Raw genomic sequence first — 111,747 nt, 5'->3', positions numbered from 1 at the left:
AACACGATCGCCTGGCTCGCCCATCGTCTGGCCTCCCTGCACACTCCCGAAGACCCCGCGTTCCTGGACCCGACCGCCGCCCAGGCAAAGGGTCTCGGGCCCAATCAGCCGGTCTTCGACAAGGTCATCGTCATCACCGACCGGCGGGTGCTGGATAAGCAACTTCAGGACACGATCTACCAGTTCGACCACACTCCGGGCGTAGTGCTGCGCGTCGACGATGATTCCCAGCAGCTTGCTGACGCACTTACCGGGGCGACTGCCCGCATCGTCATCACGACGCTTCAGAAGTTCCCGTTCATCCTGGATAAAGCGTCCGGGCTTGGTAGCGAGCGCCGCTACGCGGTCATCATCGACGAGGCGCACTCATCGCAGGGAGGTAAGGGCACTGACGCGCTGAAGCGGATGCTGGGCAAGCTGGGCGATGGCTCGGTCGATGATGACGGCGATCCGCTGACTGCGGCCGCGCTGGCTCGCGGAAAGCAGCCCAACCTGTCCTTCTTCGCGTTCACCGCAACCCCGAAGGACAAGACCCTCAAGCTGTTCGGGACCGAGTCACCCGTCACGGGCCAGATGGAGCCGTTCCACATCTACTCGATGCGGCAGGCCATCGAGGAGGGCTTCATCCTCGACGTGCTCGGTACTTACGTCACTTACGGCACGTACTTCAAGCTGCAGCAGGCCGCCGCGGACGAGGCTGAGCGGCAGGTTGATCCGCGCAAGGCGAAAGCGAAGCTGGTGCGGGCCGCGCTGATGTCGGCGGCCTCCCTGGAGTCCAGGGCGAAGATCATCGTGGATCACTTCCGTACCCACACCATGAATCGGCTCGGCGGCCGAGCGCGCGCCATGGTCGTCACTCCGAGCCGCGAGCACGCCGTGCGCCTCTACCAGGCGATCCGCGGCTACGTGGAGCGCTGCGGCTACACCGACTGCGGCACTCTGGTGGCGTTCTCCGGGACCCTCACTCTGGACGAGATCGAGTACACCGAGGCCAAGTTGAACGGCTTCCCAGAGAGCAAGCTGCCCGAAGCCTTCGCCTACAGCCGTCTGGACGATCCCAAGCCGCCGTCCGTCCCCAGGCCCGAGTACCGCATCCTGGTTGTCGCTGACAAGTACCAGACCGGCTTCGATCAGCCCCTGCTGACGACGATGTACGTCGACAAGCTACTCGCCGGCCTCGCCGCCGTGCAGACACTGTCTCGGCTGAATCGCACGCACCCCTTGAAGTCTGCCGAGGACTTGTTCGTGATGGACTTCGCGAACAAACCGGAGGTGATCGAGGAGGCGTTTCAGCAGTACTACGAGGCGTCGATCTCCGAGCCGACTGACCCAGACTTTCTGTTCACCCGGCACGACGAGGTGATGGCCTATCGGCTTCTGATCGAGGCGGAGATGGACGCCTTCGTCACCGCCTACTTCGCCGCCTTCAAGAACGGCACCGCCACCGACGCTGCGGTCTCCAAGGCACACTCGAAGCTGTACGCCTATACCCAGCCCGCCGTTGACCGGTTTAACGCCCTGGCCGAGGACGAGTCGGACGCAGCACAGGAGTTCCGACGCGCCTTGGACTCCTACGTCAAAGCGTACGGCTGGCTCTCCCACGTCATCGGCTTCGAGAATGAGGACTTGGAGCGTCTCTACCAATACGGGAGGTTCCTGGTACGCCGCCTCCGGCTCCCGGTCGGCTCAGCAAGCGCGGACATAGGCGAGGTCACTCCTAGCCACATGAATGTCCGCAAGACCGGAACGGCCGAGCTCAACCTGAAGGCGGAGGGTCTCCAACTGTTGCCCGGTCTTGTCCCGCAGCCCGCTGGCGCAGGCCCGGAGGTCGAGGAGAAGTCCCTCGCCCAGGTCATCGAGTCGGTCAACGACGAGTACGGCATCGGTCTGTCCACCACCGACCAGATCCTTCTCGGCCAGCTTGTCGTCGCCGTCTCGGAGGATCCGGACCTGAAGCGAATCGGCCTGCACAACGACGAGGAGACCTTCCGACGCGAGGTCGACAAGGACATGGACCGCATCGTGATTGACCAGGCGAAGTCCAACGACGCCCTGCTCGTGCGGTACTACGACGACCCTCTCATCAATAAGATCTTCAAACAGGTCGCTACCCAGCAGGCGTACGGGCTCATTCGCCGGCCTGCTCGTCGGGAAGCGGAGCGACGAGCCACCGCCGAGCGGGCCGCAGCGATCAAATCTGGCGAAGCGGGAACCACCCTGCCGGCCGATGCGTAACCTGCAACGAAAGTCCCGCCTCATGTCGAACTCCGGTGCTGGGCAGGCACCGTGGCCGAAGGGATCGCTGCAGTGCCGCACGATGGGCTCCATGATGCGCTGACCGAGGGCGCCGGAGGGCCGTCGTCCCGCGTGATCGCGGGACGCTACCGGCTCGACCGACCTATCGGTGCCGGCGGCATGGGCGAGGTCTGGCATGCCTACGATGAGCGCCTCGACCGCCGTGTCGCGGTCAAGATGATGCTCACTGACACCCGCGGTCTGCCCGGCATCCCCGGCCTCGGTGCCGCCGAGATGCTGGCCAACCGCCGCGACCGCTTCCTGCGTGAAGTCCGCACCACTGCCGCCCTGGAACACCTCGGCATCCCGGCCATCTACGACACTGGCATCGACGAGACCACACATCAGCTGTACGTGGTCATGCAGCTGCTGCGTGGACGCGAGGTGCAGGCCCTCATAGACGACACGGATTACGACGTCTCACCGCTGGCCATCTCCTGGGCCGCAGCAGCAGGCGTACAGATCGCCTCCGTACTGGACGAGGTGCACCGCAACGACGTCGTGCACCGCGACATCAAACCCGCCAACCTCCTGATCACCCCCGACGGCATCGTCAAGGTTCTCGACTTTGGCGTTGCCGCCCTGCGCGGCTCCGGCAACCACCCCCGCCTGACCCAGGAGGGCATGACGGTAGGCACCCCGCCCTACATGTCCCCAGAGCAGAGCCTTGCCAACGAAGTTGGCCCGGCCTCCGACATCTACGCCTTGGCCTGCGTGCTGTACGAACTTCTCACCGGCCGCCCGCCATTCATTGCGGATGCCAACGGCTCCCACGCCTGGCACCACGTGCGTAGCGATCCACCGCCGATCCGCACGCGGCGCCGCGATCTCCCCCAGGAGCTGGAGGATCTCCTCCTGGGCATGCTGAATAAGGAACCCGAACGTCGCCTGGCCGCTTCCCAGGTTTACGACGCGCTGCTGCCCTGGGTCTACATGCAGAACGGCTCCGGCACCGTGCGGGCCGAGTACGACCCCCGCCAGCCCTTCCACCGCCCTTTCAGCGGGCCGTCCAAGCGCCCAGCCCCGACGGGCTGCTCACCGATGCAGATCGTGAAGGCCGAACCGAACGCTGTCGCTGAGGCCGTCCCCGCCCTCCTCACCGACGCAGAGGCCAACGAAGCTGCAGATCTCGCCGCACAGCTGGCCCAGGACGGCAAGTTCGTCCAAGCAGCAGACCTCCTAGCCGGTGCCATCCGCCGTGCCCAGGACGGCGTCCTGCACGACGACCTCATGTTCTCGCTGGCCCAGGTCCGATTCCTGGCCGGCGCCCACCGCGAAGCCGCCGCGCTCTTTGACGAGGTTGGCGCTGCCTGGTGTGCCCGCTACGGTGCCAACGACGAACAATCCCTGCTCTGCCTCTACTACGCCGCCCAGTGCCGCATGGCCCTGGGTGAGTCGACAGCCTCGATCGAAGCGTTCCGCGCCTATACCGCCCATGCCCCCGAGCCTGACGACACAGAAGCCGTCGACCGCCACTTGGACGCCCTCGCCAACCTCGCTCGCCTCCATGCCGCCCGCGAACGCTTCCCCGAAGCCCGCCGCGCCGTCGCGGAACTGCGTGAAGCAACCGAACGCTTGCGCGGCCCCAACGCTCCCGACCTTGCCGACATCGACGCGTTCGTAAAGCGCCTCAACCGCTTTACAGCTTGAAGTCCCATCGGGTACCCGCCCAGTGATCGCAGTGGTCTGCGCGGTGCCGGGCACCGCCACGACGGGGAAGACTGGTGTGTCTCTGGTTGGGCCGGCTGCTGCGAGGCGTGACAGCCTCGGCTGATGGCGCGTTTCGCGTATCGAGGGCGTCCCGGACGGGTCCCCGGAACGACTCTCAGATGGCACCTGCACTTTGAACTGGACTATGGGGCTGATCTGCGCAAACGCCGTTCTCCAGGGGCTCGTCCCAAGTACTAGTGGTGGTACTGGCCGGTCCCAGGGGGCCGTGGGGGTGCCCAGGCGCCCGATGGCCTTGAGCCCCTCACGGGAAACAAATCTGTCCTCCTCGGCGTTTTCGATCTCCGAACCGACGAGGGGAAGGTGCTGGGCCTGAAGCTGTTCCACACGACGAAGAGCGGCATGACTGAGGTCAGGCCGCATCTTGCTGAGGTCGAGGCGGATGTGCAGGGCCTCGTTGAGGCGCACATGGAGGCGTTGCTGGGTGTGACGTTCCTGGCGAGCGAGTACAGCACGGGACCGGTCCACGGCGGTCGCATCGACTCGCTCGGTCTCGACGAGAACGGATCGCCCGTCATCATCGAGTATAAGAGGGGAGTTGACTCGGGTGTTATCAACCAGGGTCTGTTCTACCTCAGCTGGCTCATGGATCACCGGGCGGAGTTCGAGCGCCTGGTTCGCGACCGGCTCGGGGTCACGGCCGCGGCCCAGGTGCTGTGGAGCGGTCCGAGGCTGATCTGCGTCGCCGGCGACTTCACCCGCTACGACGTGCACGCGGTACGCGAGCACCGGCGCAGCATCGACCTGGTCCGCTACCGACTTTTCGGCAGCGACCTGTTCGGTCTTGAGACTGTGGCCTCGGTCAGCAGCCGGTTGCCGGTCTCCCGATGTGTTCGTCGGCAGGCAGCCGGGCCTGGGGGCGGCGGCCAGAGCATGGCTCTGGTTGAGCTGGCGCAGGCGGTTGACGAGTCGCTGCTGGGGCTGGGCGACGGCGTGAACTGTGTCCAGCGCAAGATGTACCGGGCGTATCAGCGCCTGCGGAACTTCGCCTGCGTGTGCACGCCCCAGAGGACCAAGCTTCTCGTCTATCTGAAGGTTGACCCGAAGCAGGTCGACCTCGTCCCTGGCTTCACCCGGGACGTGACGGGTCTCGGTCACCACGGCACGGGCGACCTGGAGGTGCAGCTGCGCACCCTGCGGGATGTGGAACGCGTCCAGGAGCTGTTCCGCATGAGCTACGCGGCGGCGTGAAGCGCTAATAGGTCTGGCCGATCACGTTTCCACGCGTCGATTCGGTCGTCGTCTCGGTGATGCCTCTCGACGTACGGGCAGATAGTGGCGGTGGACCATCAATCATGCGCGGGATCGCCGGTTTGGGTAACCGGCGATCCCGCGCTATGTTGCCCCGCTTGACGGGACTCCGATGCCTGCCTTTCGCCGCCATGGTGAGCGCCGTGGTTGTCACGCTCGCCCTCGCTCACACCCCCGGTCGATGGATCACACTCTTCTGCTCCCAGACCAGGCAGTCGTGCAGGCGTAAGCCTCGCCTCGTCCCCTCAGAAGCGGCGAGAGCATCCTGCGGCACTGTCCGATTCCCGCCCTACTGCCATGCGGTGGACGCGGGTTAACTCAGACGTTCGCCCAGAGCTGGGTTGGAGAACTGAGAGGAGACCTCGATGACAGACAGGGCATCCACGCAGGTGGCGGGGACCAGCCCCGCGCTTCTAATCGCTGTGGAGGAGCTGGCGACTGCGCACGACCGCAGCGAGTCCGAGCGGTCCGACATCACCAGCTCGCAGAACAGCGCGGGAGATGACGGCGACAACCGCGATCTGAACCTCCCGAAGGAGTAAGGGGAACCCATGGAGCACCGGCTCGTCAGCCACATCGAGAAGGCTCTCGGCTGGGACGGGCCGGGTTCCGTGGGGACCGCGTTCGCGCGCGGACGTCTCACGGACCCGGAGCTTTCCGCACGGCTGTTGACCCCTCTCAGACTGCTGGACCTGATCAAGCGCCGCCATCTGTCCAATCCGCAGCTGCGTTGCTATGTCGAGGGCGATGAAGTGCACCCATCGATGTTCCTGTCCACCAACGTCAACCGGCGCCGGCAGGCAGTGAGTCAGGCCGACATGGCGGCCCTCGGACGAATCCTCAACGACGGTGGCACTGTGGTCCTGGACCATGTGGACTTCTTCGACTCAACTCTGGAAGTTGCCTGCCGGGCCTTGGGCTGGTGGTCCGGCGAACTCACCTCTGCCAACGCCTACCTCGCGGTGGGTGACACCGACGGATTCCATCTGCACTGGGACGATCACGAGGTCATCGCCGTGCAGCTTTCAGGCGAGAAATCGTGGGAAGTGCGCGGCCCGTCGCGTTCGGCGCCGATGTACCGCGACGCCGAACGCAACCGCACGCCCTCAGAGGAAGTGCTGTGGAAGGGCAGGATGCGGGCCGGGGACGTCATGCACATCCCACGAGGCTTTTGGCACACCGCGACCCGCCTCGGCTCGGGGAGTGGTGGACACTCCCTGCACGTGACGTTCGGGTTCACCAAACGGACCGGTGTCACCTGGGCCAACTTCCTTTCTGATGCCGCCCGCGCCGACGAAGCGTTCCGTCACGACCTGGAGGGCGTCCAGGGCACCGCACACCAGGTGCTGATGGACAAGCTCAGCGCCCTGGCCGCCACCTACAGCCCGGAGCGGTACTTGGACGAACTGCGGACGGGCACCCCGCCCGCACGCCACATGCCGCACGTGGCCGCCTTCGGGCGGCCGGACGGAGTCGCGGCCGTCACCGAGTTCGCGCCCTCCATCGTCCGCTCCGGTGACACCGTCCAAGTGTGCGGTGGTGGTAAGCGGCTGACCTTCCACGAGCGCGCAGAACCGAGCCTGCGGGCGCTCCTGTCGGGTCACCCGGTCTACCTCGAGGGCGCCCCCGACGACGTCATCACTTTGGCCGACTTGTTGATCACGGAGGGGCTGTGCGAACCGCTGACGGAACTATCGTCCTCGGGCTACACCGGTCTGGTCACGCCCGTGACGTACTCGAAGCAGCTGCCGACCTCGGTGTAACACGCCTCGACACCGCGTCCAACTACCTCCGCCATCGTTCCCATGAGGTCTTGAGGACGACGGCCGGAGATCTTCTGCCGAAATTCTCGGTCTCCACCAAAGTCGGCTTTTTCCCCGAGGGACACGGCCTCGATCCCGCCAGGGTCCTCGGAGCCGCCGAGCAAGCCGCCAAGGACCTCGGGCGGGAGCCTGATCTGGTATTTCTTCACAACCCAGAGCACTCGGCACCCGACGCCGAAACGCTGGAACAGGCGTGCACGGCCCTGGCCGATGCAGCACAGGCCGGGCTCTGCCGTTCCTGGGGCGTCTCGACTTGGGATCCGCGCTCCCTTACGGATTTCGACGTGCCATGCCCTGATGTTCTTATGGTCCGAGCGGGGCTGCTGGTCGGGGTCGACGTCCTCGAAGCAGCTGAGGCCCTGGCGATGCGGTGGTGCCCGTCGCAGGTGTGGGGCATGAGCCCCTTCGGCGGAAGTACCACCGAGGTGGTGTGGGACCGCTTCGATCCCAGGATCTTCCTGCGAGACTCCCCGTCCGCCACGAAGATCCAGGCTGCCTTCCGTTCCTCGTACGGCCTCCCTCAGGTCGACGCGGTCGCGGTCGGCACGGACGACGTCGACCATCTTCGGGAGCTGACCGAGGCCCTGGCGTACGAAGTCGACGAGAACGTGATCCGGGAGTACAGGCGGCTCCTCAAAGGCCGTCAGCGCGCCTGAAGTTCCTGCAGCAGCTGCTCCGCCGTCTTCCGAGCGGGGACCAGGCGCGGGTCCTCGGGATCGGCGTAAGGGCCGAGGATCTTCGCGGCGACGAACAGCGTCATCAGCATGCCGTCCCGACTCTCCAGATCCTCACGCCGCTCGCTGCGGACGCGGTCTGCCAGAGCTGGGACGGCGAGGGATGCCCCCCAGAGACTTGCCGCATCCAGGCCGCGGGGGGCCATGCCCCAGTCCTCCCAGTCGAACACACAGAACTCCGGAGCCGTGATGTTCGCCCAGTTGAAATCCGCATGGGCCGGCCGCCATTCGGCTACGGTCGCATCGACACCCGGGAAGACGCTGTGAATCGTTCCCCCGACCAGGTCCTGAGTAAGGGTCTCGGTATCCGGTGTCGCGATACGGTTTGTGTGCTGCGAGGCCAGGGCATCCAGCGAGGCGTTCAGCGCATCCCACCACTCCTCGGGCAGCTGTGGATCCTCCGCCACTACGGCGCTGCTCACTGGCGCCGCTGGCAGCATCTCCGTCTCGTCCGCTCTCCACATCACCGGCTCTGTGTCGTCCCGCCACGCGATGCCTGCGAGCCAGGCCGGCTTTGCGATCCCGCGAAGGGCCTCGGCGGACGCGGTGCCGTCCCCTCCCTGGACCCCGATCCGATCGAGTCCGCGCCGCTCGATCCGCACCCACGTATTGCGGTCCGTACACGCCCCCAGAGACCGGCGCTTGCGCACTACAGCCTCTCGGCTCAGGCGCACCCCAAGCGACCGTTCGACCCGGTCCAGCACGGCTTCCACGGGCTCCTTGCGCAGGTCCACTGAACGTGGTGTCATGCGCCCGAACGTACCAAGTCCCAGCCACGTCGCGAGGGAGATTCGGGGCAAGGCGTACAGGTGTAGCTGACGAGGAGATCGGTCCCGTGCTGCCCCTCTGGGTGAGGTGCCGGGGAGGGCCGGTCTTACGTTAGGCGACGACGCGCCCCGAACGGGGACAGATGCGATACCGGGCTCACGAGGCGCAGGGCTGCCGTCGGGCGACATCAGCGAGATGAGTCGCTCGTGTCCGGTTCAGAGACCACGGCTGACCGTGTGCCCGGTCGCTGGCGGGGAGATACCTGGCGGCGAGGGTCGGAGTTGGACGCTGCAGGGACGCTCTGCGGTATCGGTGCGTCGGGTGCCGGTTCCGCGGGCGAGGGTCTCGGAGAGGTCGGCCAGCAGTGAACTAGGGGTGCGCGGGGACGCGGTGATGGCCCAGGTGGGCCGGTCCGGTCCGGGGCCGGCCCAGACGGTCCAGGTGGCCAGGTTCTGATTCGGGTGTTGTGCTGTGAAGGCGTCGAACTGGACGCCCACGTTCCCGTCGGGGGATGTCCAGCGGATCCATCGCCCGTCCACGGTGTGCTTCCATCCGGCGTCGGAGAGCGGCTGGGTGGCCGCGGTGACCATCTTCTCGTCCACCGGGGCGCCGGTGGACGTGTCCCAGCCGTCGCCGTCGGCGAGGTGATTCAGTAGTTCCGCTATCACCGGGGCGGGGGTGGCGCCGGTCGCGGTGAGGACCCACATGCGGTCGGAGACGGGCGTCTCATAGGCCGCTACGGTCCAGGCGGTCTCGTGAGCCGGGGTCTCGTGGACGCGCTCGATGCGCAGGGTCTGCGACTCGTGGATGGCGTGGGTCGTCTCATCTGACCAGGTCCGCCACTTTTCATACTCGCCGTGCCTGTCGAGGAAGGAGTCGAGGAGGGCGTCGTGATCGCCGGCATCGGCCAGGTAGATGGGGACGGTCACCGGCTCCGGGCGGTGAGGGCCGGGTTTCGCTGCGCCGAGGTCCAAGGTGGTGCGGGCCTCGACGGCGGCGCGCTCGGTGTCGGTCAGGGGTGCCGGACCGGGGCGCATGTCGGTGCCGTGGATCTTCTCGAAGGCGAGCAGGGCCTGAGCGGGTGAGTCGAAGGTGTCGGCGACCTGGCGCAGGTGGTCCTCGCCGTGGAGGTAGACGGACTTGCCGTTGCGGCCGAGGTAGGTGCCGACCGCGACGGTGGTGTGGCCGTCGTGGGCGTGTGCGTGGATGAGGAGATGGCCGTGGCGGACGTCGTCGTGGATCTTCTGCGCCTGGTTGGAGACCTCGCGGATCTCGCTGCGGGTGCACCACGGCATCGGATAGTTCGCCCAGGTCCATTCCTCGTCCATGGCCTCCTGGAGTCGAGGGGTGTTTTCGACTGTGATGCCGCTGGCGGACAGGTGCTTGGCTGCGTCCTTGGCCCAGTAGGGCTCCTCGTGGTCGATGCGGGCCAGGACCAGGACGTTGTCGGCGAGGACGGTCCAGTCGGCGGCCTCCAGAGCCATGAGAGCGATGCGGGCCTGGCTCCCGGTCAGGACGGCGGTCACGGCGCTGGGATGGGTGGGGTGGGTGTCGAGGCGGACGTGGGCGTCGATGGGGGGAGTCACGTTGGGGTGTCGTCTCTTCTGCCGGTGGCCGGACCTTCGGGTCCGGCCACCGGCGTGTGCGGGGTGCTAGCGGGTTGCTCGTGCGGCGCGGGCGGCGTGAGCGGCCGTTGTGGTCGGCGGGCCGGCGCGAGTGGCGGGTGCCGGGCGCGGCCGTGGTGGCGGGACGGTTCCGGTGGCGTGCTGCCAGCGGGTGCGAACGGCGCTGATGTCGGCGAGGGCGCGGCGGGCGCCGACGACAACCTGGAACGGGGTGTTCGCGGGGTCTGCGGCGTACGCCGAGATGCGCCGGCCGGCGTGATCGGCGGTGGCCAGGAGGGAGCGCTGCAGGGCACGTTCGGCCCAGTGCTCCACGGAACCGGCCGGTTCGGCCAGCAGGCGGAGCACCTCGCCGGGTTCACTCGCGTTGTCGAGCAGGCCGCGCTGTTGGGCCTCCCATAGGACGGTGACGGGGTCGACGGGCTCGCGGCGGCGGGCCAGGGCGGTCAGGCATTGCCACAGGCCGGCGTGCAGGGGCCGGGTGAGGTCGTCGGGGAGCAGCCACCGGACGGACTCGATGTCGGCGGGGTGGGCGGTGGCGGTCGCGAGGAGCAGCTGCTCCTCCTCGACCGCCTCGGAGTGGTCGGTGGTGATGGCTGGCGGCGGTGCCGCGGTGCGGGGCAGCACTCCGGCGCGCGGCGGGAATCGGCTCGCGATGTCGTCCACGACCGCGGTAAGCGCGTCGGCCTCGGCGAGCACTGTCTCGACTGGGTTCGGGTGGGTGGCGTCGTCGACGCTCTGGATGAGGCGTTCGGCGGCCGTCTGCAGGTGCTGGCGGGCGTGTTCGGCCTCGACCATCCTGGCGTAGGCCGGTGCGTGGCGGGGCCAAGGGCAGACCTGGACGAGGGTGTGCAGATAGGAGGCGGTCAGTCCGCGCGCCTGTTCGCGCCCCGTGGCGAGCACTTGGTCGAGCCACTTGGTGTTCTTCGCGTGCTCGGCGGGGTCGGGCGGAGGCAGGGTGCTGATGGCGGCGAACAGGGCGGCGTGCGCGGGGGTGGAGAAGGAGTCGGCGGCGATGCCGGTCACGTCGCTGAGACGGTGTGGATCCAGGAGGAGGGCGCCGAGGAGGGCCTGTTCGACGTGGAATACCGGCTGCGGCGGTGCGATGGCGTCGAGGTCGTCTTCTTCGGGTTCGGGGACGTGGGGCATCAGGCTGCGAGGGTGAAGTCGTCGGGGTTGACGGTGACGCCGAGGTGCGGGGCGAGGAGGTGGCCGGCGAGCAACGGCGGTACGGCGTTGCCGATCTGGGAGAACTGCTGGCCCTTGTTGCCGGCCCAGGGGTAGTCGGCGGGGAAGGTCTGCAGGAGGCCGGCCTCGCGGGCGGTGATCCGGATCGGCTCGGGTACCACTGGCGTGTCCGTGTCCGTGTCCGCGGTCGGAGGCGAGGCTGGTTCAGCGACCCAGGTGCACTCGTTCGCGCGGTGCCCGAAGAACAGCGTGCCCGCCGGCTCGGACAGCGGGCGGACTGTGGCGTTCGCTTGGTTGTTGCTGCGCAGGGACCAGGACCAGCGGTGTGCGTCGGCGGTGAACGTCGGCGCCGGAGCGTCGGCGGCACGGTTCTGCCGTGCGCCGTGCCGTGCCTTCCAACCAGCTCCTTCACGGCGGGACCGCAGGAGAACACCGTCCGGCCTGGGCATCCAGGTGCCGCGCTCCCGGGCGTCGGACAGCGACTTGCGGGAGCCCGAAGGGAACGGTTCCGGTCCGCCGCCAGGTCCGCCGCCGGCGCAGACGGTGGGAACCGGCCGGTCGGTCGCACCCCATCCCAGGGCCTCGGCCATGCTGACCCAGCGGGCGCGGCCCGGACCGAACAGCGAGTCAGGCTCGGCGACTTGGGCGTGAGTGGGCGTGGGAGGCTGTGCCGTACGCACCCGGGAGGCGATCAGGATCGCTCGCCTGCGCGTCTGTGGAACGCCGAAGTCAGCGGCGTTGAGGATCCCGTACCAGACCGAGAAACCCCACCCGCGCAGAACGGCCGCGTACTGCTTCCACAGCGGCAGAACGTCCGGCACCTCCTCCATCGCGACCCACTCGGGCTCTCCGACCGTGTTCAGGGCATGCAGGTAGCGCATCGGCTCGGCCGCGAGCAGGGAGCGCTCGTCGCGGCAGGCGGCGAGGAGACGCTCGCGGGTGTCACGGCCGACGGCGAGGTCTTCCACCGCCGTGTGCACCAGCGGCTGGTCGAGCAGGCCGAGGCGTTTGCCGGCCATGCTCCATGCCTGGCACGGCGGGGACGCGATCAGCCCGTGCGTGCGGCCGAGGAAGGGCCACGTCGGATACATGGCCACGTCGGTGCGGATCGTCAACTGCCCAGCGGCCACACGCGTCTTGCAGGCCCACTCGTCCCATTCCAGGCCGACGTCGCGCACGCCGAGGACGCCCAGTGCCCTGCTCCAGCCGCCCGGCCCCGCGAAGAGGTCGAGTATCACGTGGCCAGCCCGAAGTCATCGCGGGTGAGCACGTCCGCGTCCCCGCGGCACGCCCATGGGGAGCAGCCGTCCACGACGCCGTTCTCCAGCGCGTCGGCTTCGTCCGCGTCAATGCGCAGTGCTGCCCGTTCGGCGGCGGTGACGTGGTCGATCGGCGCCTGGCTCAGCGGGACGCGGGAGCGGTGCAGGAACGCCTCGCCGAGCAGTCGGCTGCCCGAGGCGTTGGCGCGGGCATTGCCCTGCCGGATGGCCGCATCGAATTCGACGACGTCCGCCCACTCGGACGGGGACGTGTCCCTGATATGCCTCCACTGCGCATTTCCGTGGAACGGACATCCCAGGCAGCTCGATTTCGGTGTCTCGCCCAGCCCGAGCGTGGTGAGATAACGCACGCAGTCCGCTCTGCTCCAGCCCAGGTCCAGGAGTGGATGCCGGTTGCGCATGTACTTTACGTCGGCGTCTTTGGCGCGGTGGAACTCGTCGGTGGAGATTCCCACCCACTGCTCAACGAACACCCCCTTTGGGACACGCGAAGGGTAGGGGTGTCCGAGTAGTTCGCGTACCTTCTGCTTTATCGGCTTTACCTTATATTCGCCGGTGCACTGCCTGCGGGTCATGCCAGGCCGCCCGTCCTTGTTCAGGATGTGCAGGGGCATGGAGGCGAAGCGGTGGTCCGGATTCAGGGCGTCGCTGCGAATGTTTCCGGACGAGACGCGGAGAACCGGTATACCGGCTGGCTTGGCTATCTCCTGTTCCAGTCGGTCCAGGTGAGCGTAAACGGCTTCGGGTTCCCATCCGGTGTCGGCGAATATCGCGTAGTCGACCTTCGGGAGGATCCCTTCTGCTGAAAGGGCGAGCAGGGTGCTGGACTGAACTCCCGCGCCCAGGGAAAGGGCACGGAATTGAGGCTGATCTGAAATGGTCTGTCCTGGAGGTGGGGAAATGGGGGCGCGCCCTCAATGAGGCTGGTGCGTCAGCCGGCTGGGCGGGATCAGCCGGTCGTGGTGTATGGCGTGGTGGAGGGCGGGGATGCGGTCGAGGAGGTCGGTGGCCGACTCGATGAACTGCTGTGGTGAGGGGCGGATGAGGACGGCCGGCCCCGTCGTGGCGTTGGCTCGGCGGCGTTGGTTCTCCACGGCGCGGGCGAGGGCTGCGGTCAGTTCGGCGCTTGCGTCCTGGGCGGCCTTGGCGATCTGCGCGATGTGGTCGAGGAGCAGCAGCTCCCCGGCCGTGGTGTGCGGCGTGTGCTGGGCGAGGTCGAGGAACAGCCGCAGGGCGGCGCCGGCGATGTCTTGGGCGTCGGTGATCCGCGCGGCCAGCGCGTGTGCGTGGCCGATGCTGTTGGTGCGCAGGGCCTGGTGCAGGGTGAGGGCGTCGGCCTTGATCCGGTCGAGGGCCTCGGTCGGGGCGGAGCGATCAGGCACGGGTCTCCGTGAGGGTGGTCGGGTGCAGGGCTCGGGCGAACGCGGCCGTCAGGTCCGGGGCTTGGGCCGGGTCGGTAGCCAGGGCGCGGACGACGGGGGTGCCGATGACGACGGCGTCCACCAGCGGGGCGACGCGTGCGGCGAGGGCCGGGGTGGAGATCCCCACTCCCGAGACCACGGGCAGTGGGCTCGCGGTGCGTAGCCGCTGGGTGAAGCCGACGAGCGCCGGGATGTCCAGTGGCCCTCGGTAGCCGGTGGGGGCCGTGCTGGCGGGTGCGTAGAGCCATCCGGACGCGCCGGCGACTGCGGCCGGGAGGAGCGGGTCAGGGGTGGTGCGGGGGATGAGGCGTGGGGTGCGAAGGCCCGTGGCCCGTGCGGTTTCGTGCCAGCGGGCCGCTTGGTGGGCGGGCAGGTCGACGATCATCAGGCCGTCGGCGCCGGCGTCGGCGAACACGCGGGCCACGCAGGCGGGGCCGTGGCGGCTCACGGGCTCCCAGTAGGTCATGACAACGGTCGGCCGGAGGCTGGCGGCGTGTTCGACGGCGCGCACCGCGTGGTCGAGGGCGTTTCCGCCGTGCAGGGCGCGGTGGTAGGCGGCCTGAATGACGGGGCCGTCGAGGGCGGCGTCCTCGGTGGGCAGGCCGACCTCGAACAGGTCGGCACCTGCCTGCGCGAGCTGGTCGAGGTGCTGGCGCTGTGCGGTTGCGGCGTGCAGGCCGGCGGGGACGAACACGCCAAGCGCACAGGATTCTTGGGTGAGGCATGTCTGGAGGGGATCGGCGGTGGCCAGGTTGGTGCCTTTCCCGGCGGGTGGGCTGTCGCCGGAGGTCAGCGCCGGCGCCCGGCCGGTGGAGTCGTGGGCGCGGGTGGGCTGGCGGCGTGGCGCGATTGCGGGGCAGGCGGCACGGGCGCGGCGGGATGGCTGCTGAAGGCGGGTGCGACGGCGTCGAGGGTCTTGGCGACCTGCTGAGCCTGGTCGCGGGCGTCCCGGAGCTGCTCGGCGACGGTGTCGGGGAGCCGGTCCCATTGGGCCTGGTACTGGTAGCGCTGGATGATCTCGATGGCGTTGCGCAGCTGCTCGGCGACCTGTTGCAGGATCGCGGTCTGCTGCTCGGGGGCTGTCGCGGTGTGGGCGGCCTGCAGGAGCGCGTCCAGGGCGGTGGGCAGCGGATCGTCGTCCGTGGGAAGCCCGTAGAGCTGGGCGTGTAGTGCCTGGGCGAAGACCGTCACGGGGCCGCCGCAGGAGCCGTGGTCGTACTTGGCTGCCGCCTGTCGGCGAACGCTGAAACTGACGACCACGTCACGGGGAGCGGCGCCGGGGCGGATCTGGTCGGCGAGCGCGCAGGCGAGGTCATGAGCGCTCGGGGTGTCGGATGACGTGGCAAGACTCCAAGGGGGAGAGCGGTCAACGGCTGGGGTGCGAAGGTGTGTACCGCCGTGCGCCCTTGACCTCGGCTCGACGATCGTTCACACCCGGCCCCGCACGCGTGGGGTCAGCGGGTGCGACGGCGGGCCGCAGGCATGGTCGGTGAGCCGGGGGCAGCAGCTGACGGGCGGCGGGGAGCGGGAGGGATGTCGGACGGCGTGGGGATGCCGAGGTCGACACGGACACTGAGACCGTGGGTGTAGGCGTGGGTTTCGGCAGCTGTCACAGCGCCGAGCAGGCGGCGCTCGTCCAGTCCGTCCGGCGGCCGATAGGAAGAGCCGTTCGGGGTGAAGCCGTGCCGTTCCAAGAGGGCACGGGCGGCGGCGGTCCTGGCCGTCACCGCCACGGTGCCGTCACAGAAGTGGAAACGAATCTCCGGATCGGCGACGGGACTGCCGGGGCTCCAGCGGGTCGTCCAGCAAAGATCGATCAGGTCGTGGGTGTGGGCCAGGAGCCGGTACATCGCGATCCCGGCGCGCTCGTGCGCGTCCTGGGCAGTGCCCGGGGGGAGCAGGTAGAGCGTGCGGCCGAGGTGCTCGCGGGCGAGGAACCCGGCCTCGGTCAGCAGCCGGTCGGCATCGCGGATGCGGCGGTTGATGATGACGAAGGTGTGCCCGTCGTCGGTGGACCCGATGAACACATCGGGGATGTCCAAAAGAGACACGGTGGTCCAGGGGATCAGGGAAACGGGATCTGGCGGTTGCTGAGGCGGGCCCGGCGAGCCTGCAAGTGGTACCGCGCCTGCTGAGCGGGACGGCCGCGGCGATGACCGCGTCCAGCGCTGCGGCGGACGTCATGTCGTCGGGATCGTGGGATCACCAGATGCCGATGAGCGTGTCCTGTCAGGGCGCTTGCCACAGTGTGCGAGCGATCTGCGCGGTTCCGCGGTCCGTCCGCGGCCGGGACGGCGTGTGCCAGCCCGGCCTTGGAGGACGGTGGGCCAGGATGCGCCACCCGGCGCCGCGCAGCGAGGCTCCGCTCTCCCCTGCCTGCGTGTAGGTGATCAGTCGCCGGTATCCGAGCGCTTTGGCCGCTCTCCAGGCGGCGCCGTAGAGCAGGGAGTTGGCGTTGCGTGTGCCGTCACTGGCGGTGCGGGTGACTTCGAGGGTGGTGCCGTCGTCCAGGTGGCGGGCGACGGGGCGGCCGACCACGGCCACGGCGCGCAGGATGCTGGCCTCGTCGGCGGCACCGAGGGAGAAGATCTGTCCGGCGGGCGGCGTGTGGTGCCGGTGCCAGAGGCGCACGAATTCCTTGGCTTCGCGGGAGCGGACGGGCACCAGGTGCAGGCGCGATTCGCTCATGCTGCCGATCCGAAGTCGGACTGCACCGGTGCGTGCTTGGCGATGGCCCGGGCGGTGATCGCCTTGGATGCGCGGTCGGACGCCGCGGACAGTTCTGCCGCGCCGGGCTCCTGGTACCACGGGCGCAGGTCGAGCATGGCGGCGCGCAGACCGGTGGCGAAGCAGAGGGCCGTGCCCTTGGGGAGGGCGCGGATCTCGTCGGCGGGCAGGATCCGCTGCTGTCGCATCGACACCGAGGTCGACTTGCCGGACTCGGAGTGCGAGGTCGAGGTGGTCTCGACGTCGTGGTCGCCGATCAGGCGGGACAGCTTGTCCGCGAAGTCGGGGTCGTCGATACCGGAGCCGATGACCTTGACAGTCGAGGCGGACCACATGGCGTCCATGCCGGCGTCCCCCCAGACCTTCTGGCCCTGGCGGTAGGACTGCAGGATCGTGATCGGGATGATGCCGCGCGACCCGAGGTGCGAGTACAGATCCGGAAGGTCCGAGATCTTGCACACGTTGGCGGCCTCGTCGAGGATCGCGAGCATGGGCGGGTCGAGGCGTCCGCCAGCGCGTTCGGCCTGCGCGGTCGCGGCCCGCATCACCGAATCCGCGCACGCGGCGATCAGCGCCGAAGCTCCGCCTCCGCCGTCCTTGCTCAGCAGGAACAACGTGTCCGTGGAGGTGACGAACTCCGACGGCCTGAACTCCGGGACGTTCTTCTGCGGGGTCACCCAGGCGGCGATCTCGCTGTTCAGCAGCGCGGCGGCGTACTGGCGGGCGGTCTCGTAGATGCCGTCCCGGGTTTCCGGCGGTCCTTCCACGGTGCCCTTGAGCTGGGCGGCGACGGCGGTGAAGTCGTGGTCGCGGAGGATGTCGAGCGGGGTGCGGTCGGCGGGGAAGGCCAGCCACTGCATGACGTCGGTGATCGGCCGCTCGTCCAGGGCCGCGGCGAGGAAGAGCTGGGCGAGGATGTTGGATCCGGCCTTGGACCAGAAGTCGCCCTGCTGGCTGGCGTCCACGGAGGCGGCGAGGAAGTGGCCGGCCAGCCGCCCGGCGCCATCCAACGTTTTGGCGTCCGCCAAGGGGTTCCACCACATCTCGCGTGCGGCGTGCGCGATCTGCTGCGGGTCCATCGACCACACCCGTCCTACCGCGGCGCGGGCGTCGTAGGTGGCGGTGAATGCATCGCCGGCGGCCTTGTTCGAGGTCAGCAGGACAGGGCCGGGTGCGGCGAGGATGGAGGGGATCGCGAGCGAGGTGGTCTTGCCCGAGCGGGGCGCCATGATGGCGACGGCCACGTCCTCGTAGCCCATGCGGACCTCGTGCTTGGTGTTCTGCAGATTGCCGAGGAGGATGCCGGTGTCGCGGGCCTCGATGTGCTTGGCGTCCTTCAGGCTCGGGCGCAGGGAGCGGGCCTTGTCGGTGATCGCCTTGGCCATCAGCGGTTCGATGTCCCGGTCCTTGGCCATGCCGATGATCTTCTTCTTCCGGCCGCCGCTGCGGTTCTTGTGCCGGGCCCACAGGATGCCCGCTGTTGTCCCGAGGGCCAGGAGGAGGAGAACGGGCACGATGCGTGCCCCGATCAGCAGGGACGTTTCTCCCGTGTGGGGCCAGAGGCGCTCGGGGTGGAGCAGGGCGGTGGTCGGCTGGTACGGCGCCCAGCCGCCTCCGGTGAGGTAGGCGGTGATGTTGCCGGACAGCCAGGCGAGGTGGGACAGGGGGACGACGACGGCTGCGACGCCGATCAGGAGGCGCAGGACGATGTCGTACCCGTCGGTGGAACTGTTGGAGGAGGTGGGGGGCAAAGAGTTACGTGCCTTCCGGGCGGGGGCGGGGCAGTCAGCGGCTGCGGCTGTTCCTGGCCGGCGGCTGGCGCGGCGGGTCGGGAGTCGCCGGCGGGATGGTGTGGCGTGCCGCGAGGGCGTGGACGCGTTCTTCCAGGGCGGCGGCGACGTGCACGGCGAGAACGTCCGTGGTGCGGCGGGTGACGACGTCCGGGTCGCGGGTCGGAAGAGTGCGCAAGCTGCCGGTACGCGCTGCGGGGTGCGGATCGGTGAGCGCGGTGGTGAACGCGGCGATCAGTCGTGCAGGGGTGTGTTCGCCGAAGCGGGCCTGCCACACCGGCTTTCGCTCCGGGCCGAAAGAGGCGGTGACGAACCAGGCTCCCGGCTCCTGCGCGGTTCCCAGGCGCTGCACGTAGGCCGTTTTGTCGGGCGACACGAGGCCGTCAGCCCCGATGGCCGGGGGCTGCCACGCGCTCTGCCGGAGCGGTTCGTACGGATCGCAGGGTGTGCTCGCCGCGGGTGTCGGGTCGGTGAGGGCGTCGGTGAAGGCGGCGATGAGTTCGACCGGGGCGCGGGCACCGAAACTCGCGTACCAGGCGGGCCGGTCCTCCTCTGCCGCATGATGGAGGGTCCACCACTGTCCGTCGGGGTCGGGTGCCAGGCGCAGGAGGGCCTTCTGGTCCGGGCTGGAGAGCAGGACGCGGGGCATCAGCGGGTCGTTGCCGTGGCTCCAGCCGCAGGCACGGTGCAGGGGGACGGTGATCCAGGCGGGGTCACCGCCGCCGGCCAGGTGGCGCGGCGTGATGAAGTCGACCTCAACGGTCTCGGAAGTCGGGGGCATGTTCACTTCCGTGCCGCAGCTCGCCGGTCGGGCGCGGTGGCCGGGGCCGGTGTGGGCGCCAGGGGTGAAGGGGCTTTGCGGGCGGCCGTGTTGATCTCGCGGAGCGCCTTGCCGTGGGTGGCCCAGTCGTCGAGGTAGCTCCACGATTCGGCGTGATGTGCGGCGAGTGCGTCGTCGAAGTCCGGGGTGCCGGGCTTGGCGGTGGCGGGGAGGGCGTCGCGGGTGAGCAGCCATTGCTCGTGCAGTTCGTCGAGCCGGTCGAGGGCGTCGCGCAGGACGCCCAGCTGGTAGACCCAGCGGCTCTGCACGCTGTTCTCCGGCAGCTGGGCCAGTTGAGTCTCGGCCGTGGCCAGCAGGTGACGGGCGCCGTACCGGAGCGGCTCGAATGCCTCGGCGGTGTCGGCGTCGCGCTGGCTGGCGCGCCTTCCGTAGGCGTGGTCGTCGTAGGGCCAGCCGTCGAGGTCGGTGTGCTCGTCGGAGTAGGCGTCCCAGGCGTCGAGGATCTTCTTGCTGTCGCTCACGTAATGGTCGAGGTGACGGAGGAAGTCGCGATGTGCGCGGTGATCGGCGGAAATGGGAAAGGGGTCCTGTCGGTTCAGCGGCGGGCGGTCGGCTGGGCGGTGTGGGCTGGCGCCGGGGTCGGTGCGGGTTCCGTCTGCTGCCGGCGGGCGGAGCGCGCCTGGGCGCGGAGCAAGGCGATACGGGCGGTGTGCGCGTCGACCACCTGCTGCGGACGCAGCGGGCTGGGCTCCTGCGCGGCGCTGTAGTGGCCGGTGCGGTCGTACATGCCGCGCTGGAGCGGGCTGCGGTCGGCCAGCGCGGTGAGGAACGCTCCGACGAGGTGGGCGGGGACGTCCTCGTCGAAGTAGGCGTGCCAGATGCGCGGGCCGGTGAACTGCCCGTCGCCGGGCTCGCAGGTCTCGACGTGCCAGGACGACCGGCCACTGAATTCGCTCAGCGGGCGCAGTTCGATGTGGCACATGGAGTCCGGCGAGCGTGCCGTGCTGTCCGAGTCGCGGTGCCAGCCTGCCGAGGTCACCGGCTGCCATGGGTCTGGCTGTTGTGCCGGCAAGGCGATGAGGGCGTCGGTGAAGCCGGCGAGGACCTCGGCGGGCACGAGTTCACCGAACTCGGCGTACCAGCCGGGCTGGGTGTCGGTGGGCTCGGCCCGCAGCCGCCACCACGCGGAGGTGGCGGACTGCGGGTCGAACTGGAGGCTGTGGCGAAGGTCGGGACTGCGCAGGACGATCTCGGCGCTCAAAGGGTCGGAGAGGGCGCTCCATCCGGCGGCGGCCAGGCCGTGGGTGATGTGGCGGGCATCCCCGGGGCCGGCGAGGTGGCGGGGGCTGGTGTCGAAGGGGATACGCCAGGCGTGCTTGTTGGCGAACGCGGCGAGCTGCCGTTCGCTCAGCGGCACCGGCCGCACCCCGGCTCACTCGAGGCTGCGCTGACGATCAGCTTGCGCAGCTCGTCCAGGACGTAGTGGAGCATGTACTGGTCGGTCTGCACCCACGCGGCGGCACGCAGCTCGGTGACCAGATCGCTGATCTTCTCGCTGCGCGGGGTGTTCGGGTGGCTCTGTACGGCGCGGGCGAGGGCGCGCAGAGTGTCGCCGAGCTGGATGGGCAGGCCGGTGTATTCGTCGAGGAGGGGCTCGACGAGAGCGAGCGCCTCCTTGGGGTCGGGGTTCTCGCGCAGGTATTCGGTGAGGCGGCACAGCGTGTCGGTCGCGGCGCGGATGGTGTCCGGGGTGAGTGAAGGCATCGGGCTCCTCGGGGTGGTGGGTGTCGTGGTCAGCGGCGGGTTCGTGCGCCGCCGGCTGCGGTGGCGTGGGCGCGGGCGGTGGTGCGCGGTCTGGTGCTTCGGGCGCTGTTGCGAGCCCAGGTGGCGGCTCGGGCGGCCGTGATGCGGGCCTGCTGCCAGGCGCTGAGTTGGGAGGGCTTGACGGATACCGACCAGGTGCGGATCTGCGCGCTGTGCGGGACGCGTCCACGCGGGCGCATCACGGGATCGGGGCTGGCGAGTTCGGTGGAGAAGGCTTGCACGAGGTGCATCGGAGTGTTCGGCGTGAAGTGGGCCGTCCAGCCGTTGCCCTGCTTGTCCTGCGCTCCGCTCCACCACATCGCCGCCCCGTCGGGGTTCTGGCGGTACTGCATCCAGGCGGTGCCATCGGGGCTGGTTGCCACGTAGTGTTCGCCCTCGAAACGCGTGTGCCAGTTCTGCTCCTGCAGCGGAGCCCAGACGTTGGGGGCGTGTGCGGAGCGGGGACGGGTGAGGGCGTCGGTCAGGCCGGCGACGATCTCCACTGGGGCCTGCCGGCCCAGGTGCGCCGACCACTCGCCGCTGGCCCCGTCTGCCCGGCCGTGGATGGTCCAGCCGCCGGGAAGAACGTAAGGGTCGTAGGCGACGCGGACGGTCCGGTCCGGGCTCTCCATGAACAAGGGGCCGCCGGTCTTGGACTTGTCCCGCCAGCCCGAGGCACGCAGGAACTCCGAGACATGCCGGACGTCGCCGCCGCCTGCCAGGGCACGGGGCTGGACGAGGTAGTGCTGCTCGGCCTGCTCGCCGGGCCCCCAGCCCTGCCACTGCTTCTTCTTCACCGGCGCCGCCGGACCACGAGCGGTGCGGGCACTGGGGGCTTCGCCGCGGTGGTGGCGGGCTGGGTGCTGACGTGCTGCAGGGCGTCCTTGTGTTCGTCCAGGTCGAGGGTGATGTCGTGCAGTTCGTTCGAGGCACGGCCCAGAGCGAGCCACACCTCCGCGGGGAGCGCGCCGCGCTCTGCCTGGTCCTTGGCGAACACGCTTCCGGTGGCGACGAGGTGAGTGACGCCGCCGAGGACTCCGACGTCCGGGTCGAGAACGCGGGCGATGACCTGCGCGGCCTGGGGCGGGGGAAGCTGCGAGAGATGGTCGGCGAGCTGGCCGAGCTGACGGGTGATCTCGTCGGCCAGTCTCACCGGATAGGGGGCGGGGTGGGACATGCTCCTCCGGGTCGGTGGACGGTCAGTGGTGGTGGCGCTGTCCGACGCGCTGTGCCTCGGCGAGAGTGGCCTCCGGGCGGGCGCCGGCCAGCGGGGAGGTGTGGTCGGGGCCGGTGGGAATGCAGGCGCGCAGATAGCGGCGGAAGAGAGCGGTGGCGAGTCGGGGCTTGAGCCGGTTGCTGATCGGTGGGGGTGTGCGGGGCGCTACGGGTTTCTCCGGGAGTCGGGCGGTGTGCCGGGCGGCCCCGGCGGGGTGCGGGGCCGCCCTGGCGTCTTACAGGGGGTACGGCGGACCGGTATCGGTTGCCGAGGGGAGGGACGGGCCGCTCGGGTGCGGAGGCCGTGCACGGCCCGCCGGTAGGTGCAGGGCGGGGATACCGAGGTCGGCCTCCGCCTGGTTCATCGAGTCCTGGCGGTTGGCGTGCGGGTGGCGGCCGGTACCGGTGGCATGGATGCCGGGGCGGAGGTGGGCGCGGTCCGTCCGGCGGGGTGCTGGAGGGCGGTACCGATGCCGAGCGCGTCGAGGCGCGGGCCGATCTCGCGCAGGGCACGGGCCTGGACCTGGGTGTCGTCACCACCCAGGCGGTAGATGCCGCTCTGCGGGTCCTGGATAAAGCCGTGGGCGACGAGGATCGCGCCGGCCCGGTCGTCGGCGGGGGCGGTGGCGACGCTGCCGTCCGGCTGCCAGGTCAGGACGATCCGGTCCGGCTGGGAGGGCTGGATGCCACCCAGGGCGTTGTGCCGGACTTGTGCGAGCGCGCGGTCGTAGCGGGCGAGCAGATCGCCGGCGACCTGCTCGGCACTCAGGAACGGGTCGTCTGCCAGGGCGATGCCATTGGGCTCGGGGACAGCCCGGTACGCCTCGTCGGGCAGGGCGCGCGGGGCGACGGCGGCGATGAGGAAGCCGTCGCGTCCGTCGTGCCGGTCCAGGAGGACGAGCTGTGCGCCGTCGGGGCGGCTGAGGACGGCTGCCTGCGTCAGCGGGTGCTCGGCGAGGGAGGCGGCGACCAGATCCAGGTCCCAGATCCGGTCGGAGAGTTCGGCGAGGTCGTCTTTGGCGTCGGCCGTCAGACGCGTGCTGGTCCAGGTGTCGGGGAGTTCACCGGCGAGGACGTCGGCGTACGAGGCGAGGCGCTCGGAGGTGTCGTGGTCGTGCATGGTGGTCCTTGGGCAGTTGCAGGGGCTCAGCGGCGCAGGCGGGTGGCACCGACGGGCGGCGGTGCCGGCACCGGCAGTGCCCGCGGCGGGGGTGGGCAGGCGCACACGGCGGAGCGTTCGGGCTCGTGGTCGGGAACCTGCTCGGCGCAGGCGCGGCGGCCGGGGTGAGGGGCGTGCCGGTCGGCCAGCCGTTCGCGGGTGTACGCGAGGTCGGAGTGGATGACGCGGACGTATTCGTCGGCGAGGTAGCGCAGGCGCCGGGCGGTGTGCGGATCGGTCGCGTTGCTGAGTCCGTCGAAGAACTCCGCTAGGGCGCCGAGGGTTTCCTCCAGCCCGGCGAGGATGCCGTCGTGGGGCGCGGTGAGTTCGGTGAGGATGTCGGCTGCCTCGGCGGTGTCGGTGGCTTCGCGCAGGCGTTCGGCGAGGTGGGAGACCGAGGTACCGAGCGTGGGATAGCGCGCGGGGCGGGCGTCGGTGTTGAACGGTTCGTCGCAGTCGACGTGGTACCCGGCAGCCCGCAGGCGCGCTACGGCATCGGTGGCGAGACGGGACTCGTCGTCCTCGGTGAGGCCGGCGGGGGCGCGGTGGTAGGTCTCGTGGAGGCGGACGACCGCGATGAATCCCGCGCGCTGGAGAATGCTGTGTGCCTCCAAGTCGCCGCCTCGCGCGAGAAGTTCGTCGGAGTGCGGGTCACGGCGGATGTCCACGAAGCGGTCGGTGGTGCGGGGCAAGGAGACGTTTCTCCTACGGCGTTCGGCGGGTGGTGTGCCGGGCTACGGGCGGTGCGGCGGCGATCCGGGACCGGCGGACCAGGTGGTCCGCGGTGGTGTCCAGGTCCTGCTGGATGGCGTGGAGCCGGCGGGCGATCAGCTCCAGACCGTGTGCCGCTTCGGTGCCGGCGACTCCTGGTTGGCGGGCGATGCGGTGAGCGGTGTGCTCGATCAGTCCGCGGACCGTGGCCAGCGGGCCGGCGTGCTCGTCGGCGAGGTGTGTAAGGACGCTCGCGAGCTGCGCGGATGCGGTGGGCGCCGTACGGACAGCGGGCCGCGCTGTGGGCCCGGTGCGGGCGGGGATCAGGTTCAGGTCCTGTTCGATGCGGCGTGCCTCGTCCGCAAGGCGCCGCAGGATGTCTGCGGGCGGGGTGCGCCACGTGCCGTCGAGGTGGATCAGGTTGGCGACCAGGTCCAGGCGCCCGGGCTGTGCCTGGACGGCGATCCACCGCCAGCCGTGCTCCGCGGCGCCGGGTATCTCGATACCGGCGGCTCGCGCGAACCGATGAGCGGTTTCAGCCCACTCCGGACCGGTCAGCTCCCGGTCGTCCGAGTGGAGGCGGATGTCGAGATGGAGGATCGCCCGCCGGTCGTCGTCCGCACTGGCAGTGAACGGATGCTCCAGGTACGGATCTTCGAGGTGCTCGGCCCACTGAACGGACGTCCAGGTGCGCTGCTCGTCATCCGGGGTGTAGTAGTCCAGGCCCGGCCAGTGGGCGACGATGGTGTACTCCGTCAGGCCCTCGTTCGCAGAAAGGGGCCGCCCGAGTGCCTCGGCGAACGGGTCGCGCGGCGAGTGAGTCCGCGCGTGCAGGCGGGGGATCATGACGGCACCCGGCTCGACATGCGGGTGGGCGGCCGGTGCTGATGAAGGTCGCGGGCTGTGCAGAGCAGAGAGCGCTCGCGGACCACGGCGGTGCGGCCGGGGCGGTGCATGGAGGAAGTCATCGGCCGCCCCGGATGTCCGCGATGTGCACGAGCTGGCCCAGGGCGGTGGTGGTGTACCAGCCGCAGTCGATCAGCTCGTCACGGTCGGCGAACCGCGTAAGGAGAGCATCCTCCATGGCCCGCAGGTAGATCAGGCAGTCCGGGCAGCGGCGCGAGAGGTGCACGAGGTAGCGGGGGTGGGCGGTGACGTAGGACTGGGCGCCGCCGGTCGCATCACGCAGCCGCCAGCCGTCCTCGTCGGTCGGGGTGTGCCAGGACGGGGCCACGACGCGCATCGCATCGCCCCACGGTTCGCCGCCGGCCATCCCCTTCAGGACGACGACGGTGTCACCGGCCTGGAAGTGGGCGTGAGTGATGTCCCGATCGGGGGTGAGCGGGTCGGGCGTCGGTGCGAACGCCGAGGTGGGCGGGGGCTGGGACATGAGTTCCTTCCACGCAGATGCTGGCGGGGTGGGAGCATCAATAGTCCGGAGGAACGCCGGTTTGGCTAACCGGCGTTCTCCGGCTATGTTGCCCCGCCGTCAGCGGAACGGGTTCTCCGTCTCGCGGTCCGCCTCATCGGCTGCGTCGAGGAGTTCGAGCAGGTCAGTGCCTTCGGCGTCGCGCTGGTCGATCCACCATCCGGGACGGGTGATGGTGCGGGCCTTCTCCTCCAACTCCGCCCAGTCCGCCTCGTCCCACGTGCCCTCGACGACGAGCGCGGTGTGCGCGGATGTCATCAGCTGGTGGCGGGAGCGCTCACCCCAGTCCAGGGCCCTCTCCGGGCCCTTCAACTGCGGCATGTCGAACTGCTTCGCCCACGCGAGGGCTGCCTGCTGCTCCTCGGCCCGCTTGGCCGCGAGCCACTCCTCCTTGGACGCGGAGTCGGGGTCGCGCGCCGTCTTCCAGCAGTCGGTGCAGTCCTTCGACGCGAGCCAGCGGGCGAAGCCGGCCCGCTTGTCGGCAGGGCGATTGGACAGGTCGTGATCCACTCGGTGGGAGCAGGCGTGCTCCACGGTCCAGTGCGTACGCACGGCCATAATTCGATCTCCTCAAAGGGGTTGGAAGTAGTGGGGTTGCGCCCTGATCAGGGCGTCGTGTACCGGCCACGGAGCAGGAACCGGCGCCAGCCGCACCGCGACTGCCCGCGGGGCCCAGACGTCGGCGCGCGGCGAGAAGGACAGTGAGAGCGAAGGCCGCGCCGGTGCCAGGGAGCGCCGGGCCGGCGAGCGGCTGCTTGGCGAGGTATCCGCGAGGGCGGCGCGGCGGGCGGGACGCTTGGCCAGGGAGCCCGGCCACCAGGAAAGGTGTGCCTGCAACGAGGCTTCGCGCGTGAAAACCAGGTAAGTGCGGGTCACTGCAGATCGGAGCTTGGGCTCCCCCGAAGCGGTCACCAACTTGCCTGGGTGTCAGTGGGGTTGACCACAATGGACGTGGTTGACGAGATCCTTGAAAGGCATGGTGCATCGGTGATGATGGCCAACCGCTACGGCGCTCCATCCGAGGAGCGATAGGCGCGCCTGGCCGGCGCTTCCCTATCGCGACGCCCGCTGGGCGGCGACGCTGTGACGTGAATCCAGCGCAGGCTGCACTCTGCCCTGATTCAGGTGACGGCGCTCCGACGGAGTACGGGAGGGCCCTACTTGTCTGCCACCACTTCTACCTGTGACCACCGCGTGTATCACGTTGTCGTCGTTGCTCTGGTATCCGTCATCGCTGGGCTGGTCGCCGGGATCGGCTCCGCTGTTCTGCGGCAGCCTGCCCTCACCGCCGTCGCTTCTGGCGGTGCCGTCCTTGCCTTCACCTACGGCGCCGGCATGACCGCCGTGTCACACGTCAGTAAGCGCCAGCAGTAGCCGTTGTTCCGGGGCGGCCGGCATGGCCGCCCCCAGGCCGTGGGCGCTCAAGACAGCTCACGATCGTGCTCGTATTCTGCGAGGGCAAGGACAATCGCGTACTACTCCGTAGGCTTGTGTTCGTAAAGACCATGCAAGACATGGGCTTAGCGGTGTCGGGCGGGGGTGCTGGCGCGGGGTGGCGGCGTGGGCGGTGTGGTGTCCACGGCGGGGCGCGGACGGGCGCGCAGCACGGGGGTGCGGTGCGGGGGCAGGACGGCGACGGTCGCGCCGAGGTCCTCGGCCGCCTCTTCGACTTCGCGGGTGAGGAACTCGATCTGCCGGCTCAGCGCTGCCAGGCGGGCGGCGATCTGGCGGCCCTGCACGGTCTCCAGGGCGCTGGCGAACTGGCCGCTGGTCTCTAGGAGCTCCTGCAGGCGGATCATCGGGCCGGCGTCATAGCCGCGCTGGACAGCGCTGAGAAGCGCATTGGAGGCGTCACCGGCGGTCTGGCCTTCGACGACATCGCGGATGAGGTCCTGCAGCAACACATCCGGGACCTGTGCCGGGCGGTTGAACCGGGAGACGTCCGGGCGCAGCACGCCGGGCGGAACCGGAGCGGGCAGCACCTTGCCCGCCTCGTACTCGTGGGCGTAGTGCCCGACAACCTGCCAGCCCGATGCGTCCGGATCGCCGCGCAGCGCGACCACCGTCGAGTCGTCATCCTCGACCAAATAGGCGAGGGTGATCGGCTGCCCGTCGGCGGCGTACCACGACTCGGTCAGCTCCAGCTCGCCGCGCCTTTGCGCGGCCTGGGCCCTTTCGGTCCACATCTGCTGTTCCTCGTCGGTCAGCGGAGCCTTGTGGTGCTGGCCGCCCTGCTGGTCGGCGAGGTTGCTGGCAAGGGAGCCGTGGTCCGCCCAGGCGGCCAGGTGCGGCCACAGGGCCGCATGCTGAGCGCGCTCGGCCGGGGAACCGGGGGCGGCCGGCCGGTCGAGCGCCCGGCGGATCTCGGCGGCCGAGGCGGCCAGGCCGTCCAGGACGGCCCGCCACCCGGCCAGGTGCCGAGCGGGTGGCAGCTCATCGAGCACCAGGCGGGCGGCATCCAGGAGAGCCTCGGCGTGCGGGGCGAGGTGGGCGGCGTACGCCTCCACCGCGGCCTTGTCGCGATGGGCTCGCGCGGCTGCCGCGGCGCCCGCGTGGACGGTACGGCCGTAGCGGTCGCGTGTCATATCGAGCGCGGCCTCGGTCTCGCGGTCGATGACCGCCATCCGCAAACGGAAGTCGCGTGCCGCGTTGGCCAGTTCGGGAGCGGTCGGCAAGGGGCCGTCGGGGGCCGGACGGCTCGCGGGTGTCATCGGGACCGCCCGCCGGTCGCGGCCGTCAGATGGACGGTCGGAGCGTAGGTGGGCTTCGGCGGGATCGGCCGGGCCGCCGGCGGGGAGGTGGTGGGAGGTGTAGAGCGCTGCGTCGTCCGGCCGGCGGCGGCCTGGGCGAGACGGCTGCGGCGCTCCTGCAGGCCATTCGGCCGGGCGGGGCGTGGCGGGCCAGCCGAGAGGGACGGGTCAAGGCGGATGTCGGCCTGCACGGTGTAGCCCTGGCGGCGCAGGTCGTGGACGGCTTGGCGGGTGCGGCGGACTCCGTCGCGCTCGGGCTCGCTGAGCCGGTACAGGCCGGGTTCTTGGGGAACGGGCTCGAACTGCTCGCGCTCCAGGTACCAGTGGGCGAGGTGCGCGGGCATAGAGGCGGTGAAGGAGGCGACGAAGCCGTGTTCCTCGTGGTCGCCGAAGGCGAAGTGGGTGCCGGGTTGCAAGGGGGCGGTGTTCTCCTCGGGGCGTGGGGCGGAAGGGTCAGGGGCCGCGGTGCGCGGGCCGGGCCGCGGTGAGGGGGCGGGCCGGCGCGGCGACGGGCAGGGCCGGGCGGCGGTGGGGTGCGCTGATGCGGGCCTGACGCAAGAACGTTTCGCCGTCGGTGAGCCAGGTCTCGATGGCCGGCCACGCGCGTGCTCGGCGCTCCTGCTCCGGCACGAAACCGCCGTGGACGATCTCGTCGACCAGGGTCTCGGCATCGGTCACGGCGTCGGCCAGACGGGAGAGGGCCACGGCGTCGTCGGGCCACGGGCTGCTCGCGGGTCGGCACCGGTCGAGCAGCGCCGGGGCGTGGTCGACGACGGTCAGGAAACGGCGCCAGGCGTGGTCGAGGAACAACTCCGTCGCGGCGCCGGGAGCGGCGGCGCTCAGCGGGGTGGCGTCGCTGTAGCGGCCGGAGGCGTTCATGGCCTGCCAGGTGTCGTGCTCGCAGCGGATGTCCCCGAGTACAGCGGCGATGGCCGCCGTCTGGCGGGCGTGGACGGCCTGCTCGTAGGCGGGGAGGTACCGGCCGGTGAGGGCCTGGGCAGCCCGTCCGGCAAACGGCGGCAAGACGATGCTGCGCGGGGCGTGGGGATCGCCGTAGCCCCCTTCCAGCCCCTCGGGCGAGAAGGCCCCTACCAGGTAGTTGAGTTGACGGCCGGGGCGTTCGATGAACAGCAGCGTGGTGCCCTGCACCGCGTCGGTGAGGAGCGCGGCGTAGGGGATTCGCTCGCTCTGGACGGCGCGGCCGAGTTCGCCGCTGTCCCAGATCCAGGGGACGAGGTCTTCCTGCCAGGCGGGGTGCGAGTAGATCTCGACCGAGGCGCGCCACTGGCCGGGCAGGAGGCGCGTGAGGTCGCGGGCGGCGTCGCCGATGAACCGGCGGCTGCTCGTGTGCACGCTGGTGCGGTGCCGCTTCGCGCACCTGATCAGGTCGACCACGGTGGTCTTGGTGCCGTCCGCGGGCAGGTGCCAGACGCCGTCGTCGTCCCGCTGGAAGCCGTTCTCCGCGAGGGCGGTGTGCGCCCAGGGGTACTGCTCGCCCGAGGCGATGGCGACGATCCCGGACTCCCGGCTGTGCGTCAGGATGATCTGCGCCTCAGCCATGGACCAGGTCTGTAGGGAGCGCGACTTCGTGAGCACGGGCTCCCGCGGAAACATCGAAATCCGCACGCAGTGAGCAGTGGCGCTGTAGGTGGAAATTGAGCAATCGGTGGTTCTCCTAGCTCGGATAGGTAACGGCGAGTGAGGTACTAATGGCCGCGGTGAACGTTGGTTCCGGTAACCAGGGTCGGCCTTGACGCTGGTGGACCAGGTCGCTCTCGGCCCAGCGGGTCGGCGCGGCGGCTAGAGTCCAAACTCCCTTGCGAGGCAGGAGATTGGGTATGAGCGACCTGGCGATGGTGGCCGTCGTTAGCGCGTACAACCTGCGCTTCATCCGGTACTGGGACGCCGAGAGCCGGATTGTCGGGGATGCGGGGCCGAAGGTGACTCGACCCCTGCCCGGTGTTCCCGGCCTGCACATGTTCTATGACCAGTCGGACGTGGATGCTCCACACCAAGATCTCAATGAGGTGGGTCGTCGGGTCGTCGAAGCTCTCGGTCATCCGCGCCAGGACGAGATGCGTGGGCAACTCTGCATCTATCTCGCTGACGCAGAGGGTGCCCCGGTGGACATGCCGCCCTGGTTGCGCGACCGCATCCAGGAGGAGGTCGGCCGCGCCCGCGCTGACACCCGGGCTTGAGAAAAGTGACAACTACTGAACGTTGCCAATGCTCATGATCACGCGGAAATGCTCACGAATTCGCGGATCCTAGAAGGTCCTCGCCGTGCAGGACGGAGCGCAGGCTGCGGCCGTACGCCCAGGCGTGCTCGCGGGCCGCCACCTCCAGCTGGTCGTATCCGACCTGGGCTGTCATCTGCCCGTTCCACTTGCGGTACCTGTACACGGGCACTGGCAGCAGGATCCCTCGCGCGAGCGCGGTGACGCCGAGGGCTGCGCAGTAGTCCTCGCCCTGGACGAGGCCGCCCATCGGCGCGGCGCGCACGAGGTCGGTGCGGGCGAGGATCGTGGTCGGCCCGATGGGGATGGTGTCCGCCGGCGACTTCCAGTACGTCCACACGTCGCCGGCCTCGTGCCGGCCGGGCGGCGTGGGGCAGCGCCACAGGGTGGTCGAGCCGTCGGGGTAGTGGTCCTCGCTCCAGCCCGCACACCAGCCGACCCCGGTCGACTCCAGGGTGTTCAGCCGTACGGCCATCGCATCGTCGGTGAACTCGTCATCGTCATCCGCCCAGTTGGTGTACGGGGTGCGTACGTGGTTCAGGGCCAGGTTGCGGGCGCAGGCGGCGCCGACCGGCCGGGGCAGCGACAGGGTGCGAACGCGGGCATCCTGTGCGAGCGGGGCCGGCAGGCGGTCGGGCGAGGCACCGTCGAGTGCGATCACGGCCTCCCACGGCACGGACTGCCGGGTCAGGCTCGCGTGCATGGCGGTCAGGTAGTCGAGCCGGTCTTCGCGCAGGCGGCTGGCGATGACGACGGTGATCAGGGGCGTGGTGTGCGGGGGCAGGGAAGGCTCCGGGAAGACGAGGGACAGCTAGCGGCGGGCGGTGGGGCGAGAGGGGCTGGCCTTCGCCGGGGCTGCGGCAGGAGCGCTCGGAGTCGGCGTGCTGAGCGATGCCCGGATAGCGGGCGGGGAGTCGAGGGAGGACCAGGCCGCCGGGTGGTCGTTGAAGGCGGTGCGCGGGTCGATGGACCAGCTCACGATGGGGCCGATGTCCTCGTGCAGGAGGCTGATCACCTCGACGCCCTCCTTGTGCAGGACGTACCCCCACTGCATGTCCTGGTCGTCGGCGGTCTCGTCGGTGACCGACATGCGTACCGGCGGCGAGCCGTCCGGGGTGACCAGGTGGTCGAGGGTTCGGCTGGGCCAGTGCTCGCCGCCGGTCAGCGCGGTCACTAGTGCGGGCGGGGCGTCGTCGAGGAGATCGGTGCCGAGTTCGTCCCAGCCGACGGCGACGTCGTCGATGAGGTGCCGGCACATGGCCTCGATGTCGCGTCCGAACTTGTACTGGTAGGCGGCCAGGAGGAGGGGGAGGTGGTGGCTGGGCACGCCGTCGAGCTGGACGTGGATGCCGGTGTAGCCCGTGCCGACGGTGGGTCGGGCGATGAAGGAGCGAGTGGACAGGGAGCTCTCCGCAGCAAGCAGGGGGCGGGAAATGTTCGGCGGCCATCAGGTGGCGCGCGGGTGCGTCTATACGCGGTCTGACCAGGACGAGACCGGCGGGCCGGAGGCATCGGTGCGGGCACACGTGTAGCCGATCAGCCGGGACGGGGCGGCCTTCGCGGGGACAGCGGCGGCGTCGTTGCACACGAACGTGTACCTGATGGAGGTGCGGGACACGTCGTGGAGCCAGGCCCGGTCCTCCTTGCCCGGGTTGATCTGCAGGCCGGAGTGCGCGACGGCGTCGGTCTGCGTGTGCATGTGGGAGAAGAGAACCAGCGCGCCGCCGTCGGCGGTCTTGAGAGCGTAGGCGTCCGTGTAGCGGTTGGCGGCGCCGGCGAAGACGGTGGTGCCCTGGTCCCCGAAACGGGTGCCGGTCTTGTCGTGGACCTCGATCTGCCGCTTGCTCGCCGTGGTCGGCGTGAAGACCTTCGTCCCGGTGTGCGTGCCGCCGGTGGCGAAATTGTCGAGCACCGCGGCACGCAAAACGCCGACGTCGGCGGCGAGGTGCTTGATGCCGTCGGCGGCGACGGCCGTTGCGTACCCGTCGTGGTCGAGTGCGATGTCCGGCAGTTTCGGGCTGTCGAGGTCGACGACGGAGACCAGCTCCCAGCGCTTGTGCTGGGGTCGTTCCGCGAACACCGCCAGACGCGAGGGGGCCTTTTCCCTGTCGTCCGAGAGCGCGGCGGCGAACCAGCGGTCCTGTCCGGCGGCCAGGCGCGGGATGTACAGCTTGGCGCTGGCGGTGTCGTAGGACCAGGGCTTGTAGGGCGTGCGGTCGGCCGCGGGCAGCCCCTCGGTCTCGGTGTAGTCCGAGACGGACATGGCATACAGCGGGCCGTCCTCGATGGTGTCGAGCAGGGCGCGGTTGCGGTCGGCGTTGGCCTCGTTGTTGATCTGCGAGTAGTGGGTGATGACGGCGCGGGCCTGGGCGGCGCTGAGGGCAGGTGCCGGCTGCGGCGCGCTGCTGGCGCTGGGCGTCTGCTTGGCGACAGCGGTTTCGTCGTCGGCACAGCCGGTGAGGGCCAGGGCGAGGCAGGCGGCGCCGGCGAGCAGCGGCAGGGTGCGGCGGGTGATGCGGATGGAGACTCCAAGGTCTGGGGGCGGGGCGGGTCAGCGCGTACGGCGGATCGGGGACGCGGCCTTCGCTGACGCTGGCGGAAGGGCGGCGCTGGTGGTGGGCGCCGAGTGGCGCAGGTTCACGCCGATGCCCTGGGCGGTGAGTTGCTGGACCACGGCGTGGACGCGAAGGGCGCGACCGGTGTCCCCGTAGGCGGTGGGCAGGAGGAACGCTGCTTGGTGCGGGTGGTACTGGAAGCCGTGGGCGTACAGCGTCATGCGGGCATCGACCGGCACGCTCTCGTACGGCGCGCCGAGGGCGCCGTCGCTGTAGAGGGTCAGCGTGAGGACCTGGTCGACCTGTGGCGGTTGGGGCCGGTGCGGTGGCTGGGGCTGGTGCGCCGCGTTGTTGAGGACGGCCTGCAGGGCTTCTTCGTAGCGGGGCAGCAGCCGCCGGGAGACTCGTGCTGCCGCGCGTGCGGGGTCCTTGGGAACGGCGATGCCGTTGGGTTCCTCAACTCCGGCGAACTGGTGGGGCTTGATGTGCGTGCTGTCGGGTGCGAGCGGGGCGACGACGAACTGGTGCAGATAGCGGGGGCGGTCGGCCACGTACAGCCTCTGGTCGGCCGGCCCGTGGAGCACGGCGTCGTGGGTGAGGACGTACTGGCTGACGACATAGTCGACGTGACCGGTGTCCCAGAGCTGCTCGGTACGGGGGAACTGGTCGGCGTACTGCGCGTGGCACTGGCTGGTCCAGGTGCCGGGCAGGCGCGCGGCAAGGCCGGCGGCGAAGGCGGCCAGGTGGGTGCGGGGTGAGGTCATGTGTTCCGGGAGGGAAGCGATGGTCCGGGTCAGCGCGCGTTCCGCGGCTGCGCCGGCGGGAGCACTCGCGGCAGAAGGGACGGTGCACGGGCCGGGCTGGAGGGCAGTCGCGGTGCCGACGCGAGCGGGGTCAGTGCCCGCATCCTGTCCTCGGCCACGTGCAGGACCTCTCCGAGGCTGCGGATCTCGGCGGCGGCGTCGGCGAGGTCGTACGACAGGTCGAAGCCGTCGTCCTCCTCCGCTTCCTTGGCCTTCCCCCCGGCTGCTTCGAAGAACTCGCCGAGCTGCGCCAGCAGTCCGTCAGTGGGCTCCAGGATCTGGTGCAGCAGGGCAGCGGCATCCGCATGCGACTCGGCTCCATTGAGCCGGTCGGTCAGAGCGCGCAGCGCGTCGCCATAGACGTAGACGGGAGCACGGTCCGGTGTGCCAGGGACGCCCTGGGCCTGGGGCGGGGACGACGACTGGGCTGAGTGCACGTGTGGGCTTTCGCCGGGCAAGACGGGATCCGGCAACAGCCCGAGCTGGGCCAGGCGGTGGTCGATCGCCTCGATCAGGGGCTGGGCGCTGCCGCCGTGGCGGGCTTCGGGCCGCTGCGGAGCACCGGGGTCGTCGGAGGGGGCCGAGTCGTAGAGGACCTCGAACAGCGACGGCTCGTCGGGGTGCTCACGCGTCGCGATCCAGCCCTCGGGGTCTCCGGGCGGGCGCTCGGAGGACGGCTCCTGCGGCGGACTGATGATCAGGTAACTGTCGTCGGGGAGCGAGACGCGCACGATGTAGGCGCTGAGGCCGAACTCGATGTCGCACTGCAGGCCGCGCGCCCGCAGCGGCGTGGTGATGTGCGCGTGGCGACGCCACAGCTCCTGCCACCACGGGGTGTCCACGTTGCGGTGGTCGGGAAGCGGTGCGAGCGACGCAACGCGGCGGGAGTCTGGGGTGCTCGCTTCGTCAGCGGCCACGGTTCCTCCCGCGGGAGGAGGCGGGCGATCGGTGCGGTGGAGGCGTCCGTCCAGCGGGGGCGACGCCCGGCTGCGACTCCTGACTGAAGCCGAGTTCGTACTCGTCGTGGGTGGCGATCAGGTCGTGTTCCATCTGGGCTTCCTGGTCGGCGACCTGTGCCATGAGGTCGTCGACTTCGGATCGGCGTTGTTGGTATTCGGCCCATTCGGTGGCGTTCAGGTGAGGGGGACTTTTCAAGAGGACTCCGTGTGCAGGCGGTGGCGATGCCGTGTCGATCAACAGGGGTGGTCCCTCGGGATCGCGTTTGCGAGAAGCGGCGGGACTGGAATCGCCGAAAGGGAGCTATCGACGGGGTGCGGAGCCGGGGGACGGAGGAGCGGGCGGGACACCTGCGCTGGCCCCAGCCTGGCCGCCGGTCGGTGTCGCGGGGGTGGGAGCCGGGTCGTAGGCGGCGCGCAGCCGGCTCAGGCCGGCCTCGTCAGCGAGGGCCAGGACCGACAGCGCCCGGCTGGCCGCCGTCATCAGCAGGTTTGAGGGAGATCCCTTGGCCGCACCGCGGTTCTCCCGCCGCCACCGGGCGGCGGCGACGAGGTAGTCGCTCACGGCACGCAGTGCAGGTTCGGCGGCGTCCAGGACGTGGTCGGTGACTGCTTCGATCTCCGCCGGAGTCTGAGCCGCGGCGAGGGCGTCCAGGTAGGGGGTGAGATCAGGTGCGGGCCAGGGCTGGTCCGGCAGCGGATGCGCGTCGAGGAAGGGCTGCGCGTCACGTCGCGCCCACCGCTTCAGGTCGCCGCGGGTGGCGAGGTTGTACCGGGCGGCATGGATCTGGTCGGCGTCGCGGCCGACGTTGTCGTACAGGTCGAAGTCCGGGTCACGCGGGGAGATACGAAAGTCCTTCGATGGGGTGTTGTCAGGATTCGTGAACTTGACGCATTTTCAATGCATTCGAGCGTCGGTGTCGAAGAGCGCCAGCTCGTGGGGATGCAGCAGGTGCTGGACGATGAAGGATCTGCCAGCGACTTTCCACAGACCACGGCCCCGGTTGAGGTGCGCGATTGCGTCCATTTCCACAGAGGTCAGGCCCAGCAGGGCGGCGGCGGCGTGGAGCTGGTCGGTCTCCTGGCGGTAGATGATCCGGGTGCTGCAGTCGGCGAGGAGGCCCTCGGCCAGGGCGCGGCCTTGTGATCCGGCGTCGCCGGCGGTGAGCAGGTCGGACAGCCGGTGGATCACCATGAGGTTGGCGATGCCAAGGCCACGGGAGAGCTTCCACTGGGCCTGCATCCGCTGCAGCAACCCCACGTGCCGCATCAGGCGCCACGCCTCGTCGTACACGATCCAGCGCCTGCCGCCGTTCGGATCGGAGAGGGCGGACTCCATCCAGGCACTTGCGCAGGTCATGGCCAGGACGAGGGCGGCGTCGTCGCCGGATCCGCCGAGCCGAGAGAGGTCGATGGTGAGCATCGGCGCGTGCGGGTCGAAGGCGACGGTGGAGGGGGCGTCGAACATGCCGGCCAGGTCACCGTAGACGAGGCGGCGCATCGCGTGGGCCAGGTCGCGTGCGGCGTCGCCGAGCTGGCCGGACATCATGCCAGCCGCTTCGTCGAGCGCACTGGAGTTGTTGAGGGTGGCAGCGACGTCGCCGAGGAGCGGGGTGCGGCCGGTGCCGGCGGCGCGGGTGACCACGGCGTCGAGGGCGACATCGAGGGCGGTGTGCTCCATGGGCATGAGGTCCCGGCCCAGGACGGTCCGGGCGAGGGAGCCGAGCAGGAGCAGGCGCCGTTTGCGGATCTCGCCGACCCAGTCGGCCTCCGTCACGCTCTGCGGGCGGGGGGCCGCATCCAGAGGGTTCAGCCGTCCGGGCAGTCCGGGGCCGAGCGCGACGGACCGGCCGCCGAGCGCGTTCGCCACCGGCGTCCACTCGCCTTTCGGGTCGCACGGGACGTAGACGCGGTAGCCGAAGGCCACCGAGCGCAGCGCGAAGGACTTGGCGAGCGCGCTCTTGCCCTGGCCGATCACTCCGGCGAGCAGGAGGTTGGGGTTAGTGAATCCCTCGACCTTGCCGTACAGCGCGAACGGGTCGAAGACGAACGACGCTTCCGCGTGGACGTCGCGGCCGATGTAGATCCCCTCGGCGCCGAGCCCACCTTCGGCGAGGAAGGGGTAGGCGCCGGCGGCCACGGCGGTGGTCATGCGGTGGGCGGGCAGCTTCAGCCGGTTGTTGCGCGCGGAGGCGGGCCCGGGCCGTCCGCTCGGGGGGTAGAGCGGAGCGGGCATCTCGTGCTCGGCTGGTGTGTTCTCGGCCTGGTGGGCGGTGGCTTCGGCGCGGGCCTTGGCGGTGGCTTCGGCGAGCTTGCGGCGGGCTGCCTTACGGCTGGCCCGGTCGGTGCCGTGGGGGGTGAAAAGCGGGCTGGCGGAGGCGCGGCGGGCGCGGCGAGCGGGCCGGTGGCTCATCGGAGGCCCTCGATTCTGCGGGTGGTGCTCATCGCACGCAGGCCGTGGTGTGCGGGCGGAGGTCGGTGGGGGTGGTCTTACGCCGGATGCTGTGCCCGGTGGCGAGGTGGCGTTGGCAGATGGTCAGCACGGGCGGCCCTTCGGGCAGCCTTTCCGGATGGCACGCGCTCGTCTCGGTATCTGCTTGCGCTGTGTTGCCGGGCAGCAGGTGGAAGGCGGAGTGGAGCTCGGTAGTGGCCTGCCACAGGCGGGTGTGCGCGGTGGCGAGGTGGCGGCCTGCTGCAGGATGCGGGGGCCCTGCTGCCTCGGCCAACTGGTCGATGAACCGGTGTAGTTCGGTGAGGTGGGCGTGCAGGGTGTCGAGGTGCCCGCGATCCGGGGGCGCGGCACGGTTGAGGGCACGAGCGTGGTGGCGGACGCCTGCGGTGGCGGCCCGAAGGTAGGGGTGCGCGTCGGGCGCGCTGGGACGGGGAGGGATCAATGGGAGGTCCTTGCCGCCAGAGAGGCGGGAGCGGGGTGTGGGGGCGAACTGGCAGCTACAGGGTGGTGCGGGCCAAGGGGAGTGCGGCAACGGCGAACGCGTCGGGCTGCTGGTAGTTCAGCCGTCGCAGGTCGACGCCCGAGGTGACGGCGTGGGTCTCGATCTGGGCGCAGGCGGCGTCCAGGAGGGCGTCGGTCTCGGCGGTGACGGTGACGAGGCCGGTCAGGGCGACGTCCGCGTGTCCGGCGATGAGCTGGCGTTCGCGGGTTTTGACGTCGGCGTACTCGACGGAGTCCTCTTCGGAATCGACCTGTCCGCGGCGGGCGCGCTCGTTGGCGTCGGCGATGATCGCGGCCTTCTTGCGCTGGACGTCCCGCAGTGCGGACTCGAGCCCCTGCGGTACGTAGATGAGGGAGAGGCTGCGTCGCACGCCGGCCGTGAACATGAGGCCGTGCATGAAACCGGCGTTCGTCTCGGTGCGGGGCCAGTTCTCCACCCAATACGTGGCGTGCCGTGCGCTGTCGGTGGCGAGGCGGTCGTACTCCTCGACCTGGACGACGGGACCTGCGGCTGCGGGATCGGCCTCGGCGCGGCCGGTGTCGGACCACTGCTGGAGTGCGGCGAGGGCCCCCGGGTCGTAGGCGGTGCGGATGACGGCTGCGATCTCCCGCGCGGTCAGCCACCCGGTGACCATCAGTCCGGCGTTGCGGGCCGCCTGGGCGATGGAGGCGGTGGTCTGCTCCATGACGGTGAACGCCCCGGGCAGCCCGCCGCCGGCCTGCGAGATCAGCCGCCGGGCGGCTTTGAGGTCGAGGGAGATGGCGAGGTAGGTCTCGTGGGGTGCGGCGGCGGGGCCGGCCGAGGCGACCAGTTCGGAGTAGATCTGGCCGGCGACCGGTGTCTGGGGCTGACCGTTCTGGGCCCAGTGGCGGGTGAGGGTGTCGCCGCTGTCGGGAACGGTGCGTTCCAGCACCTGCACGGTGGCGATGTGCCCGGTGCGGGCGATGCCCGCGAGCGCGCGTCCCCAGCTGCCCACGTTGTGGTTCTGGGTGGCGGGGTCGAGGAGGGCGAAGGCGCGGCTGCTGACCCGGGCGATGGCGGTCAGGGTCTGCCGGTGCGGGTCGTGCACGGCCGCGGCGCCGTTGGCGGAGTCGCCGGGGGTGACCACCTTGAGGGAGGCGGCCGTGCCGGGCAGGTGAAGGATGCCGTCCTGCCGGGGCCGGGTGACGGGCCGGGCGAGCCAGAGCGTCTGGCCGGTGCGTCGGCGCTGTGCGTAGCGGGCGACGACCGGCGCCCAGTCGATCAGGGAGCGTCCGTGCCGTCGGATCACCACGAGCGCACCGGATGCCGCCCACAGCGGGGTCAGGGCGACGGCGCCGACCAGCCCGGTGGAGACCACCGTCATCAGTAGCAGCGCCAGCGTGCAGGAAACAAGGACGAGTTGGGGCAGGGAGAGGCCGAGGAGGATGCCGCGGCGGGACCGGTGAGGAAACTTCACTGTGACCGGGGCGACGGAGAGATCAGTCAAGGGGCGGGTCCTGAAAGGCGCGGGTGGAACCCGGGGGCGGGAGGTGCAGTCCACGTCCCGCCCCGGTAGACGGACAGGGGATCACAGGCCGGTCGCAGGCGGCGGCGGTGAGGCCGTCCCGCCGGGCGTGGCGTTCTGTGCCCCAGGGGACGGTGGTGCGCCTTGCGGCGGCGGGGTCGTGGTCGGCGGCACTGACTGCCAGCCGCCTTGCTGGCCGGACGCGGCGCTCGCGCCGGATCCGCCCGGCCCCGGGCTGCCGCCCACCTGGCCGCTGGTGTCTTCGGAGACGCTCGTCGGCGCGGGCTGGACGGCCTTCTCCAGGCCGGACTTCATGGCACCGCCACCGGGCGAGCCGCCCGTTCCGCCACCCTGCGAAGCGTCCTTGCTGCCGCCGCTGTCGCCGGTCGGGTTGGCGGCGATGTCGCCGGGGAATCCGCCTCCGCCTACGGCGTCGGGGCCTTGCGCGGCGGCGACACCCGCTCCGGCTGCTGCGCCGCCGGTCCCGGCGGTGGCTGCTGCTGCCGCGGTTTTGCGGGCGGCGTTCTCGGCGTGGGCCTTGGCGATCTGCGCTCCGGCTCCGCCGGCTCGGTGGATGGACTCGCCGTCGGTGCCGTCGGCCGCCCAGTGCACGAACTTGAAGACGGCATAGGGGCACAGCAGGACCAGGATCATGATCACGATGCCGGACATGACGTCGGCGAGGGCGGCGATGCCGTCGGTGGCGTCGGTCTTGCCCATGGCGGCGATGCCGAGCACGAAGATCACAGTCATCAGCAGCTTGCTGACGACCAGGGTGGCGGTGGCTTCGATCCAGCCCTTGCGCCAGCGGCGTGCGACTTCCCAGCCGCCACCGGCGGACGCGAAGACGGCCAGGGTGACCATGACGAGGATGCCGACCTTGCGGACCATCATCACGCACCAGTAGAGGAAGGCTCCGATGGCGGCGCCGAGACCGACGACGACCGGGACGAGCCAGCCGAGTCCGGCCAGGGATCCGATCTGGCTGACCTTCACGATGCGGCGCACGGCCGACTCGATGCTCAGGTGCGCGGTCTTGAACAGGCCGTCGCTGACGGCGTCGACGACTTCGACGGCGACCGTGGTCAGGGCGATGGCGCAGAACGCGAACAGGACCCCTGACATGGTGCCGGTGAACGCCTGGGTGAGGGCTTGTCCGTCGCGTCTGACGGCGGCCCGGACGAGCTGCGCGAAGAAGGTGGCGACCAGCAGGACCAGGCCCAGCGGCAGCAGCATCTCGTAGTTGTCGCGGAACCATCCGGCGTTCAGGTCGACCCTCGTGGTGGTGTTGACCGCCTTGGCGGCCAAGTCGGCCGCTGCCGCAGCCAGCTCACCTGCGGACTTCGCCATCCAGTCACCGATGGCCTTGCCAGGGTCCGAGGCGAAATCGACCGCGTCGCCGACGGCACAGAGCTTGTCCGCCAGGGGGTAATCACAGAAACCCACGGGGAATTACTCCTCCTTGTCTCGTGTCAGGCGCGGGTCACTGCGTGACGCTCGGAGCGATGGCGGCCAGGGCACAGTCGTGGCCGGGGCGGCACTGCACGGCGAGGGTCACGGCGCGGTCCTCGGCTCCGCCGCCGCCCTTCTTCCAGGCGATCTGCTGCTTGCCGTTGACGGTGACGACGTAGATGTACGCCTCGGTGATCGCCGAGGGGTCCTCGGCGAGGGCCTGCTTGAACGCGCCCGGGTAGTGGCCTTCGGTGACGCGGGCGGTGGCGTGCTGGTCCTGGTCGGCCATCCGCGACCACAGCAACGGATCAGGGACCTGGCCGGACACGGACGCCCAGTCGGCGTAGGTGGGCTCCTTGGTCATCCACTCGCGCATGCCGGCGAGCTGCTGGTCGCGGCTGGTGTCGCGGGTGTCGTAGGACCACAGCATCTGGGCTGCTGCCTTGGCGTACGCGACCGGCTCGGAGATCTGCGGAGGCTTGGGCACGGACCCGGAGCCGGCCTCGGGTTTCGGGGCGGGGGCCTCGGAGGAGGACGGGCTGTGCGTCGTGGCCGGCCCGGTAGCGGTCGGATCCCGGTGGGCGTTGCCGCTGCCGGACAGCCAGGCGACGGCTGCGGCGACGGTGAGCAGGACGGTGACGACCAGAGCGACGATGGCGATGCGCCGGTGGGCCGACCAGCCGACGCCGTAAGAGGACAGCGAGAGGGTGGGGAATCGGTTCCGCATCAGTGGACCTGCGAGCCGAGGGTGGAGAAGAACGCGACGATTCCGTTCGCGGCGCCGAGGCCGAGGGCGGCGCCGGCGGCGACGACGGCGCCCTTCTTGCCGTTGGCCTCGGCCTGGTGGCCGCCGGTGTGGTGGCCCCAGGCCCACACGCCGAGCGAGACGGCGAGGGCGCCGACGACGGCGATGATCCCGAACATGTTGATCGAGTTGACGACGTTCTTCAGCACGCTCAGGCCGGGCAGGCCGCCGCCCTGGGGCGAGATCCCTGGGTCGTAGGCGAGCTGGATGACGCGGTCTGCGAGAGGGAGGGACATAGGTGTGGCGGGGCTCCTTGCATACGCGGGCCAGACGAGGGGCCAGCGAGAAGAGGGGAAGCAGAGGGGGTGGGGAGATGCGCTCGGGGCGCGGGAGATCGCCGCGGCGGCGGCCCGCCCGGGCGGTGCCCTGGCGCGGTGGCGTCAGATGACGCGGCGGGCGGCGAGAATCGTCCAGTCCTTGATCGGGGTGATCCGGACCGGCTTTGATGTGCGCGGTGCCTCGATCACGAGGCCCTCGCCGATGTACATGCCGACATGCTCAGGCCGGGCGGCGGTGCCGCGGCTGAAGATGAGGTCACCGGGCTTGAGCTGGGCGGGCGAGACCGCCTTGCCCTCGTTGACCTGCGTGTACGTGGTGCGGGAGAGCGTGACGCCGGCGTGCGCGTACGCCTGCTGCATCAGCGAGCTGCAGTCGCAGCGGCCCATCGGGTCCGGGCCGTGGGCGTTGGTGCAGGATCCGCCCCACTGGTAGAGGGTGCCGAGCTGGTGCATCGCCCACTCGATGGCCTTGCGCGCCTTCGGGTGGGCGTCCTTGGGGATCTTGTATCCCTTCGGGACGCTGCCCTCGGGGATCGGGCCGAAGCCGGAGCCGTCCTGGCCCGGAGCACACCCGGTGGTGCCAGCTCCCGGCTCCTTGCCTGGGTTCGGATCCTTGGCGTCCTTGTCGTTTCCGGCGCCGGGGAACGTCTTGGCGATGGCTTCCTGCAGCGCGGTGGCCAGGTGCTCCCACTGCGCGTAGGCGTCCGGCAGGCCGGACTGCTGGACGGCTTGGGCGGCCTGGGTGACGGTCATCTGCTGCCAGCCGTGCACCTTGAGCAGGTGCTTGTAGAACTGCTCGCTCGCGTACGTCGGGTCACGGATCTGCTCGGCGGTGCCCCAGCCCTGGGAGGGACGCTGCTGGAACAACCCAAGGCTGTCCCTGTCGCCGTAGTTGAGGTTGCGCAGCCGCGACTCCTGCATCGCCGTGGCGAGCGCGATGACCTGGCCCTTCTTGGGGACGTCGAGGCTGATACCGGTGGCCACGATCGTCTGGGCATTGGGAACCTGCTCGGCGGGCAGGCCCAGGCCCTCGACGTGGACGTTCTTGCCGGACGCCCCGTCGAGGATCTCGGTGACCTGCTCGGCGACCTTGCTGGTGTCGATGTCGTTCAGGCAGATGAGGGAGCTGCTGCTGCTTTGAACGGCGTCGGCGGAGGACGCCATCATCATGCCGGTGCCGGCGAGCAGGAGCGGGGAGAGGAAGACGACGCCGATGCCGGCGGCGAGCGCCTTCAACCGGAGCGGACCGCTCGCGGGTCAGCGAGGTCGGGCAGGGGTGGGTAGCGAGACGTCATGAGCGTGTCCTTCGGGGGTGCGGTGTCCGGCGTGCCGCGTGCGCGAGGCGGGGTGGAAGGGCGCGGCGGCCGGGTGGGCGATCAAGGCGGACCGACGCGGGGCGAGTTGCCGCTCGCTCCAGCTGGCCGGGCCGTGAGCTAGGTGTGCCGGGGCAAGGGGGTACCTCCGTGAGGTGTGGCGGGGGAGTAGCCAGCGGCGGTGTGCGCCGGGCGGTTCAAAAACAGTAGATGCGGATTGGCGGTTGACCAAAAAGCTGGCGCGAGGTGCCGGAATCCGGCACCCCCGCACGGCACTTCTTGGTCGTCGGCGGATTCACCTCTACAGTTTTTGGACTCCCCCTCGCCTCCTCGGTCTGCGGCCCTGGGCTTCTGCACGCCCACTTCCGGCCCGCGAGGACTCCTGTGCGAGGCGGCTAGTTCCCCCCGTGAATCCGCACCCGAATAGGGGCCCCTCTTTGCCTTTTTCCCTTCACCAGGGCGACGCCCTGGCCGTTCTCTCCGGCCTTCCGGACGGCTGCGTCGACTCCGTCATCACCGACCCGCCGTACAACAGCGGTGGCCGGACCGCGAAGGAGCGCACCACCCGCTCCGCGAAGCAGAAATACACCTCCGCCGATGCCAAGAACGACCTCGCCGACTTCACCGGCGAGAACATGGACCAGAGGTCCTACGCGTTCTGGCTCACGCAGATCATGACCGAAGCGCACCGTCTGACGAAGACCGGCGGGACCGCGCTGCTGTTCACCGACTGGCGTCAGCTCCCGACGACGACGGACGCGATCCAGGCCGCCGGGTGGCTGTGGCGCGGCGTGCTTGCCTGGCACAAGCCGCAGGCCAGGCCGCAGAAGGGCCGCTTCACCCAGAACTGCGAGTTCATCGTCTGGGCGTCGAAGGGGGCGATCGACGGCTCCCGGAACCCGGTCTATCTGCCCGGCATGTACTCGGCGTCGCAGCCCTCGGGCGCGCAGCGCCGGCACATCACGCAGAAGCCGGTCGAGGTGATGCGCGAGCTGGTCAAGATCAGCCCCGAGGGCGGCACGGTCCTCGACTTCTGCGCCGGCTCCGGCTCCACGGGCGTGGCCGCTCTGCTGGAAGGCCGGGACTTCATCGGCGTGGAGAAGACCGAGCACTACGCGTCGATCGCGGCCGACCGGCTCACCGAGACGATCCGCGAAGCCCTTACGCAGGACGACGTGGACCTTACCGGCTGAGCCCCGTCCTTGCCTGCTGCCAAGGCGACCGGCTCCCCAAGCGTAGCCGTCGGCGAAATACCGCCGCAGTGGCCGTGCAACTCGCCGGATGGGCCGCGCGCAGACGCTTCCGTCCTTTTCTCATCCCGTGTCTCGTAGGAGGCCGAGCTTATCAATGCCCGAATCAACAAAGTCGCCTGACGATGGCGAGTTGGAGCCGGTTCGTATTCCGGATCGACAGCTGGAGGGAATCGAGGCGAGCGTGCGGCGGCTCATGGAGCAGTCGGCGCAACAGGCTCAGCAGCTCGACCACCTCGCGTCCGCCCCGCCGCCCAGCGGATCACCGTTCGCGGCCTTCGGCATGCCCGGACTCGGTGGGCCGCCTCCCGCCGCTCCACCGGAGCCCCGCCCGATCCTGGAACTCGACGGAGAAGAACGCGAGGACGAACTCGACGCCCTGTCCGACTGGGTGGATGACTTCTTCCTCCCGGTGTACGGGGCGGAGGTCACCACCGTGGCTCCCTGGTGCCTGCAGTGGCAGGAGCACGACGACGTGGTGGCCTGGCTCCACGCCCTGTGGCTCGCCTACCAGCAGCACAAGGATCCCGAAGCCGGGCTGTCCGGTCTGTTCGTGTGGCACCGGGACTTCCTCACCCACGCCGTCGCGGCGATCCGCGCGCCGGGTGGGCCGCTGTCGGCCTGCATGACCTCGCCCGACCGGCCCGCGCACCGCCTTCTGCCCGGCCCGCCGCCGTCCGTGCGCATGGAGACGGCGAACACGACACAAGCCGCCGAACCGGACGAGCCGACGTCATGACCGCGGGAGCGGGACAGCCCGCCTTCGCACTGAGCTTCGACCCCCGCGCGCTGACCGATCTCCTCCAGGCCCCCAGCGACATACGCGACCTCACCCTCGCCTACCTGCAGGAAGTCGTGAACGCGCAGCGCTTCGGCCTGCGTCTCGACGGTGACCTGGAGGGATTCAGGAAGCTGTTCGTGGACTCGCGCAAGGACTGGCGTGTCGTCTACGGCGTCCGCCCGGCGCCCGCGGAGTCCGCGCATCCCAAGGAGATCCACGTCGTCGCCATCCGGCCGCGAGCAGGCAACGACGTCTACGACGAGGTCGGCCGCCGCCTGGGGATGACCCGCCGGCCGCTGAGCGCCCGCATCCACGCGGCACGCTCGCGTTCCCCGCAGCTGACCACCGGCACTCCCGTGCCCCGGCCCGGTCCGCCGCCCACCGCACTGCCGGGGCTGCCCCGTCCCGCCCCCAACCCCGCGCACCATCACACCCGCTGAACGCACAGAGGTCCGCCTATGCACCCTCCACCGGCGCCAGCACCCACCCGGCGTGCGGTCTCCCCGCTCGACCACCGCCTCCAAGCCGTCACCGGGCACGACATCGACACCCTGTGGGCCTACCGCGACCGCGGCATCCTCGACGAGCAGCACGCCCACCTGGTCGACCGGCACCGTGAACTGGCCAAGGCCCAGACCAGCGTCACCTTCTACCTCCGGCTCCTCAACCGCCTGTCCAGCGGCGAGTTCGACGTCGACAGCGCCCTGTTCACGCGCATCGACCGCACCGTGGACCAGCTGGAAGAAGCCACCGCCGCGCGGGACGCCGCGGCTAGGAAGGTGCTCGCCGCCCTGGAGCCCATCGAAGCAGCAGCGGCGGCTTGCGCGCCCGACGCCCGGCAGCTCTCGACGGATGACCAGGCGGCGCTGCTCGCCATCGCCGGCGGCGCCAAGCTCTACGAACACCTGCTGACCGGCCGGATGTCCGTCACAGCCGCCTCCGGTACCCGCATCCCCCACGCCAAGCTGCAGCAGTTGGAAGACGCCGGCCTGGTCGTCCGGGACACCGGCCACCCCTTGCACGCCGGCCAGCCGGTCGCGCTCACCGACGCCGGACGGGCCGCGCTGTTCGCCGCCCGCCGGGCCCCCACGGTGCAGGCGCCGAAGGTCCCGGCTCGCCCCGGCGCATCGCGGCCCACCCCGGCGCAGCGGCGCTGACTTCACCGAAAGGCTCTTGTTGTCTCCCACCGACCCGGCGCCAGACCGGAAGTCCATCCCCCAAGTCGACTTCGATCTGGACGACCTCGACGCCGACGAGGAGAAATACCTCGACTTCTACCGCAAGGTCGCCGTCCACGAGGACATGCTCGTTCCCCTCGCCGAACACCACGACGGCCCGCACAGCTACTACGTCCTGTTCGACCGCACCGCCACCTGGGGACACCCCGGCATGCCGCAGGTGCTCGCCGTGCATCTGCAACGCGATCAGGAGAAGCGGACGTTCAGCTTCGAGCATGCCCCTCTGCCGCTGCCCGCGATGGCGCAGTCCTGGCTCATCCACCGTGGCTGTCCGCCCGATGCCATCGCCCTCGCCCCGCTGGGCCCGCCGCCGGCGGACGAGGCCACGCGAGCCCTGGAACGACGCCTCGCCGGCGACGGCGACCACTACGCGACGGGCTACTCCTACACCAGCGACGACCCGGAAGACATGGTCATCGTCGTGGCCCTGCGCGCCCTGGACGAGCGAGCCCCCTCACCGTTCCGCGTCGTGGTCGAAGAGGTCGACACCGAGACGTGGACGCACACCCTGCGCGAGGGCGGCTTCGACACGCTCGGCGAGGCACTGCAGTGGTGCGACGACCGCCTCACCGGCCAGGCCGGCCCTCTCCCGCCGGTCCGCCCGGCAGCCGCCGCCAACCGCCCGGCCGGCTTGCCGAAGGCCCCTGCGCCGCGCCCGCCCGGCCGCTCACGCTGAGCGTCAAAGCCGACCAGGGCGGCGCAACATAGCCGACGATCGCCGGTTAGCCAAACCGGCGAATCTCCGGACTCTTATACAGCCGCCGGGACAACCCCGCGGCACTTTCCCCGCAATCCCTATGCCTTCACGGAGGTTTCTTCCGCATGCGCTCCACCCGAATTGCCATATCCGCAGCCATGCTCGGCGCACTCGCTCTGCCGCTGCTGTCCGCCACCACCGCCAGCGCGACCCCCGCGAGCAGCTGCTCGTCCCAGCCGCCGCTGCCGTACGAGGTGCACACCGCGGCCGTGACCATCCGGTCCAAGGCCACCACGCATTCCACCGCGCTCGGCGTGCTCTACAAGAGCCACCGCTTCAGCGTGCACAAGAAGAGCGGCAACTGGCTCTACATCACGGACAAGACGACCGGCGTCAACGGCTGGGTTTCCGGCACGTACGTCTACCGCGACGTCCGGATGTGCCTGGACTGACAGGCCCAAGCAGGTGCCCGTAAGCGGCTGAGCCACCGGGTACGGCAGTCCCCCATTCCCCAGGGATCGGCCTTTTGAGAACAGGAGATTTCCCTTTGCCCGATGGCATATCCGATGAGTCTGAGGATGTCGTGGGCGTGCTCACCGAACGGATCGAAGCGCGTTTCGGCATGGGCATGGATCAGTTGAAGTCCGCGGTCGCCGCCGCGCCGACCGCGAATCCCGAGGCCACCGACGTCGTCAAGTGGCACGGCCTTCTCGTCGAGGCCCAGTCCGTGCTGGACCGTGCGGAGGACGATCTTGTTGCTGCGCTGCAGACCCAGCCCAGCGAGGTCGACGATCCGACGATGGGCCTCGCCCACCGGGTGAACGCGGCCGTCACCGCCCGCGACGGCCGGGCCATGGTCGTGCGGTGGCTCCTCGACCCGGACGCTCCGGGGAAGAAGGACCTTGCCGCCCAGCGCCTCGCCCGCCTCCGGCCCCGCACCGGCCCGGCGGTGCAGACCAGCGCTCCGCACCGTCCCGCCGGTACATCCGCACCGGCGTCGGCGTGGCGGTCGACGAGGGCCGCCCGATGAGCCGGGACAAGGCCAGCACCATGGACGACGACCTGCAGAAGGTCTTCGGCAACCCGGTACCCGAGCTGTACGAGGCGGCTGCCGGCCAGGATGCTTCCCCCGCGCTCGCACGTGCCCTGGAGCTGCGTTCATTCCTGGCGCTCACCGAGGAGCAGGTCGCCCGCGTCCGCGACCGGGTCCACGCCGACATGGACCCGGACCGCGACATGGGCGAACTGTCGACGGACAAGCTCCGCTTCGACGCGCAGTGGCTGGAAGCAGCCCTGGAGGCCCGCGACGGCTACCGCGCCGCCCTCGGCGAACTGCTGCGCACCATGCCCCCGCCTGCCCAGCAGGAACGTCCCGTCCGCACGGCACAGCTCAGGGCCATCGCGACCCTGCCCCCGTCTGCCGCCCCGGCACCCCAGCGTGCCGGGGCGGCCCGGGCCCGCCGACCGTGAAAGCCCACGCTTGCCCCACCTCACGTCCACCGACATAGCCGGACGGATCGAGGACCTGTACGGCGCGCCGCTCGCCGACCTCGAAGCCCACGCCCAGGACCAGCCGCCCGGCATGCTCTCCGCCCTGCTCGGCATGCACGAGGGCCTCGCCCTCGCCGAGCGCAGCATCGACGTCCACCGCGACCACCTCGCCCGGCTCCTCCACCCCGAGCGGCAGATCGGCCCGCACGAGGTCTCCCACCTCCTCGACGGTGCACGCCGGCTAGCCGAAGCCGTCGCCGTCCGCGACGTCCATGCCAAGTCGGCCGCCGCCGTTCTGCAAAGCCTGGCCCGCGTCCCAGCCCCCACGCATGCCCCGCCGGCTTGCTCGCCGCCCGTTCCGGCTCCACCTGTTGCGGCGCCGAGCCCGGCGCACAGCCGCTGACCCCAGGCGATCCCTCTCTTTCCTTCACCCAGGAGCTCCTCCCTTGGCCATCACCGCTCTGCCCCCTGACACCGACGCCGACATCGCCCGGGTCACCGAGGCCCTTGCCATGATCACCCCGCGCTGGAACGTGAGGATCCTCCTGGCCCTCTCCGGCCCGCCGCTGCGCTACAGCGAGCTGGCGGCCAAGGTGTCCTGGCTGCAGAACGGCCAGCTCCACCCCAAACTCAAGTCGCTGTGCGATGCCGGACTCGTCGAACGCACCGAACACACCGCACGGCACGTGACCTACCGCCACACCGAACGCGGTGCGGCCCTGCTGCAGGTCCTGCCGGTGATCGTCACCTGGGCCGAGGAACACCTGGAGAAGGCGGACCGCCCGCTGCCCGCGATCGAGCAGATCGAGGACAGCCTGACCCTGCTCACCCGGCGCCACGCCGCCGCCATCCTGTGGGTGCTCAAGTCCCGGCAGGAGGTCAGCGGCCGGGCGCTGGCCCGGATCGTGATGCCCAGCAGCGATTGGACCAACATCTACCCGCCGCTGCGGCAGCTCGTCGCCGACGGCCTGGTCGACACCGAGGGCATCGGCCAGCCCTACCGGCTGTCCGCAGCCGGCGATGGCCTTGGCCCCGTGCTCGGAGCCCTGTCCGCCTGGTCCGCCGGGCAGCCCCTCGACCAGGCGTCCCACCATCCGGTCTGGGGACACCCGCAGGCGACGCCCGCGCCGAGGCCGTGGCTCAGCAGCCAGCCACGGCCGGCCCCCGCGGCGCTCCCACCCGTTCGCACGACCGGATCCTCTCCGGCGTGGCACCACCGCGATCTCTTCTCGCACGCCACGACCGCCCGCCCGAAGGCAGCCATCCCGGCGGGAGGCCCGCGCCGATGAGCACCCCCTTCACCCCTGCCGAAGTACGCCACGCCGTCGAACTTCTCGCCTCGCGCTCCTTGATCCGCCTGGTCACCGAGATCGACGACAACGGCGCCATACCGCCGCGACGGCTGGCCGGCACCCTGCCCGACCTCTCCACACACCAACTGCGAAGCGCCTCCGACACGGCCCGCACCCACGGTCTCATCCGGGTCGCGTCCGGCGCCGGTCTGGAACTCACCGACAGTGGAACGGAGTTGGCCGACCTGTACGACGCGATGGCGCGCTGGGCCCGACGTCACGCCGTCCCGGCCCCCGTCTGCGAGTTCAGCCGCCGTATCCGGCACGTCCTCGACCTGTTGGCGCCCTCGCTCACCACCGAGCACGGCGATGGCCTCGCACCGCTGTCCGCCGTGACCGGCGCCGGGGCGGCGGGCCTTGCCCGTCCCCGCACGCTGCTGATCCAGTGGCTGGCCGCTAACCCCCAGGTGGCCAGGGCGTTCGAGCCTGAGCCGGTCGCGTGAGCGCAGCGGTTACACCCCGGCACGCACGCCACACCGCCGGGCTGCTGCGCGGCATCTACCTGCCGCGCACGGCGGACGCGTTGGCGTTCGCCATGTCCACCTACGGCATCCCGCTGCTGGTCCTGGCCACCACGCGCTCCGCCGCGCTCACGGGAGCGGCGTTCGCGTTGGAGTGGATCCCGAGGCTGGCGGCGTTCGGGTGGGCCGGATCGATCGTCGACCGGCGCGGGGCGTCCGTCGTCTTCCACCTCGCCTCCCTGGGACGTGCGATGGCTCTCGCCGCCGGCGCGGTCCTGCTCCACCTTCACCCGTCCGGCACGGTGGCGAGCGTGACCGTGATGGTGCTCGCGGCGGTCACGGGCGTGCTCACCGAGTTCAGTTACATCGCGGCCGAGACCGCGGGCGCCGCCGCCGGCCGCCGAGCGGGAACGCGGGCCCATCGCGTTCAGGCCGTCCTGCTCGGCATCGACCAGATTGCGACCCTGGCCGGGCCGGCGCTCGCCGCAGTGCTCCTGCTCGCCGGGCCGCCGCCGATGCTCGCGGTGATCACCGTGTTGTCGCTTCTCGCCGCGCTGCTCGCCCTGCGCACACCCCCCTCGCCCGTCGCCCCGGCCCGCACGCCGAAGCGGCAGGCCAGCGCCGGGCTGCTCACCGGGTGGCGCACCATCCGATCGCTGCCCGCGCTCGGCTGGCTCGTGACCGGGCTGACCCTGTCCAACCTCGCCACAGGGCTCCTCCAGGCGGCCGGTCCCGTGATCGTCGTCAAGCACTTCGGGCAGTCCACCACCGACGTCGGCCTGGTCTGGTCCGCCGCTGCCGCAGCGACGCTCCTCAGCGTCACCCTCTGCCGGGTTGCGATCGACCGCCTGGGCCTGTGGCCGGTGGGCGCCGCCTGCGCGGCCCTTGCCTCGCTCGCCACCCTCGCCGCCGCCCAAGCCCCCGACTACCTCTCCTACCTTGTCCTGGTCGCGGTCCTCATGGCGGCCGAGGGCGGCATGACGGTGGTGCTGCGCACGCTGCGCTCCCTGCTGATCCCACCGGAGAAGTTCGGCAGCACCCTGTCGGCGACCATCCTCATCCTCCTGCTGCCCTACCCCGTTGCTGGCGTACTGACCGCGCTCACGCCGCCCGACGCACTGGGCCACGTCATCACCGCTTGCGCCGTCCTGCAGGGCCTCGGACTGGCCCTCGCCTTCACGCGCCTGCGCACCGACCCAGCCCTGCGCACCTGACCCTGCACTTTTCCCCAGCCTGTGGAGAACCCCATGCCCACCGCCGTCTCCAGGATGAACCGTGCGAGCGGTCGCACCATCACCGAGCGGTTCCACGCCTTCGACACGCAGAACCCGCACGTCTACCGCGCCCTGGAACGCATGGCCGCCCGCCGCCTGGCCGCAGGCGCCACACGCGTCGGCGTGAAGGACCTCTTCGAAGACCTGCGCCGCCAACTCCCGTACGGAGTCGCCGGGCTGAACAACAACTTCACCGCCCTCTACGCCCGGCGGCTGATCGCCGCGCACCCGAACTGGACCAGCGCGTTCGAGCTGCGCCGCCGCCGGGCCGACTGACAGCTCCCCGTCCGTTTCCTCCCCTCTGAGCACCCGGCCCTGCACCGACTACGCCGCTCAGCCCCGCCTGTCCCGCTCGCGCTGGAGCAGGCGGGGCAGGCGCAGCGTTCCTCGGCCGCCGAGGTCCGCCGTCCACACATCCACGCCCCCTCCGAGGAGCCCTTTCTTGTTCGACCGCCCTGTCGTCCTGGTCGTCGCCGCATCCGACATGGAGGCCGAGGCGTACCGCGGGTACTGCCTTCAGTCCGTGGCCGCCGCCTACGACATCGTCCTGATCACCGGCGAAGAGCCCTCCTGGGAGACGCCGTACCTGCGGGACTGCGTGGTCGTGCCCGACCCGACCGACCAGGCGGCGCTGTCCGCCGCCGGCCGGGCCCTGGCCGACCGCTACGACCTGGCAGGCGTGTTCACTTGGACCGAGTGGTACCTCGTCCCGGTCGCCCGCCTCGCGCGCCAGCTCGGCCTGCCCACCACCGTCCCGGAGGCTATGCAGGCATGCCGTAACAAGGCCACCTCCCGTGCATTGTTCGCCCGGCACGGGGTTCCGTCGGCTGCCTCGGTGAGCGTGCGCACGCCTGCCGAGGCCGAGGCAGCGGCCGAGCGGATCGGCTACCCGGTCGTGCTGAAGCCCGCCGCGCACGCGGCCAGCATCGGGGTGATCCGCGCCGACACCCCCGAACAGCTCACCGCCGCCTTCGCGTTCGCCGACCAGGCGGCCGGGCTGGGGCTCGAGTCCACCAGCGTGCTGGTGGAGGAATATCTCGACGGGCCCGAGGTGTCGGCCGAGTGTGTCACCTACGGCGGTGAGACCACCGTGGTGGCCGTCACCCGCAAGACGGTCAGCGCCCCGCCGTATTTCGAGGAACTGGCCCACTCCGTCGACGCCGCCGACCCGCTGCTCGACCTGGTCGCCCCGGCGGCACGCGCCGCGATCCACGCCCTGGGGATCACCGACGGCGTCTCCCATGTCGAGATGCGGCTGGTCGACGGCAGGCCGCGGCTGGTCGAGGTCAACGGCCGGATCGCCGGCGACATGATCGGCCACCTCGTCCAGCTCGCCACCGGCATCGACCTACCGCGCGCCGCCGCCGACATCGCCTGCGGCCGTGCCCCCGACCTCACCCCGACCCGGTCCTCGGCCGCCGCGATCCAGCTGCTCTACCCCGACACCTCCGGCACCCTGCTCCGCCTCGGATTCGACGGCGTCAGCCCGCGCTGGCTGGAACGCGTGCACTTCCAGCACCAGGTCGGCGACCAGCTGCTCCTCCCGGCCGACGGCGGCAACATGTTCACCGCCCGTATCGGCTACCTGATCACCACCGCGCCCACCGCGGACCTCGCCCAGGACCGCGCCCAGCAGGCTGTGCGCCATCTGCAGGTCGACGTGGCGCCCCGCACAACCGACGAGCCTGTTCCAGGTGGCCGCCCTGCATGAGCCGCACCGACGCTTCCGTTCGCCGCAGCCGTGTCCTGCTGACCGGCTACTTCTTCGGCCTGGGCGTGGTGATGGCGGTCTGGGGCGCCCGGATGCCTGCCGTCCAGCACGCCGCCCACCTCACCACCGCCGGCCTGTCGCTCGTCCTGCTCGCCGCCGCTGTCGGTATGGTCGCCGGACTGCAGGCTGGCGGCCGACTCGCCCGGCCCGACCGACTCCCCCTGCTCCTGATCGGCGGAGCCGTAGCACTAGCAGCAGCCCTCGCTCTGCTGGGGCAGTGCCGGACGCTGGCCTCACTACTCGCGGCGGCCCTCGCCTTCGGCGCCGCGCACGGTGTCCTCGACGTCGCCGCCAACACCGCGGCGGTTCGCTGCCAGAACGCCGCTGACCGGCCGGTCATGTCCTCCCTGCACGCCGCGTACTCCATCGGCGCGCTGGGCGGTGCCGCCCTGGCCGCCGCCACGGCGCGCACAGCCCACAGCGCCTTGTTCCTGGCCACCGCCCTCGCGCTGACCGCGACCGTGCTCGTGGCCGGGCCGCGCACCCTCGCGCTGAGCGGCGCCGACCAGTCCGAGCCCCCCGAGCCCCAGGGGCCCGGCCAGGGCCGGGCGGGCAGTGTGTGGCTGTTGGGGGCGCTGGCGGCTGCGAGCCTGCTGGGGGAGGGGGCGGCAGCCGACTGGGCCGCAGTGCACCTGCACACGCTGCACGCCACAACCGCCTTCAGCGCGACAGCGTTTGCCCTCTACAGCACGGGCATGGCGATCGGCCGGCTCACCGGCGACCGGCTCACCGCCGCCATCGGCGCCCCTGCCTTGGTCCGCACCGGCGCGGCGCTCGCCGCCGTCGGACTGGCCACCGGCGTCCTTGTCGACAGCGTGCCTGCGGCGCTGGCTGGCTGGGCGGTCTTCGGACTCGGCCTGTCCGGCACCGTCCCCTCCCTGATCACCGCCGCCGGCAGACACGGCCCTAGAGCCGTCGCCACGGTCTCCGTCACCGGCTACCTCGGCCTCCTCGCCGGCCCCGCCGTCATCGGCGCCCTCGCCAGCGCCACCACCCTGTCCACGGCCCTGCTGCTGCCCTCCCTCCTCGCAGCCGCTCTCGCCGCCCTCACCCGCCGAGCCCTGGAGAACACCGCCCCTTGACCCGCCCTACCGGCCCCGACGCCGTCATCCTCGACTACAACGGCGTCATCGGCCTGCAGCCCACCCGCGCCCAGTGGCTACGGCTGGCCCGTATCGCTTCGTGGCCTGAAGATGATCTCGCAGCGTTCCAGCGTGCCTTTTGGAACGCCCGCGACCTCTATGACGCCGGCCAACTCAGCGACCTGGCGTACTGGGCCCGCGTCCTCGGCGCCCACCCCGGCCCCCGCCTGCTGCGCGAACTCCTGGCCGCAGACACCGACATGTGGACCGCGACCGACGCTGGCGTCGTGTCCGTCCTGCGCCGCGCCCATGCCACCGGAGTGCCGATGGTGCTGTTGTCCAATGCACCCTCCCACCTCAGTACGGTGCTCGACACCCACGACTGGCGCCGCATGATGGCCCAGGCGCTCTACTCGGCCCGCCTGCAGCTGTGCAAGCCCGCCCCAGCCATTTACCAGCAGGCGCTGCAGGCCACCGCGATCCGTGATCCACGACGCGTGCTGTTCGTGGACGACCGCCTCGACAACTGCCGGGCCGCCGCCCGCTTGGGCCTGCGCACGCTGCACTACACCGGCTCCACCGACGGCCTCCGAACAGCTTTGTTGCCCGCTGACTGACTCATCCGCCCGCGCCGCCACTCAGGAACCCGTGTCCCTTCACGACGACCTTCACGCCCTAGACGGAGACGTCTTCATTTCTCCGCGCCACCTCGCCTCCACGACCGGCACCGGCGACCCAGCCCTCACCCCGCTCCTCGACCTCGGCTGGGACCTCCAGCACGACGACCTCGGCAACGTGTACGTGAACGCCCCCGACCGCCGCGGGCGCCTGGGCTACCTGCCCGAAGGCGAGGACGACGGACTCTGGCGCATCAACGCCTACAAGGACCAATTCGGACCGCCGACATGGGGCGTCTGTTTCAACGACCGCGTCCCCACCGAGTTCGTCCAAGCGTTCACCACCGCCCTCGCCACCGCATACGAACAGGGGCCGGACGCCTACCTCGCCCGGCCGGTCTCGGGAACCGATGAGCACGATCCCTTCCTCGCCGTCGTGCCTCTCCTACAGCAGGGATGGGAGATCGACCGTCCCCGCTGGGGCGTCTTCGCCGTCCAGGCCCCGGACGGCCTCGCCGGTCTGGAGTTCACCACCGGGGACCTCGATCCGGAAGCCGAGCTGACCACCCGTGACGCCCGCTGGCAGCTGTGGGCGGGCAAGTCCATCGACCGGCCCGTCTGGTACGCGACGGGCAGCACCGACACCCCCGTCGCCCTGCTCACCGCAGTCACCCGATGCGTCGCCGATCCGACCCCGCTGCCCCGGTGGCGTCAGGACACCCTCAGCTACATCGAGGGCATGGCCCAGCTCCACCCCGTCATCCCGCCGCAGCCGCAGGCCCCAACCCCGCTTGACGTGCAGCGGGCTGCCGCATCCCGCCGTCCGGCCGCGCTCCCTGCGGCCAGCGTCCCGCGCTGGAGCACCACCAGCCGGCAGGCCCTGCCCGGCCCGCGCCGATAGTGCCGGCCCATCCCCGACCGGAGATCCCTCTTGTCCCTGCAGGCCGCCGAGTTCTTCGCCGAGCTGTGCCTCCCCTTCCACGACCACGCCGTCGTGGGCGCCACCTACTTCGCCGCCCCGGTCTCGGGCGCACCGCTGCGGCTGCGGATCGAGTTCACCGCCACCATCCACGCGGACACCTATGGCGGTCTGCGGGTGGCGGTCATCCACCCGGACCGCGGTGAAATCGACGCGGTCGCCCTCAGCTTCCTCGATCACGGCACCTTCCACCGCCGCGACGAAGCCAACAACACCCGGCCGAACACCAAGCAGTACGGCACGTTCAGCACCTACCACCACCTCGGCCGACCACCGTGGGAGGGAGCCGTCACCACGGGGCTGCGCGACGCCATCGAGCAGTACACCGCCGTCTGGTTCCCCGGCGCCTGGGCCGCGTCCACGCCCAGCCGCGCGGCGAGCCGTTCCGCGCACCGGGCGCCCGCCCCGCCGGCCACCCGCAGCCAAGCCCGCACCCGCTGAGTCCTGACCTGGATCCCCGTCCGGTGACCGACCTTCCACCAACTGATCAAGGAGTCCCCTTCCTCGTGCACGCTCGTTTCGTCCGTGGCGCCGTCCGATCCGCCGCCGTCGCCGCCGCAGTGACCGGTACCCTCACCTGGGCGCCTGCCGCGAACGCCCAGCCCTCCGAACCGACACCCTCGACCTCGGCAGTCGCTGCCGACACGCCGGCCGCGGACGCGGGCAGCGTCGAGATCACCACCAGGGCCACGGCCGGAGATGTGCTCCCCGGCGCCGCGTTCCTGCTGCTCGACTCAGCCGGTCAGGAGGCCGGGCGCGGGACAACCGACGCGCAGGGGAAGCTGACCTTCCCCGACCTCACGCCGGGCGTCTACCGGCTCAAGGAGACGGCCTCCGGCAGCCCGCTCTACGAGGTTGTCGCCGACCAAGACGTCATCGTCACGCCCGGGGCGACCACGCGGCTGACGATCACGGACTCGTACAAGGCCGCCAAGGTCCTCCTGCAGGCCAAGGACGACAAGACCGGCAAGCTCCTGTCCGGCGCAACGGTGAACATCGGCACCGGCACCTCGACGCTGCTCACCGTGACGACCGGTGCCAAGGGCACAGCCTCCGGGGAACTGCCGGTGTCCAGCCGGAAGACGGAGTTTTGGGTCAAGCAGGTCAAGGCACCCGCAGGATACGGCCTCTACAAGCCGTCCAAGACGTTCACTGCGGGCCCCGGCGCCCCTGTGACTGTGACCGTCACCAACACCAAGGCCGCGACCAGCCCGAAGCCCCACCCCTCGGACAAGCCGACCACCGAGCCCACCGGTACCCCGTCCACCCCTGCAGGTAGGCCGGGCAGCGAGACCGGCGGGGCCATGCCCTCAGCGCCGGGCACCGCCACGCCGGATACCGACGCTTCGTCCACTGCATCTGCGTCCTCGGACGGCGACTCCACGCCAGCGACCCCGGCAGGCTCCCTCGCCCACACCGGTGCCGACGCCACCCCGTGGATCGCCGCAGGCGCCGGGATTTTCATCGTCGCTGGCGCCGTCACCCTGGTCGCTGTCCGCCGTCGTAGGGCTGCCGAGTCCGAGTCCGACAGCAACAGCAAGACCAACTAGCCGTAGATCAACCACCGCCAGCAGGCCCCCGTGAAGCGCATCCGGGGGCCTGCTGACGTCTATCGACGCCGAACCGCTGCCCCACATCTGGCACGTGCGGCGTACCGGCGCTATGCCTGGCCCGGCATAGCGCAGGCCGGCCCGCGCGTGGACCGTTCGCACCGGCACGGCCGAGCGCTGTGTCGTGCTGCGCCCCGACTGGTCAGGCTGGCTGGGGGCGACCGAAGAGAAGGTCGTAGCCCGCGGGGAGCTGCAGCAGGATCCGGTTCAGCAGGTCGTCGCCGGAGATGTCGGCGACGACGCTGAGCCCGGCGCTGACATCCCAGGTCGCCCGGACCCGAACGAGCGGGTGGGCACCACCGCGGGGGGCTGCCGCACGGGCGGCAGCCCCGTCTCCCGACTTGTGACCGTCGCTGTCGATTCAGCCGCGCTCAGAGCCGTAGGCGACGGCACGAAGCCCTCGCAGTTCTGCCCGGCCGCTGCCGGGCAGCCCTCGCGGCAGCGGCCAGAGATCCCATTGCGAACACCCTTCGGTCTACCCCGATACCTTGATCGATGCCATCACGCGCCCGACTGTTCAGCTACGCCCCCACAGCGGCGAATCGGCTCTGTGCGTTCGGTGCTCCAACCGCCAGGCGCCAGCTGCCGCCTGTCATGCCGGCAAGGGGAGCTGCTCCTTGGCGCACCCCCGAACGCTTGGTATCGGCTGATGTGGAGATTTAGGCGCGTGCCGGGGGCAGGTCGTAGCGGCTGACCGCCAGGTAGGTCTCTGGTGTCGCCGCTTCGAGGAGGCTCTCGTCGCCTTCCAGGTCGAGTGCCGGCTCCTGGGATCGGCGCAGCAGGCTGCTCCAGTCGCTCGTCGCACCCCGCTCGTAGGCGTCGCGGAGCAGGAGGCGCAGCCGGGGGCGGGCTTCCTCCTGCTGCTCGCGGAAGATCCGCCGCTGGGTGAGCCGCCGTTCTTCCTGGGCTTCGTCGCTGAGCTCTTGGTCACCGCTCGGCTCGTCCTCGGCGCGCAGTCCTGGAGTGCGCCGGGCGATGGCGAGGTCTTCCTCATGGAGGCGCTCGCAGGCGGCGAAGAGCTTCCGGGACAAGCCGAGGTGCACTTCGGTTCCGGGGATGCGGCAGGTGAGGAAGTCGTCGAGCCCTATGGAGCGGATACCGGCGCGCACGGTGTGCTGCTCGGCTTGGAGCGCTGCTCCGCGGGCATCGGCCCGCATGGCGAGGGTGAGGCCGTCGTGCTCCAGGGGCGTGGTGAGTCCGGTGCGCCGACGGCGAGAAGTGCGGTCTGCGGGCACGGGCACGGTGCGCAGTTGCGAGACGGGAGCGGAGCGCAAGGCGAGGTAGGTGAGCATCTGGGCGCGGGCCGCGCCGATGAGCGCGTCGTCGCTGTCGCCGAGGCGGTCTTCCAGGTTGCCCGCGCCCGCCGCCTCCTCGTCGATGCCAGACCCATCAGGGCTGAGGGGCGGCTGGCCAGGGTGTAGGTCGTGGTCGATGGTGAGGAAGAGATCGTCACCGGGACGTACGGACGCTCCGACCAGGACGGTGCGGTGCGCATACGCGCCGAGGATCTTGCTGCCGGCCGCCAGCTGCGCCCACCCTTTGCGGAGCGTGCCCAGGCCGACGTCGCCACCCTTGGCCTCGATCAGCCAGTACCTCTCCTCTGCCTCGTGGCGTCCCCACAGGTCGGGCAGCTTCTTCTTCGGGTCCTTGAACGTGTCGTACAGAGCGGGGATGGGCCCGCCGAGTTCGAGGTGCTCGGTCTGGCCGAGGCCCAGCAACGAACGGCAGGCCCACTCGGTCATCGTCATGCCCAGCCGGTAGCCGGCGGCGTTCTTCGCGCTGCGCTCGGTGCCGTGCGCGTACACCGGGTTCCAGGTCAGGCGCCGGCCCTTGGCCCCAGGCACAGGGTGACGGGGCTCGACGACGTGCGCGCCAAGGTAGGCGTACAGCGGAGAGACCCGAGCGACCAGTTCCCCGTGTGCGTAGCGCGGCTGGTTCTGCAGGTGCGGGGTGACGTCGCGGCCGACTTCGGTGGCAGCCTTGATGATCTCCCGCCACGTGGTAGTCGGGGCGTACCAGCCGTCGGCCGCCGGGAACCCGTCCGATCCCGCCCACGCCTTGTGCTTGGCCGTCCGCCACTGCCGCCGAGGCTTCTTCGCGGGTCCGTTTCGGAACAGGACTGGTATGTCGAAGCTGTCGGGGTAGGTCAGCGGCGGCTCGTCGGGGATGTGCGCGGGGATCATGCGGTTCACTCTGGCATGTGCTCAGACCGCTCCCGGAGCCGGGTATCGAGCCGTCTACGGAGCCGCGGCGCAATCGATCCGGCTGGTAATTCAGTCCTGGCGCTGGACATGGACACGTCGAGCTGGCCCCCATACCGCACGGTACTCAGGGTCGGTCCCGGCGCACGTCGTTTCGCCGTCGTTCGAGTTGAGGGAGCCAGTGCTCGGGCGGCTGGGGATCCGTGGCTGCTACCGCCCAGCCGTCCTCTTCTTGAGGGTTCCGGGGAGCCCAGGTGCGCGGTGGGCGCAGTGCGAGGACATCCTTGACGAGTGCCCCCATAGCATCAGGAAGGTCCCGGTCAGGATCGTTCAGCAGGAGAGGAATACCCAGCGGGCCCCGTCGGGGGGCTGATGTCCGGTAGGTGACCTGGCAGGACGCGTTCGCTTCAAAGACGACGCCGCGGGCGTCGGTCGGCCCCTCCTCGTCCGAGAACCAGATCAGCCGGTCGCCGGCTACCAGGCGCTCCCTGCCATGGAGCATGCCGTTCCGCACGGTTCCGTCTCTGTCGAGGAAGGGAACGGGGTCCTCGTAAGCGCCGGGATCGTTGTCGCTGATTCCGGCCACGTGCCCGGGGTCATGCGTGGAGTGGATCTCCAGGAGGTCGCCGTCCGCGTGGGCCATCCAGATGTCGAGAACCTCAGCGGACGAGCTGAGCAGATGGGGGTACGCGGTGAGCACGAACAACTGCCCTGCCCTCAGGGGCAGGACGACTCGGTCATTCGCGGGCAGGCGATGAAGCGCAGGGATCGGCTCCCAGCTGTTGATACCGGTTACCTCCCTCTGGCACCGGCGGATCGCCTCGATGGCCGTGTCAAGGGAGACGCGGAAAAACTCCTTGCTTGCGTTAACGCGTTGGGCGGTGAGGAGGCGGTGGACAGCCTGTTCGACGTCTTTGGGCCGGGATGTGTGGGCCCTGAAGAGCACGTCGAAGGGGAAGGGGACCGATGTGCCCGACAGGTTCTTGGCTCGGTCCTCCGCGAGCAGGTCTGTGTAGCCGATCTTGAGCATGTCCGGGAAGGCAGGGTTCCGCTGGACGTACACGAACCCAGTGGTCCGAGGAGGGGGCAGAGGAGTCCCGTTGCCCGTCTTCCGTGAGCTGCCGGTTTTCTGGTGCCTCTTGGTGCCCCTGGAGAATCCGGAGAGCGTGACTGGCGGGTCGGACGACAGTACTTCGATCTCACCTTCGAGGTTGTGACGGGATGAGACGGTGATGCGGCGTCCCGAGGAGAAGTGCTCCACCTCAGCGCGGGACAGACAGCGCAACGCTTCTTCGAGCGGTTCGATCCCCTCATGTTCGTCGTAGTCGCGGTTACGGAAGTCTGGCAGGGATCGGGCCAGTGCATTGGTGGCGGCTTCCGTGATCAGACTGGCGAGCTCCGGACCGATGTGTGCGTACACAGTGCCTAGGTGGGTGGACTCGATTTCGTCGTACTCGTTGTGTGCTTGGGCATAGAGGTCGATAGGGACGCCGGCACGCTTCGCGATGAGGAGCAGCTCGCAGGCGTGGCCTGGGTTGTCCAGGTCGAAGACGAAGTGGGCGTGCATGCCCGGGGACTCCGTCCTGGGCTTACGGCAGATGAGTAGAAGGCGGTTCCGATGTTCGGGATCCCGCTCGAAACCGAGGGGCAGCACCCCCTCTGTGAATGCGGCGAGGGCAGCCTCCGCCTCTGCTGCGGTTCGGACGATGATGTTCCACCAGGGCAGAGGGCCGAAGGTGCCGTGTACCGCTTCGGCATCAGGAACACAGGAACTGCCTGGGTACGACTGCCGGAAGTCGAGGGAGTGGTTCAGGAAGGTCTGAATGCAGGCGTCCTGGAAGCGCTCCTGATGGGTGCGCGCCCGCAGCATGTCGCGCTCTGTGTCGCTCAGGCAGCCGATCGCCTCGCCGAGCATCTCTAGCTGCTCGTTGACCAGTTTCAAGGCTCGGGCGATCACTGGCCGCAGAGCGTGATTCTTCCGGAGCTGTCGGCTTACCTCTCGAAGGTGCTCCTTGGCCGCGGTGCAGTAGGCCACATCTGCGCCCAACTTCCATAGGTGCCTGGCCTCGTCGGCGGGAAACTGCGCCAGCCACAGGCGATGAGCGTCGTTGCCCTTCCTGATCAAGGCAACTGAGGCGGCATGCCGCACATGAGCGTCGCGTTCCGCTTCCAGCCTGGACCAGATGGTGTCGGAGTACGCATCAAGAGATATGACTGAGAGAGGCACCAGAGCCTCTCCGGTGCGAGCCTCCACGCCCCAGTGCCGGGCCAGTTCCCTGGCCACTTGGGCGGCGGTCGCCGCGCGGGACGACCGACGTGACCAGTGGTCCAGGAGGAGGGCATACGTGCTCTCTGGATCCGCAGCGCGCAGTCCGAGGCCGAATAGCAGGACGGAACCGACAAGGCCGTCGCGCTCCACGTGCCGGCGGACATGCTCGACCAGGCTGGTGAGTTGATCCGTGTCAGGCTTGGGATCGGCGAAGACCGGGTGCTTTGCCAGCAGTCCCGTGATGTGCGCGGTGGACCGGCCACGCGCGTCCAAGACGGCGATCCGCAGGATCAGGAGGGCACGCAATAGATCCAGATCACTCGGGTTACTGACGATCCGCGCCGGATCCAGCAACGGGTGGTGGCGACCGACAGAGGTGGCAATCCCCGCGCAGATCTTCTGGATCCACTGCTCGCGCAGGTCGGTCAAGCCAGTAGCGGAAGGCACAGCTCTAATCCCCCTGTTAGACAAGGACGGTAATGGAACCCTCTCCGACATCCGCACCGGAGACCGTCCTCGTGAAAGCTCTGCCGGCGCGTGCTGTCGGCGACCTGTGGGACATGCAGGCGCCTGGCAGACGCCATGCCCATCAGCCCTGATGGCCTGGAGGGCCACGGCCAGGCAGCTCATCATCCTGGGCTGTCGCATCTGCGGAGTGTAGGAGGTGCCGCTGACAAGAGACCCGCATCGCGACGTTCCCGCTGACTTCCTCGGGCCCGTGGCGGTGTGGGAAGCCCCCACGACTCGGTTCGCTGTCAAGCGCCTGGATCAGATGCCAGGGCGACTGGCTTCACTGTTGTAGGTTCTCAACTTCAGTGTCAGGCGCCGACCCTGTGACCTGGATATTTCCCTTGAGTCTCACGATGTGTCGGCAGGCGGCTATCTCAGATCGGTGTCATTTCCTCAGGCTGTCCAGCAGGCTGCAACGCGGCCCGGGGCGTCACGAACCTGCATCGGCAACCATCCGTTCCACCCACTCACACACCTTCGTTGCACACGAACGTCCCGAGCGTCGTCGCTGACAAGCGCCTGCGGGACTACGGACGGGTTAATCAGCCCATAATTGGAGTCAGTGCCGAGCGACCCGGCGCATCGCACCCGCCCCGGGTGCACTCACCGCGATCGGAGAGCATCGTGAAGAACAGCGCGTTGTGGCGAGTGGTTGACAACGAGAGTGGTACCCAGTCCATCGTCAGCACGCCCTCCGAGGCGGTCGCGTTCGTCAACAGCCGGTTCGACACCGATGACGACGACGAGCCGTTCAGCATCACCAAGGTCGGCCCTCTCCTTCCGAAGCCGCTCGGGGTCATCACCGCATGGGCAGCCAAGAAGGACGGCGAGCGAACCGACGGGCGTACTGCCCCGATCACCATCAGGCCGGTTGTGACGGACAACGCCAGCGAGTGCGATGACGTCGTGCTCTGGGGCGACGTGTACGTCTCCTGGGACCACGACATGTACACCGTCGAGGAGCCGGACAGCTCCGAGTACAGCGAGGCTTACAGCGCAGCCGAGTTGAGCGCGATCCTCGACGGGTACGCCGACGACTACGAGTACGCGCCTGAAGGGCCCGACAGCCACAGGTGGCCGAAACCGGAAGAGTTGATCACCTACGGCGCCCAGGAGTGTGCCAAGCGGTTCGGGCACCTCGACGACGACGCCCTGCTGTGGCTCGCTGCCACCCGCATCACGCTCGCCGTGTGGCGCAACACACCCGTCGAGAACTGGCATGCCGGGAAGAGTCCGCTGCACGACGGCACAATGATGCGGATCAACACGGCAACCACCCGACTCGTGCGCTCGATGCTGTCGTTCGACCATGTCGACTGGATCGGTCTCGGTCTCGCGATCGTCAACCCGTCCCGGGTTCTACCGACCGGGCAGTCTGTGCTCGAGCTCGGGCTGGCCTGCCACAACCCTGACGACCCGGCACACGAGGTTGATCCGCGCGTAGAACTCGCGGGGATGGCACAGGTCGCGATCTCATGGGGGCGAAGGTACTGCCTTAGCGAGAAGGAGTTCGGCCTGCGAACCCTGATCGAATCCTTCTGCGCGTCCGACAACGGCTGGTTCGGAGCACCGAGTTGGGGGCGCATCGTCGATCGGTTCCTTACGGCTGTCGACGACCGGGAGAATGCGCACTGGCGCATACACCGGGACAAGCCTTGGTTCGACGAGTGGTTCACCAACCGGCCGGCCGACATTGCGGACACCACGGAATTTCGTCGGCTGCTCCTTGCCGGGCCCGACCTGCTGTCCGAGGAGGCTGCCGAATGGTGCGTGGAAGGTGCCATCGGCTACGTCTGCCAGGACGACCACGCAAACGGCTGCCCGCGGTGCGGTATCCCGCTGGCAACGGAGTCCTCAAACGAGTGACGGCAGTGGCCAGCGATTCTCAATCTCGTGTCAGTTCGGCCAGTCACATGACATCGCGACTGAGAAAATGACACGGGATCTGAGAACCTACAACTGTCCAAGGACGACAGTTCGCCGGGGGCAGACAGGAAAGATCACGGAAAGACTGGCCAACCTGCGCGGGAGCATGTCAACGTAGACGACCTTGCAAGAAACCCCAGGTCAGAGAGGTGATTGTCTGTGACCGTGGCTTCCGTCGGCCCCGGTTTCTCCACCACCGTCGAAGCCCTGCGGCTGCGCGAGTGGCAGCTGGGCCCTGGCCAGCCCACGCTCGTCATGGACCAGTTCTGCGCCGAGGACTTCAACCTCATCGTGGACGACCGTGCGGACGTGCACGTCAGCTCCAAGGACGGCCGGTTCTACCTCGGCTGGTTCCCGCTCGGTCGTCCCGGCACCGACGGCGAGGGATGGAAGATCGCCGTCACCGGAACCGCCAAGGTACCCGGCTACCAGCTGTCGTTCGACACCGAGACGCCGGCCGACATCGTCGCTGCCGCCGTGGCGCGCGTGCTGGAAACCTCGCGTCGCGTATGACAGCGCCCCACGCGTAGTCCTCGCTGGGAGGGTGGTCGGCTGACTGCCAGGCCGCCGGCTAACTCCACCGCTCACCGTTTTCCTCACCCAAGGAGGCCGTTCATGACGTCCACGGAGATGACCGTCGGCGATCTCATCGACCTGCTGTCCGGTTGCGACCGCAGTGCTCCCGTCCGCCAGGCCATGAACCCGTTCTTTCCGATGGCACACCGCTTGGCGCAAGTCGTGCAGTCCGTGGACGAGACCGGCCAAACCGTCGTGTACCTCGCCGAAGGCCGAGACGAGGGCTCACAGCTCGGTCATCTGCCGCCCGAGGTCGCTGTCGCCCTGACCTGGCAAGGCGACACGCAGGCACCGCCGCGCCGCCCCCGCCGCCGTGCCGGCGGTAACTAGACCCGCACCGAGCCCTTGGAGGCGCCCCTGTATCCCGAATTCCCGCCCGACCCGTCCACTCCACGTGGCGGCCAGCCTGCGTTCTGGGTCGGCCCCCGGCATCTGGCCGGTGACGATGGGCGGCTCTACGACACCGTCGCCGACACGCTCGCCCGCCTGGGCTGGACGAGCCTGACGATCGTCCGCGGACGCCACGAGCCGGACGAGGCACCCGAGGGCCGCCAGGTCCTGCGCAGCACCGTCCTGCACATCAGCCCCGACACCCTCCGATGGGCCCAGTGGAGCCTGGCGGACGAACCGTTCCACTTGGGGGACCTGCCGATCGCGTGGCAGATCTCCGCCCGCGCTGACACGAGCAGCCCGCTAGCCCAATGGTCGGCCTACTTCACCCCCGACGTCCCTGGCGAGGCCGTGTCCGACTTCCTCGTCGCGCTCGACGCCCGCGACCAGGCCGCCATGCCGCTCGCCGGCCCCGAGATGGTCCTCGACGCCGTCGCCGCACACGGCTGGCTCCGCGACATCGACCAGCCCCAGGCGGCAGCGACGGACCCGACGTTCACCTCGCACATGAGCCTCGGCGAGGTTCCGCCGCTCATCCAGGACGCCGACCCTCGCGCCCTGATCACTGAGACCGAAGAGGCGGGGCTGGCCGGTTGGCAAGCGTGGGCCGAGCCCGCGCTCGGCGCACCGTGCCTGTGGGCGGCCTCCTTCGGTTCCAGCGTCCCGCACGACCTCGTGGCAGCCTTCGCCGCCTCCCTCAGCTCGACGGCACCGGTCCTGCGACGGGTGCTGCCCGAGGCCACCCGGGAGCGGCTCCTGCGCGCGCCGGCCATCTAACGCCCCGCCGTTGCCTTTCCCCTCAAACACACAGCCCGGCCTTTTCCGAAATGGAGGGCCGGGCTTCGTGCTCACGGGCTGGCACTTGTGTGCACACAACGCGCTGTTGGCTTTCCCTGGCAGCAGGGACGGGTCCCGGCTCGCGAGAGGCGCAGTCGCTGCCTGAAACTGCTCCTCGATGTTCGGCGAAGGGTTTGCCCCCCTGTGACGCCAGGCTGCAGGATGCAGCAATGCACCTCGGCCCCGGCGTCCTTCTTGTCCTCGTCCTTGGCGTCGCCGTGATTGTCGCGCTGAAGGTCCGTTCACACCGCAAACGCACGGCCACCCTCGCGGCACAGTGGCAGGCGTTCCAACAGCACAGGAATGCAGGCCGAGGAGATCTTCTTCAGATCACGCGGGTCTACCAGCGCGGACGCCGCGGGTCGAAGGCCGTTGTGACCTGGTGCGACACCCGTCGACAACAGGACGCCTGGTTCTGGAACTGGCACGTCCTCGCGGGCGCGTACCTGCTCGTCAACGCCTCTAGCGGCTATGGACCCCACAGCCACAATCCGAACGTGCTCTACGTACAGCCCGGCCAGGTCCAAGCCTGGGTCCCCGCCCAGGCGGCGCGCGCTGCTCAGCGCGTCGGCTGACGCGCTGCTGCCCCCCCCGACCACCATGGTCGGGGGGCAGCAGCATGACCGGGCAGGTCAGCCGGTTGCTGTGGCCTTGGCGAGGGCCTTGTCGAGGTGGCGGTCGACGAGGGCCGGAGCGCCGGAGACGATCAGCAGCAGATTGCCGTCCCGGATCGCGGTCTGCTTCACCACGGTGCTGCGCCCGGCGGTGGAGAACGTCAGGAGCTGGCTCCACTGCTGATCCCCGAGTCGTCGGGGCGCGGGCAGCTTCTGCGCGGTTATGTCGATCGGTGTGCCGCCCGCGACGACCTGATAGGCGGGGCAGCCGGTCATGGCGTCGAAGATCCGTCCGATGCCGGCGGACAGCTTGTTCGCCGTGTCGCTGTAGAGCTCCTCGGAGAACTCCGAGGAGCTGTCGCCGTAGGTGAAGGCGGCCTTCGCCTTGCGCGGGAAGGTGAGCGTGCCGCCGGTCGCCGCGCCGCCGCCCAGCTCGCTCAGGGCCGGGCAGCCGATGACGGTGACGTCGTCGTGCTGGGCAGGACGCTGCGACTTGGACAGGTAGCCGCTGCCGAGGTCGCTCTGGTCGAGCAGACGGGACTCGAGCGCGGCCGAGGAGAGCGCGGCTGGCTTGTGGACCGCGCCGGAAAGCTTTCCGGTCCGGGCGGAGGAGGGGGTCTGGTGCTTGGCCCCGGTGGTGTCGGTGGAGCAGGCCGGCAGGGCGAGGAGGGCGGCGGTGATGCCGAGGGCGGTGGTGGCGACGCGAACGCGCATGACGGAACTGACCCCTTGGTGCTAGGCGACGGGTGGTCAGTGCGGGCCCGAGGGCCCGGTGGGGTCGTAGGAGTGGTGGTCAGTGCCCGAGGTGGCGCAGGCAGTCCTCGAACGTGGCGTGCGTCGCGTCCGCCGGTCCGCTGTTCCGGTTGAACCACGCCGTGTCGAGGCGGGTCTCCTGCTGCTGGTGGCCTGCTCGGCAGCGCAGCCAGATCTCGCCGCGGGTGGAGAGGATGAGCCAGTCCCGGTAGGCGCCGCACTCGGCGCAGGCGGCCATCTCGCCGTCGAGGACGAGGGGCTGCTTCCACGGCATCATCTTGCCGTCGACCTGGTCGTGGCTCGGCACGCGCAGCTCCGGCGGAAGGAAGTCGTCCACGAGGCGGGCCGGCTCGGCGGGCTCCGGTTCGGCCGCTGGCACCCCAATGCCTGGCGGGACCTGGCCCTGCATCCGCGCGTGCAGCTCGGCGAACTGCCTTTGAGCTTCGCTCGGCTCTTTCGCCCGGCGGCGTATCCGGTGAAACACCCTGGCGCCCTCCTCTACTTCGTCACCTCGTCCTGCGCGCTTCAAGATCGTGCGCCACGTCCCCGACGGTTGCAATTCACAAAGTCCACAGCCGCCTTCGGCCAGGTCATCTGCGGCTTCTCGGTCGCCTGGATGACGAGTTGGCCACCGTGCGTGTCTTCGTGCTGCGAGATGCCGTTTTCACGGTGTGCCCGATCACACGTCGCCGTTTCCCTCGACCGCCCAACTCCGCGACGCCTACTGGCTCGACTCGCCTCATCTACGTCATGCTCGCCTGTCCTGTAGGTGCGCGGATTTCGACGGCCTCCACATCGAACCTGGTCGTCACCGAGGTTCGATGTGGCGTACGGCCATGCCGAGGGTTGCGAGCGGAGCGGTGGTGCTCTCCCTTCTTTCGGTGATGCGCTGAGACCGCGTGCCGGCACCCGTCGGGCTCACCGCGTCTTACGCGATGCCTCCTCTCCGCTGCGCCGCCTGCCGGGCGCGGAGGTCCTGGTCGTCGTCCCGCGCGTTGCGGACCGGCTCCCCGTGGTGCTGCTCTCGGGCAGGTGGGAGGCGTCTGCGGGCAGGTCGGCCGTCCGCCGCATCCGCCACACGAGTACGTCGCTCACGGAGTCCGCGGTACCGAGTTCACGGCGTTCGGCTACGTCGGACAGGAGGGTGGCCGGGTCGTGGCCGGCGGCTTCTGCCTCCGCGATGGTCGCTGCCAGGGCGTACCAGCCGGGCTCGGCGAGGATCTGCTCGGCCAGCTCCGGCAGCGCCTCGCGCAGCAGCACGGTCTGCCGCTGGAGTATCGGCCGGCTCATACGCCGGCCTCGTTGGTAGAGCGCTCCGAGGGGCTGGGCGGCGGCGGTCTGGTAGGCGGTACGCAGGTGCTCGGCGGCCCGGGCGGCGGCCTCGGCCTGCTGAGCGTGGCCCTTTCTGGCGTGCCAGTGCGCGGCGGCAGTGATGAGGAAGAACAGCATGTCGATGGCCATCGCCGTGGTGGCGCCGTCCTCACCGCGGCCGAGGGCCGGGCCGCCGTGGACGAGGTCGCGGCCGGCCTGCCGCAGGGCTCGGTCGTGCCCGCGTACGGCGCGGACATGGGAGCGCGAGGCACGTTCGAAGGCCGTAGCCGCGTCCCGGAGTTCGCGGCGGGTGTGGGCGGCGGACGTCTTTGCGAGGGCATCCAGGACCTCGCCGACCGCGGCGATGTGGGCAGCGGCGATCGCATCGTCGCCGTGCTCGACGACGAGGACGGCCTGCCAGGCGGCTGATGCCGTGTTGCGGCGGGCGGAGGCCGGAGCGCCCGGTCCTGTCCGGGGTGCTTGCTGTTGCCGGGCGGCTGGGTTCTCCTGGGCGTCGCCGGACCAGCGCTCTCGGATGCGGGGCAGCGAGAGGTCGGGGGCGAGGCGTGCGCCGGGGTAGAAGACCGGCTCGCCGTCCTTGTTGAGGTCGTCGGGCAGAGCGACCTTGTATCCGAGGAGGTCGCCGGAGGGGGCGGCACGCTTGCGGATCAGGAGTCCGGCGGCGGCGAGCCGGTCGAAGAATTCCTCGTCGCTCCTCGCGCCGGTCACCGCGCGCCGTACCGTTTCCCGCAGTTCCTCGCGGGCGGTGCGCTCGCGGCCCTGGCGCTCGGCCTTGTGGCGCTCAGCGCTGGTGGGTCGCTTCGCGCCGGTGCCGTCGCCCTTGTTCAGGCGGCGCAGGCCGAGTTCGGCTTCGAGGGTGCGGGCTTGGGCCTGGACCCGGACGGCGTCGTGGTCGAGGTCGGGCTTGAACCCGTCCTCGCGCACGAGGGTGGCGATGATGTGGATGTGGTCGTCGGCGTGCCGGACCGCCGCCCATCGGCATCCGGCGCCTTCCTCGGGGTCGTCGATGCCGGCGGCGGCCACCATGCGCCGGGCGACCTCGCCCCATTCCTCGTCGCTCAGAATACGGTCTTCTTCGGCGTTGCGGACCGAGAGGTGCCACACATGCTTCTTGGGCCGGTCGGCCTGCTCGACGTTCTCGACGGGCTGATCGAGGAGCTGCTGGAGCTGTTTGAGCGTGGCGGACGGGTCACGGCCGGGGTCGGGGGCGTTGCCATCCCAGGAGGCGACCAGGTGCGGGTCGGTGTGCTCTTCGAACTTGCCCGGCCCGTAGAGGTAGGAGAGGAGGCCGATGGTGCGCTGTCCGCGCTTCTGGATCCTGGGGATCATGCCGGTGAGGGGGTCCTAGTCCTGGTGGAGGAGCCGGTCGGTGGCGTGCTGGACGCGCTGGACTGCGCGGTCGGTGGCCGCGATGACCACGTCGAGTTCGTGCGGGTGCCCTCCGGCGTTGACCGCTCGGGCGATCTGGTTCAAGTTGCCGCCGATGTGACCGAGGTGCCGACGGGCGGCGAACAACTCGGCGATCACCTCACGCTCGCCGGCGACGGCACTCGCGGTCCGTTCAAGGTCGCGGGCGGCGGACAGGGCAGCGCGGGCGAGGAAGCCAGCGAGAGTGAGGCCGGCGGCCTTCGCGCCGGCGGTCACGAGGGCGAGTTCGTCGTCGCTGAAGCGGGTGTTGCGGACGTGGGGGCGCTGGCGACGCTGGTACTTGCGGCGGCGCGTGCGCGGCTGCTCACGTCCGTCCTTTATCCCCTCTGGCTGCGATCCGCCCTCGGTCGCAGCCTCCTCGTCTGGCGTCCCCCGGCGCCGGACGAGCCCCTGCCCCCCAGGGGTAGGGGAACCCTTGGATACTCCGCTCAAGGCGGAGTATCCAAGGGGATAACTTGCTCGCCCCGAGACCGAGTTGGAGTCACCAGCAGGTTCCGGGGTGGTGCCGTTCTGGGTGGGGTTCGTCATCGGGATTCGGGCCTCGTAGAGCGGGTGTGGTGCTGGGTGGTTGCGGCCAGCGCGAGGACGTCGGCCGGTCCTATGAGGACGCGGACGGGTCCGTCGGGCTGGTCCTGGACGAGCCACTGGCCGCTCGGCGTAAGGACGGCCGCGTGCAGGAGCCGCCGGCGGACCAGGACGTCCGCCCAGGCGCCGGCCTCGACGACTGTGGGCTCGGATGAGCGAGTAGGTCGCGCGATCACGGCGTTTCTCCTCAAGTGCGGCGGCCGGCACGGAGCCGGGCCACCGGTTGCGATTAGGGGCGCTGAGCTGGGGTTTTGCAGGTTCAGCCGCACTCGGGGCAGCGACCGACGTGGCTGCTGAGCGCCCGTGCCATCCGCTGCTTCGTCGATGCAGCCTGCTTCGCGCTGGATTTCGCCGCCGGCCTGCCCTCGTGCCGCTTGGAGTGGGCGAGCATGAAGCCGATCTCCCGCTCGTACTCCGCGCGGACGGTGTTGAACTGGTGGCAGGTCTTCACGGGGCGGTGCTCCTTGCTGTAGTGGTGTCCTCGCTCCGCAGTTGCTGGAGGACGAGGCTGAGTCGGTCGTTCCGGCCGCCTTTCAGGCCCTCGCGGCGGAGGATCTCTCGCAGCTGGACCCGGGTGACGGACTCGTTGCCGTCCCGTTCGAGCAGGGCAGGGACGTGTGGACGGACCTGCTGGACGAGCTGGTCCACCGACTGCTCCGGCTCGCGCGGCGGACGCTGCGTCTGCGGGGTGCGGGACCGGGTGCGCTTCCCCTTGGTCTTAGGCCGGGGTTTCGTGGTCGCCTTCCGGCGGAGGGGGACCTTGTGTCCCCGGTCCCCGGTGGGCTCGGTCCCCGTGTCGGTGTCGTTCGGTCCCCGGTCCCCGGTGGGCTCGGTCCCCGTGTCGGTGTCGTTCGGTCCCCGGTCCCCGGTGGGCTCGGTCCCCGACTCGGCGGCGTTCGGTCCCCGATGCGGATCCGGGCCCTGAGCAGGCGTTTCTCGCGAAGTGCGGTCGGTCCCCGCGCCTCCGGCGTCTTCCTGCGAGGCTTCCGGATTGGCGGGACCGGTCCCCGGGACCGCACCTGCTTCTGTGGCCTGGGTCCCCACCCTGGTCCCCGCGTTCTCGCCCTCGGTCCCCGTGTTAGCTGACTCCTCGGAGTCCGTGATTTCGGGGACCGGTCCCCGCGGAGCGCTCGGTCCCCGGTCCCCGACCGACTTGTCGGGACCGTCTACGGGGACCGGCGCTTTCGAAGCCGGCTGTGAGGGGACCGTGGCTGCCGTCGAGGTGGTGTGCGCCGGGGACCAAGGGGAGGGAAGCGGGACCGTGGCGAGCGCGAGTGCGTGTCGGCGCGCGGCGAGCTGGTCGAGCAGTTGCGCGCGCTGGCGGGCGTCGGTCCCGACCGAAGCCCTGCCGACCGCCTTCGACAGGCGCCGCGTCAGCCGCCGGCCGCCTCGGCTCTGTTGCTGCTCGGGTGTGCGTTCGGCGAGGCGGGCGGCGAGGGCGACTGCGCGGGCGGTGGCCCGGTCCCGGGTGATCTGCGCGGCGTCGCGGTCGCGTGCGGCGATCCCTAGGCGGGACAGCAGCCGCTCGCGTGCTTCCCGCCCCAGGACGGCGATCAGTCCGTGGGAGGCGGCACCCGGGGTGCGCAGGCGCAGCTCGATCCCCATCGCGAGGTGCCACAGCATCGCCGCCATGACCGGCCCGACGAAGGCCCTTACCGTGCCGCCGATAGGACCGCTCTCGGCATAGGCGGGGATCACCTGAACTGTGGTGATCACCCAGACCAGCGTGCCCGGCAGGCCGGGGGCGCCCTCGGTGGCCAGGTTCTGCCGTGCCATCAGCGCCGTCGCGAAGAGCGCCAGCTCGGCCGCGGCGAACATGCCGGCTCGCTCGGCGGCGCCGGCCATGTCGAGGTAGTCGGCGGCGAACCGCCAGCTCGTGTCCCCGGAGTAGCAAGTACAGCCGAGGGCGGCAAGGGCAGCGACCTTGACCGCCGGATCGCTGAGACGTTTCTGCGGGCGCGTGCTTCGGCGCCGGATCGTCCAGGCGGTCAGCACCAGCACGACGGCGGCGGGCACGACGGCGGCGAGGAGGAGAGGGAGGTCCGGAACGGCGCTGAGGGACAGGAGGGGGTGGGTCATGCGGCCTTTCCGAGAGAGGCGTGCGCCGGAGTCGACGCTGCCGGGCGGGCTGCCGGCTGCTGTGTGCCGGGTGCGGCGGGCGCGGGGCCGCCTGCTGCTGGGGCGGTCTTCTTCCGCTTCTTCTTGGGCCGCGGCACGCCGTAGGTGCGGTCGCGGTCGAACACCTTGTTGGCCGCCTGCCGGAGCAGGTCACGGGCGTGCTTGTGGCTGATCTGCAGGGCGGTGGCGAGCCGGTCGGGCCGCCAGCCGCGTACGTAGGCGTGGTCGATGACGACCTGCCGCTCGGCCTCGGTCAGATGCACGTCGCGTCCCAGGAAGAAGGACGTGACGCGTCGGTAGTCGAGGCGCTGGTGCAGTCCGTCGTGCCAGGGACGCCGCTCGGCCTCGGTGAGGCCACCCCAGATGCCCTCCTTGAGAACGTTTTCCAGGGCGAAGTTGAGGCAGTCGCTGCGTACCGGGCACCAGCCGCACAGCTCCTTCGCCTCGGCTATGGCTTCGTGGTCCCGCGGGAGCGGGAAGAAGACGGCGTCAGCGTCCTCGACGTCCATGCCGTGGCACGCTCCCTGGGTGTGCCAGCTGGTGTCTCCGATACTGCGCAGGCCGGTGGCCGGCGCGTCGTGGGTGGTGATGTGACGCAAGGGTGGTCTCCGATGTGCTGCCGCGTCGGCCGGCTGGGCGGGCGCTGGGCGCGGCGTCGGGTGCCGGCTACGGCGCGCGGGCGTGCGCCGCATCCGGGGCGGGACGGTGATGTTGGGGTGGCGGTGCGCCGGGAGGCACGCGCCGATGCGCCGGTCAGGCCAGCGCGGGCTGCTGGACCTGCTCGCTCTGCTGGGTCTGCTGGGCGGCGGCGAGGTCGACGCGGCCGGGGTGCGGGGTGGCGCGCGGGGCGGTCGTGCGGACGCCGTCGTCGGGGCCGATCCGGCGGCGACGACACGGCTCGCCGGGCTGGGCCAGGCACCACTCGCACTTGACGCTCAGGGCGTCGGGCAGTCCCTGCGCGACGGCGGCCTCGCGGGCTGCGCGGGCGGGCCGGTAGGGGGCGAGGGCGGCTCGGGCGGCGGGCGGGATGCAGGAGCCGATCTGTCGCAGCCGCGCCTCCAGCCTCGGGTCGATCCGGTCGCGACCGCTGGTGATGGCTCTGGCCTGGGCGGGCTGCGCGGTGCCGGTGGCGACGGCGCGGCGGGTGCCGACCAGCTCGGCGGTCCAGGCGGCCTGGTCGTCCGGGTCGGCGGACGGCGTGGGATCGGAGTGCCGGGCCAGGCGGTCGCGCCGGTAGCTCTCCCAGGGGCGGGCCACGTCCGCGGGCAGGATCTGGTACGGCGAGACTCTGATGTGCTGGCGGGCGGCGACGCGGGCGTCCCAGCCGTGCGAAGTGGCCATCGGCACGTCGCCAAGCAACTCGTGCCACTGTGCGAGCTGGTCGCGTGCCTCGCCCTGGTCGGTGCGGATGGTGCGGGGGTCAAGTCGGCCGATGTAGGCCAGCAGGGCGGCGATTTCACGGCGGTCCACGGCTACTGCTCCGTTCCGGTCGGCTCGTTCAGGGCGGCGAGAAGTGCGGCGGTGTGGGCCTCTGCCCGCGTCATGCCGCCGGGCTGGCCGGGACCCGTGCCGTGCACGGCGTAGAGGTTCGGGCGGCCAGGGGGGTGCTCCCGGGCGACCCAGGAACGCCAGTCGGCAGCCCACGCAGCCGCCGGCCTCGGCTTGAAGCCGGAGCGGTGGGCACGCCACTTCGCGTCGGCCGCCTGCAGGCCCTGCTCGCCCAGACGGTCGAGGTGCCCCTGCTCGCGGGCCCAGGTGTGGGTGGCTGGGTCGACCTGCCACTCGGCAGCTGAGCAGACGGCAGCACCACCACTGCTGTACCTCCGGTTCAAATCCGGTTCACTACGGTTCTGTGTGCCGGTTTCCGGTACATCGCTGTGCCGGTTCCCGGCACGTCGCTGTGCCGGTTTCCGTCCGGACCTGCCGGATTCCGGTACTGCCGGTTTCCGGGCCCTCGCAGGGGATTCCGGCACCTCACGCGGGCGGATGTTGTAGCGCCGCAGGGCCGAGATCCGCAGCGCCGGGATGGCCTCGGTCCCCTCCGCCGACGCCTGGTCGGCGTCCTCGTCGTCCACGGTCTCTGCCACGGCCTTGGCGGCGAGGGGGAGGCGGTAGACGGTGCTGCGCTGCGGGCCGGTGAGGTCGTCAAGCTGCTCCAGCTCACCGGCGTCGACCAGACGGTCGATGGCCTCGCGGACCGTGGAGACGGAGGCGCGGGTGCGCTTGGCCAGGCTCGACAGCGAGGCCCAGGAGACGCACTGCTCGTCGCCCACTCGGTCAGCGATCGACAGCAGGACCAGACGCGCCGTCCCCCGGCTGGAGCTGTGCTCCCACACCCAGTCGCGGGCTTCGCTGCTCATCGGCCACTCCCGATGAGCGGGCGGGTCCGGCGGCTGGCCGGGGCCAGCATGGTGCGGTCCGGCTCGGGGCGCTGAGGCGCCGAGGCGGAGGTGGCTGCCGCGCAGGCCAGGCGGAAGGGCCTTTTGCGCAGGGCAGGAGGCATGCGATACTCCCCTTTGCAGTGTTGCCACGCTGACGCGCCGCTTGGAAGGACTCAGCGTGGTGATGGTGGGCAATCTCCCGTCCTTGCCGGGGCGGGTGTGCCACTTAGCGTTCGGCGTCCGTGAGTTACCGCTCTCGGGCGCCGTCGCTGTTTGTGGACCTTCGCGGTCCGGTCCGTCGTCGTGGTCTCCTCACGTCCGTCGCGGCAGGCGGGCTGCCCGGGGACGACGAACATACGCACGGACCCGTGTCAAGATCCAGACTTGGTTCTTAAACTCTGTACTGGTTGCAGAGAGTCACCGGGTGATCGTGTGCCGCAAGTGCCCGTACGGCGCGACCTGGGACGCACCCACGCGTCGAAGCGCACCGTTGCCGCGGTTGCCTCGAACGCCGAGAGCGTGTCATTGTGCCCGAATTGGAACGGATGTCTGTTATTCCCCGCAGTGGAAATGCGGGGTGGGCGGGGTGCTTTCACTGCCGCCTCCACGCTTTCCGGTCGAAGATAAAATCCTGCATGCCAGACGTGACCTATGTCGCTGGCTGAATGTGGCTTGCGCCACGCCACCCGGCATACTCCTGCCGGTAGAAACGGACAGGCCGACCTGAAACAGGCGGTACGCGTCACACGGAAACGTGCTGGTGAGGAAGAACTTTCCATACAGTGGATCAGCTCGTCAACTCACGTTTATCGCGGGGTAGGGTGCTTGAAGTGACGACGAAGTCCACCCAGGAAAGGATCATGAAAGACTCGACCGAAGGCCAGGTGAGCCCCAGGGGGCTCATGGACCGCCTAAACCGCCTGTTCGACACAGTGCACCCGCCGGACCGCGGCCCCTTCAGTAACGCCGAGGTGGCCGAACTCATGGAGAAGCGCGGGCTGGGCAAACTGTCGGCCCAGTACCTCTGGCTCCTGCGGACTGGGCAGCGCGATAACCCGACGAAGCGTCACCTCGAAGCGCTAGCAGGGTTTTTCGGTGTGGACCCCGCATACTGGTTCGACGACGGCGTGGCCGAAAAGACCGTGCAGGAACTTGAGTTGCTCGCACTGCTTCGCGACACGAAGATCAAAAACGTTCTCCTTCGCCTGTCTGACGTTTCCGCAGACGGAAAGGATGCCGTCCTGGGAATCGTCGAGAGCGTACGAAAGTCCGAGGGGTTGCCGCCCTCAACTGGCTCGTAAAACGGCCGCGTTCAGTAAGTGATCAAGGAAAAGCAATGTGGTCCGCACGTAGGCTGCGCCGGCCTGACCTCTTGGCCGAGCTGCAGCTCCCGCATGTCACCAATATCCGCGACCTCAGCGACGAGGTCTCACGCCGCACGGGACGGAAGGTGGTCCTGGAGGCCCGTGAGCAGGCGCCCTCCGTGTGCGGGGCATGCGCCGTCACGGAGAGTGCCTTCCACGTGTACTACGACCCGCGGACCAGCTCCCTGCACCAGGACCACATCATCGCCCACGAGTTCAGCCACCTGCTGCTCGGTCACCATGAGAACCGCCCGGCGTCTGCGCTCTCCTCAACCATCTTCACCAGCGTGGGCTCGGCCACCGTCGAGATGATGCTGGGCCGTACCAAGTACGACGAGGACGAGGAGCGGGACACCGAGCTCCTCGCCTCGTTGATCCAGCGCCGGATCATCGACCGGTGGCTGCGCAGCGACGAGTCCTCCGGAGACGAAGTGCAGGACCGGGTCACGCACACGCTGCTGCGCCGACGGGTGGCCCGGCCGTGAAGGACCTGCTCCACCCGATCAGCCTCGTCGTCGCCACGCTCGGCTTCCTCTGCTTGCTGTGGGACGTGCCGACCCGCCGCCGAGACCCCGCCTTCACCGCGCTGGCCGCCGTCTTCCTGCTGTCAGGGCTGTCGTTCCTGTTCTCCATCACACTGATGTGGCAGTACCTCGATCATGTCCTGGGCGTGGTGAACCTCTCCGTACCCCTGGCGATGGGGTGCGTGGTCGCGCTGCTCGCCTGCCAGCAGATCGTCCTCACCTACTGGGGATCACCCCCCGAAGTTGCCCGCAGGAGGGCACGGGAGTGGCTAGCCGCAGGCTTCGCTGTGATCGCAGGGCTGCTGGTGCTGTTCGCCCTGCTGACGCCGAACGCGCCGCGACCGATCAACTTCACGCTGTACTACGCGCATGATGGCTGGTACGCCGCGTATCTCACCCTGTACGTCACGGCCTACACCATCGGCGAACTGTCCCTCGCCCGTGCCTGCTGGCGCCTGGCCCACCGCAGCACACGCGGGTCCGTCCGTATCGGCCTGCGCATCGTCGCCCTCGGCGCGACCGTCACTCTCGGATACAGCGCCGTGCGCATCGGGAACGTGATCGCCGGTGCCTTCAACGCGTCGCTCGCGGAGTGGGAGGGCTTCGCGTGGACCTGCGGCGATGTCGGAGCCATGCTCACGCTCATCGGCTGGCTAGTGCCCACCATCAACGATCAGGCTCAGAGTCTCCAGTACCGGATCAAGCAATACCGCAGCTACTACGGCCTACGCCCCCTGTGGCTGGCGTTCTACAGCGAGGCGCCCGAGATCGCACTGCCGATCGACCGAGTCGACCCGGCCCAGAGGCGCCGCTTCCGCAGCATCTCGATCCGGCTCTACCGCCGAGCAGTCGAGATCCGAGACGGACGGTTCGTGATCCGTCAGTACCTAGATGCCGCAGTCCGCGAAGCCAGCGAAGCCCGCCACCGGGCGCGAGGACTTCACGGAGAAGAGCTGTCCGCGGCCGTCACCGCCGACCAGATCCTCGCCGGAATCGCCGCCCGGGCCGCCGGTACCCGCCCGGAGACCGACCAGCTCACCGAGTTCGCCGACTCCGAACGCCAGACCAGCAGGCCCATGGACGACATCGACGCTCTCCTCGACGTAGCGCGCCACCTGCCCCGCCAGCCCGCACGAGCCCCCCACCTTGAGCAGGTCTCCGCATGACGACCGACCTCACCCACCAGCCCGCCCACGTCCAGCTCCAGGCCCTGGATCGCCGCGAGATCTCCAGCCGCGAACTGCTCGACCTCCACCTGGCGCAGATCGACGCCAGCCAGATCAACGCCGTCGTCACCCGCGACGACAGCACTGCCCGAGCCGTCGCACACGCAGCCGACGAACGCCGCGCCCGCAACGAGAGCACCGGCATCCTCGACGGCCTTCCCCTCACGATCAAGGACAGCTTCGAGACTGCCGGCCTGCGCACCACCAGCGGTGCCGAAGACCTCGCCGATCACGTTCCCGCACACGACGCCGACGCCGTCGCCCGGCTCCGCCACCAAGGCGCCGTCATCATGGGCAAGACCAATACCCCGGCGTACTGCCAAGACCTGCACACCGACAACGTCCTGTTCGGCCCCACGCTTAACCCGCATGACCCCAAGCGCACTACCGGCGGCTCCTCCGGCGGCCCCGCCGCAGCAGTCGCCGCCCGTCTGACCCCCGCCGACCTCGGCAGCGACCTCGCCGGCTCCCTGCGGCTCCCCGCCCACTACTGCGGTGTCTACGGCCTGCGCCCCACGCAGGGACTCATCCCAGCCCGCGGCCACGTCCCTCGCCCGCCGGGGTGGATCACCAGCAGCGACATGGTCACCCCCGGCCCCCTGGCCCGGCACCCCCGAGACCTCGACCTGCTCCTCGCCGCACTGACGACACCGTCGCCCGACGAGAACAACCCCTGGAGCGTCACGCTGCCCACGGCGCAACGCGAGATCGGCCAGCTCCGCGTGGCAATGTGGGCCGACGACGCGAGCTGCCCAGTCGACCGCAACACCGCCGATGCTCTCGCCACCGTCGAACGGACGCTGACCTCCGCCGGCGCGAGTGTCCGCCACACCACGGGGCCGGTCGGCTTCGCTGACTCTCTGCGCCTCTTCGAGCAGCTCCTCTACGCCACCACGACCGCAGCCACCGACGACGACGCTAGCGCCGCCGAACTCGCCGCTGCCCGTGACCTGCACACGGACGATGCGAGCCCTCGAGCCGCCTTCCTCCGCCACCGAACGCAGACACACCGTGTCTGGCTCCGCGCCAACGAGGAGCGCCATCGCCTCCGGCAGACGTGGCACCGGTTCTTCGCCGACGCCCAGCACGACGTCCTCATTACGCCCGCCGCTCCTACGGCGGCGACCCCGGCCGGGAGCCGCTCTCTCGTGGTCGACGGCGTTGAGCGGAGCTTCTTCGACCAGACCGGCTGGGCCAACCTGACCAGCCACGTCGGTCTGCCCAGCCTGGTCATGCCTGCTGCGCGTAGCGCCGATGGCCTCCCGATCGGTGTGCAGCTGGTAGGACCGGCCTATTCGGAGCGGTCCTTGCTCGTGATGGCCGAGCACCTGGCGCCTCTGCTCGGCGGGACGGCCGGGGTCATCGGATCATGGAGCGGATGAGCTCTGCGTCGCCGTTGTAGGTGATGACGGCACCTTCATCGTCGGTAGGCGGTTCGAACCGAGCGAAGAAGTCGTCCAAGGCTTCGGAAGTCACGTTCAAGGCATTGGCGTCCTTGCGCTGGTTGCGCGCGGCGAGGCGCCGCAGGAGCTCCTCCCTGGAGGCCGGCAGGTAGACGAGCAGCGGGAGTGCACCCGCGGCCCGGACTGTCTTCTTCCATTCCTCGCGATCGGAACGACGCCACAGGCCGTGGTCGAGGACGACGGCACGGCCCGCGCGCAGGTGCTCAGTGAGCTGCGCACGTACCGTCTCGACCGCAGGAGCCTCGCGCTCGAAATACCCGTGCTCGGGGTAGTCGACCCCATACCGGCCGTGGAGGCGGTGGACCTCCTCGTCAACGCTGAGGCGGACAAGGCCCGTCGTGGCGAGGGCCTGTGCAAGGTGTGTCTTGCCGGAGCCGGTGATCCCGATGAGCAGGACGGCGGTCGGCTTGCTCACGATGTCGCGCTCCCTCGCGGTACTGCTGATAGCTGCTGCTTACGTGCGGTCGCGTGGTCCGTAGACCGCGGCTGCCTGGCCGGTGTGGAGGGCCCAGTATCGGTCTCCATAGCTGAAATGCCACCACTCCGTTGGATAGTTCACAAAACCGGCGGCTGACATGACGCGGCAGAGCGTGTCGCGATGGGCCCGGGCAGCGCCGCTGATCGAGTTCGCGCGGGTGTAGCAGGCGCCGTCGCTTTCCTCTGGGGAGGCGTTCATCCTCGTCCCCATGTCCACCTCCTGGCCGTCCGAGGCCGCGAGGGTCAGGTCGACGGCCGCGCCGGCGCTGTGCGGCGCGATCTCCGGTGGGGAGACGTAGCGGCTTGCGGCCTCGTGGACGCGGCTGTCGCTCCAGTCGGGGTTTCCGCGACGCAGCTCGGTCGCGTACTCCTCGAAGTACGCCCGCTGGAGCGCCGGAGGCCGGTACCCCTCGACGACGAGCAGGCGGAACTCAGTGGGAAGCAGTCGCTGGGCGTGTTCCAGGCGCTCGATGAGCCCGTGCCGCAGGTGCGCGAAGTGGCCGTCGGGGTCCTGTTTGCGTTGATCGATGAGAAACAGGCCGGACGCCCGTGTGTCGATGAGTTCCTCGCCGCATTCCTGGACAGGGATGGCGGCGACCCGAGGGTCGGACATCAGCACGATCTTCAACTACGTCTCCTTCGACGCTAAAAGAGGAGCGGCACGACAGGTGGACGTCGGTGTCGGCGGTCAGGCCAGGCCGTCGCCAGGCGTGGCCGCTGGTCCGGATGCGAAATGCGTGAAGTGCGCTGGCGAGTGGTCGATGGCCAGGTCGGGCCGCCATGCGGTGAGGATCTGGGCGCTGCACACGAACAGGCCGTCGGGCAGTTGATCGAGCGGGTGCCAAGCCCAGTCGCCGACGCTTTCGTCCGGCTGCGTGGTCGGCTGCCCCTGCCAGGCGTGGACGAGTGCGCCGACGGTGACCCGCAGGACACCTTCGACGTGGTCGACCAGCGTGCCCAGGAGCTGGACGTCGCCGGTCCGAGCGACCAGACCGGTTTCCTCGCCGAGTTCTCGGATCACCGCGTCCTCGAAGGATTCCCCGGCCTCCACACTCCCACCGGGCAGTTCGAGGGTGCCGCGTCGGTGTCGGCCCAGCAGAATGCCCTGTTCGCTCAGCAGGATCGCTCCGACGCCGACGGCTGCGTGGGCTGCTGGCGCTCGGGTGCTGCGGGGCCGGCTGGAGACTCGCGCCGGCCGGTCGGGAAGGCGCCGGGCGTGGATGAGCTGCTGGATAACCGTGGCGCCCTCGTCGGGGTGAGGCAGCAGGTCGATGGCCTCGACGCGGAAGCCGTACTCGGTGAGCAGGTCCTCCCAAAGCTGCGGTGACAGGACCCACATCTGCGTCGGCAGGGGCGGATCGTCGCGCAGCAGGATCATCTGCTCGCGCGGCGCCACCTCCGTGGACGGGCCGCGGCCGTGCAAGTCGGTGTGGAGGAGCGAGAGGATCAGAGGGGCACCGGGGCGCAGTCCGTCGCGCAGCGCGGGCAGGGAGCGGTGCGGATCGAGGAACCCGAGCGTCCCGATCGCGTATGCGGCGTCGAACGGCGCGGTGCCAGCCAGGTACTCGGCCACGTCTCCTTGGACGAACTCCACGCCCTCCACGTTCGTGTGGGCGGAGATGGCGCGTTCGTGCTGGGTCGGGGACAGCTCGATTCCGGTGACGCGGGCTCCGTGCGCCTGGGCGAGATGGACGGCGTGGTGGCCAGCTCCCGAACCGATGTCCAGGACGCGGCGGCCGGTGACGTCACCGAGGACTTCTGCTCCCGGTCCGACCCCTTCCCAAGGCGTCCAGGTGAGCTGGTCGGGGACGGGCGGGGTGTAGGCGCGAGCCAGTTGTCGCTGCCCATACATATGCCAGGCCCGTGTGTTGGTGTCCTCGGCGGCCACGATTGCCTCCTGGGTGGGTGCGCTGGGGATCAGGTGTGCGTGGTGAGGTAGGCGGGGCCTTCGCCACGACGGGCCTGTTCGATGGCGTCGAGGCGGGCGAAGGCGCGCGGCGCCATCAGTCCCTGCCAGGTGGCGAGGTCGTGCACGGCCCACATGTCGTGCTCGGCGGGATCGAGCCGGATCCGACCGAGCTGCTCTGCGGTCAGCCGCCCTCCGTCGAAGATGAGCCCTACCTTGTTCAGCGGCAGGCGGGGCCCGGCGTGCAGGAAGTGCGTGAGGAGAAGCTTCGGCGTATCCAGGCCCAGTTCGAGGCCGGTCTCTTCCACTGCTTCGCGGCGAGCGGTTTGCAGCGGGTCCTCTCCTTGGGCGTCCAGGTTGCCGCCCGGGAACTGCCAGAGGCGCGAGCCGTAGACCGAGCGCAGTTGAACTGGCCGGTCGTGTTCGTCGCGGATGTACAGGCAGCCATACACCGTGTGGTGGGGGACGGTGTGCGCGTACTGCGCAGGCGTCATCGGCATCGGTCGGCCTGGCCGTGCAGGGCGGTGGTCGAATGCGAAGGCGAGGACGCCGAGGCCCTCCTTGGCTGGCGGGTAGATGCTTCGCAGGTTGGCGAGCAGTTCTCCGGGCGGCCCGTTCGGGTCGATGCGCGCGGGGTCCTCTGAACTGAGCAGATCCTCGAAGGAGGGGTACGGGGTGATCCGCTGCACGATGACGTCGAGCTCCCGGCCGGTGTCGCGGTCGTGGAAGACGACCGTGTCGCCGACGGCAACGGCGCGCTTCCGCGGGGTGGCCACCCTCACTTCGATCGTCTTGCGGCCTGCTTCCACTAGGCGGTAGTACCGCGGGAGCAGGCGCATGTGGTGCTCTTGCCGTTCCTCTCTGGCCGCCGGACTCCGGACGGCTGGGATCGCCTGTTGGGTGTCGTCAGGCACACATGCCTCCGATAGATGCGGTGTGGTTCGTTGCGTTCAGCGGCCCATGGAAGGTGAACGGGGGTTGCTCCGTGACGGAATCTTCAGGGTGGACCATGTCCCGCCCCCTGCTCCGTCGGCCCGTCACACCCGGCTGCTCTCGCGGGCCGCGGAGGTGTCCGACCAGCTGGCGATGTAGCCCACTGCTTGTTTCGGCGAGCTGCCGCACTTCCTCGGGCGGGAGGTCCGGGTGCATGGAAGCGGCCATGTTCACACCCAGCCCGTTTCGGAGTAGGAGCGGCCGGCCCGGATGCCCTCGATGGCGACCCTGGTATAGGGGACGAGGTCCTCGGGGAGGGCGGCCGGATCCCAGAACTTCCACTGGGTGCACTTGTCCGGCTCGCGTAGTTCCGGCTCGCCGCCCCAGGTCCGAGCGCGGAAGAACAGGCCCATGCGGGGCCGGCCCCCGGCCCGGTCGATGTGGTGGACGACGTGGACGAGTTCGACGTCCTGTCGTTCGATGCGCAGACCGGCCTCCTCCCATGCCTCTCTGATCAGGCAGGTAATGGCGCTCTCCTGCTCGCAGTGGCCGGCCAGGACGTGCCAGGTGGAAGGCGCGAAGTTGGAGTCGGGGTGGCGCAGCCCGAGCAGCACCGTCCCGTCAGGCCGTTCCAGGTAGAGGTGAACGCCGATGATGTTGGGAACCGTGCCGTGCGGAGCGGCCGGGCGGCGCCCCTCGTGCGATGCGGGCCCGCTCTGCGACACGGTGCGGGATGCGCCGACCGGGCGGCTGGCGGCGTGGCGCCGTACGAGGGCGCTGGTGGTGTCTGCGATGCGGAGGCGGTGGAGGTCGTCGGGGGCGAACCAGGCCAGCATCACCCCTTCCGTCAGGTGGAGTTCGCGGGGGTCACCGTTCCAGCGGCCGGCGTAGATGGCGATGGGTACGGTCCCGCAGGCGTCGTCGGTTGCTTCCTCGATGCCGAACGGGGTCAGGTCGGCGATGTGGAGGCCGGCTTCCTCGGCCAGTTCGCGCCGCACAGTGTGCTTCAGGGTGGCGTCCTGGGGCTCTCGGCCGCCACCCAGCAGTGACCACATCCCCGGCTCCCAGATCCGGCCGGGGAAGTAGTCGCGCAGGTGGAGCAGGTACTCGCCACGGTCGTTGTAGATCAGGGCCGAGGCGTTGGCGGTCGCCGGTCCGGTTCCGGGCGGGAGCTTGAGCAGCTTCTGGCGCAGGGAGGGGGAGGCCACCCTGTGCGCGGGACGCCATTCGATGCCGCCGACCTCTTCTTCCTGCAGTACCAGCGGCACCTCTGCCGCGGTCTGCAGGCGGAAGAGGAACCGGAGGTCGAAGTGCCGGTGGCCGGGTTCCCCCTTGCCCGGGTGGGCGTCGATGTCGTGTATGTCGATGTCGAACGGGACAGTCTCGTAGCCGGGCCACGGTGCCACGGCCTGGGGCGGGATCCCGGTCTCCTCGTGCAGCTCCCGAAGAGCCGCCCCTGCCAGGGACTCGTCCTCGGGCTCGGTGTGTCCGCCGGGAGCGAGGACTTTGCCGCTCGCCAGGTGCAGCACGTGCAGGACGCGGCCGAGCGGATCGATGACGATCGCGCCGCAGGTGACGTGTCCGGTGAAGGTGGAGCGGCTGGCGATATCGGTGGGACGGTCGAGGGCGCCCAGGAGGCCGCTGAGCCGCGCGCGCTCGTGAGGGTGGCGAGCGAGGTAGGTCTCGACGGTGGTGCGGATGTGGTCGGGTGACAGCGGCATTCGGCTACCTCAGAGGAGCGTGAAGCGGGACAGATGGAGGCGGGGTAGTCGTTCGTGTCAGCTCAGCCGCATCCCCTCAGCAGGGATCTCCTCGATGGCAACGGGCCGAGCGGCAGGCAGACCCCACCGCTCCCGGGCCGTCTCAGCGGCAAGCAAGGCTTGCCGCGCTCCGGGCGGCCCCCATCCGAGCAGGGCGGCTGCTTGGGCGGGGGAGGCGAGCAGGCGGGCGAAGGGGTGGCCGGTGGCAGGGTCGACGGCCGCCGGTCCGACGGCGGTGACCCGGGCGGCCAAGCGGAGCCGGGCGTTGGGCCCCACCCCGCCGTAGACCTCACCGGTTTCGTCCAGCACCCAGCCCAGTCGCACCGGGTCAGTCAGAGCGAGTTGCGCTTCCTCGGCGGCTTCCCGGTGGAGGGTGTCCTCGGGAGTCGCGTCGGTCTTCTCAACCGTGCCGCCGGGCAGCATCGGCAGCGCGCCTTGCGGGCCGGGGTCGGCCAAGAGGACGACCCGGCCGTCGGGGACGAAGCACCACGCCCAGGCTTGCTGCACGGGGAGCCGTTCGGGGACGGGGTCGCGGTTGAAGGGGCTCTCCCACAGAGGCCGGTAGCGAACGTGCACGTCATGGCGGTCCAGTACCGGGACGTCGAGGATGTGCCGGCCGTCCGCGAGGTGAGCGGTGGCTGTGTTCCCGAGCCGTGCACGGTAGGCGGCGAGCATGATCTGCCCGTCCACGGGGCGCAGCCGCTGCACCGCGTCCCGGGTCTCCAGGAAGGCGTACTCGGACAGCTCCTCGCGCGGGAGGCGGATGGCCTCCGCCTGGTCAGGAGTGAGCGTTCCGCCATCGAAAACGAACCGGATCTCTCCGGGGAAACGCGTGCTGTGCTGGCTGTCCGGGTGGTGCGGGGAGAGGGAGTGGACGGCGAGCACGCCCGACAGGGGCAGGCTTGTCAGGCCGAGTTCCTCGGTGATCTCGCGCCGGCAGGCGACGTGCGGGTGTTCGCCGGGTTCGACGACTCCTCCGGGCAGCAGCCACCGGTCGTCCTCGCGGTAGGTGGGGTGAACGAGCAGGACGCGGCCGACTTGGTCAGTGACGAGCGCGGCGGCGCCGACCCACACCGTGTGCCGGGGGACGGCGTGCTGCCCTGCGGACAGGGCAGCACGCGGTGCGACATCATCCGAACCTGAGACGGGAGTGGTCACTTGGCGGTGCCTTCCTTATCGGTGGGGCGGGCATGGGTTCGGCACGGGCCGGGAGCGGTGATCAGGAGGTACGGCCGTTCATCCGGCGCTGCAGCTCCCTCGGACGGTGAGCAGTGCAGCGCGGCCGGGAACGATCGGCCAGTCCACGGTGATGCGGGTGTGCTTCTTGGCAAATACGTGCGGTTCGTGGTCTCTGGTCGGCGGGGCGCAACTGGCGGCCGGTCGGGCGGTGATGCGGGGGCAGAGGGCGCCGCGGTGGTTGTGCTGCCAGTGCCGGACCTGCTCGGCCATCTCCTGTGCAGCGAGGTGTCCTCGGGTGCCGTGGCCATGGACAACGAACTCGTACAGGCCCTTGCCGTCGTCTCCGTCGCCGATGCGCTCGGTGGCCAGTCGCGCGAGGGAGTTGCCGCGGACGATCGCGGCGCCGGGCCAGTGCTTGGGCGGCGGGTTCAGGACCCCGTTGTCGCCGTCGGAGTCGGCCGAGAGGCGGCAAAAGCCCGGCAGGACCCCGGCGAGGTAGAGGGTGAGGGCGTCGAAGGGTTCCTGGCCGCCTACGGTGACGTGGGTGTACGTCACGGTCGGCTCGCAGGTGAGGGCTGGGGCGAGTTCGTCGACGGGCAACGGGTTGCCGTCTTCCCAGGACAGGTGGACGCCGGTGCCTGGGACGGTGCGGCGATTCCTGTGCCAGGCGCCGTCGCCCTGCATGGCGACAAAGCCGCAGACGATGAGCGGCTCGTCGCTGTGCAAGGCCCCGTCGTGCTTGGTGAAGCTGATGGCCCAGTGGTACCCGTGCAGACGCACCGGTGCGACGAGACGGCCGCCCTCGGCCAGGGCGTCGATCCAGGGCAGATCCCAGGTGTCGACGGTGACCACGATGGCGTCGAATCCGCCGTCCGGCACCACCTCGGGAGGCAGGTGCTCGGCGTCCGCGGTGACCACGCGGATGCGGCCGTATCCGGCCTGGGTCAGGAAGCGGGTGGCCCGGTCGGTGACGGCTGGGTCGATGTCGAGGGTGGTGACGTGGCCGGTCGGGCCGGCGAGTTCGGCGATGAGAGCAGCGTTGTAGCCGCCGGAGCCGATCTCCAAAGCGTGGTGGCCGGGCTGGATGCGGGCGGCTTCGAGCATGTCGGCCTGCAGCCAGGGCGCGGAGATGGAGCTGATGACGGTGCCGTCGTCGCTGTGGCGGGTGGCGATGATCTCGTTGGCGTACGCAGCATGGAGGGGCGTTTCGGGGGCGAAGGCGTGCCGGGGCACGGTGCGCAGGGCGCGGTCGACCGCGGGGGTGCGGATGTGTCCGGCGGCGGCGAGTTCGTCGGCCAGTTGGTGGCGCAGAGCGGTGGCTTCGTCGAGGTCCGTGGTGGGGCGTGTGGTCACGGCGGGCCTTTCGGTCGTGCGGGTCATACCTGGTCCGAGACGGTGGGCGTTGCAGGGTTCGGGATGGTCGCGGTCGGGGCGTACTGGGCGGCCTGGGCGTCGAACATGGCGGCGTACCGACCGCGGGCGGCGATGAGTTCGTCGTGGGTGCCGTGCTCGGCGAGGTGTCCGTTGTTGAGGACGTAGATGTGGTCGGCGTGGCGGACGCCGGACATGCGGTGGGTGACCAGGACGACGGCTCGGTTCGGTGCGGCGAGGCGGCGGATGCGGTCGAAGGCTTCGATTTCGGCTTCGGGGTCGAGGGCGGAAGTCGGTTCGTCGACGATGAGGACGCCGTCTGCCTGTGATGTTGAACTGCGCCAGTGCGTGCGGGCCAGGCCGACTTTCTGCCATTCGCCGCCGGACAGTTCGATGGCGCCGCGGAACATGCGGGCCAGCAGACTGCGCAGCCCGTCGGGGAGTTTGGCGATGACGGGGCCGGCAACGGCGTAGTCGACCGAGGGCTTGAGGTCCTGGTCTGTAGCGGGGTGGTCGGGGCGGCCGAGGCGGATGTTCATCGCGGCGGTCACGGGCCAGCGCTGGAAGTCTTGGGTGAGCAGGGAGACGCGCTCGAAGACCTGGGCGCGGTCGAGACCGGTGAGGTCCGCGTCGCCCCAGCGCAGGGTGCCGGCCTCGGGAAGCAGCATGCCCGAGAGGATCTTCATCAGGGTGCTCTTGCCGGAGCCGTTCTCACCCACCACGGCGGTGACCGATCCCATAGGCAGGGTCAGTGACACGCTGTCCAGGGCGGCGGTGTCCCGGTCAGGGTAGCGGTAGGTGACCTGGTCCAGAACGATTTCCCTGACGCGTTCCGGTACGGGCGCACCGCCGGCGGGCAGCGTCCGCTGGGCGGCCTGGGCGAGGAAGCGGCCGTGGTCGCGGACGTAGAGGCTCTCCTCGTGGAGTTGGTTGATGTTCATGACGAGCGCTCCCAGGCTCGCCGAGCCGGTGCGTACCGCGATGACGGCGGTCCCGGCGACGGCGAGGCTCATGTGCCCGGCCATGATCAGCCAGAACATGGCCCCGTAGGTCGCCGCCATCGCCAGACCGGACAGCGCGGAGGCGACCCACTCGGTCAGGGCCTTGTTGGAGGCGAGGCGTTCCTGTTCGGCCTCGGCGCTCTCGGCCATCTGCTCGTAGCGGCTCAGGAGGAAGTCGCCGACGGCGTGGAGGCGCACTTCCTGGGCGGCGGTGCGTTCGGTGAGTAGGTTGCCGATCAGGCGGCTGGCCCGCACGTGCTCGATCCAGCTCATCACCGACACGTATCGTTCCTGGGCCACGCGCATGGCGCCCCAGCCGCGAGGGGCGGCGATGAGGATCAGCATGGGCAGCAGTACGGGGTGGAGTACGGCGAGGACGCCGGCGGTGGTGATCAGCGAGATGAGGCCGTTCAGCGCGGCTACGCAGGCGCTGATCATGCGGCGGGCCGAACCCGGGCCATGCTGGGCGATGTCCACGAGCCGCCGGAAGTCGGGATCGTCGATGGCTTCCAGTTCGACGCTGGCTGCGGCGGCCAGGTACTGCGTGGTCGCGATCCGCTCGACCTTCGGCTCCAGCCGCCCTGCGCGGGAGGTGGACCAGGCGGACAGGGCGGAGTTGATGACGCCGATAGCGGCGGCGGCCAACAGGCCGGGTAACAGGGCGTGCAGCCGCTCGGCAGCGCTGCCGTTGCCGGCGAGCAGAGCGTGCATGACGGCGTTGACGGCGAGCAGGCCGGCGGCTGCGGCGATGCCTTGGCCGATCTCGCTGACCCCGACCGAGAGCAGAGCACGCCGGTCGGCCTGCCACGCCATGCGCAGGGTTGCGCCGACGAGTGTGGGCATGGAGCGCAGCGCGGACATCATGGTCAGGTCCAAGGTCGCGTGCTCGTGCTGGGACCAGCCCATGTCGTAGCGCAGGGGGCCGCCGAACAGCTCGTGTTCGGCGTCGGAGACCTGAGGATCGGCCATCGTGACCGGGCCGAAGAATCTCTTCACCGGGCGCCTCCCGCAGGCCAGTTGATGGCCCGGTAGGACGGGCCGTGGGTGAGCATGTGGAAGATGGTGGCGGTGTAGGGGTGACAGTCCGGCGACGGTCGTTCCATCGGCACCCAGAAGAGCCCTTCGTGCTTGTGTGGCTCGGCGTTGTACGGCTCACCCGTCCAGGACTGTGCCACGAACACGGCGGTGATCCGGTCCAGGCCACCGTCGGAGTCGTGGTGGTGGATTAGCCCGCAGAACTCCTGCTGCTCAGCAGTGATAAGGACCCCCACCTCCTCCATGGCCTCGCGTCGCGCAGCATGGTCGAGTGGTTCACCGACTTCCAGGTGGCCGCCCACGACAGTGAGCTGTCCCGGTGCGAGAGCGGCGTCCAGCGCGCAGCGTACGCACAGGGCGGCGCCGTTCGTACGGAGCAGGACCTGTGCCACGTCGGCGATCAGCTGGTGAGGCGAGTCGCTCACGGGCGGCCCTCCTGCACCAGGCGTTCTACGGTGTGCCGACCATTGGTCACGAGGGCACCGCCGTGCCGAAGCTATAGGTGAGGACGGAGGACGGGAGAGGTGTGGGCTGCGTCATGCCAGGTACCTCGTATCCGGTCGTGACCCGTCGTCGAGCAGAGCTGCGCGACCGGAGGTGAGGCGAAGGGTGGCGCCCGAGGAGGTAGCGGCATTTTCGAACGCAGGATGAACGAGTCCAGGGCGGCGTACGGGATGCATGGGGACTCCTCGGGGCGAGATGCGGACAGGTGATCGGGTAACGGCGGTCCTGCTGTAGCCGTAACGGGTGGAGGGGGGCGAAATCTAGAACGTGATTTCGAATACCGGGCTCTCTCCTTGTGCGGTCGGGTGGGGCAGGCTGTGATGCAGTGTTCGATCACTCATGTGGGTTGCGGTACCTCCTGCGGGGGATTGCCGGGGGCGCTTGGTCGGTCATGGGGTGGCGAGGTCCGGGCGGAGGGCGACGGCGTCGCGCAGGAAGCTGCGCTTGGAGTAGAAGGTGTGCTCGGCGGCCCAACCGTGACTGGCGAGGTACTCGCAGAGCCAGCTGTCGATCCGCTTCATCTCGATGAGGATCTCGTCCTGGTCGTGGTCGAGGATGCTGCGTGAGCGGAGGTACTCCAGCTCGCACTGGGAGAGCACCACGTCGGGGGCCGCCAGGAGGGCGCAGCGGTCGAGGAAGATGCCGTAGACGTGTCCGGTGCGCAGCGACTCGCACTGGATGTCGTAGCGGACGCGTTGGAAGGGCGGCATGGCCCGGACCTGGAGGCTCAGGTCTTCGCGCAGGAACGTCTCGAAGCGGTCGGGGGTGATGTCGAGGCCAGGAGTGAGTTCCTCGCGGCGGGCGAAGGCGTCCTCGGCGAACCACTTTCGCTTGAGTACGTGCCCGGCGGTGACGGTGGGGATGAAGGAGGCGTAGCCGATCTCGGGCTCGGGGCCGGTGACGTCGAACAGATGGTTCTCGGTGTGGTGGATCTGGAACTCTTCCCGGTACTCCGGACGGCAGCCTGCCAGCTTGCCGTCGCGCAGCGCCTTGAGCAGTTCCATGGACGCGGACCAGATGTCCGGTGCCGGGTCGAGGGTGTACTTGAACTCCAGCTCAGTGCCGGAGAAGTGCTTGCGGAAGTACCGCAGATGGTTGTTGAGCGCCGTACTCGACTCTGCATGCGCCGTCAGCACGGGGTCGAACCAGCGCAGTTCCTCGACCGGGCCGTGGCCGACTGGTTCCCGGGTGGTGCGGACGAAGCAGGCGTCCTCGGGGTGAAAGCGGATCTGAGCGTACGCGTGGTAGCCGCCGCCGGGGTGTTCGGCCAGGTAGCACAGCGGCACCAGGCCGGGGGCGGCCTCGGTACCGACCAGGCCGCGCAGGGCGGGGCCAGCGATGGCGTCGGGGAACAGTTCGCCGCCGTCGACCCTGGCCGCCCCGAGCCGGGTGCCGCCGGGCTGCAGCGCTTCGGCCGGGCAGGGCCCCAGCGCGTTCCAGCGGACGATCACGGTGGTGGCCGGCCGGCAAACCTCCTGCGGTGGCACCCGTATGAGCACGATCGGCTCGTCTGGTCGCCGTGGCGCGGTGCGGTTGAGGAGGTGGACGCCGCCGAGGACGACCCAGGCTCCCCGGTACGAGGGCTGCTCGTCGTGCACGCTGGTCTCCTTCGTGTGAAGCGGGTGCCACGGGTGATCGCCCTGCAGCCCGAAGGGGCCACCGGGTCGGCCGGACATCCCCGTATGGCTGCCTGCTCGTCGCTGCGACGTCCGCCCGGTTCGTCGGCCTAGGGTGGGGCGGGTGAGTCATGGTGAAGTTGGTCAGGTGATCTTGGACGAGGCTGTTGCGGATGCCCGCCTCGCCGCATGGGAGTTCGACGGTGCACGGGCTTGGCTGGAGGAAGCCCGCCGACATCCCATGGAGCCGCTGGCGGCCGAGGTGTGGGTCACCGACCCTGCTTTCGAGCACGTCCTGCTGGTCAAGCACCGCGTGCGCGGATGGGTGCCGCCCGGTGGCAAGGTGGAGCCGGGCGAGGCGCCGCGTGCGGCGGCGGCGCGAGAGCTGCTGGAGGAGACCGGCCTGCGCACCGAGTTGCTGCCCGAGCCCGCGGCCGTGGCGGTGCGTTCCTACCGGGCCGACTGGTCTCCGACGCTGGGCCTGTCCTACGCCGCGATCGTGGGACGCGACGTGCCGTTCGCCGGGGAGCAGAACCAGCCGGCGGCATGGTTCCGTCTGGATACAGGCTGGGACAGCGTCTTCCCCGAGGACCGCGAGCGGATCCGTGCGCACGCTCGCCGTCTGGCAGCCGGCCGGGCGGTCGGCTCCCACTGAGGTAGGCCCTTGGCCGCCGTTCACAGGAGGGCCTCGATCCGGTCGAGGTCGGCCGAGGGCAGGCTGACGAGCTCAAGGTCGTGCAGGAAGCGGCACCACACCGGCTCCAGGCCGGGTTCGCGCTCGAACTCCTCACGGCCCAGGTACCCGTTGGCGTGCGCGGTGGTCCGCAGCGCGTGCTGCTGCAGCTGGGCCGGGTGGATCCACCGAGGGGCGCGGACCTCCCGGGGCGAGGGGCACAGCGACCCGGAAACCTCGGCCTGGAAGATCCACCAGTGGTGGCCGACCGGACCGCTGGGCGTGCGGTGGCAGTGGTTGGGCCGCCACTGGTCCAGCAGCAGGTGCAGGTGGGTGACGGTAAGACCGACCTCTTCGGTGACTTCGTCGCGGGCGGCCTGCTCGGGGCCGCCATGCTCGTCGACGTGGCCGGCGACCGGGGCGATTCCGGCCGGAGGAATCGCCCGCTCGAAGACCAGCAGGCCGCTCGGGGAGGAGATCAGTACCCCGACGCTTGCGTGGTCACAGAGGCGGGCCCCGCCGTCGGGAGCCGGGGCGGCCGGGGTCATGCGGTGGCCTCCGGCCGTTGGGCGACGACGACGAGCCAGCTCGTCACGGCCGGGGCGTCGGGGGTTGTCATGGCGTAGGCGGTGTCGAGGATATGCATCCGCTGGGCGTGGGTGAAGTCGCCTTCGGGCCGCGCGAAGACGGGGATGGACAGCCACGCCTTCTTCTCGGCCATGGTGCTGTGCTGGGCGGTGAGCTCTGTGCCGACGATAGTCAGTCCGGCTGCGGTCAGCTGCTCGGTGACTGTTTTCATCGGAAGCTTCGGCGGCCTGTCCGCGTCGCGCGGCGGTGGGGTGTATCCGTGGGTCTCAGCGGCGACTTGGCGGATGAGGGCGTTTAGGGAAGGCCCGGTGCGGGTGGACAGTTCGTCGGGGTGCCGGACGCCGGCGAAGCCGCCGCCGATGTTGAAGACGAAGTGCCCGCCTGGGCGCAAGATGTGGGCGACGGCTGCGAACACTGCGGCGGTGTCGGTCTTCCAGATCGCGGAGTTGCACACTACGGCGTCGGCGCTGTTGGCGTGCAGGTGGTCGGCGAGCCGTTCGGCCGGGGCAGTGATCCAGGTCAGGCGGGCGTCGGTCAGGGTGCGGCGGCCGACACGCTGCATCGCGGCGGCGTTGTCGACGGAGACGACCCGAGCGCAGGCCGGGATCAGGTCGAGGATCGCGCGGGCGGTCGCGCCGGCGCCGCCGCACAGGTCGACCACCAGGCTGGCGTTGTCCAGATGGCCTCGGCGGGCAAGGTCGCGGCTGGTCGCGTCGTACATGGGATGGGCGCGGGTGAAGGCGTTGTATGCCTCGGCGTTGCTGTCCTCGTCCCAGCCGAGGATGGCGTCCTGGGGTGCCATGTTGCTGTGGCCTCGCTTCTCAGAGCGGCCCGGCAGTGCAGGCCGGGTGTTCGGGCAGGGTCAAAAGAGCGCGGACTGTACGGCGGCGGGCGGTGAGGAGAACTGTGCGCCGAGGACGATGCGCCGGCCCTTGAGGGTGCCGAGGTCGAGCAGGTAGGGCAGTTGTTCACCGTCGCCGTCGAGGGTGGCGAGGACCTGGGAGCCGAGGCAGGAGAGCACCGTCAACCCGTGCTCACCGGAGCGTGGGTCGTGCGGGTACAAGGCGCGCCCGGTCTTTGGCGTCCGCAGCAGTTCGCCTTCGCCGGGCGGCGTCCACGGCTCCGGTGTGGCCGGGACGTTCAGGCCGCTCAGGGCCGCGGTGGCGCGGTCGAGGTGCTGATGGTGGGCGGCACCGGCCGGGGCGAGGTCGCGCAGCTCGGCCAGGGCCGTCAGCTTGGCCGCGGCTCGCACGGTCTGCGTCAGGCCGAGGTGGCGGGTGAGGGCATCCTCCAGGAACCGCACGGCGCGGCCGTCAGCACTCCGGGTGAGGTAGGTAGCGATCAGGGCACCCTGTTCGTCGAGGCGGGAGCGCTTACGGGGTTCGGCCGCGGTGCCGATCTTGGTGGTGCCGTCGGCGAACGTCGCCAGGTACAGCCAGTGCGGCTGGGCCATGTACGCCGCCAGGGCGTCGGGAACATGCCCGCCGGAGTGGAACCGGTGGGCGAAGCGGAAGTCGTCCCGCCCGGCGCAGGCCGGGCACTGTCCGCCGGCCTCGGCCGGGGCCCGGTCAGGGCAGGCGACCGCCTCGACGCGGACGCGGTCGGCGAACCGGTACCGGCCGGTGCACCACCGGCCGGTACCGCTCACCTGGTAACTCAGGCGCCTGCCCACGACCGGGGCGTAGACGAGTGGTCCGCCGGTCACGGGGGCGAGCAGAAGACGGGGGTCTGCGCTCGCCCAGGTGATGCCGTGACAGACGTATGTCCCGCTGGCGGGCAGGGCCTGGTCCATGGTGCGTTCCTTGTCGATCGGGGAGGGAGGGCCGGTTTAGACGGTCAGGCGCAGACGGTCGGCCAGGGCAGCGGCGGCGGCCTTGAAGACCTGGTCGCGGTCCAACTGGGCGACGTCCAGCGTCAGCCAGGCGCCGCGCTCCGCCTGTTCGCGCATCTGGTCCAGGACGGTGTCCTGGTAGCGGATGAAGTCCTCGTCACCGCCGCCGGCGTGGCCGGCCTCCAGGGAAGTGAACGAGCCTTTGCGGACGAGAGCCTCGCGGGCACCGATGTTCAGGAAGAACACCAGGTCCGGCTTTGTGAGATGCGCGAAGACCTGCTCGCACAGGCGGGGGGAGACCTCGGGGTTGACCGCGTACCGAGCGAGGATCTTGTGGTGCGCGTTGTCGAGGATCACGTGGGTTCCCGCGGCGAGGGCCGGCTGGATGACGAGCCGGTCCTGCAGGGTGTACCAGGAGGCCAGGGCAAGCAGCCAGTAGTGGTCGCCGCATGCCTGGGCGACGTCGGCGTCGCGCCGGTAGACCAGCTCGTTGAGGCGGTCGAGGTAGGCGGACAGCTCCGGGTCCCGGCGGACGTCGGTGCTGTGCTTGCCGATGAGGACTGCCGTGTGGCCGGCGTCGTTGAGGGCCTGGTGCAGGCGGGCGGCGAGGGTGGACTTGCCGGCCCCGTCACCACCGACGAAGGTGATCAGCTTCCCGGCTGTGGTGGTGGTCGGCGCGTTCGCCGTCATCGGGATTCTCCCAGGGGGTGGGTCGGGCTGGCGGTCAGGCGGCCGGTGATGATGGTGCGGATGCGGTCCACCAGGACGGCGCGCTGGCGCAGGACGTCGCTGTGACGCTCATTGGACAGGTCGGCGGGATAGTGCGTGGCGAGGTTGTTGGAAATGACGTGGAGGTAACCGAATCTGATCCCCGCCTGGCGCGCCGCCGCCCCCATGGGGCCGATCTCCGGGTCGACGAAGGCGTACGAGGCGGTGTGCTGGGCCAGCCAGTCGCGGTTCTCCAGCAGGATCGACGGGGAGGACACGTGCAGGCCGCTGCGCACCCCATCGTGGGCGGCGGCGTAGTCGCCGAAGAAGTCGTCCCAGCTCACCATCGCCCCGCGTACCAGGCTGGTGTTGCCGGTCGCCAGCCAGGCGTTCGGTTCGACGCCGGGGGTCAGCGAGCCGACCTTGCCGACGTAGACGACGTCGCCTGCGCCGAGTTCGGCAAGGCGCGTGACGACCCGTCCGGCCACGTCTCCCCAGATGCTGTGGAGGAACCCGAGGTAGACCACGCGACGGCCGGCGACGTCGAGGCGCTGCCAGGCGTAGCCGGGTCCGCGGGTCCACACTCCGTTCTCGGGAGCGAGGTACTGAAGGCCCCAGCCGACGATCACCAGGTCGCCGTCCAGTTCCAGGTCGAGCGCGTCGAGCGCCGTTCGGCACTCCTCCTGCTCGGGCGGCTGATAGGTGACGGTGCCGACGGGGCGGCCGGCCATGGCCAGATACGTGGCGATGATCAGGGCGTAGTGCTGGACGTAGTCGGCTCCGGGGAACGCCTTGACGATGAGGTCACGGCCGTGGATCTCTGCGGTGGGCCGTTCGATGTTGAACAGCTTCCCGGTCTTCTCGTACCGCGAGATCACCGCCGTGCGGTCGTAGCCGCCGATGACGCGGATGCTGTCCCAGTCCTGGTCCTGGATGAGGTGGTGGACCTTGATCTCCAGGTAGCGCAGCAGCCTCGCGTGGGTCATAGTGTGCCCGGCCGGCTCGATCGGGGCGGCGCGCAGGAGTCCGGGGGTCGGGTCGGCGAGTAAGGGCGTCATCGGTGCTCCTCGGCGATCGTCACGGTGCTGCCGGCCGCCGCGCGAACGACGGAGATGTTCTTCCGGATGAGGTCGAACCGGTCTTCGGGGATCGGGCCGAGCTTCTCGATGCGGGGCGTGGAGGGCTTCTCGTACGGCCCTTCGGGCAGCAGGGCGACGCCCATCGCGCCGAGGATGACCGGGGCTGCGCCGTCCACGGAGGAGATCCACTCGTGCTCGCGCTGCTCGATCAGCTCCAGGTGCCCGGTCCGGCCCAGACCGAGCAGCCGGTAGATGAGCAGATCGTCGACCAGGCCGCGATCCTGCAGGTAGGCGGTCGCCAACCAGCGGGTGCGGCACAGTTGCTCGTCGGGATCCGGTCGACGCGAGGCCGGCAGGGCGATGGCCCCGGCCCAGCCGCTGGTCACGAAGGCGTCGTAGGTGCGCAGCCACTCGTCGTCGTCCGCGGCGTGCAGGACCGCGCACAGCCGGAATGCGTCGCCGGACAGCTTCCGGATCTCTCGCGCGGCCTTCTCGCTCGCCTTCAAGGTCGCGGTCCCGTCCCGCACGACGTCCGGCAGGATGATCTCCCTCGCGGACACCGCCAGCGCGGCTTCGACGAGGCTTTCCGCCGGCAGGGCGTAGCCGAGGTCGAAGAGCCCGTTGTCGATGATGATCGCGGCGCCGCGCTCGGCCTCGTGAGCGAAGAAGGCCCGGTAGCTTTCGTCGGACAGCACGTGCTGGGCGGCCACGTGGTGGACGCGGGCCGGCTCCTGGGCGACGAAGTTCTTCAGGTAGGCAGGCGGAGCGATGACGGAGAAGTCGATGCCCGCGGTGGGGATCACGACGCCCCCCACAGGCCGGTGGTGAGGGTGAGGAACTGCTGGGAAAGGACGGGGTCGGTGCCGAAGCGCCCGCCCGAGTGCACCGTGGTGGTGCGAGCCTCCTCCATCCGTACGCCCCGCATGCTCATGCACAGGTGCACGCCGCGCACGGCGACGGCGATGTTCTCGTGTCCGATCACGCCGTTGAGGTATTCGGCGACCTGGCGGGTGAAGCGTTCCTGGACCTGCAGTCGGCCGGCGAAGTGCTGGGCGATCCGCCCGAACTTCGACAGGCCCACCACCTCGCCATCCGGCTCGTATCCAGCCGTGACCTGCAAGTTCATGGGCAGCATGTGGTGCTCGCAGAGCGACCACACGCTCATGCCGCCCACGATGACCAGCTGACCACCCAGCTGGGACTCGGTGAAGCAGGTGGCCGTTTCGGCGCCGTCCGGGGACAGGAAGGCTCTCCACCAGGCCGCGACGCGGTCCGGGGTGCCGGTCAGCCCCTCGCGGGCGGGGTCCTCGCCCAGCTCGACCAAGAGCTGGTGGATCAGGCCGGCGACCCGGCCGGTGTCGATGACCGCAGTGGGCCCGGCGACGGCAGCCGTCGGCGCCGCCGCAGGGCTGGCGATAGAGGTCGTCATGGGCGTCTCTCGTTTCCGGGAACTGGGGAACGGATGGGGCGTGGAGTCGCGTGCGGTCAGCGGCCTCGGGCGTCCGCGAAGGCCAACACGTGAAGGCGGGTGGTGAAGTGCCAGTGCCGGGTCGCGACCCCGTCCGCCAGGGCCCGGGTAGTCGCGGTGATCACCTCGGGGGTGGTGCCCTCCGGCATCACCCACACCGGCGCGAGCCGGTGGGCGTTGGCCAGCTCGGCGATCCGGTCGAGGTCGTCCACCGTGGAAGCGACGAACTTGAACGCCGCCCGCCCGGAGGCCACAAACGCCTCCAGCGCGGCTGGCACGATGCTCTTGGTCTCCTTCACGCCGAAGCTGGCAAGTTTGGGCGAGACGTTGAACCGGACCCCGTCGGCCACCAGCTCGGGAGTGGGCGCGATGGTGCCGTTCGTCTCGAACTCGATCCGCTTGCCGGCTGCTATCAGTCCCCGGACGAGAGGCACCAGTCGCGCCTGCTGGATCAACGGCTCGCCGCCGGTGATCACGACCAGTTCGACCGGTGAAGACGTGGCCCAGGCCACCAGGCCCGCGACGGATTGCCTCGTCGACTCCTCGTGCGGGTCGAACCGAGACCAGTCCCAGGTGTACTTCGTGTCGCATCTCGTGCAAGTGAGGTTGCACCGGGACAGGCGGATGAACAGGGCCGGGTGTCCGCAGCTTGGGCCCTCGCCCTGAAACGTCGGCACCTCGGTACCGAAGCACTCCGCGACGATCAGGGCTTCGCCTTCGGCAGCTTCCGGTTCGAGGTTGAGCGGCTTGGTTGTGGTCATTGGCCCACCACATCGAAGCGGGCCCAGCTGCTTGCAGTCTCGCGGACTAGGACGGCGACAAGGCGGCCGGGGATCTCCGATTGGAGGTTCTGAACGAACCAGCCGGCCAGGAACTGGGCCAGGCGCTCCGAGGTGGGCTCGAAGGGCAGGATCTCGTGCAGGTTGTGGTGGTCGAGCTCGGTGTCCAGGAACGATTTGAACGGGGCGAGCGCACCGAAGTCCGTGACAAAGCCGGGATCCTCCAGCGCGGATGCAGTGAGGATGACCTCAACCTCGTAGCTGTGCCCGTGCTGGCGGGAGCACTTGTGCCCATGCGGCAGCCGGGGAAGCCGATGGCCAGCCTCGAAGGCGAACTTCTTACCGATGGTGAAATTGCCGGGCGGTAGTGGAACAGCAGTGAAGCCCATTCGATTTCTCCGAGAGGTGAGGGTGTGGCTGATTCGGGCAGGGTGGGGCAGCCGCCTCTTCAGGCGGCTACGGGCTGTGCCCCCAGGTGGTTCTTCGCGGCCTTGTCCAGCACCTTGGTGAAGTGCTCGGCGCGCTCGTCGCCCTCGGCCTCCTGAGCGCGGAGGCCCCCGAAACGGGCCCAGTACCGCTGGCAGACGTCCCTCTCCATCAGCTTCGAGGCGTAGAACGGCAGACGCCCTTCCCGGACGAAGCCGAGGCGGTCGCGCAGGCTGAGCATGCAGATGAGCTGGTTGGCCTTCAGCAGCTGCATGTACTCCTCGACGTCCAGGTCCTCGGGCGTCCAGAGCTTGGCGAGGTCAAGGTTGGCGGACATCTGCGTCAGCCAGTCGAGTTGGTTGCGCGCGACGGTCGCCTCATTTCGTTCGGCCTGGTGCCGCGCGTCCTGCCTCGGCCGGGCGGCTCCGACCACGACGGTGGCGAGGGAAACCGCGGCGCCGGCAGCGAGGACGGCGGTGGTGAGTTTCATGCTTTAACGGTCCTTTCACGCAGAGTGATCTGGGGCGAGGGCGGGTCTGTGGAAACCTGCGGGGCTCGCTGCGTCATGCGACCCCCGCTAGCACGACGGCCAATGAGCCGCCGACAATGCGATCCAGGGCGTACCGGCGGCGCACAGTGTCCAAAGCGACGGCGATCGGCGGCAGTCCGACGGCGGCCCTTCGCTGGTCCAGCAACTGCGGCGCACGCAGTGGGCACAGCTCCACCCCTGCTGCGCTGAGGACGAGTTGCGTCCCGAACTCTTGGGGGCGCCCGCTGTTGACCAGGGCGCGGTCGTGAAGGTGGGCCCAGTGCTGGATGCGCGCATCGCCGTCCTGGACCGCACGTTTCAAAAGGGTGGTGGCCGCCCGCTGGAAGTCGGGTTCGTCGTCGGCGTGAAGAGCGATGCTCCAGGCGGCACGTGCTGCGTCGGGGCCCACGAGACGGTGGCCGGGCCAGTCATGTTCGGCCAGGATGCGGCGCAGCACTTTGGTGTCGGCATGCTCAGGGTGACGGTCCTGGCCGAGGTGGACGGCGTCGAGCTGGTTGGGTACGCGTCTGGCCCGGCGTGCTGCCGACTGTGCGGCGCGGGCGATGAGTTCGCGGGCGAGGTCCGGCCGCAGCGGTTCCGCGGTCCTCACGCGATACTCCGCTGGTCGGCGGCGGACTGCGGCTCGTGGACCTGGCAGCCGATGAGCGCGCTCAGCCCAGGCCGAAGCTCAGCGGTGAGTTCGAGGCGCGCGACTCGCTCATGGTGCTGTCCGGTGCCCGATCCACGGACGTCCCAGCCCATGTCGGTGAGCCGACGAAGGAATGTGGCGATCGGATCGACGTCGAGAGGATGGCGGGCCATGGCCTCGGCCCGCACAAGCGGTGCCTCGAGCCGGGCGGCGAAGTCGGAGGCCCACAGAGTGATCAGCCGGACGGTGTCATCGGAGTGACCGGGCAGGGTGTGGACGCAGTCCAGGAAGAGGCACGGGCCTTCGCCCCATCCGAGGTCGGGCCCGCGTTGCGGGATCATGCAGGCCAGCAGCAGCCCGTCCTCGAACAGTCCAGCCGGTTTCACCTGCGGGGCGCGGAACAGGGCCGGGATATCGGACCGGGCGGGTGTAGGCACCCCGCGCATGGCGAGCCAGCGCTGACGGTCCTGGACGAGGGCCGCGGCCTCGTCCCGTTCGGCGTCGGTGCGCAACGACCGCATCTCGTACACGGCCGGTAACCCTTTCGCGCACTGGCTTCGAGGCGCGGGGGAGGACTCGATGGCCGCAGAAGCGGGTGAGGCATTCACTGGCTCGCTCCGCTCTCCATCGTGGTGGCCCGCCTGGCGCCCAGCAGGCCCCACGCGTGGGCCCAGGCGACAAGTTGGGTGGTGTTGGCCGCCCCCGTCTTGTCGAGCAGTTCGTCATGTGCGGCTCGCACGTCGGCGGGCGCGATCTTGGCTATGGCAGCAATGTCGCTGGGATTGCTGTGCTCAGCGACCGCCCGCAGCAACAGTTGCTGCTCTGGACTGAGTTCCGGCATTGGCCTGTCCGTTGTGGGCGGAGCGACCTGCCGGGCGTTGCACAGGAAGTGCACGATCACCGGGGGCTTGCAGCGGGGCGGGCAGTGGAGGCTCTCCCGGATGTCGCGTACGTACTGGCGGACGGTCACGGCCGACAGCCCGGTCCTCGCGGCGATCTCTTGAGGGCCGAGGCCGTCCACGAGGTGCTGGGCGACGCGCTGCTGGGTCGGGGTCAGGGGGGTGATCGGTGCGCTGGTCGTCATGCGCGGGGTCACGGGTGTCTCTTTCGCGGCTGGGTTGAGGGATATCGGGTGGGGTGTCGCCGGACCCCGCGGGGGACGGGGGCCGGCGACACGGGCCCGTGCGCGGCGGTCTGGATTCACGGGGCGCCGCACACGGGGGCTCATGCGGCTGTCGGGTCGGGGCGGGCCCACGCCGCTTCGGCGGCGAGACGTTCTGACCACTGGATGTGGGCCTCGTCGAAGGCGGCGTCGGCGAGGCGTATGCGCTGGACTTCGCCGGTTCCGGCCGGTGGGTAGGTGAACTGGATGTCGCGCCACAGGCGCTGGAGGATGTAGTCGCCGTTGAGGGCATGGGCGCCGTGCAGCTCCATGGCGTCCTGGGTTGACTGCATCGCCCACTGGTGGCCGAGGTACTTGGCGTTGATCAGGTCGGTGTCGCAGGGCAGGCCCTGGTCGAGGAGGTGCACGGACTGATAGGCCAGGATTCGCCCGGCGCGCAGGCGGGCCTCCATGTCACCGATGCGGTCCCGCAGAACCGGCAGATCGGAGAGGGCGCCCCGGTAGCGGGAGCGCGTCTTGAGGTAAGCGGTCGAGGTGGCCACGACTGCCTCGTGTATTCCCAGGCTGACTGCGGCCAGGTTGGGACGGCCGTACAGGATGCTGCTGCTCTGCGCTACGCCCAGCCCCTGGCCGATCTCTCCGACCACGTTTTCCTCGGGGACGCGGACATGATCGAGGTCGAGGCGGCCGGCGGAGAAGCCGTGCAGGCCGAGGCCGGGACGGTGGTCGGCGACTGAGAGCCCTCGGCGCTTGGATTCGACCATGAACGCGGTCAGCGCCTGGGAGGTGCTCACGCCTGCCTTGGCGGTCCGGGCGACCACGAGGTGGGCTCCCGCGAGGTGGCTATTCCCGATGTGGATTTTGCTGCCGGTGATCACCCATTCGTTGCCGACGTGCTCGGCGATGGTCTCGATGCCGCCGATGTGTCCGCCGGCTCGCGGTTCGGTCACGGCGATCGACAAGAGCAGTGAACCGTCCGCTACGCGGGGCAGCCAGCGGCCCTTCTGCTCGTAGGTGGCGAAGTGCAGCAGGGCGCCGACGGGGATCAGCGTGGCCTGGAGGATGGCCGCCGCAGCCGCCGAGACGCGGGCAATGCGGTGGACGAGGATTGTCTTGGCCACGTGTCCGGCGTCCAGCCCGCCGAAGGAGGACGGGACGCTGACGGCGAACCAGCGTCGTGCGGCCATCAGGTCGGCGACCTTGCGCTCCACCCTGCCGGGGGCGGCCTCCATGCGTGCGGCGCGCGGCGCGATGTGCTCGGCCGCGAAGGCGTCCGCCTCGTCCCACAGCAGTTCGTGGCGGGCGTTGAGATAGGGGCGCAGCGCCGGCGGCGGCGTGGTGGGTGTGGCGGGCATGGTCCTCTCCCTCTCCCTGGATGAAGGTCGCACGGTGGAGCGGCCGGGGATCGCCTGCGGCTCCCGGGTGGGGGGTCGTGCAACGGACTAGCGGACGGGCGCGCGGGCGATGTGGTCCATCACCCGGACGCCGGCGTTGATGACGATGTCTCTCAGCCGTCGGGCCTCGCTCAGGGGCCGCTTCTCGGGGTCGATGACGCACACCGTGCCCAGCACGGTGCCGCTGTCGTGGATGAGCGGGGCACCGAAGTAGGAGCGGATCCCGACCGCGTCGACCACGGGGTTGCCGCTGAAGCGCGGGCTGGCGTGCACGTCGTGCAGCGGAAGGGCCTTCTTGCGGGCCATGACCTCCGGGCACCAGCCGTGGTCGCGGCTCATGGTGCGGCCGACGATGACGTACCCGCTGTCCGCGGACGGCTGGTGCAGCCCGACGAAGGTCTGCTCCTCCAGGAAGAGGTTGACGAAGCCGTACAGGAACCCGGCTTGTGTTGCCATGTCGCGGGCCAGTTCGTCGAAGTCCTCGCTGGCAGCGGTGGGCACGCCTAGGCGATCCAGCAGCTCGTACCGCTGCGCCAGCTCGCTCGCCTGCTGGGCCTGCGGGACGGGGACGGCGGCGCCGGCGGGGAGGGATGGCCCATGGGTGACCTCCCGCATGGTGCGTCGCGGCAGCGACTGCGTGAGGGGGGCGGTCTGCCGCGCGCGGTAGGGATCGTTGGGCTGATACGACATCAGGCGTCCTGAAAGGTGGTAGTGGATGCGGGGCGAGCGGGGCTTGCCGATGCGCTCTTCAAGGCGTGGCCAACGAGGGTCAGCAGGACGCCAGCGACGTGGTTCGGATCGCGAGCGTCGCAGGTGACCACCGGCACAGAGGCGGGCAGTTCGAGGGCGGTGCGGACCTCTTCGGGGTGGTAACGATGTGCTCCGTCGAACTGGTTCACCGCGACGACGAAGGGCAGGCCGATGTCCTCGAAGAAACCGACGGGGGTGAAGCTGCTTTCCAGGCGGCGGGTGTCGACCAGGACGACCGCGCCGACGGCTCCGCGACAAAGGTCGTACCAGAGGTCGACGAACCGGTCCTGGCCGGGCGTGCCGAACAGGAACAATTCCAGGGGCACGGGCGCGTCGGGCAGGTGGAGGCGACCGAAGTCGAAGGCGACCGTGGTGGTCTGCTTGGCCTCGACGCCCGCCAGGCTGTCCACGTCCGCGCTCACCTCGGTCAGGTACTCCTCCGTGCTCAGCGGCGTGATCTCACTGACGGCACCCACGGCGGTGGTCTTGCCCGCGCCGAAACCGCCAGCGATCACGACCTTCAGCACGGTCGGTGCACCGGTACACGGGCGCGACGACGGCCGCAGTACCACGGCCGGGTCACCCGGCCTGGGGGTAGGCGATGGCATCGGGCCACTTCCTCTTCAGGCCGGCAGACAGGGCCGCCAGCAGTTGTGCAGAGGGACGTGCATGCGCGTCGGACGCGGCATAGGCGGTGACAGGGACGACCAGGGCGTCGGCGTCCAGGAGGTCGGAGATGAGGATCTTGACGGCGGTTACGGGACGGCCGAGTCGGCCCGCCAGCTCGGTCACCGAACGCCGGTGCTCCCGGCACAGGGCGAGGATCTCTGCGCATTCCTCGGCCTGGCCCGGGCCGGGCCGCCCGGGTCCGGCATCCAGCACCGTGTCCAGGCCGAGCAGATGCCGTGGCCGGGTGCGACCGCGCGTCAGGGTGTAGGTCCGCACGAACGTCGAATCCTCGGCCGCGCTGCCGTGTACGGTCACCGGACCTCATCACCCGTGCCGACGCGGACGGGAATCTGCATGTAGGGGGCGAACTTCTGCACCAGGCGCCCCATCTCGAACCCGACGGTGCCGGCATCGGCGTCCGTGGTCGCGATCACCGCGAGGACCGTGTCCACCACGCCCCGTTCGTTGCCGGGATGGCCCTCGAAGGCCGCGCTGCGACCGGAGCTCTGGACGAAGATCAGACAGTCGTCTCGCTCAATGACGACCTGCCTCGCCGGCCTCTTCTTGTGGGTGGGACCGGTGATGTTCGCCGCGAGTGAGGCCACTCCGCTGATAGCGGCCGACAGTTCGTCCGCCCAGTCCTTGTCGACGTCGCTGTCCAGCAGCCGTAGTCCGTCCCGCGAGAGCAGGACGGCGTGCGTGACGCCCGTCGTGTCGGAGGCGAACTGCCGCAGCAGCCACGCCATGTTGTCCCGCTGTCCGCTTGCCGTTGTCTCGGTTGCGGGTGCGTCGCCGGTCACGTTGTTCATCGCGGGGTGGGTGCTCATAGGGATCGCTCCAGAAGGGGGGAAGGGCCAGCGGATGTAACGGCCACCGGGAACGTGGAGGGACGAGGTTCAGGGACTGGGGTGCTCTGTCGAAGCGGTGGGAGAACCGGCTTGCCCGCCGGCCTGGATGGCGGTGCGGAAGGCGGCTGCGAGCCCTGGCGTTGCCGCGGTCACGGGGGCTTGCTCCCGCACGTGTGGCGGATGGAACGTGCCGGCCTGGCGTCTACGCGTGGGAAGGGCGGGCGCATCAGCAGAGTGACCTGGCTGTGCGGCTTCCGGCGCCCCTGCGGTACCGGGGCGTGGGACCTGCCCCGGCCTCGGGGCGGCTGGAGTCGCGGCAACCTGCTGCGGTTGCGGCGCCAAGGGGCGGGCGTCCTGGGGCAGCGCGCTCGCATCGTCGACGGAGGGAATCGCTACTAGGAGCCGTGCCGGGATGACCACCAGGGCGGTGGTACCTCCCGTCACGTTCTCCTGCAGGAGAACGGACAGCCCGTGCGACTGGGCGATCTTCGCGGCGACCAGTAAGCCGAGCTGCCCCGCTCGCACCTGGCCGCTGACGTCGACCTCGTCGGGGGCCTGGAGCAGGTGGTTCATCTGCGCCCGCGTCTGCGGATGCATGGGGATGGCCCGGTCCTCGACCTCGACCGCCAGCCCGTTCGCCACCCGCTGCGCACGCACCATCACCTTCGTAGCCGGATCGGAACACTCACAGGCGTTCTCGATCAGCTCAGCCAGCAGGTGCGTCAGGTCCGGACCCACATGGCCGGGAAGGCCCAGCTCCGCGCCCACGGACCCGGCCGCAACCGCCACCCGCGGATACTGCACGACCTCGGAGACGGCGCCGCGCAGCACGCTCTTGACGGGAACGGGCCGACGCACGCTGCGCAGGGACTGCCCGCCCAGCACCGCTGTGCTCTCGACCTGACGACGCATCCGCGTCACGAGGTGATCGATCTCGAAGATCTTGGCGAGCAGCTCCGGGTCGTCGGTCAGCATCTCCAGCTGGCTCAGTGCCTCAAGCGCCTTGCCGACCAGCGCGTGCTCGCGCATGGCCAGGCGACGCAGCACTTCCAGGAGGACGACGGACTGGGACTCGTCGTGCACCCGTATCAGCGACGCGATGACCTGCACCTGGACGCCACTCAATGCCTTGTTGATCTCGGCGTTCGGATTGGCCGATGGTGGCACCTGCAGGTCCGGCAGCGGCGGCCGTCCCCCGCGGCACAGCTCGTCTGCCGACCACTGCACCGACTTTTCGACGGCCGCCGCTGCTCCTGCGATCGCTGCCAGTGCCGCTGCCTGGGCATGCTCCGCAGCCGCCTGCACGGCCCCTGCAGCCGTTCGCGCTCCGCGGGCCGCCAGCGTGGCGACCCCCGCCAGTCCGCAGACGAGGCCGGCGAGGAGCCAGCCGGGGCCCACCACGGGCACCGACCAGAGGATGAAGGCGGCACCCAGCAGTGCGGCAAGGAGCACTAGGGGCAGTGCGACGGCGCGGTGTACATGGTGCAGCGTGAACGCGTCGATCGGAGGCCGCCGTCGGCGGTGGCCGGTGGCGGCCGGCCCTGCCGCAAAGGCGCTGTCAGGCATGGGAATCCTCGTCAGGGTGGGGGTGGCTAGGCGTGCTGCGAAGAGCCAGCCACGCCATGGGACCGAGAATCAGCGCGATCAGAACTGCCTCGGCGGCGGTCATGTCCGGGGCACCGACGCGGCCAGAACCACGCACGCGAGGGCGAGAGCGAAGACCGCGCCGCGCAGCACGTTGATCGGCGGCTTCCACCAGCGCCGTCTCTGGACCGACTTCGCAGGGGCCACGTCGTGGGCCTGCACGGCAGCGATAAGGTCTTGGGTCGCCTCGGCCAGCCTGACCAGATGAACCCTGCTGGGCATGTAGCCATCGGGGAGGCCGCCCGAACAGAGCTGCTGCGCACGGAGCAGGGCTGGCTCTTGCGAAGGCGTCAGAGCTCCGAGCTGGCTGACGTGTCCTCGCAGCCGCAGTGCGAGGTCCTCCACGTCGGCGGCAGTATCGGGTAACGGCGAGTCCTCGCCCAGCACGAGCGCCACCGTTTCCGTCGCCGAGGCCGCCGGGTCCCGTCGCAGGATGGGCTCACCATGGGCGTGGCTTCTCCTTCCCTGATCACTGAGTTGGCACGCCCGGCGAAGGGCCAGCGAGGGACGCATGACGCAACTCCTAGGTGAATCAAGCCAACTTGAGCGAGGAACGCTGTGCACCGCAGGCAACTGACGTGCAAGGTGAGTGATCCTGCGGCTACGTTGAGCGAACCGCGAATCCCTGTCAGGGGGTATGCCTACGCGGCCCTCAAGGCCGTCAAAGGCGTCAAAGATCATTTCGGAACCGAGGGGCAGTACATGGCCCGTGAGAGAAACGTCGCCCTTGCCGCGCTCCTGCGCGAAGCGGGCTGGTCCCAGCCCCAAGCAGCCGCCGCGGTCGCTCGCGTTGCCGCGGAGAGCGGTGTACGCGAACTGGAGGCCATTTCCCGCTCCCACATCGCCATGTGGGTCCAGGGCACGAAGCCCAGTGGACGAGCGCCTCATATCCTGCGTGAGACGCTGTCCCGCAGGCTCGGCCGACGCCTCACCCTCGCTGACCTCGGACTGGAAGATGGGCCGACAGGATCCACTGACAGTAGTTCTGACTGGAGCGTCGACCCTCTGACCGTGCTGGCCGAGCTGGGAAGCGACGATCTGGATATGCACCGACGCAAGCTGTTGGCTACCACCGCGTACTCGGCCGCCGGCCTCGTCCTGCCTGCCGCTCCATGGTGGGCAGCCGCCCCGGCCGCGGCGGCCTCGCGCCCTGCAGTCTCCTCCCGGCTGGTGACTCAGGCTGACATCGACGATGTCCGCAAACTGACCACCTTCTACTCCGCGAGGGACCAGCAGCGCGGTGGAGCCTCGGGGCGCTCGGCCCTGGCCGGCCATCTTCGCGACGAAGCGGTGCCGCTCCTGGGCAGCAGGTTCCGAACGGAACAGCACCGCCGGGATACGTACTCGGCCGTGGCAGAGATGACCTACCTCGCCGGCTGGATGGCCTTCGACGCCTCCGAGCATCGGACCGCCCAGCGCTACCTCACCCTCGCCGCACGCATTGCGGCCGAAGCCGCAGACGGACCGCTGGGCGGCCACATCCTGCGTGCCCTCGCCCATCAAGCAGTCGACCTCGGGCACCCACGCAGAGCGCTCGACCTGGCCGACGCCTCCATGTCCCGCACCCACTACGGCCAGGCCAGCTCGCGGGAGAAGGCCCTGCTCGCGGTAGTCCATGCCCGCGCCCTGGCCGCCGGCGGCGACCGCCGCGGCACTCTCGCGGCCATCAGTCGCGCGGAGAGGGACCTCGCACGTACCGATAACGAGGATGCCCCCGACCGCGTCAGCTTTTTCCAGGAAGCCTCCCTCGCCCACGAGACTGCGTGTGCCTTGCGGGACCTGGGAAATCCTCTCGACGCGGAGTTGCATTTCCAGCGCAGCGTCGCCACCCGCCGGCGGCAGCAGTATGCCCGTACCCACAGTGTGACGCTCGGCTACCTCGGTGCTGTCCAGGTCCAGCAGGGACGCCTCGATGAGGCATGTGGTACCTGGGGACAAGCACTGTACGCCATGGCTGGCGTCCAGTCCGGCCGCGCCCGCGACGTCATCGTCCGCATGCAGAGCGACCTCTCGCCTGTGCGGCAACGTGGTGGCCGCCACGTCGCCGAACTGGACCGCCGGGCGCGGGAAATGCTGCGCGCCATAGGCTAACCACCGGGCACGTCCGCAGCTATTGACGGCAGATGCTGAACACGCGACCCCGTTAGAGAGGAACGAGCGCCGATGGCAACGTACGAGGTCGAATCGATCGCAACGGTGGTCGGGGGCCACACCCGCGTTCAGGACGATTACCAGGGCGGAGTCGAGTCGGTCATCCGACTCAACGAGGCGTACCCCCTTGAGACGCTGCAGGGAATCGAAGAGTTTTCCCATCTGACGGTGACCTGGCTCTTCCACCTGGCGCGACCGGAAGACGTCCAGCTCCACGCACGCAGCCCCCGCGGGAATCCGGACTGGCCGTCGACCGGTACTTTCGTCCACCGCAACCATCGGCGTCCCAATCAACTGGCGATCAGCTACCCGCGGCTGCTCAAGGTCGAGGGGCGGGACCTGTTGGTCACCGATCTCGACGCTGTAGACGGAACGCCCGTGATCGACTTGGCACCGTACTTCGAACAGATGGGGCCTCGTGGCCCGATCCGTCAGCCCGCCTGGCCCGGCGAGATGCTCGAACCGAATTACTGGGCGAAGGCGGGCGAACGGCCCTCGGAGCGCCCTGTATGACAGAAGCGACTGAGCTGCCCGGCTTGCCATTTGCATCGTCGGCAACCAACTGGAGGTCTGGCTCAAGCTGCAGCCCTCGCGTCTCGGAACTCACACCACGTCTCCTCGCCGCTGCTCTCCCATGCGTCTGAGATCGCATCGACCAGCCGGATCCCGCGCCCCGATTCACCGTCGGGTCCGGCTTCCTTGAGCACAGCGGGCGCCGGGTTGTGGTCGGTTACCGAGACACGCACCACGTCGACGCCCACCGTGATGCGGAGCACGACTTCGCCCTCACCGTGGACCACGGCGTTGGTGACCAGCTCCGAAACGGCCAGTACGACGAACCCCGCCACCGGCTCCGAAACACGGCACCGCCGCAGGAACGCCCTGGCTATGCGCCGCATCTCCCCGACCTTCGCGAGGTCGGGGAGAAGGGCCGCCTGACAGGCATGGGATGCCGCCGGTACCTCTGCCCTCTCCCATGCGACGGGCTCATCTTCCTGAACTGGCCTGACGCATGACGCGCCTGCTGTATCCGCACAGCTACGGATGCCCCCGCCGGGCGGGGCCGCCTCTTGGAGCCTGGTCATGTGGGCTATGGCACCGCGCGGCGACGCCGTCGACCAGGGGAATCCAGAGGGGGAAAAATATGTCAAGGGGGAAAGTACAGGGGGGAATTGAGGCCATGATTGGATTCCGCCCACCAACAGAGGTCACACTCATGCCAGACCCGTTCGCAGACCTGCTCCTCCGGCTTCGGCAGGAGGCGGGCCGGACTCAGGAGGAGCAGGCGGAGGCGATCAACGCTGTCTCCGGCCGGGACACCATGACCCGCCGAGAGATCAGCCGTTATGAGAACTTCGAGAACATTCCTACCAACCACACGATCGGCCACATCGCGGCGGCCTGCGGTGTCCCCTTCGAGAAACTACAGCGAGAGGCCAAGGCCGCCCGCGCTCGGAAGAGAAAGGGGCATGCCGATGCAGGCAAGGAGCAAGACGCCGTGAAGCGTCGCACGCTCCTGGGTAGCGCCACCATCGGCGTGAGCGTGGCCGCCGAGCCCTGGGGGCGCCTCGCCTTCGCCCTCAGCAAGGGGGCCAAGATCGATTCGCCCGCTGCCGCCGCGCTCATCGACCGAGCCGCTGAACTGCACGTCCAGGAACTCAACCTCAGCGCGCGGCGGCTACAAAAAACGGTCGAGTCGCATCTTGACGCGATCACTGCGGCCCTGCCTCGTGCAGGTGATCACGAAGGCGCTCTCACCATCGCCGCCGGGGAAACCGCCGCTCTGGCCGGTTGGGTGGCCTGGGACCTGGGGGAGCACGACAAAGCCAACGCCTACTACAAAGTCACGTCGCAGTGCGCGGCGGCTGCCGGGCATCCTCCACTCCGAGCCCTGGCCCTGACCTACAGCAGCTACGGCGCTTTGACGCCAAAGGAGAAGATGGAGTTCCTCTCCCAAGCCGCCAACGACGTGCGAGGCCACGGAAACGCTACTGCTGCAGCCTGGGTTCTCGGCAGATGCGCGGAGGAGGCTGCAGCGGTCGGCGACGAAATGGGGGCGCTCCGGGCGTTGGAGCGAGCGCGCTTCGCCTACGACTTCGCAGATCACACCAGCGAGCAGGCGTGGGTCCGGTTCGTGACCCCGTACCGCATGGACTCGTTGGCCCTCTCTGTATACGGGCAGTTGGGGCGTCCCGAACTCACCGCCACAGCAGACACCGCAGTCGACCGCCTCGGAGACGAA

Annotated in this window: 121 protein-coding genes and 2 pseudogenes (2 of these 123 running past the window's edge); 40 read left to right on the top strand and 83 right to left on the bottom strand. The window is 69.9% G+C overall.

The genetic code is table 11. From position 1 onward, the window contains the following. The 7 genes and pseudogenes from IEZ19_RS07015 to IEZ19_RS53005 form a co-directional block, all read left to right on the top strand. On the top strand, positions 1-2,235 hold the 3' portion of the coding sequence (locus IEZ19_RS07015; RefSeq protein WP_189310136.1) for a type I restriction endonuclease subunit R. The gene continues 996 nt to the left of window position 1, outside the view; 2,235 of the gene's 3,231 nt are visible here — the last part of the coding sequence; its start codon lies beyond the left edge, outside the window; the stop codon is at positions 2,233-2,235. Between the two features lie 51 nt (positions 2,236-2,286). Then, positions 2,287-3,945 (top strand): serine/threonine-protein kinase, encoded by a 1,659-nt coding sequence (locus IEZ19_RS07010; protein ID WP_229840015.1) that lies wholly within the window; start codon positions 2,287-2,289, stop codon positions 3,943-3,945. Between the two features lie 381 nt (positions 3,946-4,326). Beyond that, positions 4,327-5,214, top strand: a complete 888-nt coding sequence (locus IEZ19_RS07005; RefSeq protein WP_189310134.1) for a DUF5655 domain-containing protein — start codon at positions 4,327-4,329, stop codon at positions 5,212-5,214. Between the two features lie 425 nt (positions 5,215-5,639). Continuing rightward, positions 5,640-5,816, top strand: a complete 177-nt coding sequence (locus tag IEZ19_RS07000; RefSeq protein ID WP_189310132.1) for a hypothetical protein — start codon at positions 5,640-5,642, stop codon at positions 5,814-5,816. Positions 5,817-5,825: 9 nt separating this feature from the next. Beyond that, positions 5,826-7,037, top strand: a complete 1,212-nt coding sequence (locus IEZ19_RS06995; protein WP_189310130.1) for a JmjC domain-containing protein — start codon at positions 5,826-5,828, stop codon at positions 7,035-7,037. Then, a pseudogene (locus IEZ19_RS53010) lies at positions 6,947-7,312 on the top strand (aldo/keto reductase); the annotation flags it as partial. The gene IEZ19_RS06995 and the pseudogene IEZ19_RS53010, both read left to right, overlap by 91 nt. Positions 7,313-7,402: 90 nt before the next feature. Then, positions 7,403-7,753, top strand: a complete 351-nt coding sequence (locus IEZ19_RS53005) for a hypothetical protein (protein ID WP_308428934.1) — start codon at positions 7,403-7,405, stop codon at positions 7,751-7,753. Here the strand turns inward: IEZ19_RS53005 and IEZ19_RS06985 are convergent. The 25 genes from IEZ19_RS06985 to IEZ19_RS06865 all read right to left on the bottom strand — a co-directional run bounded on the left by IEZ19_RS06985 (position 7,741) and on the right by IEZ19_RS06865 (position 30,035). Beyond that, positions 7,741-8,580 (bottom strand): hypothetical protein, encoded by an 840-nt coding sequence (locus IEZ19_RS06985; RefSeq protein ID WP_189310126.1) that lies wholly within the window; start codon positions 8,578-8,580, stop codon positions 7,741-7,743. The two genes, IEZ19_RS53005 and IEZ19_RS06985, sit on opposite strands and share 13 nt — an antisense overlap. Before the next feature lie 234 nt (positions 8,581-8,814). Continuing rightward, positions 8,815-10,185: an SPDY domain-containing protein gene (locus IEZ19_RS06980; RefSeq protein ID WP_189310124.1), complete on the bottom strand. Its 1,371-nt coding sequence runs from the start codon at positions 10,183-10,185 to the stop codon at positions 8,815-8,817. Between the two features lie 66 nt (positions 10,186-10,251). After that, positions 10,252-11,370 carry a DnaB-like helicase N-terminal domain-containing protein gene (locus IEZ19_RS06975; RefSeq protein ID WP_189310122.1) on the bottom strand — a complete coding sequence of 373 codons (1,119 nt, stop codon included), beginning with the start codon at positions 11,368-11,370 and terminating at the stop codon, positions 10,252-10,254. After that, positions 11,370-12,647 (bottom strand): DNA cytosine methyltransferase, encoded by a 1,278-nt coding sequence (locus IEZ19_RS06970; protein WP_189310120.1) that lies wholly within the window; start codon positions 12,645-12,647, stop codon positions 11,370-11,372. Before IEZ19_RS06970 ends, IEZ19_RS06975 begins: the two co-directional genes overlap by 1 nt. Next, entirely contained in the window at positions 12,644-13,507 is an 864-nt protein-coding gene (locus tag IEZ19_RS06965; RefSeq protein ID WP_189310323.1) for an adenine nucleotide alpha hydrolase family protein, read from the bottom strand. The genes IEZ19_RS06970 and IEZ19_RS06965 overlap by 4 nt, the downstream gene beginning before the upstream one ends. A 96-nt stretch (positions 13,508-13,603) precedes the next feature. After that, positions 13,604-14,071, bottom strand: coding sequence for a hypothetical protein (locus IEZ19_RS06960; protein ID WP_189310119.1), 468 nt, complete (start codon positions 14,069-14,071; stop codon positions 13,604-13,606). Continuing rightward, positions 14,064-14,861, bottom strand: a complete 798-nt coding sequence (trpA, locus tag IEZ19_RS06955; RefSeq protein WP_268248621.1) for a tryptophan synthase subunit alpha — start codon at positions 14,859-14,861, stop codon at positions 14,064-14,066. The genes IEZ19_RS06960 and trpA overlap by 8 nt, the downstream gene beginning before the upstream one ends. Positions 14,862-14,899: 38 nt before the next feature. Further along, positions 14,900-15,370, bottom strand: a complete 471-nt coding sequence (locus IEZ19_RS06950) for a hypothetical protein (protein WP_189310115.1) — start codon at positions 15,368-15,370, stop codon at positions 14,900-14,902. 194 nt (positions 15,371-15,564) lie between these two features. After that, entirely contained in the window at positions 15,565-16,161 is a 597-nt protein-coding gene (locus tag IEZ19_RS06945; RefSeq protein WP_189310113.1) for a hypothetical protein, read from the bottom strand. A 178-nt stretch (positions 16,162-16,339) separates the two neighbouring features. Further along, the gene (locus IEZ19_RS06940) at positions 16,340-16,798 is read right to left on the bottom strand and encodes an XF1762 family protein (RefSeq protein ID WP_189310111.1); all 459 of its coding nucleotides are present in this window, start codon (positions 16,796-16,798) and stop codon (positions 16,340-16,342) included. After that, the gene (locus IEZ19_RS06935) at positions 16,795-18,588 is read right to left on the bottom strand and encodes a type IV secretory system conjugative DNA transfer family protein (protein WP_189310109.1); all 1,794 of its coding nucleotides are present in this window, start codon (positions 18,586-18,588) and stop codon (positions 16,795-16,797) included. Before IEZ19_RS06935 ends, IEZ19_RS06940 begins: the two co-directional genes overlap by 4 nt. A 34-nt stretch (positions 18,589-18,622) precedes the next feature. After that, positions 18,623-19,408, bottom strand: a complete 786-nt coding sequence (locus IEZ19_RS06930; RefSeq protein ID WP_189310108.1) for an SPDY domain-containing protein — start codon at positions 19,406-19,408, stop codon at positions 18,623-18,625. 2 nt (positions 19,409-19,410) lie between these two features. Next, positions 19,411-19,929 (bottom strand): hypothetical protein, encoded by a 519-nt coding sequence (locus IEZ19_RS06925; protein WP_189310106.1) that lies wholly within the window; start codon positions 19,927-19,929, stop codon positions 19,411-19,413. A gap of 74 nt (positions 19,930-20,003) precedes the next feature. Beyond that, positions 20,004-20,825 carry an SPDY domain-containing protein gene (locus tag IEZ19_RS06920; protein WP_189310104.1) on the bottom strand — a complete coding sequence of 274 codons (822 nt, stop codon included), beginning with the start codon at positions 20,823-20,825 and terminating at the stop codon, positions 20,004-20,006. Continuing rightward, positions 20,816-21,172, bottom strand: coding sequence for a hypothetical protein (locus IEZ19_RS06915; RefSeq protein ID WP_189310102.1), 357 nt, complete (start codon positions 21,170-21,172; stop codon positions 20,816-20,818). The genes IEZ19_RS06920 and IEZ19_RS06915 overlap by 10 nt, the downstream gene beginning before the upstream one ends. Before the next feature lie 29 nt (positions 21,173-21,201). Beyond that, on the bottom strand, positions 21,202-22,008 hold the full coding sequence (locus tag IEZ19_RS06910; RefSeq protein WP_189310100.1) for an SPDY domain-containing protein: 807 nt from the start codon (positions 22,006-22,008) through the stop codon (positions 21,202-21,204). Beyond that, complete coding sequence (locus tag IEZ19_RS06905; RefSeq protein ID WP_189310099.1) at positions 22,005-22,388, bottom strand: hypothetical protein; 384 nt, start codon at positions 22,386-22,388, stop codon at positions 22,005-22,007. The genes IEZ19_RS06910 and IEZ19_RS06905 overlap by 4 nt, the downstream gene beginning before the upstream one ends. Positions 22,389-22,787: 399 nt before the next feature. Further along, on the bottom strand, positions 22,788-23,546 hold the full coding sequence (locus tag IEZ19_RS06900; protein WP_189310098.1) for a hypothetical protein: 759 nt from the start codon (positions 23,544-23,546) through the stop codon (positions 22,788-22,790). Between the two features lie 26 nt (positions 23,547-23,572). After that, a complete protein-coding gene (locus IEZ19_RS06895; protein ID WP_189310097.1) occupies positions 23,573-24,277 on the bottom strand; it encodes a hypothetical protein in 705 nt (234 codons plus the stop codon). Between the two features lie 13 nt (positions 24,278-24,290). Continuing rightward, entirely contained in the window at positions 24,291-25,142 is an 852-nt protein-coding gene (locus tag IEZ19_RS06890) for a relaxase/mobilization nuclease (protein WP_189310096.1), read from the bottom strand. A 118-nt stretch (positions 25,143-25,260) separates the two neighbouring features. Next, positions 25,261-25,686: a hypothetical protein gene (locus IEZ19_RS06885; RefSeq protein ID WP_189310095.1), complete on the bottom strand. Its 426-nt coding sequence runs from the start codon at positions 25,684-25,686 to the stop codon at positions 25,261-25,263. A 99-nt stretch (positions 25,687-25,785) separates the two neighbouring features. Continuing rightward, positions 25,786-26,283 carry a hypothetical protein gene (locus IEZ19_RS06880; protein ID WP_189310094.1) on the bottom strand — a complete coding sequence of 166 codons (498 nt, stop codon included), beginning with the start codon at positions 26,281-26,283 and terminating at the stop codon, positions 25,786-25,788. A 962-nt stretch (positions 26,284-27,245) separates the two neighbouring features. Beyond that, positions 27,246-28,436 (bottom strand): hypothetical protein, encoded by a 1,191-nt coding sequence (locus IEZ19_RS06875; protein WP_189310093.1) that lies wholly within the window; start codon positions 28,434-28,436, stop codon positions 27,246-27,248. Then, complete coding sequence (locus IEZ19_RS06870; protein ID WP_189310092.1) at positions 28,433-28,891, bottom strand: hypothetical protein; 459 nt, start codon at positions 28,889-28,891, stop codon at positions 28,433-28,435. Before IEZ19_RS06870 ends, IEZ19_RS06875 begins: the two co-directional genes overlap by 4 nt. 37 nt (positions 28,892-28,928) lie before the next feature. Next, positions 28,929-30,035, bottom strand: a complete 1,107-nt coding sequence (locus tag IEZ19_RS06865) for a hypothetical protein (RefSeq protein ID WP_189310091.1) — start codon at positions 30,033-30,035, stop codon at positions 28,929-28,931. A gap of 278 nt (positions 30,036-30,313) precedes the next feature. Between IEZ19_RS06865 and IEZ19_RS06860 the strand changes: the two genes are divergently transcribed. Continuing rightward, a complete protein-coding gene (locus IEZ19_RS06860; RefSeq protein WP_189310090.1) occupies positions 30,314-30,673 on the top strand; it encodes a hypothetical protein in 360 nt (119 codons plus the stop codon). A gap of 52 nt (positions 30,674-30,725) precedes the next feature. Here IEZ19_RS06860 and IEZ19_RS06855 read toward each other — a convergent pair whose 3' ends face one another. The 14 genes from IEZ19_RS06855 to IEZ19_RS06790 form a co-directional block, all read right to left on the bottom strand. Beyond that, positions 30,726-31,475 carry a glycosyltransferase family 2 protein gene (locus tag IEZ19_RS06855; RefSeq protein ID WP_079088142.1) on the bottom strand — a complete coding sequence of 250 codons (750 nt, stop codon included), beginning with the start codon at positions 31,473-31,475 and terminating at the stop codon, positions 30,726-30,728. Between the two features lie 48 nt (positions 31,476-31,523). Beyond that, positions 31,524-32,039, bottom strand: coding sequence for a hypothetical protein (locus IEZ19_RS06850; protein WP_189310089.1), 516 nt, complete (start codon positions 32,037-32,039; stop codon positions 31,524-31,526). Positions 32,040-32,180: 141 nt separating this feature from the next. Further along, positions 32,181-33,179 (bottom strand): DUF8094 domain-containing protein, encoded by a 999-nt coding sequence (locus IEZ19_RS06845; protein WP_506004996.1) that lies wholly within the window; start codon positions 33,177-33,179, stop codon positions 32,181-32,183. A gap of 84 nt (positions 33,180-33,263) precedes the next feature. Then, positions 33,264-34,031, bottom strand: a complete 768-nt coding sequence (locus tag IEZ19_RS06840; RefSeq protein WP_189310087.1) for a hypothetical protein — start codon at positions 34,029-34,031, stop codon at positions 33,264-33,266. Between the two features lie 29 nt (positions 34,032-34,060). Then, a complete protein-coding gene (locus IEZ19_RS06835; RefSeq protein ID WP_189310086.1) occupies positions 34,061-34,987 on the bottom strand; it encodes a hypothetical protein in 927 nt (308 codons plus the stop codon). Further along, positions 34,977-35,225, bottom strand: coding sequence for a hypothetical protein (locus IEZ19_RS06830; RefSeq protein WP_189310336.1), 249 nt, complete (start codon positions 35,223-35,225; stop codon positions 34,977-34,979). The genes IEZ19_RS06835 and IEZ19_RS06830 overlap by 11 nt, the downstream gene beginning before the upstream one ends. A gap of 105 nt (positions 35,226-35,330) precedes the next feature. After that, positions 35,331-35,591: a hypothetical protein gene (locus IEZ19_RS06825; protein ID WP_189310085.1), complete on the bottom strand. Its 261-nt coding sequence runs from the start codon at positions 35,589-35,591 to the stop codon at positions 35,331-35,333. A gap of 333 nt (positions 35,592-35,924) precedes the next feature. Beyond that, positions 35,925-37,439: a putative type IV secretion/conjugal transfer ATPase gene (locus IEZ19_RS06820; protein ID WP_189310084.1), complete on the bottom strand. Its 1,515-nt coding sequence runs from the start codon at positions 37,437-37,439 to the stop codon at positions 35,925-35,927. Positions 37,440-37,467: 28 nt separating this feature from the next. Next, a complete protein-coding gene (locus tag IEZ19_RS06815; RefSeq protein WP_373296925.1) occupies positions 37,468-37,920 on the bottom strand; it encodes a DUF6238 family protein in 453 nt (150 codons plus the stop codon). A gap of 55 nt (positions 37,921-37,975) precedes the next feature. After that, positions 37,976-39,448 (bottom strand): SCO6880 family protein, encoded by a 1,473-nt coding sequence (locus IEZ19_RS06810; protein WP_189310083.1) that lies wholly within the window; start codon positions 39,446-39,448, stop codon positions 37,976-37,978. Between the two features lie 81 nt (positions 39,449-39,529). Then, on the bottom strand, positions 39,530-40,912 hold the full coding sequence (locus IEZ19_RS06805) for an SCO6881 family protein (protein WP_189310082.1): 1,383 nt from the start codon (positions 40,910-40,912) through the stop codon (positions 39,530-39,532). A 37-nt stretch (positions 40,913-40,949) separates the two neighbouring features. Then, complete coding sequence (locus IEZ19_RS06800) at positions 40,950-41,645, bottom strand: hypothetical protein (protein ID WP_189310081.1); 696 nt, start codon at positions 41,643-41,645, stop codon at positions 40,950-40,952. After that, positions 41,645-41,959, bottom strand: a complete 315-nt coding sequence (locus IEZ19_RS06795; protein ID WP_176119243.1) for a DUF6112 family protein — start codon at positions 41,957-41,959, stop codon at positions 41,645-41,647. The genes IEZ19_RS06800 and IEZ19_RS06795 overlap by 1 nt, the downstream gene beginning before the upstream one ends. Positions 41,960-42,103: 144 nt before the next feature. Next, positions 42,104-43,237 carry a C40 family peptidase gene (locus IEZ19_RS06790; protein ID WP_189310080.1) on the bottom strand — a complete coding sequence of 378 codons (1,134 nt, stop codon included), beginning with the start codon at positions 43,235-43,237 and terminating at the stop codon, positions 42,104-42,106. A 514-nt stretch (positions 43,238-43,751) separates the two neighbouring features. On the opposite strand from IEZ19_RS06790, the gene IEZ19_RS06785 reads away from it, so the two are divergent. From IEZ19_RS06785 to IEZ19_RS06695, 19 genes are all read left to right on the top strand, one after another. Next, positions 43,752-44,507 carry a DNA-methyltransferase gene (locus tag IEZ19_RS06785; protein WP_189310079.1) on the top strand — a complete coding sequence of 252 codons (756 nt, stop codon included), beginning with the start codon at positions 43,752-43,754 and terminating at the stop codon, positions 44,505-44,507. 253 nt (positions 44,508-44,760) lie between these two features. Continuing rightward, positions 44,761-45,303 carry a DUF4913 domain-containing protein gene (locus tag IEZ19_RS06780; protein WP_189310321.1) on the top strand — a complete coding sequence of 181 codons (543 nt, stop codon included), beginning with the start codon at positions 44,761-44,763 and terminating at the stop codon, positions 45,301-45,303. Beyond that, positions 45,300-45,785 carry a hypothetical protein gene (locus tag IEZ19_RS06775; protein ID WP_189310078.1) on the top strand — a complete coding sequence of 162 codons (486 nt, stop codon included), beginning with the start codon at positions 45,300-45,302 and terminating at the stop codon, positions 45,783-45,785. The genes IEZ19_RS06780 and IEZ19_RS06775 overlap by 4 nt, the downstream gene beginning before the upstream one ends. Before the next feature lie 18 nt (positions 45,786-45,803). After that, positions 45,804-46,502: a hypothetical protein gene (locus IEZ19_RS06770; protein WP_189310077.1), complete on the top strand. Its 699-nt coding sequence runs from the start codon at positions 45,804-45,806 to the stop codon at positions 46,500-46,502. A 16-nt stretch (positions 46,503-46,518) separates the two neighbouring features. After that, positions 46,519-47,259 carry a hypothetical protein gene (locus IEZ19_RS06765; RefSeq protein WP_189310076.1) on the top strand — a complete coding sequence of 247 codons (741 nt, stop codon included), beginning with the start codon at positions 46,519-46,521 and terminating at the stop codon, positions 47,257-47,259. 146 nt (positions 47,260-47,405) lie between these two features. Further along, entirely contained in the window at positions 47,406-47,732 is a 327-nt protein-coding gene (locus IEZ19_RS06760; protein ID WP_373296924.1) for an SH3 domain-containing protein, read from the top strand. A gap of 95 nt (positions 47,733-47,827) precedes the next feature. Further along, positions 47,828-48,310, top strand: a complete 483-nt coding sequence (locus IEZ19_RS06755; protein ID WP_189310075.1) for a hypothetical protein — start codon at positions 47,828-47,830, stop codon at positions 48,308-48,310. After that, the gene (locus IEZ19_RS06750) at positions 48,307-48,750 is read left to right on the top strand and encodes a hypothetical protein (protein WP_189310074.1); all 444 of its coding nucleotides are present in this window, start codon (positions 48,307-48,309) and stop codon (positions 48,748-48,750) included. Before IEZ19_RS06755 ends, IEZ19_RS06750 begins: the two co-directional genes overlap by 4 nt. A gap of 10 nt (positions 48,751-48,760) precedes the next feature. Further along, positions 48,761-49,174 carry a hypothetical protein gene (locus IEZ19_RS06745; protein WP_189310073.1) on the top strand — a complete coding sequence of 138 codons (414 nt, stop codon included), beginning with the start codon at positions 48,761-48,763 and terminating at the stop codon, positions 49,172-49,174. A gap of 43 nt (positions 49,175-49,217) precedes the next feature. Continuing rightward, positions 49,218-50,060, top strand: a complete 843-nt coding sequence (locus IEZ19_RS06740) for a winged helix-turn-helix transcriptional regulator (RefSeq protein ID WP_189310072.1) — start codon at positions 49,218-49,220, stop codon at positions 50,058-50,060. Continuing rightward, the gene (locus IEZ19_RS06735; RefSeq protein WP_189310071.1) at positions 50,057-50,566 is read left to right on the top strand and encodes a regulator; all 510 of its coding nucleotides are present in this window, start codon (positions 50,057-50,059) and stop codon (positions 50,564-50,566) included. Before IEZ19_RS06740 ends, IEZ19_RS06735 begins: the two co-directional genes overlap by 4 nt. After that, positions 50,563-51,798: an MFS transporter gene (locus tag IEZ19_RS06730; RefSeq protein ID WP_189310070.1), complete on the top strand. Its 1,236-nt coding sequence runs from the start codon at positions 50,563-50,565 to the stop codon at positions 51,796-51,798. Before IEZ19_RS06735 ends, IEZ19_RS06730 begins: the two co-directional genes overlap by 4 nt. Before the next feature lie 33 nt (positions 51,799-51,831). After that, the gene (locus tag IEZ19_RS06725; RefSeq protein ID WP_189310069.1) at positions 51,832-52,134 is read left to right on the top strand and encodes a hypothetical protein; all 303 of its coding nucleotides are present in this window, start codon (positions 51,832-51,834) and stop codon (positions 52,132-52,134) included. A 208-nt stretch (positions 52,135-52,342) separates the two neighbouring features. After that, complete coding sequence (locus IEZ19_RS06720; RefSeq protein WP_189310319.1) at positions 52,343-53,569, top strand: ATP-grasp domain-containing protein; 1,227 nt, start codon at positions 52,343-52,345, stop codon at positions 53,567-53,569. After that, complete coding sequence (locus IEZ19_RS06715; RefSeq protein ID WP_189310068.1) at positions 53,566-54,711, top strand: MFS transporter; 1,146 nt, start codon at positions 53,566-53,568, stop codon at positions 54,709-54,711. The genes IEZ19_RS06720 and IEZ19_RS06715 overlap by 4 nt, the downstream gene beginning before the upstream one ends. Next, positions 54,708-55,328, top strand: a complete 621-nt coding sequence (locus tag IEZ19_RS06710; protein ID WP_189310067.1) for an HAD-IA family hydrolase — start codon at positions 54,708-54,710, stop codon at positions 55,326-55,328. The genes IEZ19_RS06715 and IEZ19_RS06710 overlap by 4 nt, the downstream gene beginning before the upstream one ends. Positions 55,329-55,359: 31 nt before the next feature. Continuing rightward, positions 55,360-56,229 (top strand): SPDY domain-containing protein, encoded by an 870-nt coding sequence (locus tag IEZ19_RS06705; RefSeq protein WP_189310066.1) that lies wholly within the window; start codon positions 55,360-55,362, stop codon positions 56,227-56,229. Between the two features lie 30 nt (positions 56,230-56,259). Next, positions 56,260-56,748: a hypothetical protein gene (locus tag IEZ19_RS06700; RefSeq protein WP_189310065.1), complete on the top strand. Its 489-nt coding sequence runs from the start codon at positions 56,260-56,262 to the stop codon at positions 56,746-56,748. A gap of 65 nt (positions 56,749-56,813) precedes the next feature. Beyond that, a complete protein-coding gene (locus IEZ19_RS06695) occupies positions 56,814-57,857 on the top strand; it encodes a SpaA isopeptide-forming pilin-related protein (RefSeq protein ID WP_189310064.1) in 1,044 nt (347 codons plus the stop codon). Positions 57,858-58,059: 202 nt separating this feature from the next. Here IEZ19_RS06695 and IEZ19_RS50485 read toward each other — a convergent pair. From IEZ19_RS50485 to IEZ19_RS06685, 3 genes and pseudogenes are all read right to left on the bottom strand, one after another. Then, positions 58,060-58,188: pseudogene (locus IEZ19_RS50485) on the bottom strand (DUF2267 domain-containing protein); the annotation flags it as partial. Positions 58,189-58,576: 388 nt separating this feature from the next. Continuing rightward, positions 58,577-60,100, bottom strand: coding sequence for a gamma-glutamyltransferase (locus IEZ19_RS06690; protein ID WP_229840013.1), 1,524 nt, complete (start codon positions 60,098-60,100; stop codon positions 58,577-58,579). Between the two features lie 145 nt (positions 60,101-60,245). Then, positions 60,246-62,816: a GIY-YIG nuclease family protein gene (locus tag IEZ19_RS06685; protein ID WP_189310062.1), complete on the bottom strand. Its 2,571-nt coding sequence runs from the start codon at positions 62,814-62,816 to the stop codon at positions 60,246-60,248. Between the two features lie 705 nt (positions 62,817-63,521). On the opposite strand from IEZ19_RS06685, the gene IEZ19_RS06680 reads away from it, so the two are divergent. From IEZ19_RS06680 to IEZ19_RS06660, 5 genes are all read left to right on the top strand, one after another. Next, entirely contained in the window at positions 63,522-64,763 is a 1,242-nt protein-coding gene (locus IEZ19_RS06680) for a hypothetical protein (RefSeq protein WP_229840012.1), read from the top strand. A gap of 219 nt (positions 64,764-64,982) precedes the next feature. Further along, complete coding sequence (locus tag IEZ19_RS06675) at positions 64,983-65,336, top strand: SPDY domain-containing protein (RefSeq protein WP_093724906.1); 354 nt, start codon at positions 64,983-64,985, stop codon at positions 65,334-65,336. A 102-nt stretch (positions 65,337-65,438) separates the two neighbouring features. Beyond that, positions 65,439-65,729 (top strand): hypothetical protein, encoded by a 291-nt coding sequence (locus IEZ19_RS06670; protein ID WP_061915897.1) that lies wholly within the window; start codon positions 65,439-65,441, stop codon positions 65,727-65,729. Between the two features lie 15 nt (positions 65,730-65,744). Then, complete coding sequence (locus IEZ19_RS06665) at positions 65,745-66,566, top strand: SPDY domain-containing protein (RefSeq protein ID WP_189310061.1); 822 nt, start codon at positions 65,745-65,747, stop codon at positions 66,564-66,566. 230 nt (positions 66,567-66,796) lie between these two features. Beyond that, positions 66,797-67,201, top strand: coding sequence for a hypothetical protein (locus IEZ19_RS06660; protein WP_189310060.1), 405 nt, complete (start codon positions 66,797-66,799; stop codon positions 67,199-67,201). Positions 67,202-67,258: 57 nt separating this feature from the next. On the opposite strand, the gene IEZ19_RS06655 is transcribed toward IEZ19_RS06660, so the two are convergent. The 10 genes from IEZ19_RS06655 to IEZ19_RS06610 form a co-directional block, all read right to left on the bottom strand. Then, positions 67,259-67,954, bottom strand: coding sequence for a hypothetical protein (locus IEZ19_RS06655; RefSeq protein ID WP_189310059.1), 696 nt, complete (start codon positions 67,952-67,954; stop codon positions 67,259-67,261). A 79-nt stretch (positions 67,955-68,033) separates the two neighbouring features. Continuing rightward, complete coding sequence (locus tag IEZ19_RS06650) at positions 68,034-68,477, bottom strand: hypothetical protein (protein WP_167531908.1); 444 nt, start codon at positions 68,475-68,477, stop codon at positions 68,034-68,036. 434 nt (positions 68,478-68,911) lie between these two features. Next, the gene (locus tag IEZ19_RS06645; RefSeq protein WP_189310058.1) at positions 68,912-70,654 is read right to left on the bottom strand and encodes a relaxase/mobilization nuclease domain-containing protein; all 1,743 of its coding nucleotides are present in this window, start codon (positions 70,652-70,654) and stop codon (positions 68,912-68,914) included. Between the two features lie 15 nt (positions 70,655-70,669). Then, positions 70,670-71,185: a plasmid mobilization protein gene (locus IEZ19_RS06640; RefSeq protein WP_189310057.1), complete on the bottom strand. Its 516-nt coding sequence runs from the start codon at positions 71,183-71,185 to the stop codon at positions 70,670-70,672. A gap of 92 nt (positions 71,186-71,277) precedes the next feature. Then, on the bottom strand, positions 71,278-71,514 hold the full coding sequence (locus IEZ19_RS06635; protein ID WP_189310056.1) for a hypothetical protein: 237 nt from the start codon (positions 71,512-71,514) through the stop codon (positions 71,278-71,280). An 83-nt stretch (positions 71,515-71,597) separates the two neighbouring features. Beyond that, positions 71,598-71,789, bottom strand: coding sequence for a hypothetical protein (locus tag IEZ19_RS06630; protein WP_189310055.1), 192 nt, complete (start codon positions 71,787-71,789; stop codon positions 71,598-71,600). After that, positions 71,786-73,417 carry a hypothetical protein gene (locus tag IEZ19_RS06625; RefSeq protein WP_189310054.1) on the bottom strand — a complete coding sequence of 544 codons (1,632 nt, stop codon included), beginning with the start codon at positions 73,415-73,417 and terminating at the stop codon, positions 71,786-71,788. The genes IEZ19_RS06630 and IEZ19_RS06625 overlap by 4 nt, the downstream gene beginning before the upstream one ends. Next, complete coding sequence (locus IEZ19_RS06620) at positions 73,414-74,055, bottom strand: WhiB family transcriptional regulator (RefSeq protein ID WP_145870839.1); 642 nt, start codon at positions 74,053-74,055, stop codon at positions 73,414-73,416. Before IEZ19_RS06620 ends, IEZ19_RS06625 begins: the two co-directional genes overlap by 4 nt. 154 nt (positions 74,056-74,209) lie before the next feature. Then, the gene (locus IEZ19_RS06615) at positions 74,210-74,926 is read right to left on the bottom strand and encodes a zinc finger domain-containing protein (protein WP_189310053.1); all 717 of its coding nucleotides are present in this window, start codon (positions 74,924-74,926) and stop codon (positions 74,210-74,212) included. Positions 74,927-74,928: 2 nt separating this feature from the next. Continuing rightward, positions 74,929-75,816, bottom strand: coding sequence for a helix-turn-helix domain-containing protein (locus IEZ19_RS06610; protein WP_189310052.1), 888 nt, complete (start codon positions 75,814-75,816; stop codon positions 74,929-74,931). Positions 75,817-76,667: 851 nt separating this feature from the next. On the opposite strand from IEZ19_RS06610, the gene IEZ19_RS06605 reads away from it, so the two are divergent. The 4 genes from IEZ19_RS06605 to IEZ19_RS06590 are packed head-to-tail and all read left to right on the top strand — an operon-like array spanning position 76,668 to position 80,333. Next, complete coding sequence (locus IEZ19_RS06605) at positions 76,668-77,138, top strand: XRE family transcriptional regulator (protein ID WP_229840011.1); 471 nt, start codon at positions 76,668-76,670, stop codon at positions 77,136-77,138. 35 nt (positions 77,139-77,173) lie between these two features. Beyond that, entirely contained in the window at positions 77,174-77,686 is a 513-nt protein-coding gene (locus IEZ19_RS50480; protein ID WP_229840010.1) for a hypothetical protein, read from the top strand. Beyond that, positions 77,683-78,891, top strand: a complete 1,209-nt coding sequence (locus IEZ19_RS06595) for an MAB_1171c family putative transporter (protein ID WP_189310051.1) — start codon at positions 77,683-77,685, stop codon at positions 78,889-78,891. Before IEZ19_RS50480 ends, IEZ19_RS06595 begins: the two co-directional genes overlap by 4 nt. Next, the gene (locus tag IEZ19_RS06590) at positions 78,888-80,333 is read left to right on the top strand and encodes an amidase family protein (RefSeq protein ID WP_189310050.1); all 1,446 of its coding nucleotides are present in this window, start codon (positions 78,888-78,890) and stop codon (positions 80,331-80,333) included. Before IEZ19_RS06595 ends, IEZ19_RS06590 begins: the two co-directional genes overlap by 4 nt. On the opposite strand, the gene IEZ19_RS06585 is transcribed toward IEZ19_RS06590, so the two are convergent. From IEZ19_RS06585 to IEZ19_RS06540, 10 genes are all read right to left on the bottom strand, one after another. After that, positions 80,311-80,829, bottom strand: coding sequence for a P-loop nucleotide/nucleoside kinase family protein (locus tag IEZ19_RS06585; RefSeq protein WP_189310049.1), 519 nt, complete (start codon positions 80,827-80,829; stop codon positions 80,311-80,313). The genes IEZ19_RS06590 and IEZ19_RS06585 overlap by 23 nt on opposite strands. Before the next feature lie 39 nt (positions 80,830-80,868). Next, the gene (locus tag IEZ19_RS06580; RefSeq protein ID WP_189310315.1) at positions 80,869-81,504 is read right to left on the bottom strand and encodes a M15 family metallopeptidase; all 636 of its coding nucleotides are present in this window, start codon (positions 81,502-81,504) and stop codon (positions 80,869-80,871) included. Positions 81,505-81,579: 75 nt separating this feature from the next. Further along, the gene (locus IEZ19_RS06575) at positions 81,580-82,779 is read right to left on the bottom strand and encodes a bifunctional class I SAM-dependent methyltransferase/NUDIX hydrolase (RefSeq protein WP_189310048.1); all 1,200 of its coding nucleotides are present in this window, start codon (positions 82,777-82,779) and stop codon (positions 81,580-81,582) included. Between the two features lie 29 nt (positions 82,780-82,808). Then, on the bottom strand, positions 82,809-83,636 hold the full coding sequence (locus tag IEZ19_RS06570; RefSeq protein ID WP_055493683.1) for an NUDIX domain-containing protein: 828 nt from the start codon (positions 83,634-83,636) through the stop codon (positions 82,809-82,811). Between the two features lie 324 nt (positions 83,637-83,960). Further along, on the bottom strand, positions 83,961-85,451 hold the full coding sequence (locus tag IEZ19_RS06565; RefSeq protein ID WP_189310047.1) for an NUDIX domain-containing protein: 1,491 nt from the start codon (positions 85,449-85,451) through the stop codon (positions 83,961-83,963). Between the two features lie 57 nt (positions 85,452-85,508). Continuing rightward, positions 85,509-86,648 carry an NUDIX hydrolase gene (locus IEZ19_RS06560; protein WP_189310046.1) on the bottom strand — a complete coding sequence of 380 codons (1,140 nt, stop codon included), beginning with the start codon at positions 86,646-86,648 and terminating at the stop codon, positions 85,509-85,511. A gap of 78 nt (positions 86,649-86,726) precedes the next feature. Continuing rightward, positions 86,727-88,049, bottom strand: coding sequence for a methyltransferase, FxLD system (fxlM, locus tag IEZ19_RS06555; RefSeq protein ID WP_189310045.1), 1,323 nt, complete (start codon positions 88,047-88,049; stop codon positions 86,727-86,729). Further along, entirely contained in the window at positions 88,046-90,037 is a 1,992-nt protein-coding gene (locus tag IEZ19_RS06550; RefSeq protein WP_229840009.1) for an ABC transporter ATP-binding protein, read from the bottom strand. The genes fxlM and IEZ19_RS06550 overlap by 4 nt, the downstream gene beginning before the upstream one ends. Continuing rightward, on the bottom strand, positions 90,034-90,501 hold the full coding sequence (locus IEZ19_RS06545; RefSeq protein WP_189310044.1) for an NUDIX domain-containing protein: 468 nt from the start codon (positions 90,499-90,501) through the stop codon (positions 90,034-90,036). Before IEZ19_RS06545 ends, IEZ19_RS06550 begins: the two co-directional genes overlap by 4 nt. A gap of 468 nt (positions 90,502-90,969) precedes the next feature. After that, complete coding sequence (locus IEZ19_RS06540; RefSeq protein ID WP_189310043.1) at positions 90,970-92,178, bottom strand: hypothetical protein; 1,209 nt, start codon at positions 92,176-92,178, stop codon at positions 90,970-90,972. A gap of 172 nt (positions 92,179-92,350) precedes the next feature. Here IEZ19_RS06540 and IEZ19_RS06535 point away from each other — a divergent pair, with 172 nt between their 5' ends. After that, positions 92,351-92,851, top strand: a complete 501-nt coding sequence (locus IEZ19_RS06535) for an NUDIX domain-containing protein (RefSeq protein WP_189310042.1) — start codon at positions 92,351-92,353, stop codon at positions 92,849-92,851. A gap of 20 nt (positions 92,852-92,871) precedes the next feature. Here the strand turns inward: IEZ19_RS06535 and IEZ19_RS06530 are convergent, their stop codons facing one another. The 20 genes from IEZ19_RS06530 to IEZ19_RS06435 all read right to left on the bottom strand — a co-directional run bounded on the left by IEZ19_RS06530 (position 92,872) and on the right by IEZ19_RS06435 (position 107,867). Then, positions 92,872-93,417 carry an NUDIX domain-containing protein gene (locus IEZ19_RS06530; protein ID WP_189310041.1) on the bottom strand — a complete coding sequence of 182 codons (546 nt, stop codon included), beginning with the start codon at positions 93,415-93,417 and terminating at the stop codon, positions 92,872-92,874. Then, positions 93,414-94,259 (bottom strand): class I SAM-dependent methyltransferase, encoded by an 846-nt coding sequence (locus IEZ19_RS06525; protein WP_189310040.1) that lies wholly within the window; start codon positions 94,257-94,259, stop codon positions 93,414-93,416. The genes IEZ19_RS06530 and IEZ19_RS06525 overlap by 4 nt, the downstream gene beginning before the upstream one ends. 60 nt (positions 94,260-94,319) lie before the next feature. Beyond that, positions 94,320-95,249: a DUF2797 domain-containing protein gene (locus IEZ19_RS06520; protein WP_189310039.1), complete on the bottom strand. Its 930-nt coding sequence runs from the start codon at positions 95,247-95,249 to the stop codon at positions 94,320-94,322. Between the two features lie 36 nt (positions 95,250-95,285). Further along, complete coding sequence (locus tag IEZ19_RS06515; protein ID WP_189310038.1) at positions 95,286-95,978, bottom strand: dTMP kinase; 693 nt, start codon at positions 95,976-95,978, stop codon at positions 95,286-95,288. Beyond that, a complete protein-coding gene (locus IEZ19_RS06510; protein WP_189310037.1) occupies positions 95,975-97,054 on the bottom strand; it encodes a hypothetical protein in 1,080 nt (359 codons plus the stop codon). Before IEZ19_RS06510 ends, IEZ19_RS06515 begins: the two co-directional genes overlap by 4 nt. Continuing rightward, entirely contained in the window at positions 97,051-97,878 is an 828-nt protein-coding gene (locus IEZ19_RS06505) for a hypothetical protein (protein ID WP_189310036.1), read from the bottom strand. The genes IEZ19_RS06510 and IEZ19_RS06505 overlap by 4 nt, the downstream gene beginning before the upstream one ends. After that, entirely contained in the window at positions 97,875-98,504 is a 630-nt protein-coding gene (folE, locus tag IEZ19_RS06500; protein ID WP_189310035.1) for a GTP cyclohydrolase I, read from the bottom strand. Before folE ends, IEZ19_RS06505 begins: the two co-directional genes overlap by 4 nt. Before the next feature lie 56 nt (positions 98,505-98,560). Then, the gene (locus IEZ19_RS06495; protein WP_189310034.1) at positions 98,561-99,304 is read right to left on the bottom strand and encodes a 7-carboxy-7-deazaguanine synthase QueE; all 744 of its coding nucleotides are present in this window, start codon (positions 99,302-99,304) and stop codon (positions 98,561-98,563) included. Continuing rightward, positions 99,301-99,711: a 6-pyruvoyl trahydropterin synthase family protein gene (locus IEZ19_RS06490; RefSeq protein ID WP_176119290.1), complete on the bottom strand. Its 411-nt coding sequence runs from the start codon at positions 99,709-99,711 to the stop codon at positions 99,301-99,303. The genes IEZ19_RS06495 and IEZ19_RS06490 overlap by 4 nt, the downstream gene beginning before the upstream one ends. 59 nt (positions 99,712-99,770) lie before the next feature. After that, entirely contained in the window at positions 99,771-100,238 is a 468-nt protein-coding gene (locus IEZ19_RS06485) for a DUF6082 family protein (RefSeq protein ID WP_189310033.1), read from the bottom strand. A 73-nt stretch (positions 100,239-100,311) separates the two neighbouring features. Then, positions 100,312-100,887, bottom strand: coding sequence for a DUF6624 domain-containing protein (locus IEZ19_RS06480; protein ID WP_189310032.1), 576 nt, complete (start codon positions 100,885-100,887; stop codon positions 100,312-100,314). Then, complete coding sequence (locus IEZ19_RS06475) at positions 100,884-101,456, bottom strand: carbohydrate kinase family protein (protein WP_189310031.1); 573 nt, start codon at positions 101,454-101,456, stop codon at positions 100,884-100,886. The genes IEZ19_RS06480 and IEZ19_RS06475 overlap by 4 nt, the downstream gene beginning before the upstream one ends. A gap of 74 nt (positions 101,457-101,530) precedes the next feature. Next, positions 101,531-102,022 carry a LuxR C-terminal-related transcriptional regulator gene (locus tag IEZ19_RS06470; protein ID WP_229840008.1) on the bottom strand — a complete coding sequence of 164 codons (492 nt, stop codon included), beginning with the start codon at positions 102,020-102,022 and terminating at the stop codon, positions 101,531-101,533. Positions 102,023-102,150: 128 nt separating this feature from the next. Then, a complete protein-coding gene (locus tag IEZ19_RS06465) occupies positions 102,151-103,404 on the bottom strand; it encodes an acyl-CoA dehydrogenase family protein (RefSeq protein ID WP_189310030.1) in 1,254 nt (417 codons plus the stop codon). 87 nt (positions 103,405-103,491) lie between these two features. Further along, positions 103,492-104,133 (bottom strand): GAF domain-containing protein, encoded by a 642-nt coding sequence (locus tag IEZ19_RS06460; protein ID WP_176119295.1) that lies wholly within the window; start codon positions 104,131-104,133, stop codon positions 103,492-103,494. Then, positions 104,133-104,720 carry a GTP-binding protein gene (locus tag IEZ19_RS06455; RefSeq protein ID WP_229840007.1) on the bottom strand — a complete coding sequence of 196 codons (588 nt, stop codon included), beginning with the start codon at positions 104,718-104,720 and terminating at the stop codon, positions 104,133-104,135. Before IEZ19_RS06455 ends, IEZ19_RS06460 begins: the two co-directional genes overlap by 1 nt. Before the next feature lie 52 nt (positions 104,721-104,772). After that, positions 104,773-105,177: a DUF742 domain-containing protein gene (locus IEZ19_RS06450; RefSeq protein WP_189310029.1), complete on the bottom strand. Its 405-nt coding sequence runs from the start codon at positions 105,175-105,177 to the stop codon at positions 104,773-104,775. Then, on the bottom strand, positions 105,174-105,689 hold the full coding sequence (locus IEZ19_RS06445) for a roadblock/LC7 domain-containing protein (RefSeq protein WP_189310028.1): 516 nt from the start codon (positions 105,687-105,689) through the stop codon (positions 105,174-105,176). The genes IEZ19_RS06450 and IEZ19_RS06445 overlap by 4 nt, the downstream gene beginning before the upstream one ends. A gap of 69 nt (positions 105,690-105,758) precedes the next feature. After that, positions 105,759-107,276, bottom strand: coding sequence for a sensor histidine kinase (locus IEZ19_RS06440; RefSeq protein WP_189310027.1), 1,518 nt, complete (start codon positions 107,274-107,276; stop codon positions 105,759-105,761). 99 nt (positions 107,277-107,375) lie between these two features. Beyond that, positions 107,376-107,867, bottom strand: coding sequence for a DUF6415 family natural product biosynthesis protein (locus IEZ19_RS06435; RefSeq protein WP_229840006.1), 492 nt, complete (start codon positions 107,865-107,867; stop codon positions 107,376-107,378). 189 nt (positions 107,868-108,056) lie between these two features. On the opposite strand from IEZ19_RS06435, the gene IEZ19_RS06430 reads away from it, so the two are divergent. Together IEZ19_RS06430 and IEZ19_RS06425 are read left to right on the top strand one after the other, a co-directional pair. Beyond that, positions 108,057-109,445 (top strand): NsdA family TPR-like regulatory protein, encoded by a 1,389-nt coding sequence (locus IEZ19_RS06430; RefSeq protein ID WP_189310026.1) that lies wholly within the window; start codon positions 108,057-108,059, stop codon positions 109,443-109,445. A 72-nt stretch (positions 109,446-109,517) separates the two neighbouring features. Beyond that, positions 109,518-110,018 carry an SAM-dependent methyltransferase gene (locus IEZ19_RS06425; RefSeq protein ID WP_189310025.1) on the top strand — a complete coding sequence of 167 codons (501 nt, stop codon included), beginning with the start codon at positions 109,518-109,520 and terminating at the stop codon, positions 110,016-110,018. A 62-nt stretch (positions 110,019-110,080) separates the two neighbouring features. On the opposite strand, the gene IEZ19_RS06420 is transcribed toward IEZ19_RS06425, so the two are convergent. After that, positions 110,081-110,590 carry an ATP-binding protein gene (locus IEZ19_RS06420; protein WP_189310024.1) on the bottom strand — a complete coding sequence of 170 codons (510 nt, stop codon included), beginning with the start codon at positions 110,588-110,590 and terminating at the stop codon, positions 110,081-110,083. A gap of 131 nt (positions 110,591-110,721) precedes the next feature. Here IEZ19_RS06420 and IEZ19_RS06415 point away from each other — a divergent pair, with 131 nt between their 5' ends. After that, positions 110,722-111,747, top strand: the 5' portion of a protein-coding gene (locus IEZ19_RS06415) for a helix-turn-helix transcriptional regulator (protein WP_189310023.1). 216 nt of this gene lie beyond the right edge of the window; the window shows 1,026 of its 1,242 coding nt (coding positions 1-1,026); it begins with the start codon at positions 110,722-110,724; its stop codon lies off the right edge, out of view.

This window comes from Streptomyces brasiliensis, from assembly GCF_014647875.1.
Classification (GTDB): domain Bacteria; phylum Actinomycetota; class Actinomycetes; order Streptomycetales; family Streptomycetaceae; genus Streptomyces; species Streptomyces brasiliensis.
This window is presented reverse-complemented; position numbering and strand designations above follow the sequence as displayed.

What these genes read in the sequence shown, in the direction of transcription:
- IEZ19_RS07000 (WP_189310132.1), top strand. Translation starts at nt 5,640, where the DNA reads ATGACAGACAGGGCATCCACGCAGGTGGCGGGGACCAGCCCCGCGCTT.
- IEZ19_RS06995 (WP_189310130.1), top strand. Translation starts at nt 5,826, where the DNA reads ATGGAGCACCGGCTCGTCAGCCACATCGAGAAGGCTCTCGGCTGGGAC.
- IEZ19_RS53005 (WP_308428934.1), top strand. Translation starts at nt 7,403, where the DNA reads ATGGTCCGAGCGGGGCTGCTGGTCGGGGTCGACGTCCTCGAAGCAGCT.
- IEZ19_RS06985 (WP_189310126.1), bottom strand. Translation starts at nt 8,580, where the DNA reads ATGACACCACGTTCAGTGGACCTGCGCAAGGAGCCCGTGGAAGCCGTG.
- IEZ19_RS06975 (WP_189310122.1), bottom strand. Translation starts at nt 11,370, where the DNA reads ATGCCCCACGTCCCCGAACCCGAAGAAGACGACCTCGACGCCATCGCA.
- IEZ19_RS06940 (WP_189310111.1), bottom strand. Translation starts at nt 16,798, where the DNA reads ATGAGCGAATCGCGCCTGCACCTGGTGCCCGTCCGCTCCCGCGAAGCC.
- IEZ19_RS06930 (WP_189310108.1), bottom strand. Translation starts at nt 19,408, where the DNA reads ATGCCCCCGACTTCCGAGACCGTTGAGGTCGACTTCATCACGCCGCGC.
- IEZ19_RS06915 (WP_189310102.1), bottom strand. Translation starts at nt 21,172, where the DNA reads ATGCCTTCACTCACCCCGGACACCATCCGCGCCGCGACCGACACGCTG.
- IEZ19_RS06905 (WP_189310099.1), bottom strand. Translation starts at nt 22,388, where the DNA reads ATGTCCCACCCCGCCCCCTATCCGGTGAGACTGGCCGACGAGATCACC.
- IEZ19_RS06900 (WP_189310098.1), bottom strand. Translation starts at nt 23,546, where the DNA reads ATGCACGACCACGACACCTCCGAGCGCCTCGCCTCGTACGCCGACGTC.
- IEZ19_RS06890 (WP_189310096.1), bottom strand. Translation starts at nt 25,142, where the DNA reads ATGATCCCCCGCCTGCACGCGCGGACTCACTCGCCGCGCGACCCGTTC.
- IEZ19_RS06885 (WP_189310095.1), bottom strand. Translation starts at nt 25,686, where the DNA reads ATGTCCCAGCCCCCGCCCACCTCGGCGTTCGCACCGACGCCCGACCCG.
- IEZ19_RS06880 (WP_189310094.1), bottom strand. Translation starts at nt 26,283, where the DNA reads ATGGCCGTGCGTACGCACTGGACCGTGGAGCACGCCTGCTCCCACCGA.
- IEZ19_RS06875 (WP_189310093.1), bottom strand. Translation starts at nt 28,436, where the DNA reads ATGACACCCGCGAGCCGTCCGGCCCCCGACGGCCCCTTGCCGACCGCT.
- IEZ19_RS06865 (WP_189310091.1), bottom strand. Translation starts at nt 30,035, where the DNA reads ATGGCTGAGGCGCAGATCATCCTGACGCACAGCCGGGAGTCCGGGATC.
- IEZ19_RS06860 (WP_189310090.1), top strand. Translation starts at nt 30,314, where the DNA reads ATGAGCGACCTGGCGATGGTGGCCGTCGTTAGCGCGTACAACCTGCGC.
- IEZ19_RS06840 (WP_189310087.1), bottom strand. Translation starts at nt 34,031, where the DNA reads ATGACCTCACCCCGCACCCACCTGGCCGCCTTCGCCGCCGGCCTTGCC.
- IEZ19_RS06820 (WP_189310084.1), bottom strand. Translation starts at nt 37,439, where the DNA reads ATGAGCCACCGGCCCGCTCGCCGCGCCCGCCGCGCCTCCGCCAGCCCG.
- IEZ19_RS06800 (WP_189310081.1), bottom strand. Translation starts at nt 41,645, where the DNA reads ATGCGGAACCGATTCCCCACCCTCTCGCTGTCCTCTTACGGCGTCGGC.
- IEZ19_RS06795 (WP_176119243.1), bottom strand. Translation starts at nt 41,959, where the DNA reads ATGTCCCTCCCTCTCGCAGACCGCGTCATCCAGCTCGCCTACGACCCA.
- IEZ19_RS06780 (WP_189310321.1), top strand. Translation starts at nt 44,761, where the DNA reads ATGGAGCAGTCGGCGCAACAGGCTCAGCAGCTCGACCACCTCGCGTCC.
- IEZ19_RS06775 (WP_189310078.1), top strand. Translation starts at nt 45,300, where the DNA reads ATGACCGCGGGAGCGGGACAGCCCGCCTTCGCACTGAGCTTCGACCCC.
- IEZ19_RS06770 (WP_189310077.1), top strand. Translation starts at nt 45,804, where the DNA reads ATGCACCCTCCACCGGCGCCAGCACCCACCCGGCGTGCGGTCTCCCCG.
- IEZ19_RS06760 (WP_373296924.1), top strand. Translation starts at nt 47,406, where the DNA reads ATGCGCTCCACCCGAATTGCCATATCCGCAGCCATGCTCGGCGCACTC.
- IEZ19_RS06750 (WP_189310074.1), top strand. Translation starts at nt 48,307, where the DNA reads ATGAGCCGGGACAAGGCCAGCACCATGGACGACGACCTGCAGAAGGTC.
- IEZ19_RS06735 (WP_189310071.1), top strand. Translation starts at nt 50,057, where the DNA reads ATGAGCACCCCCTTCACCCCTGCCGAAGTACGCCACGCCGTCGAACTT.
- IEZ19_RS06725 (WP_189310069.1), top strand. Translation starts at nt 51,832, where the DNA reads ATGCCCACCGCCGTCTCCAGGATGAACCGTGCGAGCGGTCGCACCATC.
- IEZ19_RS06720 (WP_189310319.1), top strand. Translation starts at nt 52,343, where the DNA reads ATGGAGGCCGAGGCGTACCGCGGGTACTGCCTTCAGTCCGTGGCCGCC.
- IEZ19_RS06715 (WP_189310068.1), top strand. Translation starts at nt 53,566, where the DNA reads ATGAGCCGCACCGACGCTTCCGTTCGCCGCAGCCGTGTCCTGCTGACC.
- IEZ19_RS06690 (WP_229840013.1), bottom strand. Translation starts at nt 60,100, where the DNA reads ATGATCCCCGCGCACATCCCCGACGAGCCGCCGCTGACCTACCCCGAC.
- IEZ19_RS06670 (WP_061915897.1), top strand. Translation starts at nt 65,439, where the DNA reads ATGACGTCCACGGAGATGACCGTCGGCGATCTCATCGACCTGCTGTCC.
- IEZ19_RS06660 (WP_189310060.1), top strand. Translation starts at nt 66,797, where the DNA reads ATGCACCTCGGCCCCGGCGTCCTTCTTGTCCTCGTCCTTGGCGTCGCC.
- IEZ19_RS06655 (WP_189310059.1), bottom strand. Translation starts at nt 67,954, where the DNA reads ATGCGCGTTCGCGTCGCCACCACCGCCCTCGGCATCACCGCCGCCCTC.
- IEZ19_RS06645 (WP_189310058.1), bottom strand. Translation starts at nt 70,654, where the DNA reads ATGATCCCCAGGATCCAGAAGCGCGGACAGCGCACCATCGGCCTCCTC.
- IEZ19_RS06625 (WP_189310054.1), bottom strand. Translation starts at nt 73,417, where the DNA reads ATGACCCACCCCCTCCTGTCCCTCAGCGCCGTTCCGGACCTCCCTCTC.
- IEZ19_RS06610 (WP_189310052.1), bottom strand. Translation starts at nt 75,816, where the DNA reads ATGAGCAGCGAAGCCCGCGACTGGGTGTGGGAGCACAGCTCCAGCCGG.
- IEZ19_RS50480 (WP_229840010.1), top strand. Translation starts at nt 77,174, where the DNA reads ATGTGGTCCGCACGTAGGCTGCGCCGGCCTGACCTCTTGGCCGAGCTG.
- IEZ19_RS06590 (WP_189310050.1), top strand. Translation starts at nt 78,888, where the DNA reads ATGACGACCGACCTCACCCACCAGCCCGCCCACGTCCAGCTCCAGGCC.
- IEZ19_RS06580 (WP_189310315.1), bottom strand. Translation starts at nt 81,504, where the DNA reads ATGTCCGACCCTCGGGTCGCCGCCATCCCTGTCCAGGAATGCGGCGAG.
- IEZ19_RS06570 (WP_055493683.1), bottom strand. Translation starts at nt 83,636, where the DNA reads ATGCGCCTGCTCCCGCGGTACTACCGCCTAGTGGAAGCAGGCCGCAAG.
- IEZ19_RS06565 (WP_189310047.1), bottom strand. Translation starts at nt 85,451, where the DNA reads ATGCCGCTGTCACCCGACCACATCCGCACCACCGTCGAGACCTACCTC.
- fxlM (WP_189310045.1), bottom strand. Translation starts at nt 88,049, where the DNA reads ATGACCCGCACGACCGAAAGGCCCGCCGTGACCACACGCCCCACCACG.
- IEZ19_RS06530 (WP_189310041.1), bottom strand. Translation starts at nt 93,417, where the DNA reads ATGACCCCGGCCGCCCCGGCTCCCGACGGCGGGGCCCGCCTCTGTGAC.
- IEZ19_RS06525 (WP_189310040.1), bottom strand. Translation starts at nt 94,259, where the DNA reads ATGGCACCCCAGGACGCCATCCTCGGCTGGGACGAGGACAGCAACGCC.
- IEZ19_RS06520 (WP_189310039.1), bottom strand. Translation starts at nt 95,249, where the DNA reads ATGGACCAGGCCCTGCCCGCCAGCGGGACATACGTCTGTCACGGCATC.
- IEZ19_RS06515 (WP_189310038.1), bottom strand. Translation starts at nt 95,978, where the DNA reads ATGACGGCGAACGCGCCGACCACCACCACAGCCGGGAAGCTGATCACC.
- IEZ19_RS06510 (WP_189310037.1), bottom strand. Translation starts at nt 97,054, where the DNA reads ATGACGCCCTTACTCGCCGACCCGACCCCCGGACTCCTGCGCGCCGCC.
- folE (WP_189310035.1), bottom strand. Translation starts at nt 98,504, where the DNA reads ATGACGACCTCTATCGCCAGCCCTGCGGCGGCGCCGACGGCTGCCGTC.
- IEZ19_RS06495 (WP_189310034.1), bottom strand. Translation starts at nt 99,304, where the DNA reads ATGACCACAACCAAGCCGCTCAACCTCGAACCGGAAGCTGCCGAAGGC.
- IEZ19_RS06490 (WP_176119290.1), bottom strand. Translation starts at nt 99,711, where the DNA reads ATGGGCTTCACTGCTGTTCCACTACCGCCCGGCAATTTCACCATCGGT.
- IEZ19_RS06485 (WP_189310033.1), bottom strand. Translation starts at nt 100,238, where the DNA reads ATGAAACTCACCACCGCCGTCCTCGCTGCCGGCGCCGCGGTTTCCCTC.
- IEZ19_RS06465 (WP_189310030.1), bottom strand. Translation starts at nt 103,404, where the DNA reads ATGCCCGCCACACCCACCACGCCGCCGCCGGCGCTGCGCCCCTATCTC.
- IEZ19_RS06460 (WP_176119295.1), bottom strand. Translation starts at nt 104,133, where the DNA reads ATGTCGTATCAGCCCAACGATCCCTACCGCGCGCGGCAGACCGCCCCC.
- IEZ19_RS06445 (WP_189310028.1), bottom strand. Translation starts at nt 105,689, where the DNA reads ATGAGCACCCACCCCGCGATGAACAACGTGACCGGCGACGCACCCGCA.
- IEZ19_RS06440 (WP_189310027.1), bottom strand. Translation starts at nt 107,276, where the DNA reads ATGCCTGACAGCGCCTTTGCGGCAGGGCCGGCCGCCACCGGCCACCGC.
- IEZ19_RS06435 (WP_229840006.1), bottom strand. Translation starts at nt 107,867, where the DNA reads ATGCGTCCCTCGCTGGCCCTTCGCCGGGCGTGCCAACTCAGTGATCAG.
- IEZ19_RS06430 (WP_189310026.1), top strand. Translation starts at nt 108,057, where the DNA reads ATGGCCCGTGAGAGAAACGTCGCCCTTGCCGCGCTCCTGCGCGAAGCG.
- IEZ19_RS06425 (WP_189310025.1), top strand. Translation starts at nt 109,518, where the DNA reads ATGGCAACGTACGAGGTCGAATCGATCGCAACGGTGGTCGGGGGCCAC.
- IEZ19_RS06420 (WP_189310024.1), bottom strand. Translation starts at nt 110,590, where the DNA reads ATGACCAGGCTCCAAGAGGCGGCCCCGCCCGGCGGGGGCATCCGTAGC.